Genomic DNA, 115,343 nt, shown 5'->3' on the forward strand with positions numbered 1-115,343 from the left:
GTTGCGGATGCAGTTCGCGGGCCTGTGTGGGCTGAACAACGGCCAGCCCTCGCCTGCTGAGGAATGCGCCGCGTCGTTGCGCACGTTCGAGCAGCCCGCGGCGTTGATGATCGCCATCGCTGACCGGCTCGACGGGTCCCGGCTTCGCGACGCGGATCTGTTGGCCCGCACGGCCGACCAGTTCGACGCGATGGGCGCCGTCTTCCTGGCCGCGCAGGCCAGGCTGGAGCAGTACGAACTCGACCAGTCCGCCCCTGACCTGCCCAAGGTCCTTCAGGTCTTCGAACGGGCAGGCGCCGCTCATTGGGCGAACCGGGCTCGCCAGCTCGCTCGAACGTTGGGTGTCCGGGTACGGCCAACACGCCGGGACGGTCCACTGACCGCACGCGAGTCCGATGTGGTCAGGCTACTCGGCGAAGGACTGTCCAATGCGGACATTGCAGCTCGGTTGTTCCTCAGTGGACGGACAGTGGAGACTCACTTGCGCAACAGCTACGCCAAACTCGGACTGTCCACACGGGTCGCGCTTGCCCGCTGGGCCGGAGAGAACCTGAGATGAGACTCGTCGGCAGGGACACCGAAGTCAGCACGCTGACCAAGACGTTGGACCAGGCAGACCAGATCGTTCTGCTGCGAGGTGAGGCAGGCATCGGCAAGTCCCGGCTCGCCGAGGACACGCTCGACACCGCCGCCGCACGCGGGCTGACCATCTTTCGTGGCCAGGCGCATCCGCTGCACGCCGGGCTCGCCTACGCGCCGATCGTGGAAGCTGTCCGGCCGCATGCGTCCACTCAGAACACAGCCCTTGGCACGCTGCTCGGCCACCAAGGGGCGGCGGGCGATCCGGATCTCAACCGCACCAGGATGTTCGAGGCTGTGGCACGGCTCGTGCAGGAGAAGTCCCCCGCCGTGTTCTTCGTCGACGATCTGCATTGGGCCGACCGCGGCACGATCGAACTCGTCCACTACCTCGCCAAGAACACCTGTGGAACCCTCATTCTGGCCGCATACCGGCCCGGTGAAGCCAATCCTGCACTCGACGAGCTGGCCGCGACCGTCCGGCGGACCGGCACCGAACTGGAACTGGCCCCGCTGACCGACGACCATGTCGCAACGCTCGCGCACGACTTGCTAGACGCGCCACCGGAACCAGCCTTCCTCAGCGACGTCGTCCAGCGGGCCAAAGGCATTCCGCTGTTCGTCACCGCGTTGGTCCAAGGTGGATTGCAAGCGGTGCCGACGATCGTGCGGGACGTCGTGCTGAGCCGCCTCAGGCAACTGGACGAACCAGGCCGCAAGCTGATGGAGATCGTCGCGGTGGCGGGTGAATCCGCGACCGATGCCGTACTTCGGGCCGTTGCGGCCGCACCCGACGTGCTGCGGAACCTGATCCTCGAAGGCCTGGTCGTCGAGCGTCCCGTCGGGCGCGCGATAGCTTACCGTGTCGCGCATCCGCTGTACGCGGAGGTCGCGTACGCCGAAATGACCATCAGCGAACGGCGAACGCTGCACTCGGCCGTGCTCACAGCGATCGAGCAACACGATGCCAGTGATGTGCTGGCACTTGCGCCGCATTACCGGGAAGCCGGGAGCATCGCCGACCCAGCGCGTGCCGTGGCGGTGATGGCTGAAGCCGGTGAACGCGCGATGACTGTGCGGGCAAGCGAAGAAGCTGTGCGCTACTTCGAGGCGGCGTTGGACTTGGCCGAGCCCGAGCAAGCCCTTGATTTGCTGGACGGGATCGGCCGTGCACAGCGGGCGCTCGGCGCGATGGACCAGGCGAAAGCCGCGTGGTCACGCGGAATCAAGCTGGCCGAACAGCATCGTCTAGCGAAACCGTTGGCGCTCTTCAGGTTCCGGGTGGCTATGCTCGACACAGAGTGGCAGGACACGCCACCGGCAGAGGATGGGCTCCTCGCGGTGCGCGAGGTCAGTGTGGACTCGGCCGAACTCGCGATCCAGACGTTCGTGTACACGATGTGGCACGGCAGCATGAATGACGCCAAAGACCTGACAACCGCGCTGGCGCAGCAGCTCAACACGACGGATCCGTCGGCGTCCCGAGCGGTCGCGCACCACGGCCGGGCCATCGCCCTGATCTTCGACCAGCAGTTCGGGCCTGCTCACGAGCAAGCGGAAGCCGCGGTCGACGCGGCGCGGCAATGCGACAATACGTCACCGTTCTACCTTCAGTTCTTCCTGATCGCCGTCTGCGGTTTCCGTGCGCTCAGCGGTGACATCGCTGGTGCGGTCCGTGGCGCGCAGGAGGCTGTCCAAGCGGGCGCGGTCGTGGAATTGCCTTCGCTCACCTGGGTCAACTACCACACGTTGGCGTGCTGCCATTACCTCGCTGGTGATTTCAACGAGGCAATGGCCCAGAACGACACCTCTGTCGCCGCGGCCAGAATGTCGGGTTTGCCGCGTGCCATCGCGGGAACCGTCGCGATGCGTGCGTTCCTTCTAGCCGAACGTGGGCAACTCAGTGACGCTGCGACGGCGTTAGCCGAGGCGCGTCAAGCGTATCCGGACCCGGATCACAGCCTGGTGGACGTCATCGGGCTTGCTGCCACAGCGATCGCGCTCTATGTCGACGAACCGCAACCCATGGTCCCGTACGTCGCTTCGACGACCTACAGCGACCCGTTCTCGGTGCTGCTGCGTGGCTTGTACGCCAGTCTGGCCGCATTGAACGTCGGTGATCCGAGTTTGGCTGTCATGCATTCCGAGGCGATCGGCGCGTTCAAACAGCCAGCGCCGCTGATGACCGCGTTCGATGACCGGCTCACCGGGCTGCGCTTGGGTGACGCCAAGTTGCTGGCAGATGCCGCCGAACGCTTTGCCGCTGTCGGCGCCAAGGTGCTGGCCGCGCAGACCCGGCTTGAGTATTCCGAGCTGACCAACTCCGCCGATGGTTTGCCGGAGATCGTCGAGGTACTCAGCAAGGCAGGCGCGGCGCACTGGGCGAACCGCGCACGTCAGCACGCACGCGCGCTGGGGATGCGGCTGAGCCCCACACGTCAGAACGGCCCGTTGACCGCACGTGAGACTGACGTTCTGCGGTTGCTCAGTGACGGATTGTCCAATGCGGACATCGCGGCTCGCCTTTTCCTCAGTGGACGAACAGTGGAGACGCACCTGCGTAACAGTTACGCCAAACTGGGGCTGTCCACACGGGTCGCGCTCGCCCGCTGGGCCAGTGAGAACCTGTAGCACCGAAAGGAAACCGCAAGCCTCCCGTGTAACACTCCCGCCGCCAGCGACAACGAGGCGATCGGGAGCCGATGACTGGGAAGTACATGAGCGGCAGCGAATATTCGGCAACTCTGTCGGCTGCGCTCACATCGTATTGGCGGACACTGGAAGTGCGTTGGACAAAGGACGCGGGTAAGACGCTGTACGGCGGCACAGCCGACATTTCGGGCGCCCCCGAGCCCATCCGGTGGCAGGTGCCGCCGGAGTCCTGGCGTCACCTGCAGACGTGCCCGGTCGTGCACTGGGCGATGACCGACGGCACACCTGCCACCAGGCCAGGATCATGCGACGGGTGGAGCGTCCCGGACACGAAGTTCGTCGAATGCCGCGCGTTGGACGTGTTTCGCCAGGTCGGCGACTGGGCGTGGGCGAAACGGGAGCACCTTTCCCGCTCGATCCCTGACCTCGCCGGTGGGCCTGAACTGTCATCCCTCGAACAGGCGCACACCAGCCTGTCGTCTGTGCACTCTGCCATTCAGTCCGACGGAACCGTCGGCGGGCACGCACTGGGCGGCCTGGTCGACTGGCTGTCCACTGGGGACTCGAACAGCAACCAGACAAGAGGGTGGATGACCGGCTGGACGGGCCTTGCGGCGAACAGCCTGAAAGGCGGCCTTTTCACCACGGTCAAGCCGACGCTGAACAACCACGCGACCCTGACGGCATGGCTGGGCAATTGCTATTCGGTTCGTAGCACGATCGTTCACACCACACGCAACAACACGCTCAACCTGATCGGGCAACTGACCCAGGACCTCAACGAGGTCGTCGCCGCGCAGAAAATGGATCTGACCAAGCAGAAGCTGGTTGTCAGCGCGGCCAGTCAGGCGTGGACGATCGCCAAGATAGGTGTCGAGGCGCTGAGCAAATTCTCCAATGTCGGCACCGTGATCAGCTTGATCGGGTTCGTATTGGGCAACGTCGACACCGCACAGAAGACCGAGTTCAAGTACGCGCAGCTCAGCGAGTTTTTCTCGCACGCGGATACTGCCGTGCGCACACTGCACAGCGAAATGGACAGTGCCGAAGCCGACTACGCCAAAGCCGTCACCGCCGTTGAACAGGCGATCGCTGGAGCCGACCCAACGACACTGGAGCTTTACGACATCACGCAGCATTCGGCGGATGGCGACGACAGCGATCCGTCTGCCTCAGGCAGGTACGCCGTCGACGTCAACACAGTGCTTGAGATAGCTCAGCACTGCTATGACGTTGCCGAGATCTACTCACAGTTGCTCAACAAGCTCGCGACGACCGCGTACTCCGACGGCCAGCTCGCGGGCCGGGGCGTCGCGCCTATCGCCGCGGACCAAGGCGTGATCCGGCTGCGTGAGGAGATCGAGTCGTTCTTCACCACCACGACAACGCGGTACCTGACAGCCGGTGATCGGATCAAAGCCGCGGCCAAGCTGTACGCGGAAAACGACGCGGTTCAGCGGGAACGGTACGAGAAGACGATATCCGAATGGCGGACGGCTGGGGTTGGCGAGTTCGGGCAGCGCAACCGGATCGACACGGACCCGAGCAAGGACGGTGTCCAGAACTGATTTCCCAGGTCAGCCCTCGTGAGCGGTTAGTACGGCAGCCGGACTTCGTGATCTTGGCTGGTGAGGGTCCCTGAATACGGACGCGGCCACCAGTTGATCATGAGCAGTTGTGTGGACAACTCAAGATCGTGTGGTGGCCGCGGGCGCCATCGTAAACCCCGTTGAGGGTGTGGATCCCGTTGGCTGGCGGGAGAAGTTCGACGGGCTGATGGCTCGGGTGGCGAAGCGGTTTAAGCGGGTGGAACCGCGCCGGCGAGCACGAGCGTTCGTGGAGGGGCTGCTGGCCGACCTGCCGCGCAAGAACTGCTGGACGATCGCCGAGCACGCCGGGGACGCGACGCCGGACGGGATGCAGCACCTGCTGTCGCGGGCGGTGTGGGATGCCGATGAGGTGCGCGACGACGTGCGGGATGCCGCGGTGGAATATCTCGGTGACACCGACGCGATGCTGGTCGTGGACGAGACCGGCGACGTCAAGAAAGGGACGTGCACGGTCGCGACCCAGCGCCAATACACCGGTACCGCCGGGCGGATCGAGAACGCCCAGGTCGGGGTGTTTCTGACCTATACCACCAAGGTCGGGCACACACTGATCGACCGTGAGCTGTACCTGCCGCGCTCCTGGACCGGTGATCCTGATCGGTGCGCGGCGGCCGGGGTCCCTGAGGACACCGGGTTCGCGACCAAGCCCGCGCTGGCCTCGCGCATGATTCTGCGTGCCCTCGACGGTGGTGTGCCCGCCGGGTGGGTCGCCGCGGACGAGGTCTACGGCAGCAATCCGACGCTGCGTGGCGATCTGGAGAAACGGCGGGTCGGGTACGTGCTCGCGGTGGCCTGCGACCACCGGGTCAGCACCGCCACGGGCACCTATCGGGCCGATGAACTGCTCGCGCGGCTACCGAAACGTGCCTGGCAGCGACTGTCCGCGGGCAAAGGCGTGAAAGGACACCGGTTCTACGACTGGGCCTGGATCAGTCTCACCAGCGGTGATGACGAGCCCGCCGGGCATCGGTGGCTGCTGGTCCGGCGCAACCGCCGCACCGGCGAACGTGCCTTCTACCGCTGCTACGCGCCCGAAAGGGTGCCGCTGGCCACGCTGGTGCGGGTGGCCGGGCGCCGATGGACCGTCGAGGAGTCCTTCCAAACCGGCAAAGGCCAAACCGGTCTGGACGAACACCAAGTCCGCACGTGGACATCTTGGTATCGCTGGACAACCCTGGTGCTGCTCGCCCACGTCTTCCTCGCGATCGTGACGGTCACCGCCCGCGCCAGACCCGCTGCGGACGGGCTGATTCCGTTGACACTCAACGAAATCCGCCATCTCTACAACGCACTGGTGCTCACTCCGGCCACAGACATCCGGCACGTCCTGCACTGCTCACACTGGCGCAGGCGACACCAATACCGAGCCCAGCAAGCCCACTACCAGCACCAATCGCTCCAGGAACCATGAAGATCACGATCTACGACTGGAGTACTAGGGAGCACTTTTCGGGTGAATACTACGTCAGAGTGGACGCGTGGGTTGGCAGTGGAGACATCCGATGTGGCGAAGAAGTCAAGCGGCCGCTGTGAGGGGTTCGAAGAATGCCGCGGTCTCGTCGTAGGGTTGCCGGGTCTGCAGGCAGTGGTAGAGCTGGCCGAGCATGCGGTTGAACAGGTGCCGCAAGGCAGCAGCATGGCGGTCGCCGGCGGCGCGGCGTCGGTCGTAATGGGCGCGGGCGCCGGGTGAGCCGGTGAGCGCGGCGAAGGCCCACACGAATCCCGCGGCGGCGAGTCTGTCGTTTTTGACCTTGCGGTACGTGATCACGATGCTGCGTCCGGATGCCCGTGTGACCGGTGCCGAGCCGGCGAACGCTTGGAGCGCGCGAGCATCGGTGAATCGGTCGCGGTCGTCGCCGATCTCTGCCAATACTCGGGCACCGGTTGTGTCGGCCAGGCCCGGGAACGAGGTGATGATCGCGTAATCCGGATGTTGGGCGAACGCGTCGGCGGTGGCGGCTGCGAGTTCGTTGACGCTGTCGCACTCGGTGTCCAATGTGGCCAGCAGCCGCAGAGCCTGAGAGCCCATTGCCTGTTCCACCAAGGCTTCCTGCCGTAGCTGCGGAACGCGCAACGCGTCGCGTAGCTCGACAGCAAGTGCGTCGATACCGCGCTGACGCCCCGCGCGACGCAGCGCGGCGGCGATCCGCGCTGTCGACAAGCGTGCGGCCTTCGCGGGTGTGGGTGCGATCGCCAGCACTGCCCGGGCAACGCGGCTGGTCAAACCGCCGTCTCGGTGAGCGAAAATGGCGAGGAAGCCGGGGAAGTACTCGCGCAGCAGGGATCGGAGCTCGTTGGATGCCTTAGTGCGACGCCAGATTGCGTCCTGGTGGGCACGGGCGAGTACGGCGATCGAGCGGGCCAGTTCGCTGTCTGCGGGGAGCTGGCGGTGCGCGTGCATGTCGGTGCGCAGGATGTTCGCCAACGTCATCGCGTCCACGTGGTCAGACTTCGACCGCGCGACCGTGCGTCGCTCGCGATACCGGGCTACCGCCATCGGGTTGATCGGATACACCGGCCGTCCGGAGGCGCGCAGCACGGCCACCAGCAGGCCGCGTGGGGTCTCGATCGCCACCGGGATCGGGTCGGCTGGGTCGTCACCAGCTTCGGCCAGAAGCCCGACGAGCTCGGCAAAACCCTCCGCCGGCTCGGTGATCCGCCGCTTGGCCACCAGCTTGCCCTGCTCGTCGACAAGCGCAATGTCGTGATGCGATTCGGCCCAGTCCACCCCGCAGTACACCGTCGACACCGGCATCGCCTCCCGTTTTTGTGTTGGTATCGGTGCAGGTCAGCACCCCTAGTGGAACCACGCAGCTCCCTAATGGAAGGACTCTGAGTCCGACATCCGATTAGCCGTTCGCGACTCCAGCGACCCGCACGGCTCCCGGTCTCACTGGAGAGCTCCACGGCTCGGGCACTACGAGAGATAGCACCGTGCGAGCGGGCTGCAACCACGATCAACAACATCGCCGATCACCAGCGCACTGGCGGTCACGACACGCCGGACATCAACCCAGCAACCGGTGTGGCGCCCGCGCCGATCTTCCCGAAGGCATCACACAGGCCGGTACGCCCAAGGCGTCGAGCGCCACACCGAGCTGGCGAACGGCCCACAACCCCGGTTGAGCGCCGGCCTCCACTGAGGACTTGCGACCTGGTGGGAGAAAGGCATTCCCGACCGGGCCACGGGCCGTTCGTCCCCCATTAGGTGGGCGGGATCGGTGTGGTTTCGCATGTCGGGGCGGCGGCGCTGCGGCTGCTGGCTACCAAGGTTGGTTTGACCTCTGGGTTGTCGACTGCGTTGCGGCGCAAGGGATTCATGCCGACACATGATCGCGGCCAGGTGGTCACCGACCTCGCGGTGATGATCGCCGATGGTGGCGAGGCGATCAGCGACATCGCCATCGTGGGCGATCAGAGCGAACTGCTGGGCCCGGTGGCCTCGATGCCTACCGCATGGCGGATCCTGGACGAGGTCACGCCGGCCAGGTTAAAGAAGATCGCCTCGGCTCGGGCGAAGACCTGCCGCTACGTGTGGACGCTGATCAAGGCCCGGCACGGCCGGATCCCGCCGGCCAGGATCGCCGGTGGGGATCTCGGCGCGACGGTCGTGATCCGCCTGGATGCCACCCTGCAGACTGTCCACAGCGAGAAACAACACGCGGCACCAACCTACAAACACACCTTCGGATTTCACCCACTGACCGCATGGTGTGACAACACCCGCGAATCGCTGGCCTTCCAGCTACGGCCCGGCAACGCCGGCGCCAACACGGTCGCCGATCACCTCACCGTGCTGGGCGAGGCGATCACCCAGATCCCCGCCGAACGCCGCCGCGACCTGCTGATCACCTGCGACGGTGCCGGCGCCACCCTGGAATTGGTGCGCCACATCACCACCCTCAACGACCGACGCGGGTTTCAGGTGCACTACTCGATCGGGTTCGACCTGGACGCCCGTGTCCGCACCGCGATCGGCCGGATACCCGAACAGGGATGGCAGGCCGTGCTCGACCCCGACGGGCAGGCCCGCGACCTGGACAAGGCCGGCGTCGCTGAGTTGACCGGCCTGCTGCGCCACAGCGCTGGCGGCGACACACTCGCCACCTGGCCCACCGACATGCGGGTGATCGTGCGCCGCGAGAAACCCCACCCCGGGGCACAACTGTCGCTGTTCGAGGAACACCACGGCTGGCGCTACCAACTGCTGGCCACCAACACGCCCACCGGGCAGATCGCGTTCCTCGAAGCCCGCCACCGCACCCAAGCCCGTGTCGAAGACCGGATCCGCTGCGGCAAGGACACCGGGCTGGGCCGCCTGCCCTCCCGCGACTTCGCCATCAACCAAGCCTGGTGCGCCACCGCGACCATCGCCTGCGACCTGCTCGCGTGGCTGCAACTGCTCACCCTGCACGGCGAACTCGCCCACATAGAACCGAAAACACTGCGCTACCGACTCCTGCACACCGCCACCCGACTGGTCCACGGCGGACGACAACGCACCCTCAAGATCCCCGCCACCTGGCCCTGGGCCACCCACCTCGCCGCCGCCATCACCACAATCCTCGCCCTACCACCACCCTGACCAGCCACAACCCGACCCAACGACCCGAAAGGACCCAACCCGGCCCCTGGAACCGGCGTCCACCCGGCACGACAGCCGGCGAAACACCCTGCCACCAACCACAAAACAAGATCAACAAGAGGTTGACGACACGGCCCCAGAACAGACGATCACACCCGTGAATACGTAGCAGTACACCCGCCGGGTCCCAGGGCTGACGGCGTCCGAGACCACCGGCACGTACTGGGCAAACGTCGGAACCGGTGGGAGATCTGGAGACTCGAGCAGTTCCCGCGGTGAAACGCCGAGACTCTCCAAGACACGGTGCGCGGTTTCAAGGTCGGTGCGGCTCGCGCCCACAGGCGGCTGGGTCTGCCGCTGCCATGCCGGTCTCTGCCTGCCTGCGTTGGTGATCACGCGCGAAGCTTCGACCATACGGGCCTGTGCCGCCACTTCACCGACATACTCCGCTGAAATCACCTAGCGCTAGGCCGATTTCGTCATCTGTGGACGCGTGTCGTGCTGGCATGTGTCCACGGTCGCGCGCACGAGGCGTCACTGGTTATGACGGTTTGAAGTGACCGCAGATGTTCGTTGTGGGTTCTATAGGTGATCGCAACACCCGATGGGAAAGGTGTTGCAATGAAACAGTTTCGTCGAACAACGGGTAAGCGTGGGCCCGCACCCCAGGCGGCCAAGCGTGAGCAATATCTTCGGCTGATGGCGCAAGGGATGAGCAACTCGGCGGCGTGCCGAGAGGTCGGGATCGCTCGCAGGACCGGCGACTGGTGGCGCTACGGGCGCACCGTGACGGACGGGACGGGGCGTAAGCACACATACCCGCCGATCACGGTCGAGCCGCCGCCGGAGATCTCCTCGCGGTTCTTGTCCGAAGACGAGCGGATCGCGATCGCCGACCTGCGGCGGGCCGGGAACTCCATCCGCGCCATCGCCCGGGAACTGGGCCGCGACCCGGCCACCATCAGCCGCGAGGTACGCCGCAACGCCGACCCCCATACCGGCGCCTACCACCCCCACCGCGCCCAGAAACGCGCGGTCGCCCGCCGGGCGCGCTCCAAGGAGGGCAAATTACGGCGAAACCCGCAGCTGCGCGAGTTCGTCCAGCAGCACCTGGACCAACGCTGGAGCCCTGAGCAGATCAGCCGCGCCGCCCAGGTGAACTTCCCCGACCAGCCTGACATGCAGGTGGCGTGCGAGACCATCTATCAGGCGCTCTACCGGCCAGAACGGGGCGGACTGGACCGCGAGCCGGGCAAGGCACTGCGGACTAGACGCGCTTGGCGCCGCCGGCGCCGCCCCGGCAGGCGCACCACCCGGTTCGTCACGCCCGGACTGATGATCAGCCAGCGCCCCGCCGAGGTCGCGGACCGTTCCGTGCCAGGACATTGGGAAGGCGACCTCATCGTCGGCAAAAACGGTGGCTCGGCCATCGGAACGTTGGTGGAACGCGCGACCCGCTTCACCGCGCTGGTCCACCTGCCCGGCCGCCACGACGCCGACAGCATGCTTGACGGGCTTGTCCGGGCGGCGGGCACCCTTCCCACAGGTGTGGTTCGGTCGCTGACGTGGGATCAAGGCGGCGAGATGGCGCTGCATGGCCAGTTCACCGCCGCCACCGGAATCCCCGTCTACTTCTGCGAACCGGCCAGTCCTTGGCAGCGAGGGTCGAACGAGAACACAAACGGACTGCTGCGCCAGTACTTTCCCAAGAGCACCGACCTGTCGATCCACACCGCCGACGACCTCGCCGCCGTCGCCGCCGAACTCAACAACCGTCCCCGCAAGGCACTCGACTGGGCCACTCCAGCCCAACGTTTCGCTAACCCTGAGTATTCATGGCGATCTTGATTCGGGCGCCGTGTCGGAACAGGGAAAAGTGCTCCTGAGCTGGGAAGATGAGGTTGCTAATGCCTGTTCTTACCCATGAAGCTCTGGAGCACTTTCGACGTGGATGTTACTGGGTGGTCGCGGGATCTGGCGGTAGAAGTCGGTGGGCGTGGCGTGGTCAGTCATGCCGGGACCGCGGCGGTGCGGTTGCTGGCCGACCGCACCGGGTTGACGGAAGGCTTGTCGCGGGCGATGGCGCGGCGTGGGTTCATGCCGGTGCATGACCGTGGCCGGGTGTTCGCCGACACCGCGGTGTTGATCGCTGACGGCGGGCGGGTCCTGTCGGATCTGGCTGTCCTGCGCGATCAGGCCGAACTGTTCGGGCCGGTCGCCTCAGATCCGACGTTGTGGCGCACGTTGGACGCGGTCGGTCAGGTGCAGCGCAACAAGATCGCCCGTGTGCGTGCCCGGATCCGCGAGCATGTGTGGTCGTTGATCGAGCGACGGCACGGCCGGATTCCGCCGTCGCGGGTGGCCGACCGTGATCTGGGCACGACCGTGGTGGTCCGGTTGGATGGTTCGCTGGTGATCGCGCACTCGGACAAACAACTCGCCGCGGGAACCTACAAGGGCAGCTTCGGTCATCATCCGCTGCTGGCCATGTGTGACAACACCGGCGAATCGCTGGCCCTGTTGCTGCGCACAGGAAGCGCCGGATCCAACACGACAGCTGATCACCTCGAGGTCCTCGACGCCGCGATCGCCCAGATCCCGGCGAAACATCGAAGGAACCTTCTAGTCACCGTGGACGGCGCGGGCGCCTCCCACGGTCTCATCAAGTACATCACCGCGCTGAACGCCAAGCCAGGCAGGCAGGCGCACTACAGCGTCGGCTGGGAACTCGGTGCGCGGGAACGAGCCGCGATCGGCCGTGTCCCCGCGAAGGCATGGCAGGCAGTGCTCGATCACCACGGCGATCCTCGGCCGCTGGACAAAGCCGGCGTGGTGGAACTGACCGCGCTACTACGTCACCACCCCGACGGGGACCAACTGGAGAACTGGCCGGCCGATCTGCGGATCATCTGTCGTCGTGAGAAACCCCACCCCGGCGCACAGTTGTCCCTGTTCGAAGAAGCCGACGGCTGGCGCTACCAACTGGTGGCCACCAACACCCCGGGCAGCGGTTCGGGCGCCACCGTCCAGTTCCTGGAAGCCCGTCACCGCCCGCACGCCCGAGTCGAGGACCACGTCCGCTGCGGCAAGCAAACCGGCCTCGGTCACCTGCCCTCCACCAAGATCGAGATCAACCGGGCCTGGTGTCTGGCCGCCACCATCGCCATCGACCTGCTCGCCTGGCTGCGCCTGCTCTGCCTTGAGGGCACCCTCGCCAAAGCCGAACCCAAAACCCTGCGCTACCGGCTACTGCACACCGCCGCCCGCATCGTCCGCGGCCAACGCAAACGCAAGATCAAAATCCCGGAAACCTGGCCCTGGGCCGACCCTCTCGCCGCCTGCCTCCGGGCAGCGCTGGCCCTGCCACCACCAACTCGATGACCCCTGTCCCTGCCCCTCGACCTGAAAGGCCCGCCCCCCAACCCGGCGCCCAGCCAACACCGGCGGCCGGGCTCGAACCCTGACCATCACCACACAGCAACCAACTCAAGATCAACATCCGAACCGGCACAGGCGGACACGTCACCCACGTGAATGATCAAGGCTAAGCTCGTCGCAACAGTCAGATGATCACGTGTTGCGATCATCATCAGAATCCGCCGTTCGACGAAACTGTTTCATTGCAACACCTTTCCCATCGGGTGTTGCGATCACCTATAGAACCCACAACCAACAACTGCGGTCACATCACGGGCTCTGGCTCAGGTTTTGTGAGCCGGTGACGGATTGTCATGACAACAGAACGCGTTTGCGGAGTAGCCGAAATCCTGCGCGGCCGAACATCTGGCGTTTCAACATCTTGATCCGGTTGACGTGGCCTTCGACAGCGCCGGAGTTCCAGCGCAGGGTGAGCCCGGCGGTGACCGCAGGCAGGTCGCGCTGGAGGCCGGCGGCGAAGTTGTGCAGCCTGGGGAGGTCGTTGGCCTGAACATCAGCGAGCCACTGCGGAAGGCGCTCACCGCGCAGGTGGACAAGCATGTCCGCGAAGGAGCGGACATGGCCGCTGAGGGCGTCGAGTTCCGGGCAGTGGTCGAGCACGGCCTTCAGGGTGAGGCAGTGTGGTTCGTCGAGGTCGTCTGGAGGAGTGGCAATCCATCCGGCGACCGCGCGTGCCGAAGGCGGTCGAGTGCCGACCGGTTGTGGTGTGGTGCGCATGGGCCGGATGTAGGCGCTGACCGCGCCGTAGCCACCGGTGTAGCCCTGGGCGGTGATCTCCTTCCACAATGCCCAGACATTGGTGAAGCCGCTTGTCCAGCGTTGGTGCAGATAGGGTTTGTAATCGTCCAGTTTGGTGGGTCGGTTTTGCCACTGGCCGGTGAACAGTGCCTCCGGGGTGGAGGCGCGGGCGTAGCGGGCGACGGTTTTGCCGCCCATACGCAACTGCCGGGCGATGGCTCGCTGGCTGTGCCCGGCCGCGAGCAACTCGTGCACCGCGGCGTGAGTGGCGCGGGCACGATCGGCGAACCGGTGGCCGGTGGGCCACTGCGTGCCGGGCTGCTCGTCCTCGGTCGAGGGCGTGTCCGCTGCGGTCGAGGTCTCGGCCATGGCGGTGCGGATGCAGGCAGCGTGCCCGGAGACGCAGCGTTCGATTGTCTGTACCAGGTTGTGCCAGAGATGCCACCGATCCGCGACCTGGATCGCTTGTGGCGCACCGGTTGTGGCGCCGTCGATGTAGGACGGGCCGCGATCCCGGCAGACGATCTCAATCGTCTGGTGTCGCGACAGCCAGGCCGCCACGGTCTCGGCTTCCCGGTCGGGTAGCAAGTCCAGTGGCCTGTGGGTCTGCATATCGATGACCACGGTTCCGTAGACGTGGCCCTTGCGCAGGGCGTAGTCGTCGACGCCGACCGCTACCGGGGCCGGCGGTGACGGATCCGGCAGGGCACAGACCAGCCGTAACAACGTGCTGCGGCTGGCCTGAACGCCGAGAACCTTGCACATCTTGGCGCCCGCGCGTCCGGCCAACGCGAGGCCGATCTTCTCCAACGTTGAGCGCAGTCGCTCCGACCACCGGCCATGCCGCCGTGTCACACCTGGAATCTGTTCCACGAACGTCCTCTTAGGACACTCTGTGTTCGCGCATACGAAACGCCTTGCCCGCACAACAAGCACCGTGCGTCGGCCAGTTGACGGAAGGTCAGTCAACGACCGTGAGTACCGCCCGTGCACCCTCGCCGACCATGCTCCACACGCTGGGCAATCCGCTCCGGCCGTGTCGGAGCGAATGGTCACGCGTAACTCCCCAAACTCGATCTGTAGATCAGTCACGACCACATTGGCCAAGCCCAGCAACAACGTCCCCACGCACGAGTCCAGCTCAGAACACACAAACCTGAACGATGTCGATCATGCTGCAAAGTCAACGTGATCTTGACCCCGCACACGATGTGTTACTGGACCACAAAACCTGAGCCAGAGCCTCTGAAGTGACCGCAGATGTTCGTGAGTTGTGACCACACTTGCCGATCAAGTGCGTGATCAATGTTGGTGAGAAGTGACCGCACTTTGCGGATTGGCGGTCGGCTTGTCGTTTGCTCTCTGGTGATCGCGGTGGTTCGTATTTGCTGGGCCTTACAGATCCACTCGGCCGTAGCGGGAGATGGTTTTGGTCAGGACCATGTCGTCGGCGGCCTCGACCTGCTCGTTGACCCGGGTTGGCTCAAATTAATGTGCACCTGATTGAGGTGATGGATCTCGTCGAGGGCGTGGTCGAGGTCAGCTGGTAACGGATCGGCGGCGGTGATGGTCTGCTGACCGGTGGGCCAGCATCACCAGGATGGTCCACCGATACCAGAAGGTCCAGGTCCGGAGCTAGTGTTCGTCCAACTTGGTGAGGAGGATTAATGGGTGTCCTTGAGCGTCGGGCCTTTCGTTAGTGGCTGGAAGGAGACCGTGCGGCGATGGCGGCGGCGACATGGTTCGCACGCCGGACGAATAGCGGAACAGTGGTGACGAAGAAATACGCTCCGCTGGTCAATTCACCAAGAACTGACACCGTGTGTCGCACCTGGCCGTCCCCGCCGATGGCGTAGCCGGTAGCTGTGTCGATGTCCACCCCGCCCCGAGGGTGTGGGCGCAGGATCCCTACCCGCACTGCGCAATCAATCAGGCCGTGTGCCTTGCGGGGAAAGCCACGCCGAGCCGGGGTTACCGTGTTGACCAGGAACTCCACCGGGACTTCCCCGTAGGCTGTTTGAACGGTGAAGCCGTGGTCACGGACGGCCACCCCAGCGGTGCCTGCCCATACGTTGAGCTGGCCCCGGTCGATCAACTCTGCGAGCAATTCAGCGTTGTTCCGAGGCATGGGTGATGACCAACTCATCAGGTGCGGGTAAGCGTTGGCTATGAGCCAGTCCTTGCTGTCCTCGGCCAAGGCGCACCAAAAGTCCTGGGCCGCATCGAGGAGTGCTCGCTGAAGCAGCGCTGCGGTCACGTCACCCGTGCCGAGTTCGGCGAGTTGCCGACGCAAGCGCTGCGGTGCGGCCTCGGGACGGAGGAAATCCTCGGCGAACCGGTCGAAATCGCCGCCGGCCGCTCGGACTTCTTCGGCCGCCAAGGCGACCAGTTCCGTCAACGACAGAAGCTTGCTCTTGATCGCCGTGGCACGGGTCAGCGTCCTCGGCTGGACGGGTGTCGACCTGCGACGCACAGCCGGCAGCAGGCCGTTACGGGAGAACAGGTCGATCCGGCCTCGATGCCCGCGTGCATGCAGACCAGCGACAACGTCCACAGCGGCCAAGCCGGAACCGATCACCCCGACGTCCGAACAGTTTGGGATACCAGCGACGAGTTCAGCCACCGGGTATGGGTCTATGAAGTACCCCTGCGCGCCTTGTAAGCCGTAGCTGTCCTGGTAGAGGGCGTCGCTGACGCACAACACCAGGTGATCGACGATGATCCGGCGGCCGGTGTCGGTGCGCACCTCGACGCCATCACCCGTCATGTTGAGCTCGGCTGCCAACTCGTCCACCCGCAGCACGCGCCAGCCGGCGTGCTCCAACGCGGCGAGCGCCTCCGCCACGCTCTGTTCGAGGTATCGACCGAACTCAGCCCTGGGTACGAACTTCTGGGTGCCGTCCAGATCGGGATCGACGTCAAGTCCGCGTGATCTCGCCCAGCGCAGCCCGTGCTCGGGGTCATCGGGCTGGATTGACATCACCCCGAAGGGGAGATTCGTGAGGATATAATCTCCGTCCAGTTGGTATGCGCGGCCCCGCCATCTGTTCTCGGAACGGTCGATCAACACCAATTCGCCGGGACTGTTGAAATTCATGGCGTGGGCAGCTAATCCGGCCACTGCGCACGCCCCCGCTGTCCCACATCCTACGAGACCGACACGAAACCCCGTCTTCCTTGTGTTGGCGATATCGCTCAAGGTTTTCGGATCTGCCACTGGGCGATCATAGCAACGAACACTGGAGCCGGAAGTGAGACCGTTGAACAACTGGCGGTCACATGCGAACTCTTCCCTAAAGTACCGAAAACTGGTGCCGTAAGACTCTAGAATTTCCGATCGTCGTGTTCGCCGTCGGCTCCATATACTTCACGTGTTGACATAAAAATGCCACAACGGACACGGGAGACCGGGAGTAATGTAGCTTTACGAACAGAGTATGGTCCGAGTGTCGGTGGAGAGTCGGTCTGGTCGACAAAGAGAGTTGGAGAACTTTGGGTTGCTCGCCGTCCGCGGCGACCAGATCGAGCAGATAGCGACCCACATATAAGGACACGGTCCACTCGTTCGCGCGGTTTTGCGCACAGATACCAGCTTTTCCTGCTCATTGGAAGAAGACATGAAGTCGCTCCGCGCCGACGCAGGCGTACTTCGAGTCGGACAGGAGTCGATGCTGATGCAGGTATCAAAGGAACAGGTCATGCCGCTTGCCGGCATGCGCGCGATAGTGCGTGGCGATTCCGAGACCGCTCGGACGTGCGCGCGCCAGCTGCGGTTTCTTGGCGCGGAGACCTCGGGCGAGTCTCAAGCGCCATCGCAACTGGCGGCGGAAATTGTGGTATCCGACCCGCTTGACAGTAATCCGCTTCGATGTCAAGTGTCCTGGGCCGCACATCCCGACGACCATCGGATTGTCGACGAATTCACGGCGCAGGCAGTGTGCGGCGTCATGCACGTGAACGGCCGCAAGACCGGCAGGCCGACACCACTGGGGGTCGAATACTGCGGCATCGTCGCTGGTATCGCCGCAACGCAAGCTATTCTCGCTGGCCTGTTCGCACGCCGCCGCGGCATCCCGATACACGAGGCCAGCACCTCGGTGGCCCATGCCACGCTGATGACGCTGTCCCAGTACCTGGGAGCGGCCACCGCTGACGACGCAAAGGTGATGGACATCCAACCGGGTGGCCCACCATTCCGTTCCGCGGACGGCGTGCTGTTCCATCCTGAGTTCACCAGCGGCGGCGCGTGGGCGGATTTCTGGCTCAGCCTCGGGGCTTCGGGGCGAGCGGCCTCCGCGGGCTGGCGAGCGTGGTCGCTGCTGCCCGTCACCGCAACAGCGGCTCTGCCGGATGAGCTCGTGGCCTGCATGGCCCGTCACACACTGAGCGAGCTTCGCCAGGTGGCCACTTCCGTTGGTGCGAGCATCTGCCCGGTGCGGACGCTCGCTGATCGCGCGGCGGACATCGGACTGGCTTCGGGCAAGCCCATACCGGCGCCGTGGATGATCACCGCCGTCGGTGCGCTGCCGCGACCGGCGCCACCGCGTAATGCGGTCGGCGACTCATTGCCGCTGGCCGGCCTTCAAGTCGTGGATATCACCCGCAGGATCCAAGGGCCGCTGTCCGGTCGTCAGCTCAGCTTGCTGGGAGCCGCTGTCTGCCATGTCGAGCCGGTAGGCGGCGATCCTTTCCGTGACGTACCTCCGGCGGTCGGCGACTGCGGCGTCATCGTCCATAGTTTTGTCGATGGCAAAGAGGTCGTCGAATTCGATCTCAGGGACCCGGCGCATCGACCCGGCCTGCGCGAGCTGACCGATGCGGCTGACGTGTTCCTGCACAACTGGGCACCCGGCAAGGCGGAAGGCCTCCAGCTCACCGCCGCCGACCTGCGTAGCACCAATCCAGACCTGCTCTACGCCGTCGCATCCGGTTGGGGCGGTCAGCTCGGGGCGCGGCCGCCAGCTGGTATCGAATGGGTGGTCCAGGCCCACACCGGGGTCGGCCAAGCGCTGCTGCCACCTGACTCGCCACCCGGTTACTCGCTCATGACCCCGGTCGACGCCATCGGGGCCATGATCAACGCGCAAGCCATCCTCGCCGCCCTGCTGGTCCGCCAGGCAGATGGGCGGATCTGCGATGTGGAGAGCTCACTGCTGACCGCATCGACTGTGCTCACTACCACCGAGCTGGAACGCGCCGCCGCCGGGCTGCCACAACTGCCCGGCCCATGCGTCGATATCGAGGATCTGCCGGTCACCACAGACCTTGCGACCTTGGGTGACGACCCTTACCTGGCCGGCTGTACGTCTTGGAACGGCTGCTTGACCGTGTCCGCCCCTTGGTCCTTCTCCACAGGCTGACGCGGGCTCTAGTTGGCCCGGGACCTGTCTCGCCAGCACGGCTGAGTGTAAAGCCGGACCCAACCTGCCTATTACCGGCCTCAAGCCGGCAGCTTTCGCCTTGACCGCCGTCATAACCTGAACCACCTGCGTAAAGCGGGCGTGTCCTGCTCGTGCGTGTCCGGCACGAGCAGGACACTTCGCGGTTAGGGGCGGGTTTGAGCTCACCCGGGAAGAGGTACTGGTCAGTACGACCCGATATTAGCGCGCAAATCTGCTCATCAACAACGACACCCCGGGTCAGCGGCCCGCGCTCAATTGGACCCTGCAATCGTGAGCCAAGTCAGGCCAGAGTCCGCGGCGTTCGGCGAAGGTGGCCAGGGCGTGGTCGATGAGGTCGAAGGTGTCATCGCCGCTTCGTAGGCTTGGGTTGTTGTTGCTGGTCATTGGCGTCTGCTCGGGCTCGGCTGTGGGCCAGTCGGTAGGAGTCGGTGCCGTTTCGATGATGTTGCCGCCGAAGGTGAGGCGGTCGACGATGGCGGCGCAGAGGCGCGGGTCGGTGAAGGTTTTGGTCCAGCCGCCGAACGATTCGTTGGACGCGATCGCGACGGAGGCCTTTTCCTCTCGTTCGGTCAGAGGATTATTCAGAACCAGTTGTCGAACTGTATGGAATCGACCCGAGATAGTATGATTTCGATACGATCAATGCTCGGCGTGTCATCTGGGCAACGGTCTCTTCTAGTGATATTGATGGGTTACCACACCAAACATCGTTATCACCCAGGAAGAGACCGTTGCGCTATCATCGTACTACAGGCCTGATGCTGTCGCAGATGCAGGAGCTTGTTCGGCGCGTTCAGAATGCGTTGACTTCCCCGTGGAGCAAGAAGACCGGCCGACCGAAATCATGCGGGTTGTACCGTGCCGTTGAAGTTGCGTGTATGTATCTACGGCAGAACTGCACTCAAGAGTTTCTCGGTGATCTGCGGGACATCTCGCAGGCAACGGTATCGCGAATCACCTCCGTTCTCGTGCCGATCGTCAAGGCCGTGTTGGAGGAGTTCGTACCGGACGTGGAGAACGCGATCAGGATGGTCAAGGGCCGAGCTGTGCTGGTCGACGGCGCCATCACGCCGTGCTGGTCCTATGCTGAGCATCCGGAGCTGTGGAGTCGCAAGAAGGGCACGACCGGGTTCAACGCACAGCTGGTAAGCCTGCTCGATGGCTTTGTCGTCTACGTTTCTGATCCGCTGCCGGGTAAGACCCATGACGCTGCGGCGTTCACTGAAACATCGGTTGCGGAGATCGTCCAGAATTCATGTGGCGCGATCGCCGACAAGGGCTACCAAGGACATGTCGAGGCCACACCGAGAAAAACACCACCACGCGGCGAGCTCAGCAAACGCGACAAAGAGTGCAACGCCGAGATCTCAGCGCTGCGCGCACCCATCGAACGGGTGGTTGCACACGTCAAGAACTGGAAAATACTCCATACCGACTACCGTCGACCATACAACACGTACCGCGACGCATACGATGCGGCACGCGGCCTGTTCTTCTTCTCAATCACATGGGGATTTGAATAGTCCTCTCAATACTTGGAACAGCAGTTCGGCGCCGCGGCGGTCGAGTTCCATGTAGCCGAGTTCATCGACCTATGCCGAACTCGGCATAGGTCGATCTATCCCGACCCCGCGACTATGCCGAGCCAGCGATGGCGTGACAGCGGAACCCGTTGCGGTGGAGGTGATCTGGAGAGTCGGATGAGTGTGGCGGTCGGCATAGTCACAGGCTTTCGAGGAAGGCCAACAGCTTGTCGCCGGGCTGGTAGCGGCCCGGCGCCATGGACGGTGGTGTCGTGGCATCCAAGGCGCGTTGTTTGATGGTCATGTCGGCATGCAGGTAGATGCTGGTGGAACGCGGGTCCGCGTGACCTAGCCAAAGCGCGATCACGGCCGTGTCGACCCCGGCCTGCAGCAGCGACATCGCGCAACTGTGCCGCAGCACGTGGGGGTGAAGCTGCTCCGGCCGGATGGTGGGGCATGTCCGTGCGGCGGTGGCAGCGTGCAGGCGGACAAGGCGTTCCACGGCATCAACGCTGAGCCGCCGCTTGGCGCGGGTCGGGAACAACGGCTGGTCGTTGCGACCGTTGCGTTCGGCAATCCAGCCGTGCAGGACGGCCTGGGTGGCTGTGGTCAGGGGAACGGCCCGGTGCTTTCGGCCTTTGCCGAGGCATCGGACGCTGGCTCCGTCGCCGAATGTCACGTCACCGCAGTCGAGTCCGATCAGTTCGGACACTCGCAGTCCGGTTTGGACGGCCACCAACAGCAAGGCGCGGTCTCGACGGCCTTCCCAGCGACCGGTGTCCGGGGCGTCGATGAGGACGTCGATCTCGGACGCGGTGAGGAACGCGATGAGCTGCTTGTCGAACCGTTTGGCCGGAACCGCCAAGACTCTCTGGATCAGTTCGGCATGCTCGGGGTGGCGCAGTGCGGCGAACGCGAACAGCGATCGGATGGCGGTCAGCCGCAGGTTGCGGGTGCGCGGGCTGTTGTGCCGGTGGTTCTCGAGATGGTCGAGAAACGCCGTGACCAGTTCCGCGTCGAGGTCGGCCCAGTCCAGGGTGGTCGGTGGCTTGCCCGTCTGCTGCTGCGCGAATCCGAGCAGCAGCTTGAGCGAATCGCGATAGGAGGCAATCGTGCGAGGGCTGACCTGCCGCTGAGTGACCAGCCGCTGAGTGAAGAACGCTTGCAGCGTGGGCGCGATCGGACTCATCGAGTGGTCACCTCCCGTCCGGACTCGAGCCGGCGTGCCGCCAGGGCGAGCAGTTCCGGCGCGGCCGATAAGTACCAGTAGGTCCATCGCGGGTCGCGATGGCCGAGATAGGTCGACAACACAGGCAACCGGGCATCGACGTCTTCTCCGGCCCGATACCAGCCAAGGAGGGTTCGGACCGCGAATGTGTGGCGTAGATCGTGAATGCGTGGTCGGCAGGTCGCACTGGTTCCGATTTCTGCGCTGTCGCAAAGGTTTCGGAACACCGCGTGGATCGTGGGATAGACCATCCTGTTGCCGCGGATCGAGACGAAGAAGCTCACGGTCGTGGGCTCGCGGTGCACCGCGTCGCGCAAACGGGCGTAGCGGTGCAAGGCGGCCAGCACTGACGGCTGCACTGGAACCAGCCGGGATTTACCGAACTTCGACTCGCGGATCGTCAACACCGCGTCCGTCTCGTCGAGATCGCTGCGGTCGAGCCGGATTGCTTCGCCGACCCGCATGCCGGTGGTCGCGAGCAGTCCGATCAGCGTGTGGTGGGTCGCCGACGCGAACCGGGTCCGCAGGCTCTGCGCACCAGTCAGCAGCGCGTCGACGTCCGCCGGGCTGAAGATGAACGGCTCGTGGCGGTGTCGCCGGGAGGCGACCAGCCCGAACGGTGGGATCTCGGTGCGCGGGTCCAGCCCTGCCATGTGCCGGGCGAATCCACGGGCGATCGTCATCCGCCGTGCCGCCATCGTGGTCGACGGGTCCACCTCGGGCGCGTTCGCCCACTCCAGCGCGGCGGCAATGGTGACTGTCGGGAGACAGGCGTCGTCGAGGAAGGCGACGAAGCGCGGCAACAGCCGGTGGTATTCGGCCAGGTCGTGGCCCAGGCGATTGCGCAGCCGCAGGTAGTCCGCCGCGGCGTCGGACAGGGCGCTCATCGCTGCTCTCCCGGCCAGGGCAGAGCGATCGACCGCAATGTTGCGAGGTCGACCTTGGCATAGAGTGCGGTGGTGGCTAGGTCGCGGTGGCGCAGCACCTGGCCGATATCGACGAGCTTCACGCCCCGACGCAGCATCTCGGTGGCCAGTGTGTGTCGCAGCCGATGCGCGCCAGCTCGGGGCAGCTTGGCTCGGTCACATGCGCGACGTGTCACGTCGCTGACCAGGTCCGGCCTGATTCCCCTCCTCGGTGCCTTGCAGGAGAGGAACACCGGGCGCAGCGAGGTCGCTGGCCGGACATCGGCGAGGTAGTCGGCCAGCGCTTGACCGACGTCGGCCGGCAGCGGCATCCCGTCTTCGCGGGATGCCTTGCCGCGCAGGATGATCCGGCCATCGCGCCAGTCGATATCGCCCAGCTCCAGCCGCGCCACCTCGATCGAGCGCAGCCCCAACCGCGCCACCAGGATCAGGATCGCGTAGTCGCGCGCTTGCACCGGATCGCTTCGGTCGCAGCTGTCCAGCAGCCGCTGCACCTGACCGGCGGGTAGTGCCTTGGGAATGCTCGTGTCGCGCCATCCAGCCACGGGAGGAACCGCTGTGGTCAGCAGATGCGGCGTCAAGCCGCGCACATACAAGAACTTCAGCAGCGACCGCAGTTCGGCCACCCGGCCCTTGGCCGAGCCGACGCTGACGCGTTCGCTCTCGTGCAGCAAGAATGACACCACCTGCGCCCCGCTCAACGCCTCGAACTCGAGGCGGCCGTCGGTCAGGTTCTGCTGGAGGAACCGGCGGGCGAGATTCTCGTATCGGATGATCGTCATCTCGGCCAGGCCCCGCTCCGCGGCGAGCCACCGACGGTAGTCGACCAGCAGCCGCTCCAGCGCCGATTCCGGCGCGGGCGGGTCGCCGATCACTCCTTCGCCGTGCAGGAACCGCAGCAATGGTGCGAAGCACTTGACGCTCGGCACCTTGCGCCGCCCCGCGGCAAGGCAATCGCTGCGGAGGTCGGCGATCACCGCCGGAGACAGTTGGCTGGGCTGCACGTCGTGTTCCTGCATCCACCGGCCCAACGCACCCATGTCCGTCAGCATGTTGCCGACCGCCAGGGCCGAATATCCCTGCTCCGACAAACTCGTTCGGAAACCCGAGACAAACGGTCCCATCCGACCAGGCTTCCTCCTCGTCCCCGACATGGCCTCGCCTCCGTCCCGGAGCACCCTGCTCCGACACCAGAAGCGTCCCTCTCCGACGGAACTATGCCGACCAACCGGCAAGGCCAAGTTCAGTCACGCAGGGGATTTCGCTGTCACACCACAAGATCCTCGGCATAGTCGCGGGGTCGGGATAGGTCGATGATGATCAGATCGGTGCGGATGAGTCTCGCGAGGGCTCGGGTGATCGAGTCGTCGGCGCGGTGACGGCGGACCAGAACGCCGAGGTCCTCGATGGTGAACCAGGCCACCGTCATCCCGGCTTCGACCGCGGCTTGGCCCAGCGCTTCGCAGAAATGCGATTTGCCGGTCCCGGATGGGCCACAGACGCAGAGATTCTCCTTGCGCTGCACCAATTCCAAGGTTTTCAACGCGTCCTGGGTCGGGCGCGGGATGGTGGAGGCCTGCTCGTCCCAGTCGCCGAAGGTCTTGCCCGCCGGGAACGCGGCGCGTTTGCGGCGAGTGCGCAGGTTGGCCGTGTCCCGCCCGGCGGCCTCTTCTGCCAGCAGGACCCGCACGACCTCCGCGGGGTCCCAGCGTTGGGCCTTGGCGGTCGGGATCAGATCGGTCAACGATCGCCGGATGTAAGGCAGTTTCAGGCGTTTGGTCAGCTCGATCGCCTCGGCCAGCGGGTCACCGGCCGAGCCTGCGACGGTGCGCGGCGAACTTGCCATCACAGCTCCTCTCCCTCATCGCCAACGGCGGCGGTCAGGCCGAAGTTGGACCAGGCCGAGGTTCCCGGTTGCAGGCTGTGTGCCTCTCCGGCCCTGGTCGGTGCGGCCTGGTCACGACCGGATTGGTGGGTCAGGATGCGGATCAGGTCGTTCTCGGCGAACCGGCCGGCGATCGCCGCTGTGCCCAGTGCTTGGTCGACTTCGGTGGCCGGGTGCAGCTTGGCCAGCGCGACCGCCTCGGCCATCTTCGGCCGGATCCGCCGTGCCCCAGCCGCCGCGGCCTCGACCAGCCAGGCCGCGGCTCCTGGCCCAAGCGCGAGAAACGCCGCCTCCTCGGCTGAGGTCGCACTCGGTGTGCGGTCGCCGTCCTTGTTTTCCCGCGGCGGATAGTGCTCCTCGCGGATTACCGGGGTTCCGGGGGTGGAGCGCGGGTGGCGGGCGACTTCGGCCGGGCCGTGCTCGCCGACCGCGGTCACGACCAGTTCATCACCGTGGAAACGAGCCCAGACGCGAGTATCGACCAGTCGGTGCGGGACCGAGTAACGCACTCCCTCCACCGAGATCGTGCAGTCCCAGTTCACCCGCCGGGTAGTGCCGAAGGCGACCGTGAAAGCCTGACCGGGCAACGGATGCAGCCTCGTGCGCTCCTCGGCCAGCGCCTCGGTCGGGCGGCGGCGAGTCTCGCGGTGCGGCCGGTCGTTGACCTGCTCACAGAACCCTCGGCAGGCCGCCTCCAAGTCGCCGAACGTCCGGTACTCCTCGAGCAGGTTCGCGTCCGTGGGCACCAAGTTGTTGACCGGCGTTGAAGATGAGCATGATGGCGGCGTTGAGCGTGAGGATGTGTGGGGATGAGTAAACCCCGCCGGGCGGGTGCCGGGCGGGGTTGTGGTGGTCAGGGTGTCGGGGTGGTGTTCATTCTGCCGTGACTTCGGCGATGGCGGCGCGGACGGAGGATTCGTCGACGATGGTTTTGTCGGTGGCGAATGCGGCGATGAGGGCTTGGACGGCGAGGTTGTTGACCGCGCGGGGGTAGCCGCGGCTGGTTTGGTGGATCAGCGCGACGGCGTCGTCGGAGAACAGGGTGTCGGTGCGTCCGGTCAGGGCGAGGTGGTGGCGGAGGTAGCCGGCGGTCTCTTCGGGTGTCATGGCGGGCATGGCGTAGCGCAGGCCGATGCGTTGGTCCAGGGCGGCGAGTACTCCGAGTTTCATGCGGCGTCGCAGGGTGGGTTGGCCGACCAGCAGGCAGGCGAAGGGGCTGGTGGAGTCCATGTCGTGGTTGGTCAGCATCCGGATGGATTCCAGTTGCGGGTGGTCGAGCAGGTGGGCTTCGTCGATCACCAGCACGGGTATCCGGCCGCGCTCGGCCTGCTCGGTGGCTAATGCCTCGGCTGTTTGCGGGACGAGGGTGGCGTGGTGGACCAGTGGCTGTCCACCGAGGGCGAGGACGATTTGGTGGTGGATGCCGCGGACACCGATGGTGGGGTTGGGCAGGTAGATGATGGTGTGCCTGCTGGTGTCCAGTGTGGATAGTGCGGCGCGGACGGCGACGGTTTTGCCGGCGCCGACTTCGCCGGTGATCACGCCGATGCGGCGTTCGGTGACGCACCAGCCGATGCGGGCGACGGCTTCGTTGTGGGCGGCGTGGCGGTGCAGCATGCCGGGGGCGAGGTCACGGCCGAAGGGCATGCGGGTGAAGCCGTAGAAGCCTTGCAGTTTGTCGATCACGAGCTCACCTCGTTGTCGATGGGGCGGCCGGTGAGCAGGTCGAGTTGTCCGGGAATCTCGGTGTGGCTCTGGAGATCGGTAGTTCTGGCCAGGGCGGCGTAGTTGACCCCGCGCGCCAGCCGTTGTCGGCGTACGGACTCATGTGACCAGCCACGTACGGGTTAATGTGTCCACTTTGTAGCGTGTCGGGGTGTCGGTACGCGCTGGTGATCGTCAAGCTGTCGTGCGACCTGGCGGGTGTGTATAGGGACGGCACTGGTGATCTTGGACGAGGAGCGGTGGGCGGAGCTGCGTCGCTTCCGTGGCTTGTATGAGTCCGGCGCGATGAGCATCTCTGCGATCGCGCGGGAGACCGGGCTGCACCGGCAGACTGTCCGCAAATACCTGGCCAGCGACGCGCGGCCAGGACCGCCGCGAGGCAGCAGCCGCAAGGGGACCCGCACGCCGGTGATCGCCGCGATGGCGCCGGTGATCGATGCGTGGCTGCGCTCAGAGCTGCTGCTGAAAGGCACGGTTATTCACGAGCGGCTGGTCGAGCAGTACGGGTTCACCGGCAACTATCAGCGCGTCAAGCTGTATTTGCAGGAGGCCCGTCCCAGGATCGCGGCCGAGCTGGGTATCGCCCCGGACGAGCTGGGGCTCCTGCACCGCCGGTTCGAGGTGATCCCAGGCGCGCAGGCCCAAGTGGACTGGGGGGACGAGGGTCAGATCCTCGCGCATGTCGGCATTCCGAAGGTCTACTCGTTCCACATGACCTTGTCCTATTCACGCGACCCGTTCTGCTGCTTTACCACCAGTCAGGACCTGGAGACCTTCTTCGCCTGCCATCGCCGGGCGTTCGAGCACTTCGGCGGGGTGCCTCGGGCGATCGTCTACGACCGCACCAAGACCGTGGTGCGTCGGCATGTCGCCCCAGGCAAGGCCGTTCCGTTGCATCCGGAAGCCGTGGCGTTCGCCGGGCACTACGACTTCGACATCGACGTGCTGGCCGCATACCGCCCGACCGGCAAGGGCCGGGTCGAGCGCCAAGTCGCGATCGTGCGCGATCACGTCCTGGCCGGTCGTGGGTTCGCCAGCCTGGAGGAGATGGACTCGGCGTTCACCGCCTGGGTCCCGTTGCGGCGCAAGCGCGTCCACAGCACGCACGGCGAGGTCATCGGCCACCGCGCCGCCCGTGACCACTCGGCCCTGCACCCAATCCCAGTCAGTCCGTATCTGGTCACGCAGCGGCATCTGCGGCACGTCGGCAAGGACTGCCTGGTCGCGTTCGACGCCAGCCTTTACTCAGTTCCTGCCCGCAAGGTCCGTCACCGCCAGCTGGTCGAGATCCGCGCCACCGCCGACACCATCAGCCTGCATGCCACATCCATCGACGCGGCCACGACCGGCAACCTAGCCGACGGCACCCTGCTGGCCGTCCATCCCCGGGCCACGACCAGAGGCCAGCGGGTCGTCGACGAAACCCATTGGGACGGTCTGCCCGACGGCCACACCCGCGCGGTTACCACCAGCATCGAGGACGACGACCACGACGGGAAGGTCATCCCGCTGCGGCCCAATACCGCGCCTGAACAGTCGTGGCCCCGGTCACTGGAGGCGCTGCTCACCCGCACCGCCGCCGCACAGATCAAGGTCGAACACCGCCCGCTGTCGGTCTATGAACAACTCACCGGCACCGGACCCAGCAGGACCACAGCACTACCGCAGACGAAGGATCACCGTTGAACGAGCTGGTCACCACCCGCATCCGCTCCACCGCCACCCGGCTCGGCCTGAACCACCTGCCCAGCCAGCTCGACACCTTCGCCCGCCGCGCCGAGGACAACCAGATGGGATACCTCGAGTTCCTCGACCTGGTCCTGGAAGAGGAAGCCGCCGTCCGCGACGAACGCCGCTTCCGCAGCGCCCTGCGCCTGTCGAAACTGCCGCACCACAAGACCCTGGACGACTACGACTTCTCCTTCCAGCCCGAGCTGGATCCGCGGAAGATCAAAGACTTGGCCACGCTCTCGTTCATTGAGGACAAAGGCAACGCCGCTCTGCTCGGGCCGCCCGGAGTCGGGAAAACACACATCGCCGTCGCTCTCGCGGTCGCTGCCTGCCGCGCCGGCTACACCGTCTACTTCACCACCCTGGACGACATGGTCCGCCGCCTGAAAGCCGCCGACGCGATCGGACGGCTCACCAGCACTCTGCGCACCTACCTACGGCCCAACGTCCTCGTGATCGACGAGGTGGGCTATCAGCCCCTCGAACGCGCCGAAGCCAACCTGGTCTTCCAGGTTATTTCGAAGCGCTACGAGAAAGGCTCCGTCATTCTGACCTCGAATAAGAACTTCGGGGAATGGGCCCAAGTCTTCAGCGACGAGGTCCTCGCCACCGCGATCCTCGACCGGCTCCTGCACCACTGCGACGTCATCCCCATCAACGGCCCCAGCTACCGGCTGAAGAACCGACTCGCCGCCATCACGGACACCGCCACCGTCGCTTGACACCTGGACACATCAGTTCGTACTCACCTGGACACATCACCGGATACGCCGACAGCCGGGCTTGATGTGTGGTGTCAATCAGCGTGGCGTAGTCGATCCCGGTCGGTGTCGCTGCTGGCGGGGTGGTGTTTCGGGTCGGGCCTTGGGGTGGGCGTGCCGGCCGATGCGGTGCGGAATCGCCAGCCCGGTCGGGACACCTGCCAGCCGGACCTCGATGCGGGTCAGGTCGAACGGGTCGAACACCAGCTCCACTTTCCGTCCGACCAGGCCGGTGTCGACTTGATAAGTGTTTCCGTGCAAGGAAACCGTGGCGGTTTTGGTGACCGTGCGATGTTCTTCCCAGAGGAACGCCTCGGTCAGCGCGGCTGGGGTGGGCAGGCTGACCGGGCCGCCCGCGCTCCAGCGGTCCAGCGGCGCGGCCCCGGTCTCGGAGTGGATGTGGCGGTGATAGACCGTTTCGGTCCAGGCGGTGAACAACCGGTTCAATTCGGCCAGATCAGCCACAAGGTGGCGGCCGGTGACCTCGGGGTCTCCGGTGATCTCGACCAGGAATTGGTCTCGGACTGTCCGAAACAGACGCTCGATCTTGCCTCTGCCCTGCGGGCGGCCAGGGGTGGAGTGGGTCAGTTTGATCCCCAGCTTCGCGCAGGCCCGCAGCAACCAGGCATCCACGAACGCCGAGCCGTTGTCGACATAGATCGCCTCCGGCACTCCCCGCGAAGCCAGCGCGGGGCGCAGCGCGGCGGCCAACCGCACGGTGTCCTCGGCATAGCCGAACCGATACCCGACCAGAGCGCGGGAGTGGTCGTCCACAAAGGCGAACAGGTAGGTCTTGCGGCCCGCGATCGCCGGGCCGTGCAAGGCATCTTATGCGGACTATCCCGTTATGCTGTCTGGTGTTGGTATCAGGGTGTGACGCGGCCGATCGAAGATTGCGGTTCAACATAATCACAGGTTGTCAAGGAACGCCATGATCGTGTCAGTTGGCTGGTAGCGGCCTGGAGTTGCTTCGATCGGGGCGGTGCGAGCAAGGGCGCGTTCTTTCAGTGCGAGGTCGGCGTGAACGTAAATCTGTGTAGTGGCAACGCTTTCGTGGCCGAGCCAGAGAGCGATGACGGTGGTGTCAACGCCGGCGTTCAACAGTCGCATGGCGGTGGAGTGCCGTAGCACGTGCGGCGAGATCTTCTTGCCGGTCAGTGTGGGACATGCTTGTGTGGCTGCGCGGGCGTGTTTTGTGACGCGTCGTTCCAGGGCATCGCGGCTGAGCTGACGGCCGCGGCTGGTAGGAAACACTGGATCGGTGGGCTGGCTGCGCGCTCGGCCAGCCAGGTGCGAAGCATGGTGACGGTGCCGCTGGTCAAGGGGGTGATGCGCTGTTTGCGGCCCTTGCCGTGGCAGCTGATATGAGCTCCGGTGCCCAGGTGAACGTCACTGATAGTCAATGTGGTCAGCTCGGAGGCGCGTAGCCCTGTTTGGATCGCCACCGCGAGCATGGTCCGGTCGCGGCGGCCGGTCCAGGTGTTCCGGTCTGGGGCTTGCAGCAGCGCGTCGATCTCGGGTTCGGTGAGGTAGGTGACGATAGCGCGGTCGAACCGTTTGGGTGGGATCGCGAGCACGCGTTGGATCGAGTCGGCGTGGTCGGGATGGCGCAGCGCGGCGTAGCGGAACAGTGAGTGGATGGCAGCCAGGCGAGCGTTGCGGGTGCGGACGCTGTTGCCGCGCTCGGTCTCTAGATGGTTGAGGAAATCGCCGATCAGCGGAGCGGTCAGCTCCTCGATCCGCAACCGGGATGGTGTGCTGCCGGTGCGATGGCAAGTGAAGGCCAGCAACAGTTTGAACGCGTCGCGGTAGGCGGCAATGGTGTGCGGGCTGGCTTGACGTTGCCGGATCAGCCGGTCGGTGAAGAACGCTTGCAGCGTGGGGGCCAGTGCGCTCACGTGTCACCCGCTGTCAGGTAGGTGTCCAGGCGTTGGCTGGCCAGTTGCAGCAGTTCCGGTGCTGCCGAGAGGTACCAATAGGTGCTCTTGGGATCGACATGGCCGAGGTAGGTCGACAGCGTGGGCAGCATGGTAGGTATGTCCGCGCCGCGGCGGTAGCAGTCCAGCAGAGTCGCGACGGCGAAACTGTGGCGAAGGTCGTGAATGCGGGGTCGGCAGTTGGCCGATCGCGGCGTCAGTCCTGCCAGGTCCCGGATCGTGCGCCACTTCTTCTGTGCCGCACTGTGATCCAGGCGGGTGCCGGCCGCGGAGATGAACAGGACATCGCGGTCAGCGAGTTTCCTCGTGCGCAGGAGCCGCTGGCGTTGGACCAGATAGTGACGCAACCCGTCGGCTGTGGTGGCATGCACCGGGAGCAGGCGGCTCTTGCCAAACTTGCCCGCCCGGACGATCACCGTCTCGCTGTGGTCGTCGAAGTCTGTGACGTCCAAGGCGATCGCCTCGCTGAATCGCATACCGGTGACCGCGAGCAGACCGATCATCGCAGGGTAGGTGGCCGCCGCGATCGGGGTGGGCAGCATGCGGGCCGCCGCGATCAGGGCGTCGATCTCCCTGCTGGAGTACAAGTATGGCGTAGCCCGGTGTTTGCCATGAGCAAGCAACCCGGGTGGTGGGATCTGAGTGCGGTCGTCGAGGTTGCGCAGGTAAACGGCGAACCGTCGTACTGCGATCAGACGCAGTGCGTGCCACCAACCACTTCCGCCCGGCAGCGTGGCCCACGCCACCGCGTGCTCCACAGTGACCACGTCCGCGTCGTGCTGTTCTAGGTAGGTGACGAACTGTGCCAGCAGTTTCTCCGCGCGGTCCAATGTGGACCCCAGAGCCCGGCGCAAGCGCAGGTAGTCGGCCAGGGCTTGCCGCAACATGCTCACGCCAGTGGTCGCGCCCGCGCTCATGCCACGACCTGCGATCCTGGCCAGGTGCGGGCGATTCTGCGCAGCGAGCCGATGTCGACCTTCGCGTAGATCGTTGTGGTGAGGGCAGTGCGATGCCGTAGGACCTGGCCGATCTCTTCCAGCGAGGCGCCAGCACCGAGCATGGCGGTGGCTGCGCTGTGCCGCAACCGATGCGCATGCAGCACGCCCAGGCCCGCCCGGCGGGCTGCCCTGGCCACCACGTTGGTGACCGTGGTGCTGCTCATGTGACCATACGGCGCACGAGCACAGACGAACACGTGCCGGGTATCGGTCTTGGGGCGCCAGCCAACTAGGTATGACACGATCGCCTGCCCGACATCGCTGGGCAGCGGCAGACGCTCACAGCGTGGGCCTTTGCCCGTGATGGTCAGCTCGCCGCGGCGCCAATCGATATCCTCCAACCGCAGCGCGGCGATTTCTCCGATGCGCAACCCCAGCCGCGACAACATGGTCAGGATCGCAAAATCTCGCTGACCTATCTCGGTTTCCAAGTCACACGACGCCAACAGGGCCCTCACCTGCCCGCTAGGCAAAGCTTTCGGCAGCCCGGCCAACTTCCACCGAGCCATGGTCGGCACCGCGCTAGCCAGCCCAACCGGAATAGCCCCGGCAACCTGCAGGTACCGCAACAACGATCGCAGCGCGGGCACCAGATGCGCCAACGACCGAGGAGCCTGGCGCGCCTGCTCAACCACAAACTCGGTGATCTCACCGGCGGTCAACTGCTCCAGCCCGCCTTGGCCATCACGCATCCGGCACTCCACAAAGGGCCGGACCGCACACACGTTCCGCTCGATAGACCGAGCAGCAAGACCTCGCTCCGCTGCCTCGTACTCCGCATACCGCCTCAGCAGCGCGTCAGCAGCCGTCACCACGTGGCCGGCCGGAGCGGCCAGCGGCACCCCGATCGACCGCAAATACTCCAACAATGCCGCCCACGACCCAGCCTTCCAATCCTTGAACCGCCCGTCCACGCACTGCGCCGCGATGAACGCCTCCACCGTTGCCGGACCAAACTCGGTGATCTCAAGCCCTGTTGTCTGCATCCACTGACTCAGGTGGATCACGCGTCGCTGGTGTGTCCGCACCGCCGTCGGCACGTACCCCTTATGCCCCAACCATTTGGTGAAACCTTCCTCAAACGGCATCAACGGGCCGGATATCTCCAGCCGTGCACGAGACCACGTCACGATCTTTCCTCCCGTCTGAACCTGGCACTGACCCAGGCGGGAAAACCCACGGCGCATGACGCAGACTTATGCGGACCTCACTCGAATGGCCGCACTTCCGAACAGGCACAACGCAACCAAGATCGGCATAAACAGACCATCGGCATAAGACGACTTATGTCGATATCGACATAAGTCGTCTCCGGTCCATAACTCGTTGGGGCGGGCGGCTTCGAACCGGCCGAACACCGACGGGCCAGCATCGGCGGCGGGGCCGGTCAGGCCGAGGCGGGTGAAATGGCGCTGCAAGGTGCGCTCGTCCGGCGACCAGCCCAGCTGCGCGCGCAGGATCCGGCGGATCCCGGCCGCGGTCCGCTCCGGATTCTCCCGCCGCAACGCCACCGCCAGCTCCATCACCTCGACCGGGGTGCGCTGATGAGTCTGGCGGGGACTGGGCACCAGCGCGTCGAACCCGCCAGCCCGCCAGTCCCGGATCCAGCGATCCAGGGTCTGACGCGATACCCGTGTCTTTCGGCCGAATGGATCGGTGTGCTCGGCTGCCGCGATCGCCCGCACCAGCCGGCCCGTTCTTTCGTCGAGTGCGCCTCATCCGCGGCCTCGCGGATGAGTTGATAGCGAAACAGTCCGATCGCCCGCGCTCGATCGGTGCGCACCTGTTGTTCATCGTCGGCTGGCGTCACGCCGGTGCCCCTCCATTGCTCGTTCCACAAAGGACGAGCCGAAAAGGACCACGAATGATCACCCCCGCGGCAGAGGCAACTCGTGTTGATCCACAATCACGGCCAGCCCGGAGCCAGCAGCCGCCCGCCCGAGATCGCCACCGCCAGTTCCCATACCGACACCATGGGCAGCACGAACCGCCGGGCCGCAGCCCGCGCTGCCGCCTCGATCGCGCACAGCGCGTCCGCACACGAGCTTGCCGCCGGCTCGGGCATCACCGGGTCCGGATCCAACGCCCGCAACCACACCGTGAACACACCCCGCACCGGCTCGGCCCGCCCGGCAAACCGGCGGATCCAGCCCCGCACCGTGTCCACCGGCCTGCTCAACGCCGCAGCGATCGACCGATACCCGCCACCGGCAGCCTTCGCCGCCAACGCCGACCCGATCACCACCGCCGCGTCCGCCCGCCGCACCAGCAGCACTACCGGCAACAACACATGCGTCACCCCACAACCGGCGCATCGCGACCGGCGTGGCCGCACCCGCACCGGGCCGTGCGGACCGCGGACCGTCCGTTCCCGACCATGACCCCAACCGGTCAGCATCCCGCCGCAGCCTGGACAGGCCAGCCGTCCACTCACAAGCCGACGCTCGACGGCGTCCGCGTCCACCTCTACCGTGACCACAGCGCCTCCGAGCGCCACCGCACGGCCCTCCCGCGGGACTCCGGCAAGAGACACGGGAGGGCCGTCGCCTACACCGACGTGCTCACCGTGCCGCCGAACACGATCAACAGCAACCAACCCGCGCCGCACACCAACCCATGCTCACGCTCAACGCCGGAGCCCTACCCACAGGTGCTCATCTTCAACGCCGCCGAACACACCAAGTCGGCCTTGGCGATCCGCACGGTCGCTTCCGAGCCGCCCTTGGTTTGCGGGTCGGCCGGGACACAGGTCCGGATGGTCATCCCGTAGTGCCGGCCAACCTCGACGATCTCCGGGTTGCGCACCGCGATCCGAGCCACATGGTCGATCGACACGGTCTTCTCGTTGTCAGTCAACGCATACGTCGGCACTCCACCCAACCTGCGCAGTGTCGTGTCCAAACACGACACGATCGTGGGCATTGTCTTGTCCCATACCGGGATCACCACCCGGAACCGTGACCACGCCAGCCACGCACACCACAGACTCGTGCGTCGACCCCTGATCCGTGGGCCCTCACCCCAGTCCCACTGCAGCCACAATCCCGGCTCGGTGATCCACGGCCGGAACACCCGCCGCTGCCCGGCTTGGAACCGCTGCTTCACCTCCGCGACCGCCCGACGGGTCGTGCGTTCCCCACCGGTGAAACCCATCGCGGTAATCCGACGATGCACCACATCCGCGCGGACCCGACCACCCGAGCGGACCACCAACTCCTCGATCTTCTCCAGATACTCGTCGATCGGACGAGCACGATGCTCCCGGGCCACCGGGCTCTGCCCGGCCTCCCGCAACTGCACATACCGAGCCACCGTGTGGTGGTCACACCCCGCAAGCTCGGCCGCAGCACGGTAACTGCCCGTGAGGTCGTATGCCTCAAGGATCTCCATGATCTCCCTGCTCGTCTTCACCGGCCGACCCTCGCCGACCGGTATCCCGGACTGATCACCGGGGAGATATCTGGCCACCAGCGGGGAGATCGCTGGCCACCTATGGGGCGGTAACTGGCCGCCTATGGGGATTTTTCACTGGCCACGGACAGGCCCTGCCTGTCTCGCGCTTGCCGAGGCCCGAACGTGTACCCCAGGAACGTGAACGAGATGTTCGGATGATCACCGCGCCGGTTGCTGTCCCTGCAGTACACGATCTTGGTTTTGTCCGGGTGTAACCTCACCCCGACTTGTTCCATACGCCGACCGATCGCAGCCCGCAGCATGTACGCCTGGCGTTCAGATCCACAGTGCACTACCGCGTCATCCACGTATCGCTCGAACGTGACGCCCGGAAACTCCCGGGCCATCCACGCATCGAACGCGTAGTGGAGGAACAGATTTGCCAGGACTGGCGAGACTACGCCCCCAACGCACTGGGCAACTTCGAGTTCGAGGTCACGCTGAGTTATCGGCGGCTGGAACGGCCGCGGCGTGTCGCGAGTGGAGAGTGACATGTCGAGTAGTACTCTTATGACATGGCTGATGGTCGTGCTCGGGTGGACGCGGGGGAGTACGCCCGTCGAGTCAATGCAGCGGTGGAACTGCTCGAGTCGGGCATGCCGGTGGCCGACGCCGCGCGTGTGCTGGCGGAGCGGTTCGGTTGCTCGGTGCGCCAGGCCCGCCGGTATGCCGAGCGTGCCGCTTCCGTTGGGCGGTCGACGATTCCGGAGGCGACGACGGTGTTCACCGTCAAGCTGCCCGCGGCGCTGGTGGCTCGGGTGCGTCAGCGGGCCAGTGAGTCGGGCAGCACGATCTCCGCCCTGGTCACCCAGGCCCTGACCGAGTTTTTGGCGCGGGGCCACGGAAAGCGCCCTCGCCGGTGAACGCCCGGGTGGTCGAGACCGAGTTCGTGTTCGACCGCCACGCGGCCACGGATGTGTCAGTGGCCTACGCCATCCTGGTGCCACCACGACGGGCCCGCATGGAACGGACCGGCCAGAAAGGACCGCAGCATGACCAGCGCGGCGATCTACGCCCGGGTCTCCTCGGCCCGGCAGAAGAAAGACGAGACGATCGCGTCGCAGACCGCGGCGCTGCGCGAACACGCCGCAGGGCTGGGGCTTGAGGTCCCCGCCGAGTGGGTGCTCGAAGACGAAGGACACTCCGGGGCCACCCTGATCCGCCCGGCCCTGGAACGCCTGCGCGACATGGTCGCCAGCGTCGGGATCGACGTGGTGCTGTGCTACTCGCCGGACCGGCTGGCCCGTAAATTCGCCTACCAGGCCCTGCTGATCGAGGAGTTCGCCCGCGCCGGCACCAGGGTGGAATTCATCAACGGCCCGCGTGGCGACTCGCCAGAGGACCAACTGCTGGTGCAGTTTCAAGGCATGTTCGCCGAATACGAGAAGGCGCAGATCCTCGAGCGCTACCGCCGCGGCAAGGCCCACCGCGCCAAGAGCGGGTCGGTCAACGTGCTGTCCGGCGCCCCGTTCGGCTACCGGTATGTCCGCAAAACCGAGCACACCGGCGCCGCCTACGAGATCATCGAGCACGAGGCCGTGCTGGTCGCCGAGTTGTTTCGCCGCTACGCCGACGAGGGTGCCTCGATCGCCGAGTTGACCCGCTGGCTGTCCGAACAACACGTCCCGACCCGTACCGGCAAGCAGCGGTGGGACCGCTCGGTGATCTGGGGCATGCTGCGCAACCCCGCCTACACCGGCCGCGCGGTGTTCGGCAAAACCAGGGTCGTGCACGAATCCCCCGGCCTCAACCGGGTGGCCCGGCTGCAAGGACGCTCCACACCCCGGGCATCCAAGGCTGTCGACCGTCCCCGCGAGGAGTGGACCGAGATCCCGGTACCGGCCATCATCACCCACGACACCTTCGGTCGAGTCGCCCAACGCCTGGCCGACAACAAGCGATTCGCCGCCCGCAACACTACGATTCCCTCGCTGCTGCAAGGCATGGCCGCCTGCGCCGGCTGCGGATACGGCTACTACCGCACCTCGACCCGCACCACCAACAAGAAGATCTACTACTACCGGTGCCTGGGCTCGGACGACTACCGCTATCAAGGCGGACGCGTCTGCGCCAACAAACCGGTCCGCGCCGACTACCTCGACACCGTGGTCTGGAAGCACATCACCGGGATGCTGGCCGACCCGCAGTTGATCCGCACCGAAATCGACAAGCGGCTCGACTCCGCCCGCACCGCCGATCCCGTTGCGCAGCAACGCAAACGCCTGGACACCGCGCTGGCCAAGGCCAGCAACGGGATCGCCCGCATGATCGAGGCTTTCGGCGAACAACTCATCACCATCGACGAACTACGCGCCCGGGAAACCAACCTGCGCAACCAGATCGACGCACTCGATGCTCAGCTCGCCGACCGCCAGGCCTACCTCACCCTCGCCGCCGACCTCGAAGGCTTCCTCACCCAACTCCACCGCAACGCCGAAGTATCCACCACCGACGAACGCAGACGCGTGCTGCGGCTGCTCGTCAAGGACGTCCTCATCGGACCCGAGAAGATCACCATCCGGCACCGCATACCCATCCGGGAACGCACCCCCAGCGAGCAACACCCCGACAACACCGACACGGAGGGTGACCATCAGCCCCATTGCCCAGTGCGTTGGAGGCGTAACCGCGGAGCCCTGGGGAGTCCCCCGATCCCGCTTTTCCAGGGCCCCGCCTGGATGCTGCAACGGTGCACGTAGCCACCGTTTGACATACAACACGACCCACGGCTGGCCAGTGTTCGCCTCCACCGCTTTGACCATGAGATCCCACGGCACGCTGTCGAAAAACTTCTGGATATCCAGATCGACCACCCAGTTGTATTTCCAGCACCGCTTCCGACACTTAGCCACCGCATCGATCGCCGACCGCCCAATACGATAGCCGTCCGAGTCGTTATGGAAGATTGCTTCCGCGCGCTCCTCCAACCTTCGGGCCACCACAGTTTGAGCGATTCTGTCAGCAATCGTGGGAACGCCAAGAATTCTGACCCCACGGCCTCCATCTTTCGGTATCGGCACCGCCCGCACCGGAGGTGGAAAATAGCTTCCCGATGACATCCGGTTCCAGATCCGGTAGAGATTGTTCTTCAGATCCTCATCGAACTTATCGAGTGAGCAGCCATCCACGCCCGGTGCTCCACCGTTGGCCTTGACCTTCTGGTACGCCTCCCACACTTCCCGCTTCGAGATACGAAACGGCTTGACTTCTTCAGTCGACTTCGACGCGCTCACTCGATCCCTCCCGAAATGTCTTCGGTTGCTCGAACGAACTAATCTGGACAGTCCGGCACCTTCGCTCCACTCCCATTACAGGAGCTTCTCCACTACTATGAGCCGGTCCGAATGCGTGCCCCGCGACGGTACTCAGCGCCTCATGGTTTCCGCCACTTGTGCGCGCTTCCTGTCGCTGCCCGTACCCCGCGAACAGCGGTATCGGGGTACGCCTTCCCACGTTCCATGCGAGAGCAGCAGAACGGGCTCGCGTCACCTTCATGCCGGGTACCGCCTGGCCAGTAGCCGGGTGTCCGCCAGGCTCATCCCAGGGTCACGACCACACCCCGGTTCTGATACCACTTGAAAGTTTCGACACTTCATCAGTGATTCGCTTGCGCTCGCCTTCCCGTCCCCTACCTGACGCATCTCGTACGCCTTTTCCTCATCGCTCACCACGACGGTCTCCAACCAACGCAGCATGAGGCGGTTTGGTATCTCCCCCCGAAGGGCGACACCGAAGGGCCAATCCTTCATCTCTCACATAGCACCACATCAAACAGAGATACCTACATTCCCCACTCTTTGTGTTCGTGGCGCACGGCCGCGGCTTTTCCCAAAAAATCCTTCTCCAACCGCAGCTCGCGAACTTCCTTCTCCAACTCCCGCAACCGCGCCCGCTCCGGCACCGTCAACGGCGGCTCCTCGCCGGCATGAGCTTTCCGGTACTCATTAACCCAATTCCGGAGACTCTGCTCATTCACCCCAAGCTCCCGCGCGACCGACGCGACGGGACAACACGACTCCACCACCATTTTCGCCGCTTCCTCCTTGAACTCCGGAGTAAACGACCGACGCTTCTTCGACACGGACATCCTCTCTTTCAGACGAAAACCCTAGTGGGTTCGCTGTCCGGAAGATCAACAGCCTCTCACAGACCCTCTCGGAACAGTCCCTCCTCGCTTGACAGAGGAGAGTTTACAGTCCCAGTCTGTTTGGTTTTGGTGGAGTGGTGGTGATGCTGTGCGGGTATGCTTGCGCCGTTTATTGGTCGCCTTGTCGTAGCAGTTGGCCAATGGTGTCGGCGAGCTCAAAAAGATTGGGAACGTCGTCGATTGCGGCGGCTGCGCCGCTTTTCTGAAGCAGTTCGAGTGCCTGGAGGAGGTACTCGTCGGTCGGGTGGGTGGTTGTTGCGTCGGTGTGTGTGTCTGGGTCTTGCTCTGTGGTGCTGTTGTCGCTCATCAAGCTGTTATCGGGCAGGTCACCGTAGTCGTGGTCGGCCGTGTCTAGATTCGTGACGAGCTGTTCGAATTCATGAAGCCAGTTCTCGTGCTCAATGACGGTGGTGGGTGGCTCGGTGGTGGGTGGCTCGGTGGTGGGTGGCTCGGTGGTGGGTGGCTCGGTGGTGGGTGGTTGTTGGAGGCTGGTGGCGGCAATTTTGAACAGGGTGGTGTACCAGTCATCTGTTGGCGGAGTAGTAGGCGTTGGTGTGGTGGCGTGGTCTATTGATTCTGGTGCCCGGTCGTGCTCGGGAAGCCAGAGCGTGGGGTCACCCTGGGCGAGGACGTGAGATTCCCATCCTGGGGCGTCGGGGTTGGGAACGAGGTCGAGCATGTCGAAGGTGGGGAATGTGTCGGGTGTGAGGGATGACATGAGGTTGGGGGATGACATGAGGGACAGGGTTGGGTCGGTGGTGGGTGGTGTGTGTGGTTGTGCTGGATCGAGGGGGGGCGCTGTCTGAGGTTGATGGGTTTGCGGGCGTGGCGATGTGGGGCCGGTATCGCTGGGCGGGTTGTCCTGTTCGTCGTCGCTGAACAAGCCGTCGTCGCTGAACAAGCCGTCGTCGCTGAACAAGCCGTCGTCGCTGAACAAGCTGCTGTCGTTGGCTGGGCCGCTGTCGTCGGTAGGGGTGTGGGTTCTGGGGGCGAGCAGGGCGCTGAATGAGTCGTGGTCTGGGGCGGCGGCGATGATTGGGCCGTGATCGTGGTGGTTGTCCGGTGTGGTGGGCTGCGGGTGGGGGGGGCTAGTGAGGGAGGATGGGCGTGTTGTGGTGCGAGGAGCGGGGGTGCGGGCAGGGAGGGTGTGAGCAGCGGGATTGCGGGTGGTGATGTCGATACGCAGTTGTCGTTGCATTGGCAGGTGTGCCATCGGCCGGTCGTTGTTCGGGAGATGGCGGACGCTGGTTGTGATGTTGTGGGGCCAGCTGCTCTGGCCCCGGCGTGCCTGGGGGAACGCCCAGTCGTGTAGTGCGTTGAGTATGGCCTGGGCGCGAGGCTTGCCGTGGGTACCGTAGCCGGTTATTCGGACGTGCCCCGGTGTGGTGGGGAGTGAGGTGAGCTGGGTAAGGCGGGTGAGCACGGTGACGAAGTGGTCACGGTCTAGGGCGTTTTCCTGGGAGCCGGGGTCCAGGGGGAACACAATGAGCCAGCCGTGGGCCTGATCATCGTGGTGAGGGGTGGGAATCACCATGGTGGTTTCGGCCATGGACAACCGGGTGAATCGGTAGTTGCCTACGATCTCGGTGATGTCTACCTGATTAGGGTGTTGCCCGGCCTGCAGCGGCAGTACCTGGCTGCCCACGAGTGCTGCGGCGATCCATCCTGATGCGTGGTCGCGATGATGGTCCTGGTCATCAGCGGTGAGGGTGTCGGTGGATGCCGGACGCAGCCGTGCTGTGAGTTGCCGCACCAGCTCGTCCCGCACGAGCCGTGCGCGTTGGTCGGCTCTCTGGAACGCGGTACCGTACGCGGTGACCATCAACCGGCGATCGGCCACGACCACCTCGTCGTTGCCAAGGCTGGTCGACAGCGGCCGTGGTGCGATTGTTGGCAGCCTGTCGGCTAGAGCGTTGACCCGATTGGCGAGAATGGGGTAGTGCTCGGTCAGGTCAGTATCGGACAGGATGATCTGGGACTGTGTCACCTGCCGGTCGTGTGGCCGGATACTGTCACGGGAACCGACATCGTCCAGGCCTGGTGCCACATGTTGCTGACTAGTTCTGGCCCGTTTGGTATCCCGTGCGTCCAGCACCGCTGGTTGCGGGCGTTTGGAGCGTGTGCTAACGGGAACCGGCGCGGTCGCCATCCAATGATCCACCCCGTTGCTGCGCACGTCCAACCGGACCAGCCGCACCACCCGCGTATCAGGCCTGTCGTTCCCCACCTCCTGCGGGGGCAGCCCGTTGGGATGATAGATGTGAATATTCACCCCGTACACTTTCGCGGCTACGATCGGGGTGATGTCACCCGCCGCGTTAGCGTACACACCGGACGTGGCGACCCAGCCGATCAGCTGGTCCCGGTCCTGGCTGGTCAACTCCTCTGTGATACTCCGACCTTGGTCAACACGCATCATTGTGCGGGCGGTCAACTCGAACTCTGCAGTCCACAGCTGGCGGTCTGCCAGCTGACGAGTCAGGTCCTGCCGCAACTCTGCCGCCAAATCCTTTCGCATCTGCACCGCCGACAACGGTCGCCCATCCGCGTCACGCAACCCCGCTGTCCGCACCAGCGCGTGCATAAAACAATCCCCATCCCGGTCAACATCCACCGGGACCAACCCATCCGCCACCAACCGATCCGCCTGCCCCCGCGTCAACCCCGCATCGGTCAACCCCAACAACCAGCCATAACCGTTGCCCCCCAGTGCCTTCCGTTCCTCCCTCCCCACGGATATCGACGGCTCTTTTTCGAGGTCGTGCAGGCGCTGGCCGATGTTGACCCTTACGTTGTCGATCTCGCGCCACGCCCTTTTGTGGATGAGGGGACGCCGGCTTTTGCCATCCCATGCGGGCACCTCGCGCGCCTTGTTGTCGACCAACACATCCCGCAGGGCCTGCGCCCACTGCGCATCAGTCGGGTTATTTTTAGCGGGCTCGGCCGCGTCAGGGAGCGGGCGCCCGCCCATATCCAACAACCATTGATAACCGTTGCCCCCCAGTGCGTCCCATTCCTCCCGACCCACCCGCGCCGTCGGCTTGTCTTTGAGGTTGTGCAGGCGCTGGCCGATGTTGACCGTTACGTTGTCGATCTCGCGCCACACCCTTTTGTGGATGAGGGGACGCCGGCTTTTGCCATCCCATGCGGGCACCTCGTGCGCCTTGTTTTTGACCAACACATCCCGCAGGGCCTGCGCCCGCTGCGCATCAGTCGGGTTTTTTTTAGCGGACTTGGCCGCGTCAGGGAGCGGGCGCCCGACCATATCCAACAACCATTGATAACCGTTGCCCCCCAGTGCGTCCCATTCCTCCCGACCCACCCGCGCCGTCGGCTTGTCTTTGAGGTTGTGCAGGCGGTGGCCGATGTTGACCGTTACGTTGTCGATCTCGCGCCACACCCTTATGTGGATGAGGGGACGCCGGCTTGTGTCATCATCCCATGCGGGCACCTCGTGCGCCTTGTTGTCGATCAACACCTCCCGCAGGGCCTGCGCCAACTGCGCATCAGTCGGGTTTTTTTTAGCGGACTCGGCCGCGTCAGGGAGCGGGCGCCCGACCATATCCAACAACCATTGATAACCGTTGCCCCCCAGTGCGTCCCATTCCTCCCGACCCACCCGCGCCGTCGGCTTTTTTTTGAGGTCGTGCAGGTGCTGGCCGATGTTGACCGTTACGTTGTCGATCTCGCGCCACGCCGTTGAGTTGATGAGGGGACGCAGGCTTGTGTCATCATCCCATGCGGGCACCTCGTGCGCCTTGTTGTCGATCAACACCTCCCGCAGGGCCTGCGCCAACTGCGCATCAGTCGGTTTTTTTTTAGCGGGCTCGGCCGCGTCAGGGAGCGGGCGCCCGCCCATATCCAACAACCATTGATAACCGTTGCCCCCCAGTGCGTCCCATTCCTCCCGACCCACCCGCGCCGTCGGATTTTTTTTGAGGTTGTGCAGGCGCCGGCCGATGTTGACCGATATCTTCACTTCCTCGTTATCGATATCGTTGATGGTGTGGCGCAATGTTTGTGGAGGGAGGCGACGTTCACCGGACGTGTCCGGCTCGGGCAGCTTGTGCAGTACCTGCAGCAGGGCCTGCGCCCACTGCGCATCAGTCGGGTTATTCCTCTGGGTCTTGGTTTTGGAGTTGTTGCGGGCCGCTGCAGTAGGTGCGACCGTCTGCTGGTCGGTCCTGCGGGACCGTTTGACGGCTGATCCGTTTTGGCTTGTTTTCGGTGGGAGCTTGCGCTTAGCCCGCCGAGTACCCGAGGTAGGGCCCGATGGTGTGGTGTTGTGCGCCTGTTTATCGGTCGTGCGGGGGGCTGGGTGGGGCATGCCGGTCGCGCTACCCGCCCCTGTGGACGCGTCGGTGGTCGTGGTGGGGACTGCGTGGCTTGTCTCGAGATTGTCCGTATCGGCCTGGTCAGTGTTGGGGTGGTCGGCCGGATCGCGGGTGCTGTGCCAGGCCACTGAAGTGCGTGTGCCTTGCACGGTGGGTGTTTCCTTTGTGGTGGGCGCGGTATGCGTGGTGGCCAGGGTGGGCGCGGGTGTGTGTACCGGCACCGGTGTAGGTGCTGAGGCAGGGCTGTGCGTGGCGGCTATGTTGATGTCGGCGACGGTTTGGTGGGTTGGTGAGTAGGTATGCCAGTTTCCCGCGGTGGTGTTCTTTCCGGGGTGGCCGGTGTCGATCTGCCACCACGCGATTCCCGACGCTGGGGTTGTGGGGTCTGGGGTGATGCTGACGCCGAAGTGCAGGCGACCGGTCGGGGCGTGGACCACCGCATCCGGATAGTGGCTGGCTATCGCGGTCCAGAAGTCGTGGCCTAGCCGGCCAGCGGCGGCGCAGGCCCAGAGCACGATCGGCCGGTGCGCGCGCAAGGCGTCACGGAAGTCTTCGCTGGTCAGCATGATGCGGGCCAGCGTGCGTCCGTCAACCCAGGCCAGCTCGCCAGCCGGGTAGTTGTGTGGGGTGAGGAGTTGTGCGTGGGTGGGAGTGGCGTGTATGTCCACCAGATACGGTCGGTCCCGGTGATCCCAGGGCAGTGCGATTGTGTTGGCGGCGCGCGACCACTTCCCCGGCTGTCGCTGCCACCAGTCCGCCACACGGCCAACCTCGTCGCGCACGAACGTAGCTCCCACCGGCAGCCCGCTCTGGTCCGCGATCGCCGCCCGCCAGACCGGGCCAGCACCCCGATACCCCACGTAGCGGTCCTGTCCCAGCGAGTCGTGCGTCACAGCGACATCCATCGTCGCAGCGACATCCATCGTCGCAGCGTCCAGCTGCGTCGTGGGCTCGCCGTTGGACTTGGCATCGGTGTTGATGTTCCGACTGGGAGAACCGAGGCCGGTCTTCGCCGAGGTGCCGGACTTCGCCGACGGCTCAACCTTGACGGACTCTGTGTTGGTGTTCGCATTCGTTGTGGTCGTGATGACGTCGACCTTTTGCGGACCTTCGGCCTTGGGAGCGGCGATCTCCGTCTTGGGTGCGGTGTCGCTGTCGGGTGTGGTGCTCGCTGTGGTAATTTCGCTCGCCTGGCTGTCCAGCGTGGCGGGCTCGGCTTTTGGCGCGATGTTCGTGTTCGTTGTCGTCGCGGTCTGCTGTGACTGTTCGGTTTTGGCGCTGTTGACGTCTGTATTCCTGTCAGCTGCCACAACCTCTACCTTGGGCGCGGTCACACCGAACTGGTCGCCCCGATACTCGCCGAGCGAGGTCTGGTCCTCGTTGGGATCGAAGTCGATCAGAGTTTCGGTGTCGAGGTCATCGTAGTGGTCACTGACGAGCGTGACGACATCACTGTCGACATCGGACCGTGAGCCTTCAGTTGCCACGGACGTTTGATCAAACGGCCCTTCAAGGCCTGGTAGACCTTCCTGTTGCGGCCCGGTCGATCCCCGAACGGCGGGGTTTTGCGAAGACGTCGGACCCGAACCGGTTTCGTTGGTGGCTGAGGACTGAACTCCGTTGACCGCCGGGCCGGTTCCTCCGATCACACCGGGGCCACCGGTGACTCCGTTCGACAACTCCGTGGAAACCCTGCCTGTATCACCGCTTACAGCGTTCGGTCCGCTCGACGGCACTGCCGGACCTGTCGAGCCACCTGGCCCGGAGGTCACTGTGCCCAATCCTGTCCCACGATCGACATTGATCGTGTTCGGGACACCAGAGGCAACTGAACCATCGCCGGACCGGTCATTCACGGCTGCGTCTAGTCCGTTGCTTACAACACTCGGTTGGCCGCTAGGTACTGACGATCCACTCCCCGACACGTCTGGCCCCTTGTCGGCGACGCTCGGGCTATTCGACAACTCGTTGTCCCCGGCACCAGAGCCACCGAGGACATTCGAGCCACTGCCGGACCCGCCGTTTACTGCGGCCGGTCTGCCATCCACGCCAGAGCCGCCATTCGTGCCAGGAGCACCCGTGTCGCTGGACAGATACGTCGGGCCGTTGGCCGGGCCGCCCATCACACCGCCAGGGCCGTTCGACGACGGCATACCCAGGCTGTTGTTCCAGCCCTCGACCGACAGCCCGACTGGACCACCAGCGGCAGTCGGCGGCACGAGCGGACCTGAGCCCGGCGCAGGCGGTGGAATGAGCGGCCTACCGCCAGAGCCCACCAGACCGGTGACCCCACCAAAAGGCTGACTAGTCGGCGCGTTGCCCAGAGGCGGCTCGAGCGGGCCTGTACCGGGCGGGAGCGGCGGCGTGACCGGCCTGCCATCCGGCCCCACCAGGCCATGTCCACCACCGGACAGCGGCGGCTGATGCGTCGGCACGTTGCCGGGCGACGGCGCCAACGAACCAGTACCCGGTGCCGGTAGCGGCGTGACCAGTTGGCCATCCGGCCCCACCGGACCGTCGCCACCACCACCAGACGCACCACCGCCCAGCGGCTGATTGTTGCCGCCACCACTCGTATTCGACGGACCACCAGCCGGACCCACCAGCCCCGCAGGGCCCGAGCCGCCCATGCCAACCAGACTGTCCGGATTGGCCAATGTGGGCGGCGGCACCACCTCCCCGCCGTGCAACCCCGCCTGCTTCTGCCGCTCGTGGATGGCCTCGCGGGCCTTCGTCTCCACCTCATGCATCACCGGGTCAGTGAACGTACTGTTCACAACACCAAAACCAATATCCAACGGCGAACCCCCAACAGCCATCCCCGCACCACCAGCCGCGATCTCACCCGCCCACCCGGACTGCATCCCGTTGACCCGGTTCTTGTTGTGACTCCCTTTCAGACCCGCTTTACGGCCAGCACTACCCGCCGCAGAACCAGCCCCACCACCGACAGCGCCGATACCCGCCCCGGTCCCCCAGTTCTTGAGATCCACCCGGCCCGGATCGGCCAAGTTGTCGGCAATACCACCCTGCGCGAACTCCTCGCCCGCTTCCTCCGCCGCCTCATCGACGAACCGGCGACCGGTATACCACCAATTGTCCGGCGGAATCTGCTTGATCAGTTTCGGCACGGCGAACCCAGACGTCGGAATATCACCCAGCCCCTTGGACGCCGTCTTGACGAAGTCGTCGAAACCTTTTGTCATCGCTGTGACAGCGACGTTGTCGGTTCCCTTCTTGACGCCTTCCCACGCGATCCTCGCCGCAATAATCGCCGCCGTCTTGTAGCTGATGCCCATCCGCACCAGCCGCACCATCAACTGCCCGAGCGCGAACACAAACGGCCACGTCGCCCACAGAAAGATGGACGCCGCGATATACGCCAGCTCCGACACCGTCCAGACCACCTGGACATAAATCCCGTACCGGCCAGAGTCGATATTGGTGGCCTGCTCGTCGAGCTTCCACGCCTGCAAATTCGCGATATCCGCGAGCGCCTGCCCCCGGCCATCATTGAGCTCCGCCATATGCACACGGAACTTCTCCGCCACCTCGGGACTGACACTGTCCCCGACCCCGTCCACCAGACGCTGCAGGCCCTCGCCCGCGCTCAGAACCCGCTGCGCGTAAGCCCGATACGCCACAGCCTGCTCACGCATCAGCTCGATCTGCCCAGGCGGCAGCGGCCCACCCGCGATCAGGATCGGTAGGCCCTGCCAGCCATCCGGAATCAGATGGCTCTGGTCACCTGACGGTTCAGACATAACAACTGGTCTCCATCACCGCGCAGGTGGCGCTTCCAGCCGCCGGAACGCAGGAAACCCGCACGGCACACCACCTTCGCGTGCTCAGGGGATCATTTCTCGCGAGGCTCTACCTGCGCACTCGCTCGCTTCGTTTCCGTATTGCTCAAGAACGGCTCCATAGCCGAGGCTTTTGTCACCGGAACCGCCTCGGCGCCCGCATCCGACAACAGCGCGCGGTGCGCCGCGGGCTCGGCCGGAATCGGCTCGTACGAACCACTCCAGCGCGTCATAGGCGGATTGCCGCCACCGCCACCGCCACCGCCACCGCCACCGCCACCGCCACCGCCACCGCCACCGCCGGAAGTATCGCCGAACGGTGACATGAGCGCGCCCGCCAAACGGACGTTGTTGTCCTCGTTGTTCTCAAGGATGTCGACCATCGCCTTGACCTTGCCCGCGATGGCCCGATAGTCCCTGGCCCAACCGCCATGCAAGTCTTCCATCTCACCGCCGGAACTGGCGAAATCCGCGGCGAACTTCTTGCCGTTGTCGTCGTCGCCATAAATGTACTGCCCGCCGGTGACACCGCCCGGACCGTTCCTCAGCTGATCGATGCAGGTCCTGATGTAGTTCGCGGTCCTCTCGAAATCTGAAACCCGCGAGTAAAGGCCGGGAATGCCGACCCAGGTCAGTTCGCCGCTCATGGCATCCGCCTTCCGAACCAGCCGTTCGGATCGGATTCCCCCCGGCAGCAGCGCGTCCACATCAGCCGTACCGTCCATCATGCTCGTCAGATCAAAACCCGGCGGCGTCACCGGCTTCATCAACTCGGCCATCCTGTCCCGCGACTCCGCCTGCGCCTTGGTCATGGTGTCCATCACCGTCACGGGCGAGCTCCGACGGGGTCAACCGGCGATACGCCGTCAACGGGAACCGCACCGCACCAGACCGTGTTGACCAACAGTCACCGACACCACCTTGCGCGACGCAGTAACGGTCACCTCGATCTCAGCCATCCTGCGGTGCACATCGATCACCTCCCAACGACTCCACTGAAATTCGTCGAAGGCCTGCTAACGCTACTGTTCAAGGGAGGACGACATAAACACCACCTCAATCGGCTACACCAACCAGTAAACGACCACAACGGTCGACAAACAAGGAAGATGCCCTCGAACTCCTCGCCCGAATGCCCGTTTGACTCTGCTTCCGTCACACGGGAAGGACAATCCGGACAGCTCACCCGTGAACCGTTCCCGGTTTGGTGGACACAAGGGTAGGTGCCTCAGCACGGGCGCCCTTAACCTCGGCTATTCACGGGTGTGATCGTCTGTTCTGGCGCCGTGTCGTCAACCTCTTGTTGATCTTGTTTTGTGGTTGGTGGCAGGGTGTTTCGCCGGCTGTCGTGCCGGGTGGACGCCGGTTCCAGGGGCCGGGTTGGGTCCTTTCGGGTCGTTGGGTCGGGTTGTGGCTGGTCAGGGTGGTGGTAGGGCGAGGATTGTGGTGATGGCGGCGGCGAGGTGGGTGGCCCAGGGCCAGGTGGCGGGGATCTTGAGGGTGCGTTGTCGTCCGCCGTGGACCAGTCGGGTGGCGGTGTGCAGGAGTCGGTAGCGCAGTGTTTTCGGTTCTATGTGGGCGAGTTCGCCGTGCAGGGTGAGCAGTTGCAGCCACGCGAGCAGGTCGCAGGCGATGGTCGCGGTGGCGCACCAGGCTTGGTTGATGGCGAAGTCGCGGGAGGGCAGGCGGCCCAGCCCGGTGTCCTTGCCGCAGCGGATCCGGTCTTCGACACGGGCTTGGGTGCGGTGGCGGGCTTCGAGGAACGCGATCTGCCCGGTGGGCGTGTTGGTGGCCAGCAGTTGGTAGCGCCAGCCGTGGTGTTCCTCGAACAGCGACAGTTGTGCCCCGGGGTGGGGTTTCTCGCGGCGCACGATCACCCGCATGTCGGTGGGCCAGGTGGCGAGTGTGTCGCCGCCAGCGCTGTGGCGCAGCAGGCCGGTCAACTCAGCGACGCCGGCCTTGTCCAGGTCGCGGGCCTGCCCGTCGGGGTCGAGCACGGCCTGCCATCCCTGTTCGGGTATCCGGCCGATCGCGGTGCGGACACGGGCGTCCAGGTCGAACCCGATCGAGTAGTGCACCTGAAACCCGCGTCGGTCGTTGAGGGTGGTGATGTGGCGCACCAATTCCAGGGTGGCGCCGGCACCGTCGCAGGTGATCAGCAGGTCGCGGCGGCGTTCGGCGGGGATCTGGGTGATCGCCTCGCCCAGCACGGTGAGGTGATCGGCGACCGTGTTGGCGCCGGCGTTGCCGGGCCGTAGCTGGAAGGCCAGCGATTCGCGGGTGTTGTCACACCATGCGGTCAGTGGGTGAAATCCGAAGGTGTGTTTGTAGGTTGGTGCCGCGTGTTGTTTCTCGCTGTGGACAGTCTGCAGGGTGGCATCCAGGCGGATCACGACCGTCGCGCCGAGATCCCCACCGGCGATCCTGGCCGGCGGGATCCGGCCGTGCCGGGCCTTGATCAGCGTCCACACGTAGCGGCAGGTCTTCGCCCGAGCCGAGGCGATCTTCTTTAACCTGGCCGGCGTGACCTCGTCCAGGATCCGCCATGCGGTAGGCATCGAGGCCACCGGGCCCAGCAGTTCGCTCTGATCGCCCACGATGGCGATGTCGCTGATCGCCTCGCCACCATCGGCGATCATCACCGCGAGGTCGGTGACCACCTGGCCGCGATCATGTGTCGGCATGAATCCCTTGCGCCGCAACGCAGTCGACAACCCAGAGGTCAAACCAACCTTGGTAGCCAGCAGCCGCAGCGCCGCCGCCCCGACATGCGAAACCACACCGATCCCGCCCACCTCCACTGCCAACCCACGCGTCCACTCTGGCGTAGTATTCACCCGAAAAGTGCTCCCTGGACTGGTAGAACAAACGGCCTCTACAATCCTTATTCTCCCCGCTCAGGAGCACTTTTCCCATATCGACAGACAAGGAGCGTTATTCATGAGGGTTACCAGCCGAGTCGATAGTACGGCAACCGCACTGTGTGATCTTGGTGTGGGGTCGTGATCATGGACGCGGCCACCGCGTGATCAACTTCAAGGTGTGTTAGGACTCGAAGCAGACGCGGTGGCCGCGTCGAAGACTGTAGTTGATGATCGCCTCACGCGGTGGCGAGCGGGGTTCGATGAGATGTTCGCGCTGGTGGCCGGGCGTTTCGCGCAGGCGGACTCACGTCGCCGGGCACGGATGTACCTGCTGGGACTGCTCTCGGCAGCCGAGCGTAAGAACTCCTGGACCATCGCGGAGCAGGCTGGTGACCTGACTCCGGATGGCATGCAGCGGTTGTTGAACTTCTACCGCTGGGACGCCGAGGCGGTGCGGGATGATCTACGTTCCTATGTGCTGGACACTCTCGCCGACCCCAGCGGGGTCGTGGTGGGCGATGAGACAGGTTTTCTCAAGAAGGGCACCAAATCCGCCGGCGTGCAGCGTCAGTATTCCGGCACTGCCGGGCGTATCGAGAACTGCCAGCTCGGCGTGTTCCTGACCTACGTGTCGTCGCGGGGGCGGGCGTTGATCGACCGAGAGCTCTACCTGCCGAAATCCTGGACCGGTGACCGGGAGCGGTGTGCCGAGGCGGGCATCGCGGACACGGTCGGGTTCGCGACCAAACCGAAGCTGGCGCGGCGGATGCTCGAACGACTCATCGCCAAGCACGGCAAGCAGACGGTGGGCTGGTTCACCGCCGACGAAGCCTACGGCGACAACCCCGGACTGCGGGACTGGCTGGAGGACGAGGACATCAACTACGTCATGGCGGTCTCCTGCGACGACCGGTTCACCACTCCAACCGGGCCTCAGCGAGCCGACGAACTCGCCGCGACCGCGCCGAAACGAGGCTGGCAACGACTCTCAGCCGGTAAGGGCAGCAAGGGACATCGCCTCTACGATTGGCTGCTCATCGACCCCGGCGCTGACGAGCACCTCCTGCTGGTGCGTCGCTCGATCTCCAAGCCCAGCGAGCTGGCCTACTACATCTGCCACAGCACCCAACCAGTACCCGTCGCCGAGTTGGTCCGGGTAGCCGGATCCCGTTGGGCGGTCGAGGAAACGTTCCAGTTCGCCAAGAACGAGACCGGACTGGATCACTATCAGGTGCGCAAGTACGACGTCTGGTACCGGCACATCACCCTGGCGATGCTGGCCGCCGCGTTCCTCGCCGTCACCGCATATCGAGAACGCGGCCGCAATGACCAAAAAGGGGCGATCTCGCCACCTTAAGCCAACTGATTCCGTTGTCCTGTAACGAAATTCGACGACTCTGGGCCACCCTCACCCACCCGGTCCACCCCGAAACCCACACCAACCACTGGTCAGACTGGCGACGACGCCACCAAACCCGAGCCCGCCGCAGCCACTACCAGCGACAACACCTCAAATATCACAAGGTGCGGCTGCCGTAGTAAACGGAAAAAGACAGCAACAAAACGACACCATCAATTCAATACGTCGGCCATCACCGTCGCGTCCCGGCATTGCTCATCGACGCCGGAGTCGGTGTAGGCGCGGCAGTCGTTGCGGTTGCCCGGCGTGGGCTCGCCGACCGCGACGACCAGGCAGGTGGTGGCGTCGATGACAACCTGCATGTTCACCGAGTACCGATAGTTCTTGCTGGAGGCGGACATGCTCCGGTCGTGGGTGGGCACCAGCGTGCCGTCCACGATCAGCACGGTGTCCGGGCTGTGCTTACGGGTCACCGGCGAGAGCGCCAGCAGCGGCGCCAGATGATCCACCATTGACCATGTCGCCGGATCTCTTGACACACACGACAAGGAAGCGCTGTCAGACAGCCTCCACACCTTCCAAGAACTTCGCGATCAGGCACTCAACGAAGCCAAGTCGATCAAGTTGGTGAAGCATGTACTCGCAGAGACAGGAGCACACCAGGCGCTGCCGACACCAACCGGCGAAGCTGACCACAAGGTGTACGCACCCGGCGATAGTCCCATGGTTAGGTCATTGCAGCGCTCTCCGGTGGCAGCGGGTGCGAGCAAAGAGTCCTAAAGACCTTTCGGTATTTGAGTGAGTTATGTCATAGGGAAAGGCCGGTGTGGTCGAGGAAGTTGAAGCACAGTTGGTAGCTGCTGCCGACGCGTTCCAGGCCGGTCTGCGCGGCGGTGTGGGCTTCGTCGAGGGTGTCGGGGCACAAGTTGGCCAGTTCGCGTGCTTTGACGTTGCCCCATACCGTTTCCATCGGGTTGAGGTCGGGGGCGTAGCCGGGCAACGGTTCCACGTGCAGCCAGTGTCGTTGGGTGGTCAGCCATGCCTTCATGTCGTTCGATCGGTGGGCGGGCAGGCCGTCCCAGATCAGGGTGACTTTCTGGCCGTCGAGGTGCTCGTGCAGAGCGGTGAGGAACTCGATCAGCGAGGCGGTGTTGTAGGCGCCTTCTTTGATGCCGAACACGAACACCGCCTCGCTGCGGTCGGGTCGGTAGGCCAGCGCGCCGGACATCGACAGGCGTTTCCAGGAGAACCGGTGGGTCAGCACCGGGGTCTGGCCGCGTGGCGCCCAGGTGGCCCGGACTACGGGCAGCAGGGAGAATCCGGACTCGTCCTGGAAGCAGATCCAGGCCCCTCGGCGCCGGGCGCTTTTTTTATGCGTGGCCACTCCTTTTTCACCCACCTGTCGATGGCCTCCTGGTCGCGTTCGGTGGCGCGGCGGGCGGGACGCTGCCTGCTCCAGCCCAGCCGCTCGCGCAGGATCGTCCAGGTCTGGGTTTGCGAGTACCGCACCCCGGTGACCTTCTCGATCACCTTGGCCACCCGCGCCAGCGTCCACATGTCGGTCGGGAATCCGTTCGCCTTCGGCCCCTGCGCCAGCGCGCCTGCCACCGCGGCTACCTGCTCATCGGTCAGCTTACGCAGCCGCCCGGCACGGCCAGCCCCGGCCAATGCCTGCCGTCCGCCGGTCGACCACGCCCGGTGCCACCGTGAAGCGGTCTGCGCCGAGACTCCCAACTCCACCACCACATCGACCTGCCGCTTGCCGCGATCGAACATCTCCGCAGCCCGCATCCGGCGTTCCCGCAACGCCTCAAAATCACGGCGGGCAGCTACTTTCTTGCCGCTCCGGGCTTTCCGACGCTGGCCGGCCGATCGTGACGGTTCTGGCATACCACGATTGTCCTACCAGGCAAGGCGAATCACCCGCAACGACTCACCCTATTACCGAAAGATCTTTAAGTGCTCAGAAGTTTCTTGCTCTTCCAATCACCAGCATTCGCAGCGGCAGCCTCGACTCTGCTACGGGAGCTGATCGCCGACGGGCACCCGGCACGAAGCACATCGACTGGATCCCGGGGCAAGTGTCCGGCTGACCGACTGTGCGAACTCACCAAGCACTTGATGCTGACGCTGCTAACGTCGCACACGTTTCAGCAGCCACATACGGCGAGCCAGGGCTGATACCAGGCCTGACTCGTGGTCTCCGCCAGTCGACCATGAGGGATGCGCAGGATGTCGAATAGCGCTGTCACGCCACGAATCGGAGCCCGTGTGTTGCTACTCGACGCGGACGACCGAATGCTGCTCATCCACGCCTTGGATCCGACCAACCCCAGCCACCACTGGTGGGAACTGCCAGGCGGCGGCGTCGATGACGGTGAAAGCCTTCGCGAGGCGGCGTGCCGAGAGGTCGCTGAGGAAACCGGGATCGTGTTGCGGGATGTGGGACGTGAGTTGTGGGTGCGGGAATCTCGTTTCCGGTACAAGGAACGGGATCACCATCGTATCGACCATGTCTTTCTCGGCCGGGTGTCCAGTGCCGCGCCACAGGTGGCACTGAAACCGACCGAGAGCGTTATTCATGAGGGTTACCAGCCGAGTCGATAGAACTCGAGCGATGTGATGATCCGGATGATGTTGGGGAGCTCGGAAAGGCGTCCTCGATAGCCGGTCGCAATCATCTTCCAGTTCTTGATATGCGCGATACATCGCTCGACGGCGGATCGAAGTGAGGAGATGAATTTATTGTTCACCTTGTCGCCAGCCGAGAGCTCGCCGCCCTTTGGCTTTTTGCGAGGCGTAATCGTGTGAGTGCCCTGATAGGCAGGGTCACCGATGACTGAGGTCTCGGCCAGAAGATCTTCCCAGTCACACTCGGCGAACGCTTTCCGGTCATGCATCGAGCCAGGCAGAGGGGCGGATATTCCCAGCAGGCCTCCCTCCGTATCGGCGGCGACCTGGATGTTCAGCCCCGCGCGGCGCCGCTTGCCGGAGAAGTTGTCTTCGTGACCAGCACGGTTGCCGGTCGGGACATCGGTTCCGTCGACCAGGACGAGCCGGCCGCGGATGGCCTCCTTGAGGTTTGGAATGTGCAGGCACAGGGCCTGCCCAATCAATGGGAGAATGCCTCGATAGATCCGCGATACGGTCGACTGACTGACGCCGAACAGATCGCCCACGGCCGCCTGGTTCAGATTCTGTCGGACGTACACCAAAGTGATCACGACAGCGCGATACAGTCCCACGGTCGGAGGCCACGCTTGGTTCTCATGGCATTGGATGATCTGCCAGATGCGCGCGACAAGCTCCTGGATCTGGTCAGCAGCAAGCCCTGTAGTAGACTGATAACGCAACGACCCCGCCTGTAAGTTGTCTTCTGCGAGAGGAAAACGATCTTACTTGCCTGGGGTCGTTGTCCTATTTTGAGGTGATCAAGTCGCCAGAATAACGCTCCGAGAATGAGAAGGTCGGGCTGATTGAACGGCGCTGGTGGTCCGCTGAGAAGCTTCGGCTGTGCCGGGACAAGCTCCTGCCGGTCAATCTGCCCGACCTGTTCGACGACCTACTCGCGGACCGCTTCAGCGACACGCCATTGACCCTGACCAGTTGATGGACGAGCAGTTCGCGCCAACGACATCACCCGCAGGCCGGGGCAGCTCAACGTTCGCCCCCGGGCTGGCAGATCACCGCCGCGAGACTCTTCTGGTTGGCCCGCAGTTCCTTGTCACGGACCGCCGGAAGCTGGCTTGAGTAAGCGGAGAAACCGATCAGGGTGTACGCAGCCGAACGTCGTTGACGAACACGTACGGAGCTTTCGCACCGGGCTGGAGCAGGGGGCACGTGGTCGCCCCCCTTTCGTGCGTGAACCAACCCACGATGTCGTCGAACGTGCGGATCGCGCGTTCCTGATCGGGCGCGCACGTGGCGTCGTGGGTGTCTTCCATTCGTCGGAGGTGCGGTACCTCTACAAAAGGAGACCAGTTCACCTGCCCACTCTTCGGCGAACAGCGGGCCGTGACGTACTCCCTGGTCCCCCCGATACCGTGTAGCCGACGGCCATGCTCAAGGGCTCGGCACCGGCACAGATGGCGTCAGTGAGAGACCAGCTCTACGCCTTCTGACCTGGTTGTAGGCGCATGTGTCGCGACCAGAACCGAACGAGTGAATAGGAGCGGGTATGACCGACGATGTGGCCAGCCAAGTGATCAAGGCTGAGCAGGATCGGATCCAATGCCTCCTCGACGTGGATCGCGGCACCTACGACCGCTTGCACGCCGCGGAGTACCGGTTGTGCAACCCGACCGGCACCGTGTGGACGAAGGCCGAATACCTGGATCTCCTCACCACCGGGCGGGTCGCCTACCGGGAACTGGGGCTGACCGGCGACGTGGACGCCATCGTCGGCACCGACGTCGTCGTCCTCCGCTACCGGTGCGTTATCGAACTCACCGTCGACGGCGCGGACATCCCGCGGCACGAGGCCTGGCACACCGACGTCTACACCAATGCCAGCGGCACGTGGCGTTGTGTCTGGTCGCAAGCCACCGGCATCATGGACCTTCCGTTGACCGCACCCTGACCCAGCACGAGGAAGGCGCGGACCCGCCGGACTTGACGTTGTGACAAATGGCAGGAACCAGAAGCGTCCAGTGGTTAAGTGGCCTTGTGGGGGTAGTTTCGGGCAACCGGAGAAGACGGCCAGGCGGTGTCGCAGTTTACTCAGCGCATGCGTGGCGGCTATCCGCAGTGACGGCGGCACAGGATTTCGAGCTGCCCATCAATGGCCGGTTGCTTCTGGACGCACTGCATCTGGCCACCGAGCAGCGACAGCGACTGTTGTCGCTGGTGATCACCGCCGGACAGCGCGGCGACTCGCCTCAGTTTCAGGTGGTCCTGGGCCGCATCCGGGTCGCTCGGGCAGTGGGCAGGCCACGCACCCGGCCGGACCGGGTGCTGGCCGACAAGGCGTACGGCTCCCGGGTCAACCGTGAGTATCTACGTCGTCGGGGTATTCGGTGCACGATTCCGGACAAGACAGATCAGGCACGGCACCGCAAGACCAAAGGACGGCCGGTGGCCGACCACCAGCCTTCGACCCGCAGCTCTACAAGCAGCGCCACGCCGTGGAGTGCGGGATCAACCGACTCAAACGCAACCGTGCAGTCGCGACAAGGTATGACGAGCTCGCCGTCCGCTACGGCCGCCCAAGTTTTCTATGTCCTCGATCGGCCAGCATCGTGCCAACCACGGCACACGCCGAACAAGCAGCTCGGTGGACGATCAATCGCTTGCCACAACCACTGGGGGCTACCGCAGGTTACGTGATCAACTTCGTGCCGCATGATCACGAGTTCCGAGATCCCGGAAAGATGATGCAGTGTCTCGCGACTTTACGGCGAACGCAGCCGGGTCGCCTACGCGCCGTCGATCAACTGCCGCAGCTGCGGCCATCCTCCAGGCACCGCGTTAATGGCATGCACAAGGGCGCCGGCTGTCCGCTGGATGACGTCGTCGTCGAGCCTGGCGCGGACTGCTGCGATGGCTTCGGCTTGACGGAGAGGTTCGTCCGACGAGACCGCCGCTCCCCGCGTGGCGTATGCGAGCGCGACCATGTGCTGTCCGATCAGTTGCCTCGCACGGGTGAGCAAGGCGTCCGGATGTTCGACGAGCGAACCGCGATCCACACCGGCGATCTCAGACGCGACCTCGACAGCGCGGTTCTGGTCGCGTGCCTTGAGTTCCGCTCGGCTCGACCACGAATGTCCACAGTGGCCGTGCGATGGCCACAGCGAGCGCAAGGTGCCGCGGGTATGCCATCGACTCCAGTACGAGCGCTTCTTCGATGGTCAACTCCTCATCGAACTCGATCCCGCCGAACCGCGCGACAGCGCTGTCCAAATCCGTGCTTACCGCGGTGACGCATAGCGCCTCGGCCGGCACGGCCACGTGCCGGGACCGTTGACCTCCAACCAACGCTGCCACTCGTATCCCTTGAGCATGGCGCTGGGCAGCCCACGGCTGCGCTTGACCTCAATGGCGGATTCCAGTAGTGCCAAGGCATCGGGGGTGCGCACGTCCATCCCCGCCAGTTCGACGACGAGGCAGCTCGCCGGTAGGTCGCGAAGCCACCAGCGTCGTCGGCGATGAACCCGTCCCGGTCCTCGCTTGCTTACTCGCGAAACGGTGCGATGCACTCCGAATACACCCGGGTCGAGTCCACACCCGACCCGTGCACGTCATATTCGAACCGGCCAAGCAACTCTAAGCCTGAATCCACTGATGAGTGGGTGTTCGGGGCGGCGTGTTACAAGTGAAAGTGCCTTCTGACCTGTGATAATACGAGTTACTGAGGCTCGATTATCACCCGGGGATGGAAGGCACTTTCAGTGAAATTATCGCACAGGTGGTCGCGGGCGGCGGTGCGGTTCGATGAGGAGAATCTCGTGTCCTGCGCCGGGATCGTGCCGGTGATGGCGCTGGCCGAGCGGGCGGGCATGTCGGAACTGGTAGCGCAGAAGGTAGAGATCACGAACGCTCCGATCCCGTCGACTGGGGCCAGCCCGGCAGGCAAGGTCGCCTCGATCGTCGCGGGGATGCTCGCGGGCGCGGACTGTATCGATGACCTGGACGTGATCCGCCACGGCGGGATGAAACGTCTGTTCACCGGGGTGTACGCGCCCTCGACGCTGGGATCGTTTCTGCGCTCGTTCACCCACGGCCATGCGCTGCAACTGGCCGCGGTGCTGCGCGCGATGCTGGTGTCGCTGGCGGCGAAGACCCCGGTGCTGGCCGGGGCGGATCAGATGACCTTTGTGGACATCGACTCGCTGCTGCGCCGCGTGTACGGCACCCAGAAACGAGGTGCGCGGTTCGGGCCGGCCAAAGTCGGTGGCTACCAATTGTTGCTGCGAGGGCTCTCGCCGCTGGTGGTCACGATCTCCACCCGGCTGGCCGCACCCCTCGTCGCCGCGATCCGTCTGCGGGCAGGCAACGCCGGTTCCGCGCGGGGCGCGGCGAGGTTACTGACCCAAGCCCTGAACACTGCGAAAGCCGCCGGGGCACGCGCGGGACGGATCCTGGTCCGCGGCGATTCCGCCTACTACGCCGGCACAGTGGTCAGTGCCGCACGCCGCGCCGGGGCGATGTTCTCGATCACCGTGGCGACCAACCCGTCAATCCAGGCCGCCATCACGGCGATCGCCGAGGACGCGTGGGTCGCGGTGCGCTACCCGGGTTCGGTGGAAGATCCCGATACCGGCGAGCTGATCTCTGACGCCGAGGTCGCCGAGACCGGCTATACCGCCTTCGCCGGAACCCGCCACGTCATCACCGCCCGGCTGGTGGTACGCCGGGTGAAGGACAAGAACTCCGAGAACGCCCTGTTCCCGATCTGGCGTTACCACGCGTTCTTCACCAACACCGAACTATCCACAGTAGACGCTGATCTCGCCCACCGGCAGCACGCGATCGTCGAAACGACCTTCGCCGACCTCATCGACGGCCCGCTGGCGCATCTGCCATCGGGGCAGTTCGACGCCAACGCCGCGTGGGTCGTCTGCACCGCCCTCGCCCACAACCTGCTGCGCGCCGCAGGCAGCCTCACCAGCACCTTCCACGCCAAAGCCCGCGGCGCGACACTGCGCAAACACCTCGTCTGCGTCCCAGCCCGCCTTGCCCGCCCTCAAGGCCGCCCGGTCCTGCACCTACCCGAGCACTGGCCCTGGGCCGAGGCTTTCACCACCCTGCACACCGCCGCCAGCCCACCCGCCGCCTGACCTTTTCTTCACCACCCGCCCGCCAGGGCCCGACCGGAGACCTCCCGTGGACACGCTGGACAAGCCAGCCGTTTCACCATGCCCACCACCAAAACCCAAGATCCACACATGACCAGAACACCCCGGAAGATCAACACAAGGTCTATCGGTGGATTCAGGCTAAGCGCCCGGCCATGTCTGCCGGGAACCATGTGACCGGCGCTTGCGACCGAACCAGCTCATGACCGGACCGCTTTCGCCACGCCCCATACCAGCAGCGTGACCGGCCAGAACACCGAACACACCGTGGCCTTGACGAACCAGATCGGCCCTACGCCGCCTTCGCCGAATATCGCGATCCGCCGATGATGACGAATTCCCCGTCGGCGACGCATGACAACTGTCATCACGAAGATCCCCACGACGTAGCCGAGTCCGAGTACCGTTGTCGGATCCATGAAGCCCTCTTTCGGCGGTTTGTTGAATAAGGACCGCAGGGTGCTCAGCACATCGCAAGGCGACTGAAGCCCGTTACAACGGAACATGCTGTAACGAACTGAACGATTCATCAGATGAGAACCGGAGATACGAGTGCGAGAGAACAGAGGTCAGCCGGTGACCGAGGAAGAAACTCAGCAGATCGTCCAAGTGCACGATGAACAGGACAAACAGTTGCTGGTCGACCTGGCCGGCGAATGTGGCGCTCGCGTCAAGGATGTGCATGTACGCACGTTGGACCTAGTAACGTTTGTTGAAATCATCGGCGGTGTGACTGTTCTGAGACTGATCATTGAGCGATGGCAGGACCGACGGCAAGGCGGACAGGTCATCGACCTGCGAGCAGACGCGAAGAAAATTGTTTACCGCGACCGCGGTCTGTTGTTCGGATATGTACTGATGATGCTTGCTGACGGTCGCGTCGAGGTTCAGGTAAATGATCGAGATCGGCTCAGTGAGATCGTGGACCGGTTGGTGGCGGCATTCTCGAAGAGCGACGCAGGCACTACTGTCGACAAAGCGGTCCCGATCGTGCAGGCCCTTGTAGGTCGAGACGCGCAGGTGCGAATCGAGCCCAGTGATCCCACTGCTGAAAACGCCAACTCGTAATGAAATACCCCCACATCGACCCCGTGGGCGACGCCCACGCGGGTTTCGGCTGGCAACTGGCAGGCTCCGACCTTCCCGCGGCGGCGAACGTGCTTGCCCACGAGCGAAACGACGTGCTCGCCATCGTGCGGTTCGTCGAAGTGCTGAGGCGTCAGGGAAAGAGCACCGAAGGCCGTGCTCTGCTCCGCGCGCTTCAGCCCGTCGGTGGTGATGTGCCGCTAGTCGCTTTGGCAATCGGCAACAGTTACTGGACACAAGGCAATGCGGCCGACGCCGTTGAGTCCTATGAGGCCGCTCTGGTCGGGTACACCTCGTTGGCGGACGCGGATGGGGTGTTCGCCGCGAAGATCGGGCTGGCTCGATGCGCGCGGATGAACTACGACAAGTCCCGCCGACAAGTCCTCGAGGACGCCATCGAGGCCGGCTCCCGTAGTAAGGACGCCTACCTTCTGGCAGACCTCGACCGGGAACACGCGGGCTGGGATCTGCTACGGGGTTCGCACGAGACTGCACTCGAACTCGCTAACCGGGCCGCCGCAGTCCACCGCGAGGTCGGCGACCGCTATCTCCTAGGCCTCGCTGAGATCCTGTGTGCCCGGGCGTTGAACGCGACCGGCGACCGGTCCGCCGCCATTGAACTGACGCGCAACCAGATCGACCGCGCGATCGACATCGGGTCCGACGAGCTCAAAATGGTCGGTGTCGTCTACCTCGCCCAGTTCATTCAGCGTGGCGTCGTGGTCGGCACACCCGAGTGGGCCAACGCCAAGGACATCATCAACGAGGCGCTGGAAGCTGCGGACGATCCGTTCACTCAAGCCGAGCTGATCCTGCCGTTAGCCCAGGTCTTTCATGTGGTGTGACGCAGATCGTGTCCTTGAATGCGCGAAAGTGCCTGTCCTGTAAGGGAAACTACGGATTGTCTAGGTCTGTAGTGGTCCTCACGGGAAGGCACTTTGCGGGTGAAGCGTAGCAAGTGGTCGAAGCGGGTCAAGGTCAGCGCGGACGGTGTTGGGGTCGTGTCGCATGCCGGGGTGGGAATGTTACGGGAGTTGGCTCAGGACAGCGGCTTGGTCGAGGGTGTGACCGCCGCCTTGGCCGATACTTATGCCGGTCCGTGGCAGCACGCACCGGGCCAGGTGTTCGCCGATATGGCGGTGGCCATCGCTGATGGCGCCGACTGTGTCTCGCATATCGAGGTCTTCGGTGACCAGCACCAGGTGTGCGGGCCGGTGGCCAGCATGCCGACGACCTGGCGGATGCTCGACCGGGTCGACGCTGAACATCTGCCAGGGGTGCTCGCGGCGCGGGCGGCGGCGCGAGAGCGGGCGTGGGCCGCGGGTGCCGGCCCGGACTTGAGCGATCTGTTGGACATCGATTTCGATGCCACGGTCACGATTTCCCATTCGGAGGACAAGGAGAACGCGGCGAAGACGTGGAAACGGACGTTTGGTTTTCATCCGTTGCTGGCGTTTCTGGACCGCCCGGAGGTCTCGGGTGGCGAAGCGCTGGCCGGTCTGCTGCGTCCGGGGAACGCGGGCTCCAACACGGCCGCGGATCACGTTGCGGTGCTGGAGCAGGCGTTGGCCGCGTTACCTGCCCGTGCTCGGCCGCGTGCAGGTGATCCGGACTCGGTGCGGGTGGTGGCCCGCTCGGACTCCGCCGGTGCAACGCATGCGTTCGCGAAGGCGTGTCGGACGAAGGGAGTGTGGTTTTCCTTCGGGTTCCCGGTGGATGCCCGCATCCAGGCCGTGGTTGATCAGATTCCCGACCGGGCTTGGGAAGCGGCCATCCAGCGCGATGGCGGGATCCGTGACGGTGCCTGGGTCGCGGATGTCACCGGGATGCTGGATCTGTCGGCCTGGCCGGAGGGTGCGACGGTCATCGTGCGTGCTGAACGCCCTCATCCTGGTGCCCAGTTGCGATTCACCGATGTGGATGGGCATCGGATCACCGCGTTGATCACCGACATCCCCGACCGAATGATTCCCGGCCAGACCGCAGGGCTGGAACTGCACCACCGCCAGCACGCCCGGGTCGAAGACCGGATCCGGGAAGCCAAGGCCAGCGGCCTGCGGAATCTGCCCTGTCGCGGGTTCGCGGAGAACACCGCCTGGCTGCACACACTGCTATCGGCTACCGATCTGGTGTGCTGGGCGAAAGTACTGGGTTTCACCAGCACGCCCACGCTGGCTCACGCCGAAATCGCCACGTTCCGAAATCTGGTGCTACACGTAGGCGCCCGCATGACACGCGGTGCACGGCAAGTCCGTGTCCGCATCGACGAAACCTGTAAGTACGCCAAGGCTGTCGCCACGGGCTGGTTGACGATCCGCGCCGCGTTCACCTGACCCCAAGCCTTCTGTCCCTACCACCCGAAAGACCCCGGAGCAGCCGACATGAGCAGGTCGGCGAGCCAACCACGCCCGTTTGTCGAACCGCCCAACACAAGATCAACAAAACCACCGGCAAGATCAACAGGATATCGCGCGAAAGACCGAGGTTAGCGCACCTGCATACCGTGGCGGGGGAATTCGCTGAGGCTGAAAGATGTCTGGACGAGTACGGTCGGCTCTACCGGGCGTTGGGCGGCAACAAGATCGGTGAAGCCAACCTGCTCAAGGCCCGCGCGAGACTGGAGTTGGCCCGCCACGGCGGACTGTCGATTCGAAGCCTCCGGCACCTGCCACGGACAACTGGTGCCCTTAGACGCATCAGGAAGTCGTTCAAACAGGCGGAACGCGCCTACCGTGACGCGGGCATGGCCACCGGCAGGAGCAGCGTCAGGTGGCACATCGACCTGATTGACATCCTCGGTGCGGGGCACTCAAAAGGTGCCCGTCGACTGGGCGGTGAGGCCCGCGACTCGTTGGACCGCGCACGAGACCACCTTCTCTACGCCGAGCTCCAGAACACAGCGGGAAATGCCGCCGCCGCGTTGGAGGCGTACCAAGCAGCCGAGGCTGAAGCCGTGCATGCCAGCGCCACCACGTTCGCTGTCGCCGCGGCGGCCGGCAGCGCTGAGATGGCCTACGCACTCGGCGATACTGACGCGACAGCCCGCCATCTTCGATCAGCGGTACAGTACGCCGAGTCGATTCGCGCGGCAGTGGCCTCGGGCACCGCGCGTCGGCATATCGCCAACACAGTGCGGGCGCACTACGAGCATGCGATGTATCTGGCGGCCAGAATCGATGACGGCGAACTTGCTCTGGAAATCGCCGAACGGCTGCGCACCGAACGACTTGCCGGCCTGTTGCGCCGGGGAACCCGTGCGTTGCCGCCAGATCTGGCTGGCCTGCTCAGCGAGATCGGGCGAATCAACGATGCGCTGACCGTGCGGGACCCAAGCCTGCGAGGAGTCCGCTCCGCTCAACCAATCGAGGACCTCGCCGACCGCCACAGCGCCGAACTCGTTGCGAGGCGTGACGAGTTGCGGCGCATGCTGGCCGACCGGACGAACGACTTGTTCGCTGACACGTTCGGGGCAGAACCAGTGCGGGTCGAACGGCTGGCTGCCATTGAGGAACACGTCCTGCTCATCGTCCCAGTCACCACGAACGACGGTGAGTACCTCGTGTCCGTATGGCGATCACCGTCAGGCGAGTGCACCGCGCAGATCGTCGCAGTGTCAGAACAGATCTCAATGCTCAGAACGATTCTCACGCAACAGGATCTACTGGATCGCCTCAACCTCAGAGCACAAAGTCTCCAACCGCTGGGTGCTGTGATCCCGGATTCCGCTCATCAGGAGCTCCTCGATACGCGCGCACTGCTCAAGCTCGTCATCGTGCCCACAGGATGGCTCTGGGCGGTGCCGTTCGCCGCGGTGCCCCTCGGCGATGACAGCTTCTTGGTTGACCACGCCGACATCGTGCTGTCTCCGTCTTTGAGGTTCCTCATGGCACTCGCAGATCGTGAACGGTCCGCTGACGTTCCCAAAGCGGCGGTGTCGTGGCTAGACCCCGAGGCAAACTTCACGGCACCTGAACTCGATGCACTGGCCTTCCACCCCGCCGGGCACCTCGCGCTGACCGACCTGGGTGCGGTCAAGGACGCATTCGTCCGTGGCGGTGCCCAGTGGCAGACGGCTGTGCTCGCGGCGCATGGCGACCGGGAACCTGGGCTGGCGCACGCCATCCTCGCTGGCTCAGCCACCATCCTCACCGCCGCAGATTTCCTCGACAGCACAGCACAAGCGCCGAAGACCATCTCGCTCGCTTCGTGCCACAGCGGTTTTCCCGGTGGCGAGGACCACCATGAACCACTGGGACTGGCGCTCACCGCGCTGGCCGCCGGAGCTACCAATGTCGTTTCGGCACATTTCGAGATCGACAGTGAGGACGGTCCGATGCGTCAGTGCTTGACCAGGCTGTACACCGGCATGCCTGACCACGAATCGATATCCGCACTACTGGGGCAAATCCTTCGCGATCCGGTGATGCGCGGCCCGAACCAGTCGACTTGGCTCTACAGGTGGGCCGCGCTCACCGTCATCGGTACCCACTAACGACTCGATCCTGTACCGCTCGACCGTCAACGCGGCGCGTCTGAAGGCTGGCAACGGAGAATCGTCCACGAAAGGCGAGGCTTATGCGCTGGAGGTGAGAGTCCACGGATCGCAGCGGCCATCTTGAAGACAGAGTCGAGCTCACGAACATCAGATATTCGGGCTGTGGGTCCACCAAACAGGGAAAGCCCAAGAGGTACATGCCCGAGCCGTGTCGGCAGAAAGCAAGTCCACCCAGAGCGGAAGCGTTCAAGGCACATCAAGTCTTGAGCTGAGAGATAGCCGTGACAACACGACCGGCGTCAGGCGGCACTCCGATGCGTTCGTAGATCGTCGAGGCCTGTTCGAAGCAGCGCTTGCCCTCAACGGTCTCACGGCGGTCGACGTGACCGTAGCCGAGACCTTCACAAGCTCTGCTTGTTCAATTTGGTCGGACATACCGCTGGCGAGTTGCGCCACAGATCCACTCCATCTCATTCTCGCGGCCCGTGAACTCCCTGAGGTCATGCGGCAGGCTCCTTGCCAGCCGCGTCGGCGGCAACGTACCAGCATGGTAGTCGCGTCGCTCAAGTCCAAGTCGCTATCGCCGAACACATTGCGGACAGACAGCCGCTCGACAACCGCTGCGCCTGCGTCAGGGTGCACGGCCGAGGCCGAGCGAGATCTGGACGACGATCAGGGTCAGCCAGGCAAGGACCAGCAGAACAACCCAGATCACCGTCCGCCCGGAGCCGAGCCACTTGTTGCGCCTGAGAATCCGGTAGACCACGAGGCACGCCAGCACGATAACGCCAAGCGCGATCGGATAGCCGTATTTCCACCCCAGCTCGGGCATGACGGTGAAGTTCATGCCGTACACGCCGACTGCCATGGTCGGTATCGCGATGACGGCGGCCCACGCGGTGATCTTGCGCATATCGTTGTTCTGCTGCAACGTGATCTTCGCGAGCGTCGCGTTCACCAGGCTGTTCAGCAGCTCGTCTGCCCGCGTCACCCGGTCGATCACGACGGCCAGGTGATCGTCGACGTCCCGGAAGTATGAGCGTACTTCCCTTGGCACCAAGCCAAGATCTCCATCAGCCAGCCGGCGCAACGGCGACGACAGCGGTGCGGTGGACCGCCGCAGTTCGAGCACTTCCCGTTTCAGCAAGTACATCTGCTCTGCGCCAGCCGGGTTACGCGGCCCGAACACCACCGACTCGGCTTCTTCGATGTCGTGCTCGAACAACTCGCTGACGTCCAGATAGTCGTCCACGACCCGGTCTGCGACCGCGTGCAGCACCACTGAGGGCCCGAACCGCAGCCGCTGCGGCATCGCCTCCAGCTCCCGGCGCAGTCCACGCAGCCCTGAGTGATCGCCATGGCGTACCGTCACAATGAAATCCGGGCCGAGGAACGCCATGATCTCCCCGGTCTCGACGATCTCGTTCGCCCGGTCCGGCGACTCATGCGCGACGTAGTGCACGGTCTTGAGCACCATGAACAGCGAGTCGTCGTAACGGTCGAGCTTGGGACGTTGATGTGCGCGTGCCGCAGCCTCGACCGCAGGCTCGGGCAACCCGTAGGTCTCGGCGATGTCTTGGAGCTGCTCCGCTTGCGGTTTGTACAGTCCTATCCAGACAAACCCTTCGCCGCGCTTGCGTACCTCGGCGATTGCGTCGCCGTGCGACCAGCGGCCCGGCAGCCGCGCGCCGTTCACGTACACAGCGCAGTCGACCACATAGGCGGAGACCGGGACCGGCTTCCTCTGTGGTGCAGCTGATTCGCCGCTTGGCACCTCAGCCTCCTACGTGGATCCCTGGCCTGCGCGTGGGATCGGGTTCGCAGGCCCGCAGGATCTCCCGCACGACAGGCGGTGTGTCACCACGGCCGAGGATCAAGTACCGGAACAGATGGCCGAGCGGGCTTCCCTCCGACCATTCGAAGTGGCAATGCGGCCGCACGCCGGTGCAGTCGCGCAGGGCCAGCAGGATGGCCGCGATCGCGTTGGGCACGGCCGGGCTGTCGGCGCGCAGGATCCGGTGCCCGTCGACCTCAAGGCCACGGACCTTGAGCACACCGGAGAACTGGGACGGGTCGGTGACGTCGATTTCGAGGAACGTCACGTCGGCATCACCGGGCACCGGGTTCATCTCGCGCTGTTCCAGTTCCTTGGCCAGGTATTCGTCGGCCTCGCCGGTCTGGCGCTTGTTGGTGATGATCGTGATCCGCCCATCGCGGGCGATGGTGTCCGTGATGAACCGCCGGGCAGCCTCGTCGAACTCGATCCGGTCGGCGCGCAGCTCGGTGGTCCGGCTCACCCGTGATATCAACGAGATCACCACGACTCCGGCGATGAACGCCATGGAAATGGCGATACCGTCGGGCTTCTCGATGATGTTCTCGACCAAGGCGTACAGCAACACCAGCGTCAGCACGGTAAAACCGATCGACGCGGGCTTCTGGCGATGGCGGATCGCCGAGATCGTCACGGCGATCGAGCCGGAGACCATCATGGCGAGGATTCCCGTGGCGTACGCACCTGCCTGGGCGTTGACGTCCGCGCCGAAGATGATCGTGATGAGGATGCTGATCGCGGTGTAGACCAGCACGACCGGGCGGACCGCGCGGCCCCATTCCGGCGCCATTCCGTAGGACGGCAGGTAACGCGGCACGATGTTGATCAACCCGGCCATCGCCGACGCGCCTGCGAACCAGAGGATCAGCACGCTGCTGAGGTCGTACACGGTTCCGAATACCTCGCCGAGGTGTTCGTGCGCCAGATACGCCAGCGCCCGGCCGTTGGCCTCTCCCCCCGGCTGGAACTTCTCGGCCGGGATCAGGACCGTGGTAACGAAACTGGTCGAGATCAAGTACACGGACATGATCAACGCTGCCGCGGTCAGCAGCTTGCGGGTATTGCGGATCCGGGACTCGAGCTGCTCCTGGGCATTACGGCCCTTCGCCGCGATCAACGGCATCATGCTCACGCCGGTCTCGAACCCGGACAGCCCGAGCACCAGCAGCGGGAAGGCCAGGATCGCCGGTCCGGCGATGTCGCCGAACCCGCTGCCGCCCGCGGTGAGCCGGTCGGTCCAGCCCGTCATCAGCTCAGGGTTCGCGGCCAGCTCAGCCACGCCCGCACCAACGATCACCGCGTTGAGCAGCAGGAAGATCGCCACCAGCGGGATCGCGACGCCGACCGCCTCGCTGAAGCCGAGCAGGAACACGCCGCCGAGGACCAGCAGCAGGATCACCGTGATCAGCACTTCGTGGCCGTGCAGGAAGCCCGGCGCGACGGGGTTTTCCAGCAGGTGCACGGTCGCGTCCGCGGAAGACAGCGTGATCCTGACGATCCAGGATGTGGCCACGAAGCCCAGCAGCACGAGCACGAAGATCTTGCCCCGCCAGAACGGCAGCAGGTGCTCGAGCATCGCGACCGAGCCCTGTCCGTGCGGGCTTTCCCTGGCCACTCGCCGGTACATCGGCAGCATGCCCAGCAGCGTGAGCGCCACTATCAGCAAGGTCGCCAACGGTGACAACGCCCCGGCCGCCAAAGCAGCGATGGCCGGCAGGTAGGACAAGGTCGAGAAGTAGTCCACGCCGGTCAGGCACATGACCTTCCACCAGGCTTGTGGCTTGGCGTGCCCTTCACCGCTCTCCGGCCCCACCGGCTGCACCCTGTGCTGCAACAGCCACCGGGCGACTCCCCTGGCCGGTGGCTTGACGGCGGCGGGATTCTTGACGCTCGCTGGGATGGCCAGCTCGGGCGCGCTACTCATGTGTTCCGACTCCGGGTGATCAGCGAAACGCGACGCGCTCGGCTTCGGCACACCAGCGTGCCGCCCCCACGATCCGTCGCTCCGCCGCAGGTTACCCACGGACCGACTGGCTTCTCCTTGACGGGAGCATCAGGATTTCGTAAAGAACTATCCGAACGAATCGCCCCTTCTCGGCAACGGAATGTCCGGTATGCACGGTTCACCATCAACGCGCAGGAGCCACGACAATCCCAGCGCTGACAGGCCAGTCAACAGCAACACGAGTCCGTCGTGCCCAAAAGCCGAGGTCCCGAGCGTGCCCAGACCCACAACCAGCGTGGCCACCGCTGCCCGGAGGATCGTCAGCATCGCGGCCGCGTCCACCACTGCCACCAACGCCAACAGTGACCACACCGGGTTCGACACCAAGCCCGCGAGCAGCGCCAACGTCACGCCGAGCGGGAAACCCAGCCAGCCAGGGATCAGCGCCTTCCGCCTCATCGGGCACTGCCCGCGATCCGGAATCTCAGCCGACACACCACCGCGTCGCTACGCCGCCGCATCGCGTGCGCCAGCACAGACCCGCGTTGGTTCTGCAAGACCCGCTGCCACACCCGCTCGGGCTCGACCTCGGCGATCAACACGAACACCTGTTTCTCCGAGACGCCACGCAGGTACTCCACGAGCGGCTCGCCCAATCGGCGGCGCTCGTCGTGCAGCAGCACCAAATCCACCCCCGGATCCCAGCGATCCCACTCCGCCACAAGATCACGCGTCGCCTGCTCTTCCTCGGGGTGCGTGACATAGACGGCGACCACACGATCGCCAAGCGACAGCGCGGCGGCGATCGCGTCGCGGGTCAAGCGGGACACGGTGGACACCGGCACGACGACCAATGACCGATCTGGACGCGGCGGGGCCGGGGTGCGATCGAGTTCAAGCCGTTCACCGATCCTGCGGTAGAACCGGTGAATCCACTCCATCACCACCACGATCACGGGCAGCGCCAGCACAATCAGCCAGCCGCCTTCATCGAACTTGCTCACTGTCACCACAACGGCAGCGATCGCCGTCAGCGCCGCACCCACGCCGTTGAGCGTCGCCCTGCCGCGCCAACCAGCCGTGCGCGTCGCACGCCAGTGCCGAATCATCCCGAACTGCGACAAGGTGAACCCGACGAACACACCGATCGCGAACAACGGCACCAGAACGTTCATCTCGCCACCCGCGGCCACGAGCAGAACGGCGGACGTGACCGTCAGGAAACCGATGCCATACCGGTGAACCTGCCGCTCGGCACGCAACGCGAACAAGTGCGGCAGATTGTTGTCCTTGGCCAGCAACTGAGCCAACACAGGCAAACCGCCGAACGACGTGTTCGCAGCCAGCGCCAACAGGACGACAGTGGCGAACTGGACAATGTAGAAACCAATACCGTCCCCAATGGACGCCTCGGTCACCTGGGACAGCACAGTCACGCCGTCCACCGGATGGATGGTGAACTTCTCCACCAACACCGCGATTCCCACCAGCATCACGGCGAGCAACGCACCGAGGGCAACCTCGGCGTTCTGAGCACGCCTGGCCCGAGGCTTGCGGAACGACGGCACAGCGTTCGCGATCGCCTCGACACCGGTCAACGCCGCGCAGCCGTTGGCGAAAGCCTTCAGCAACAACAACACACCGACAGTCTCAAGCTGTTGCACCCCAGAAGTAGCTTCGGTGACCGCGGCTTCGTCCCGGATCAGCCCGACGATGACCACGATGATGATCGCGCCGACGTAAATGGCCGTTGGGAGGATGAACGCCCTGGCACTATTGGCGATGCCACGGAGATTGACCGCGGTAATGACGGCGAGAACACCAAGGCACAGCCAAACCGTGTACGGCAACAACTCCGGGAACGCGGAAGTCAAAGCCGCCACCCCGGCAGCCACTGACACCGCCACGTTCAGCACGTAGTCGATCACCAACGACGCGGCCGCGACCAGGGATGCCCTGCGCCCCAGATACTTCTTCGAAACCCCGTACGCGCCACCGCCTTCCGGGAAAGCGGCGATCACCTGCCGATACGACAACGTCAAAACACCCAGCAATACCGCGATGGCCACAGTCACCGGCACGGTGAACCCGAGCCCAGCACCACCCGCCACAGCCAGAACGATGACGATCGCTTCCGGGCCATAAGCCACCGAAGCCATCGCGTCCAGGGATAACGCGGCCAGGCCACCAACCACCGTCAGCCGGTGGCGTTCGGTCCCCTCAGCAGTCCGGCGCGGGGAAAGAACACTTGTCACGGACGTGAGTCCAATTCATACAACTCATCTCTAGCAAGGCCCTGCACCCGGTCCTAACGCTGAAGGGCCCCGAGCTTGACGGAATCCTGATGCTTGCGTGGTTGCGGAACCACAACCAGGGCAGGCCGCTGGATCCACCTGATCGCAGCACCAACCGCGGTCGCCACCAGTGCAGTGCCCGCCAGGACCGCCGCCGCGTGCAGGCTGGCACCGGTCGCCGCGAACTCGCCGGTATGTCCAAGGACAAAGCTCGCGTACAGCAACCAGGTCTGCAGACTGGCAAGGAGCGCGCCGGCCACTGTGGTCACGGCCGACACAACCGTGACCATCAGCACCGGCGCGCTCAACGGATCGACCAGATCCCCGGTCGACGACGCGATGGTCGCGACAATCCCACACGCGAACCCTAGACCAGCACCGTAAAGCGCCGCGACTCTCGGCCACCGCGCGGCAGTCGTCCTCATGTCTCCAGTCAACCCGCGGACAACCCCGTCGGAGCTCAAGCTTGACGAGGCTTTAACGCCGAACGGCACCGGTTTGACGACATATCGACGCCGAAAATCCCTACGCTGGACCGATGCGCAACAGTTTCAACGAGCGACTCGACCATCTCGTCGGCCAGCTGGTGAACATGAGCCAGCTCGCCGCCATCGCGATGCGTGACGCGACGGACGCGTTGCTGACCTGTGATCTCGCCCTCGCCGAGCGGGTTATCACGGACGATCGCATGGTCGACCTTGCCCGGTCCACGTGCGAATCCGACGCGCATCTGTTGCTGGCACTGCAAGCTCCGGTCGCGGGTGACCTCCGGCTGGTGATCACCGCACTGCACTCCGCGGAAAGCCTGGAACGCATGGGAGATCTGGCCCAACACGTCGCCGAAACGGTACGCAGGCGGTATCCCAGGCAGGTCCTGCCGACGGTGTTGCGGCCCCGGTTCGAGGCCATGGGCGCGCTCGCGGTCACCCTTGCCGAGACCGCGGCGGACGCCATCCGGACACGAGAGCCGGAACTGACCGGCTACGCGGCCGAAGCCGACGGTGAATTGAACGACCTGCATCGTTCGTTGTTCGCGGTCCTGGACTACCAGGACTGGGCGCACGGTGTGGGATCGGCCGTGGATGCCGTCCAATTGAGCCAGTACTACGAACGATTCGGCGATCACGCGGTCTCGATCGTCCGTCGATCTGGCTTCATCACGACCGGGACCATGAGCCGCGAGGCGAGCTGACGAATCACGGAACGAAGCGGTGGCCCATTCCGGGTTCGGTGATCAGATGCCGAGGCTGGGACGGGTTCCGCTCCAGTTTCTGACGCAATTGCGATACATAGACCCGCAAATAGTGCGCCTGCCCGACGTATTCCGGTCCCCACACCCGTTCCAGCAACTGCCGGTGGGTGACGAGCCTGCCCTGGTTGCGAAGCAACTCCTCGAGCACGGCCCATTCCGTGGGCGTGAGATGGACACTGGCACCGTCGCGCCAGACCTTCTTGGCCGACAGGTCGACGGTGAAGGACCCGGTGTCGATCACCGGGTCCTCGACCACGGCCGTCACTGTCGAGCGGCGGACCACGGCCCGAACCCTGGCCAGCAGTTCGTCCATTCCGAACGGTTTGGTGACGTAGTCGTCCGCGCCCAAGTCCAAGACGTTGACCATGCTGTGCGGATCCAGACTCGCGGACAGCACAATGATCGGCACCCAAGTCCACGTCCGCAGGCCTTCGATCACCGCACATCCATCGATGCCCGGCAGGCCCAGATCGAGCAGAACCGCGTCCGGTGTCAGCTTGGCGGCCGCGTGCAGCGCGGTTTCGCCGTCGTGGGCCACGATCACGCGGTATCCGCGTGCGGACAGGTTGATCTGCAACGCCCGGGCGATCTGCGGATCGTCCTCGGCAACCAGGATCGTGGCCACGCCGCGTCACTCCCTGTCAGCCGGAAGTGAGATGACGATGGTCAAGCCACCTCCGGGAGTGTCCTCCGCGCGGATCGAACCGCCCATCGCCTCAACGAATCCTTTCGCCACCGAGAGGCCGAGGCCGACGCCGGGTGTGGCGTCCCGGTCGCCGAGGCGTTGGAACGGCGTGAACACGCTGCCAGTCATCCCCTTGGGCAGACCGGGACCGTGATCGACGATCCACAGCTCGACCTGGTCGGCGTGGGCACTGGCCCGCACAGCGACCACCGGTTCGTCCACGCCGACCGTGCCGTCACCATCGACGTCGACGTGTCGGCGCGGATGGAGTTGCCCGTGCCGCAAGGCGTTGTCGATCACATTGGCAACAACTCGTTCCAGCAGACCGGAATCCGCCCGTACGTCCGGCAGGCGTTCGTCCACGTCCACCGATATCCCGTCGCGCGCACTGAGGCTGAACAAGGCCATGGCGACGATCTCGTCATAACCGACCGGCCGTATATTGGGTTCGACCGCGCCAGTGGCCAGCCGCGACGAGTCCAGCAGATTGTCGATCAGCCCGGTGAGCCGGTCGGCGGATTCTTCCACGGTCTCCAGCAGCTCCCCGGTGTCCTCATCGGACAGCCGCAGATCCGGCGCACGCAGGCTGCCGATGGCGGCCTTGATCGACGTCAACGGCGTCCGCAAATCATGGCCAACCGCCGACAGCAAGGCGGTTCGCAGCTCGGTCGTCTCCGCCCGGCGCTGCGCTTGCGAGGCTTGGTCGGCCATCCGTTGATGCCGCAGCGCGATCAGCGCTTGCCCCGCGGCGGCTTCGAGGACACGGCGGTCATGCGCGGGCAACGCCCTGCCGCGTAGCGCGAGGTGTACGTCGGCTGTCACCACGACGTCCACATCGGCCTCATCGGGATCGTCGCACGGGCTGTCACCGGTGCAGGCCACTCTTTCCCATTCGCCGTCCCGTTTTTCCAGCAGCGCGACGGACACAAGACCGAAGTTCTCCTGGACCTTCTCCAGCAATCGGTCCAATGGTCGGTCGTGGGTCAGAACCGTGCGCGCGTAGGAGGCCAGCAAAGCGGCCTCGGTACTCGCCCGGGTGGCCTGCTCGCCACGCCTGGCCGCCCGGTCGACCACAATGGACACCACAACAGCGGTGAACACCATAGCCACCACCGTGACCAAATTCTCCGGCTCGGCGATCGTGAGCGAATACACCGGTGGCACGAAGAAGTAGTTCAGCAGCAACGCGCTGAGGATCGAGGCGAACAACGCGGGCCCGAGCCCACCGACCAGCGACACGATGATGATCGCCAGGAAGTAGTCGATCACGTCCGTGGACAGGATCAAATCCTGCCGCAGCAGATCCCCGATCAGCGTCGCCAAGCCAGGCAGCAGCACCGCCAGCAACCAGCCCACTATTTGCCTCTGAGGAGTCAGCGCACTGCGAACAAGCCGCGCCCGCAGCCGTCCACCCGACTCGTCATGGGTCACCATGTGTACGTCGATGGACCCCGACAGCTGGACCGTGGCGGCACCGATCCCCTCGTCGAACACGCGGGCCCACCGCGATCTGCGGGACGTACCGAGCACGAGCTGGGTGGCGTTCACCCCGCGCGCGAAGTCCAGCAACGCGTTCGGCACGTCATCCCCGACAACCGTGTGAAACGTCGCGCCGAGGTCTTCACCGAGCTGACGCAGCTTGGCTTTGTCCTTCTGTGAAGCACCCGCGAGCCCGTCACCACGCAATACCTGTACGACCAGAAGCTCCGCACCTGCCCGGTTGGCGATCCGGCTGCCACGGCGTATGAGGGTCTCGCTTTCCTTGCCCCCGGTGATGGCCACGACCACGCGTTCCCTGGTTTCCCAGGTGTCTGTGATGTCCTTCTCCGTGCGGTAGCGCTGCAACGCGACGTCGACCTGGTCAGCGACCCACAGCAACGCCAGCTCACGCAACGCGGTGAGGTTGCCGGGCCGGAAGTAGTTTCCCAGCGCGGCATCGATGCGATGTGCCGGGTATACGTTCCCGTGCGCGAGCCTTCGCCGCAACGCCTCCGGCGTGATATCGATCAACTCGATCTGCTCGGCCTTGCGCACGACCTCGTCAGGGACCGTCTCGTGCTGCTGCACACCGGTGATCCGCTGGACGACGTCGTTGAGACTCGCCAGATGTTGAACGTTCACTGTGGACAGCACGTCCACGCCAGCTTCGAGCAGTTCTTCGATGTCCTGCCAGCGTTTGGTGTTGCGCGAGCCAGGCACGTTGGTGTGCGCCAGCTCGTCGACGACCGCGACTTCGGGCTTGCGACGCAGGATCGCGTCGATGTCCATCTCCTCGAATTCGCGGCCCTGGTAGGTCATCCGCCTGCGCGGGACGACCTCCATCCCGTCGACCAGCTCCGCGGTCTTGGCCCGGCCGTGCGTCTCGACCAGGCCGACGACCACGTCCGTGCCGCGTTCGATGCGACGGCGGGCTTCCCCGAGCATGGCGAAGGTCTTCCCCACGCCCGGGGCCGCCCCAAGGTAGATCCGCAGTTCGCCACGGCGACGCTGGTAATCCACTCGCGTGATGCTCTCGGCAACCCGCGGTCTGTCCTGCTCCGATTGTGTCGACACGGTTCTCAGCGCTTCGCGCCCTGCACAGCCAGGTTGAGCTTGAGCACGTTCACGCTCGGCTCAGCGATGCCCTGCGTGGTGTTGCCGTCGATCAACGCACGGATCTGATCGAGCGGCACGCCCGTCACCCTGGCCACCCGTGGCGCCTGCAGCTGCGCGTACGCCGGGCTGATCTGCGGGTCCAAACCAGACCCCGAGGCGGTCACCGCGTCGGCCGGAACCATCGACGGCTCAACACCTTCACGCTTAGCGATGGCGTCCTGCCGCTGTTTGACGATCGCGATGTAGTCCTCGTTGGCCGCGCCCTTGTTCGAGCCGAGCGAACTGCTCGGATCAGCCGGGCCCAGTGGATCCTTGGCCAGCGCGGATGGCCGTGTGTGGAAATAGGGGTCGTTGTTCGGGTCCTGTGCGACGGGGTCGATGCCGATCAGGTCCGAGCCGACGGCTTGGCCGTTGACCTGCACGATCGAGCCCTCGGCATTGGCTTCCAGGCCGGGGATACGGGACACGACCCACACTCCGAGTGGGTAAAGGATGCCGAGCAGCACGGTCATGACCAGAAGGATCCGCGTCCCGGCCCATACTTGTTTGATCATTGCTCACATTCCCGGGATGAGTCGGACCAGCAGGTCGATCAGCCAGATGCCGATGAACGGCGTGACGATCCCGCCGAGGCCGTAGACCAGCAGGTTTCGCCGGAGCAGCGACCGCGCGCTGGACGGCCGGTACCGCACGCCGCGCAGGGCGAGCGGGATCAAGGCCACGATGATCAGCGCGTTGAAGATCACCGCGGACAGGATCGCCGAGTTCGGTGAGTGCAGCCGCATGATGTTCAGCTCGCCGAGTTGTGGGTAGATCCCGGCGAACATGGCAGGCAGGATCGCGAAGTATTTCGCCAGGTCGTTGGCGATGGAGAACGTGGTCAGCGCGCCCCGGGTGATCAGCAGCTGCTTGCCGATCTCGACGATCTCGATCAGCTTGGTGGGGTTGGAGTCCAGGTCGACCATGTTGCCGGCCTCTTTGGCGGCCATGGTGCCGGTGTTCATCGCCACGCCGACGTCGGCCTGTGCCAGGGCCGGGGCGTCGTTGGTGCCGTCGCCGGTCATCGCGACCAGCCGGCCGCCCTCCTGTTCCTTGCGGATCAGGGCCATCTTGTCTTCCGGCTTGGCCTCGGCGAGGTAGTCGTCCACCCCGGCCTCGTCGGCGATCGCCTTGGCGGTCAACGGGTTGTCGCCGGTGATCATGACCGTCTTGATGCCCATGGTGCGCAGCTCGTCGAACCGTTCCCGCATTCCGGGTTTGACCACGTCCGACAGCCGGATCACGCCACGGACCGTGTTGCCATCGGCTACCACCAGCGGCGTACCGCCCTCGGCGCTGATCTTGTCCACAATGGTGTGGACCTCGTCCGGGACCACGCCACCTTGCTCGCTGACCCAGGCCTGCACCGCACTGGCCGCGCCCTTGCGCACGATCCGGCCGTGCAGGTCGATCCCGGACATCCGGGTCTGCGCGGTGAACGGAACGAACTCCCCCGCCTTCTCCGCGCCAGTGGACTCCACCGCCAGCCCGTACTCCCGAGCGCAGAGATCCACGATGCTGCGGCCTTCCGGCGTCCCGTCCGCGAGGCTGGACAGCCGGGCCACGACGGCCACATCTTCCACTGTGGAGGTTCCGACCGGGATCAGCTCGGTCGCCTGGCGGTTTCCGTACGTGATCGTGCCGGTCTTGTCCAGCAACAGCGTGCTGACGTCACCCGCGGCCTCAACCGCCCGACCCGAGGTCGCCAGCACGTTGCGCTGCACCAACCGGTCCATGCCCGCGATGCCGATCGCCGAGAGCAGCGCGCCGATCGTGGTCGGGATCAGGCACACCAGCAAGGCAGTGAGGACGATGACCGATTGCAGGCTGCCCGCGAACCCGGCCATCGGCTGCAGGGCCACGACCGCGAGCAGGAAGATGATCGTGAGCGTCGACAGCAGGATGGTCAGCGCGATCTCGTTCGGCGTCTTCTGCCGTTCGGCGCCTTCGACGAGGGCGATCATTCGGTCCACAAAGGACTCGCCTGGCTTTGTGGAGATCTTCACGACGATCCGGTCGGACAGTACAGTGGTGCCACCCGTGACGGCGGAACGGTCACCACCCGATTCCCGGATGACCGGCGCGGACTCACCCGTGATCGCGGATTCGTCCACGGTCGCGATGCCCTCGATGACGTCGCCGTCACCCGGGATGACCTCTCCGGCCTCGACGACAACCAGGTCGCCGATCGTCAACTCGACGCCAGGCACACGCTCTTCAGTGCCGTCCTTCAGCAACCTGCGCGCGACAGTTTCCTTTTTCGTCCGTCGCAGGGTTTCGGCCTGCGCCTTGCCCCGGCCTTCAGCAACGGCCTCGGCCAGGTTCGCGAACAGCACCGTGAACCACAGCCAGATCGCGGTCCCGATCGTGAACACGTTCGGATCACCGATCGCGAACACCGTGGACAGCAAGGAACCCACCCACACCACGAACATGACCGGATTACGGGCCTGGTGCCGCGGGTCGAGCTTGCGCAACGCGTCCGGGAAGGACGTGACCAGCTGGCGTGGGTTGAAAATGCCCGCGCCGATCCGGCCCGCGTTCTCCACGTGATGCCGGGTCTCCTCCTTCGGGGTGCGCGTCATGGTCGTGCTCATATCAATGCCTCTGCGATCGGGCCCAACGCAAGGGCCGGAATGAACGTCAACGCCGCGACCAGGATCACCGTGCCGCCCAGCATGGTCGCGAACAGCGGGCTGGTGGTGGGCAACGTGCCCGCGGTCTCCGGCACCTTGCGTTGCGCCGCAAGCGAACCAGCCAAGCACAGGACCGCGATGATCGGCACGAACCGGCCGATCAGCATGCAGACACCCAATGTCGACTGGAACCAGTCGTTGGTCACCGTGATACCCGCGAACGCACTGCCGTTGTTGTTACTCGCCGACGTGTACGCGTACAGCACCTCAGAGAAACCATGCGCCCCAGAGTTGTTCAACGCACCCGGCGTGCTCGGCATCAGCAGCGCCGCGCCCGTCCCGAGCAACAGCACGGTCGGCATCGCCAGCATCGCCACAGCAGCGCACGTGACCTCACGCTTGCCCAGCTTCTTTCCCAAGTACTCCGGCGTCCGGCCGACCATCAGGCCTGCCAGGAACATCGCGATGATCGCCAGCACGAGAATGCTGTACAGACCCGTGCCCACACCGCCAGGCGACAGTTCACCGAACATCATGTTGAGCAACGTCCCGCCGCCACCGAGGCCGCTGAAGCTGTCGTGCATCGCATTGACCGCGCCCGTCGATGTCGACGTGGTGGCGTTGGCGAACAGTGCCGACGCGGCGATACCGAATCGGGTTTCCTTGCCTTCCATGGCGCCACCGGCCAGCAGGGCAAGCGGACCGCCCGCGTTCGCCTCGGCTGCCCAGATCACCGCGAGCATCCCGGCCCAGATCACGCCCATCACCGACAGCAGTACGGTGCCCTGCTTCTTGTTGCCGACCAGGACACCGAAGGTCCGCGTGAGACAGACCGGAATCACCAGCAGCAGGAAGATCTCGATCAGGTTCGTCCACGAGTTCGGGTTCTCGAACGGGTGCGCGGAGTTGGTGTTGAAGATGCCGCCGCCGTTGGTACCGAGTTCCTTGATCACTTCTTGCGAGGCCGCCGGTGCCAGCGCGATCGTGCTCGACGAACCGTCCAGATTGGTCACAGCGACCCCGGACTTCAGACTCTGCACGACACCGAGGGCAATGAGCACGATCGCGAAGACGAACGAGATCGGCAGCAAGATCCGGATCGTGCCACGGGTCATGTCTACCCAGAAGTTGCCAAGCCGATCGGTCTTCGCGCGCACGAACCCCCGGATCAGCGCGATCGCCACGGCGAGGCCGACCGCGGCCGACAGGAAGTTCTGCACGGTCAGGCCCACCATCTGCACCGTGTGTCCCATCACCGACTCGGGGATGTAGGACTGCCAGTTCGTGTTGGTCACGAAACTGACCGCGGTGTTGAATGCCATCCCGGCCTCGATCGTCCGGCCGAAGTTCAGCGGCAACAGGTGCTGCAGGCGTTGCAACAGGAACAGCAGCACGATCGACACGAACGAGAACGCCAGCACGCCTGAGGCGTACGTCTTCCAGTGCTGCTCCGAACGCGGCTCCACCCGCACGATCCGGTAGATCGCGCGTTCCACCCGCAAATCCTTCTCGCTGGTGAAGACCCTGGCCATGTAGTCGCCCAATGGCTTGTACACCAAAGCAAGGGCGATAATCAGAAGGCCGACCTGGCTCATTCCGGCCCACAACGATGACATCAGAACTTCTCCGGTCGGATCAGCGCGACGAACAGGTACACGAGTAAGGCAAGGGCCAGCACACCACCGATGATGTTGGCCAGATCAGAGGTCCCGCTCACCGCTTCTCCAAACCCCGCAACGCCAGCGCCAGCACGGCGAAGATGCCGATCAGCAGCACCGCATAGGCCAAGTCGGCCATGTGCGTTCCCTTTCCACGCAGTTGCCATTCACCCGGATGGTGACCCGGCGTTGTAGAGCGTGCATTCCGGACAAGCCCAGTGGGTGTCACCTGATGGGGTTTTGACGCCGCCTTGACCTGCGTTTACGCGATCTTGATGCGCTCGAATCCCGTCAACGCGGCGTTAACAACCGACTGCGCTACGTCAAGGTCCCGTGCGGCCCGCTGCGCGGGCGGTCTAGGCCACGGATGCTGAGACTCCCTCTCCCGCAGGAAAAGGACGTCCATGACCGACCTCACGTACACGGTGATGCTCATCGGGGTGTTCGTCGTGCTCGCGTTGGGCATCAGGTGGCTCAACCGGGGAACTGGAACGGGCGGCGACCGGTGATGAATGCTTCACCAACCGCCGCCCGGGACCGGGGGTTCAGCCCAGATTGGTCAGTCGTTCACTCAACCGCCACAGCCGGGCCACCGCCCGGTCGTCCGTGATCATCGGCGCGGGCAGCATGCCCTCATAGAAAGCGCCATTGAGGACGCCGAAGCCCGGCGCACACAGTCGGACCACCGCCTCCACCGCGTCGTGGCTCGGCCCCGCATCCGATCCATACAGCCGCAGCACCTCCCGGTCGGTCGTGCCGGGATCCACACTCACAGCGGTGAATCCTCTGTCCGCGAGCGCCTTCGTGAACATCGTGAGGGCGAGCATCGCCTGCGCGTACGCGGCCAGCGGCGTGTACCGGCGAGTGCGGTTGATATCCGTCCATTGCAGGCTTCCCCCTCGGTGCAGCGATGACGAGACGTTGACCACGCGCGGATACCCCGCTTTGGCCATGGCGCCTTCGAGTAGCCGCGTCAGCAGGTACTCGGCGAGATAGTCGAGCTGGAACGTGCGCTCGTTGCCGTCTTCGGTGAGCAGCCTGCGCTCGGCGGCGGCGACTCCGGACGTGTTGACGAGCAGGTCCAGCGTCGGGTGTCGTTCGGTCACCTGTCGTGCCATCCGTGCTACCGAGCCGAGGCTCGCGAAGTCGGCGGCGACCATGTCAAGGCGACCGGGTTCGGCGCCCGCCACGGTCAAGCGTTCCACTGTGTACTCGCCGGCTTCCGGGGTCCGCGCGTGCACGATGACCGTCCAGCCGTCCATGGCCAGCCGCCGGGCGGTCTGGTGACCGATCCCGTCCTCGGCGTCGGTGACCAAGGCCGTACGAGATGTGTTGTCGAGCATGATCCATCCATCAAGGTGAACCGGACGCGGGCGCGCGCCATCGCATCCGGAATTCGAAGGGTGTGAGGTCAGCGGGACGTCAGCTGATCAGGTGGCTGGTCATCGTGCCGCAGGCCCGTGGGCTCAGTCGCGGCACGGCACAGAATCCCCATGTTCAACATCAAACCGAGCCGGGTCAGCCGCTGGCAAGCATCCTTACGCGACCTTTCCGCGAGCGTCCTAACAAGACAGATGGCGGTCTTGACGGGATATTGACGTAAGGTATGCCCCGGCGCGCCGGGAAGTCTGGTCGGCACAAGGGCAGCAACACCTGCAGAAGGGCACCCGTCGTGCGCAGCATCGAGACCGTCCTGGCCCTCGTGGCACTCGCGACCGTCGTCGCCACCTTCGCCCGAAGACTCAGCGTCCCAGCGCCGTCGCTGCTGGTCGTCGCCGGAGTGATCGCAGGACTGTTACCCGGCGTGCCCACCATCGAGGTCTCCCCCGAACTGGTCAGCCTGGTCGTCCTACCGCCCTTGCTGTTCGCCGCGGGCGAGGAACTACCGCTGCGCGACCTGCGCGCCGTATGGAAGCCCGTCACCGCGCTGGCCATCGGACTCGTGCTGGTGTCCGCTGTCGCCGTCGGCGCGGTCGCGATCGCCCTGACACCGATGCCCATCGGGATGGCGTTCGTCCTCGGCGCCGTGCTCGCCAGCACCGACCCCGTCGCCGTCACCGCCCTGGCGCGGCGACTGTCGTTGCCGCCACGCGTACAAGCCCTGGTGCAGGCGGAAAGTCTGTTCAACGATGCCACGAGCCTGCTGCTGTTCCGGGTCGCACTGTCATTGGTCCTTGCGGGCGGCGCGGCTTCATGGGGCCACACCCTCACCGAGTTCGCGGTGCTCGCGGGCGGCGGCGTACTCGTTGGCGCGTTGACCGCGCTGGGCGCGTACTTGATCCGGCGGCGGACCGAGGATCCCGTTCTGGAAACGGTCGTCTCGCTCATCACGCCGTACGGCGGATACGTTCTTGCCGAGTCTGTTCATGCTTCCGGTGTCACGGCGGTTGTGGTCGCCAGCGTCATCCTGGGCACCCAAGCCACCCGGATGACCACCGCGCCCATCCGTATCCAGCTCACTGCGGTATTCGACACCGTCGTGTTCATCCTGGAAAGCGTCGTCTTCGGCCTGATCGGCCTGCAACTGCCCGCACTGGTCCGGCAACTCACCGGCAGCCACGCCCAATGGCCACTCTACGCCCTCGCGATCGCGGCGACCCTCATTGTCGTCCGTCTACTGTGGGTGTTCCCGTTGTCCGCGATCGCTCAACGCCACAGCGGTGCCACACGACCGTCCTGGCGCGTACCCGCAGTCGTGTCATGGGCAGGCGCACGAGGCGTCGTGCCCCTGGCCGCCGCGTTGTCGATCCCGCACGTGCTGTCCGACGGTTCACCGCTCCCCCATCGGGACCTGGTTCTGCTGCTGACCACCGCGGTCATCGTGATCACCCTTGTGGTGCAAGGCTTCACGCTCGCTCCGCTCGTGAAGAAAGCCGGAATCGCGTTGCGCGCAGGCGACATCCGCCAGGAACAGACGGCGGCAAGGTTGCAGCTCGCCCAACGCGGGCTGGCGCACGTCGAACAACTCGCCGAGACCGAATCGGCGCCCGACTTCGCCGTCGACCACCTGCGCCGCAGCTGGCAGGCCCGGATCGAACGCATCCAAGCGGACTCCGACGACCTCGCCGACGAATCGGCAGGCAACGCCTACCTCCAGCTCAGGCACGAAATCCTGACCGTCGAGAGCGCCGAACTCAACCGGCTCTACGAATCCGGCGACATCTCCGACACCACTCGCCGCCGCATCCAACGCACCCTGGACCTCGAACAAGCCGGTCTCACCGACGACGACTGAGCCCGTTCTCGAAACCGTCGAGCAGAGCCGTCAATCCGATGTCGAAGGTCTGGTCAGGTGCCGCGTTGTACTCAGCAGCGGCAACCTTGTCCAGACGAGCGCGCAGCCTTGGGAACTTCATCGCGATATCGGTGGCCTTCGCCATCGCCTCGCGCAGCGTGTCCTCGATATCGCCGCCGAAACGTCTGGCCAAGGAGACCGACGCGGCTGGTCCTACCGCGTTTCCCAGAACGAACATGAACACCGAGGCCGCCGCCTGGTCGGCCTCGTCATCGCTGAACCCCGCCATCTCGTACACAGCAAGGGTGTGATCGTCGAAGCGCGCCTTGCCCGGCCCGTAGATCATGTGGCTGGCCATGGCCTGCACCAGCCACGGGTGCCTGACCATCATCGCGTGCAGACCAGTCGCCATCGCGGTGGCCGCCGTACGCCAGTCGAGATCGTCGAGGTCGGGCAGTTCGATCTCGTCCCAGACCACGTCTCCCGCCAGCTGGACGAGGTTGTCCTTGCTCGTGACGTGCCAGTACACCGCCGTGGCCGCCGAGCCTAGCCTGGCGCCGAGGCTGCGCATGTTCAGCCCATCCAGCCCTTCGGCGTCCAGCAGTTCGACAGCGGCCCGGACGATCTCGTCTTTGGTCAGGCGTGGCATGACCCCAGTCTACTTGCACTAAGTTCAAGGAGTTCTTGCACTTAGTTCAACTACATGGTTACGCTCGACTTGCACTTAGTTCAAGAACCCCACCAGGAGCCACTCCCATGACCAGCCTCGCCGGCGTCCTACAACTCCTGCTGGCCGCGACCTTCGTGATCGTCCCGGTCATCGCCTACCGCCACGGCACGCAAGCCCAGCAAGCCGCCGAAGCAGACGTCGCACGCCAGGGTTTTCCCATCGAAGTCCTGACCCGGCACCGCATCCGGTTCGCCGAGTCCGCCATGGAAACCCTGTTCCCCTTTGGGATAGCCCTGTTTCTCGCGGTCCTCGCGTTACTCAACCTGACAGGAACCGAGACAGGCCGAGTCCTGTCCTTGGTCGCCCAACCGATCATGTTCATCGGCGGCGGCTTCATCACGGCAGGCCAGATGTTCCCCGTCCGCTTCATCGGCGCCGCGCTCAAGAAATCCAGTGATGCCACAGCAAGAACGCTCGATGTGCAGTCCTTCGTCGACGCCGCGACAGCAGCGTTCCCGTCGTGGCTTCGTCCGATCATCGTGACCCGGTTCGCCCTGGTCACCGTCGGCTCGCTACTCGTCATCGCCCTGCTCGCGCTGCGCTGACACGCTCAGGAATCCTCATGTCAGCGCGGTGACCGCTGCGTGTCATGACTGGCCACGATCGTTGCCGCCATGACCACTTCATCGATGACAGCCTCACGCAACGCCCATAACAACAACGTCCGGATAACAAGGCTCATGGGAGTCACGGCAGCCGCTGCACTACTGGCCGGGGCCGCGTTACCCGCAGTGGCCACTGCCGGGCAGGATCGTCCGGACCTACAGGCGACCGTCCAGGCCATCGTCGACTCCGGATTCGCCGGGGCACAGTTGCGGGTGCACGACCACAAAGGCGACTGGGTCGGCAGCGCCGGGGTGCGCAAGCTGGGCGAGGCCGCGAAGCCCCCGACGAACCGGCGGTTCCGGATCGGCAGCAACACCAAGACGTTCGTCGCGACCGTCGTTCTGCAACTCGTCGCAGAGCGCCGCGTAGGCTTGGACACACCAGCAGCCGACTACCTGCCCGAATTCGACTTGGACCGGCGGATCACGGTACGAATGCTGTTGCAGCACACCACCGGACTGTTCGACTACACCGGAGCGATGCTCCCGGACGGCACGATCGTGCCGGGAATCCCGTTGGTGGGCCAGAAGTTCGTGGACAACCGCTTCCACACCTACCGGCCCGCGGACCTGGCGCGATTCAGCTTGTCCAAGCCAGCGCTGTTCGCACCGGGAACAGACTGGAGCTATGCCAACATCAACTACCTGCTGGCCGGACTGCTGATCGAGAACGTCACCGGCCGCCCCTACGGCGACGAGCTGCAGCGACGGATCCTGCGGCCACTCGGGCTACGGGACACCGTGGTGCCAGGCACCTCGCCAGACATCCCCGGCCCGCACGCCCACGGCTACTACCGCTACCAGGAAGCCGGGCAATGGAAAACGGTCGACATCACTCGCCAGAACCCATCGTGGGCGGGCAGCGCCGGTGAGATGATCTCGACCACCAAGGACCTCCACACGTTCTTCACCGCGCTCAACAGCGGCAAACTCCTACCGGCCGCATTGCTGGCCGAGATGCGTAAGCCGCACTCCAAGGGCGGTTATGGCCTCGGGGTGTGGGTGCAGGACGCAGGGCCGGACTGCGGCACCGTCTACAAAGGCCTAGGCGGCTTCCACGGCTACGGCACGATCACGGGTAGCACACCCGACGGCACCAGGACCTACCAGCTGTCCCTGAACTACGGGGACTCCGCAGCCGATCAAGCGCAGGCGTACAACAACGCCGACCAGATGCTCGTCAACAAGGTGATCTGCGGCAGGTAGATATTGTCGACAGCCGGGTGGTCGGACACTCCTAGGTCGGCCAGTGCCCGCCGGATCTTGTTGCGCACGTACTGGCCTTGGCGTCGTGCCTTGTGTGCGGCGCGTTCTGGCGGATAGCCCAAGGCCTCCAATGTGTACGCGGCCGGTGCGTCGGGCACAAAGAAATGCACAGCGTCGAATTCGCTCAACCCCCACTTGGCGAGTTCGGTCACGCGTTCGGTGGTGAAGTAGCTGTTGAACGGGCTAACACCGAAACACGCGTGCGCTCGACGGGTCAGGATCTGCTTGCAGCGCACCGATAGCGGCCGCGTGGGGAAAGTAGACAAAGAGGATCACCCTTGGCGACTCTGGGACAACAGTCAGTACCGCCAAGGGTGGACCTTCCAGTGCGGTGGAAGGTCAAGTCCTCATTCGTCGGTTTCCAAGATCCAGCAGACCGCCGTGGTGTCGTGCTCGTCCGGTTTCCGGTCGAGCAACGACACCACGCGCGTTTCCAACGCGACCAGCTCTGCGATCTGAGCCCGGATGCGGTCGAGTCGCTCGCCGAGCAGGTCCCGCACATGGCCACACGGCGCCTCGCCGCGATCGTGTACAGCGAGGATCTGCCGTACTTCGCGCAACGGAAGTCCAGCCTCCTGGGCACAGCGGACGAACCTCAATCGGTCGACGGATTCCGGACCGTAGTCTCGGTATCCGCCGGCCGTGCGCTCAGGCTCGGGCAGCACACCTACCTGTTCGTAGAAGCGGATCGTCTTGGTCGTAGCACCGCTCAACGCGGCCAGTTCCCCGATCTTCACCAGATGCTCCGTCAGTCGTCACAGCGAACTGCGCGATACCCGAGCTCTTCGATCACGGCGATCACATCCTGCGAACCGGAAAGGTCCGCGTCCAGCTCGACCGTGCACCGACCCTGCTTCACTGTGGTCTGCGTGGTACCTACGCCAGGCAAATCCTCCAGCGCGTCGTCGATCAGCAACGCACAACTGCCGCAATGCATCCCGTCCACCCGGAACACAAGTATTGTCGTGGCCACAATGGACTCCTCAGTCAGATGACGGTGATGACGCCGGTGTACATGCCCATCCCGCAGGCATAGTCCAGGCGGCCAGGCTGAAGCACACCCAGGTCGATCCGAGTCTCGCCACGCACCGGCAGGATCTTCTGCTCGTCGCGGATGATGAACGACCGGACGCACCCTTGGGCGTTGTCCGACTTCACCACGAGCGTGGTCGGCACACCAGCCCGGACCTGAACGTTGTCCGGGCTGTAAGCGCCGGTAGTGGCCGTGATCACCACGGTTTGCTGACCATCCATAGTGGACGAAGCGGTGGTGACGGCCGGTTCGTCCGCGAAACCGACAGCGTGCGCGATCCGACTGGCGGCCAGCGGCGAACCAGACAATTCGAGGCCGCCATTAAGCGTGTACAACCCCATTGCGAGCACCACGAGCCCGGTCGCCACCGCAAGCCGCCCACGCCATGCGGTGGCAGCCTTATGCGCGGCATACCCGAGCACGGCGAACAACGGCCCCGTGCCCAGCACGAACACCGCCATCGTGGCAGCACCAGCCAACGCTGATCCAGACGACAAGGCCAGCGCCTCCACCGACAGCGTCACGCCACAAGGGATCAGCACAGTCACAAAGCCGAGCAGCGCTGGGGCAAGCGCCGCGCGCGAACGGGCGCGGCCGCGTACCACCTTCATCCACGACTGCGGCGCCTCGATCACGATCTTGCGGAAGCCCGGCACGCCTAACTGCGCCAGGCCGAACACGACGATCAACAGACCAGCGCCGATCTGCAGCCACGTGCGCGCGCCAACCGAGAGTTCCGCCGCGCTACCGACAGCACCGAGCAACGCGCCAAGCACGGTGTGGGACACGAGCTTGCCAGCCAGAAACCCGCCGACCGGGGTGAGGTCGTCGGCCAGCCGGGCACGGACCGATCCTTGGGGCTGGGCGGCGCGTTGCCGCGTGATCAATCCAGTGAGCAGGCCACCTTGGACGGCGGCACAAGACACGCCACCGGCGAACAGACCGGTGACGAGAACAGCGACAAGATCCACGAAAAGCCTCCTGCGAAACAAGGAAAAGAGCCACAACGGCACGACCGATCCTCAGATCGGCCATGGAAAGGGCAGACTTCTCCTATGTGCGCAGCAAGCAGAGTTGCGCGAGGCTCGGCCCCCGCGGCAGCGTCATCCCGGCGCGCGCTGCCCGAACAGCCCGAATCAGCCGGTCAAGATTGACGAGCCCCACAAGCCGTAGACCGACCATCGCGGTGACGATCACCACGATGAACGCAAGGCACGTCATGAGCATCCCGCCAAGGCCGTCCGAGTCGGCCGGGCCTGGGTCGTGGTCATTGGCGGGCGTCGCGGAATGCTCGTGCACCATCCCCGCACCACCGTCGGAATGCATGCCTGTCATGTCGTCGCTGCACTGCAGACCATGCATCAAAACCACACCGACGAGCACGGCAATGACCGCCACGAGCCGCGCGAGGCTGCCTCGCGCGGCTCGTTCACGGCGGATCATGCCGGTCAGACTACGACCTCACCCCGTCAGCTCCGCGTTCGGCCATGCTCAGACCCGGCGGACGAAGACCGGGTTGGAGTAGAACCACAGGTCCGTCCAGGGGTTCTCCTTGTCGTCCGGCAACGGCTCGAGCTCATCGGTGTTCGTACCACGAACACGCGCATACAGATCCTGCTCGACATTGCGCAGGGTGTGCCGAATGGCGTACTCCGAGCCCTGCCTGCGCCAATCCCTTGGCCCGAAACGGGCAACGACCTTCGTGGTCGGGTTGGTGTCGGAATCCAGGTTGGCATTCACGCCGGTCACGTCGCCCACGATCAGGTCCACCCGCCGGACCTCAGGCCGGTCACCGTTGCCGTTCGTGCCCTGCGACGGCCGGAACCGGATCTCGATCTCGACGTCGGCGCCATCACGCTTGCGCAAAAACAGCGTCTCCCCCACAGCCGCGGAACGGTCCCGGCTCTTGGCACTCAGATCGAGGCTGGTGATCAGATCACCAGTGGTGACGAAGATCCGGCCGTTACGCAACGCATCCATGATGTCGCCATAGTCCTGCCGCGCCAACACATAGGTCTTGCTGTACTCACCCGGCCAGAAGTCCGAACCACCACGCGTCCAGTGCACATGCGAGTCCGAGGTCGCCGTGATCCACCAACGACGCCCTTCACCCAGCAGCGAGTCCCACAAACCGCCCACCCGCGCGGTCATCTGGTCGAAACCGCCGTGCGTCGGATAGCTGCCATAGCCGCCGCGCGAGCCGCCGTTGAGCGGCCCCGCCTGATGGCCAGGCGCGCCTTCAAACCCGACATACACGTCAGGCGCGACGTTATTGCCGTTACGGAATTCCCGTGGCGTGTCCTGGCCATAGACACCGAGGCCGGTCGCCGAACGGGCCGCGTGGTGCGCGATGACCAAAGGCTTCTGCCGCATGTCCTTGGCGGCCTTGAGGAACTCGATCATCTTCGCCTCGGTGTCCCGGCCGGGATCGGCCGGGAAGGCGTCGTGCTTGGCGAACCGGCTTTCCAGCTCGAACAACATCTTCGCCTCGTCATCGTGCCGCGGAATCATCAGCGTGTGGTGATCCAGCTTGGGCGCGTCGAACTCCATGCCCCAGAACTGCAACACCTCGGGCACCAACTGCCGTGACCGCACCAAGTCCGGGTACGCAAGCACCAGGTTGACCTTCGAGTGGGTCGGTCCACCGTGGTCGGTGCACATCGCCCACGTCAGGCCGAAGTGCTTGGCCATGATCGCGTTCGTGACGATCGGATACACCGCGTCCGCGCCCTTGTGGAACCGTGGCGGATTCACCGATGTGTCGAACTCTCCGCTGTACTCCGAATGCACATGGTGATCACCAGCCCGCCACGCGCGGTGCCGCGAGTCGCCGCGTCTCTGCGCTTCGTCATCTTCCGCCCAGGCAGTGCCACCTCCCGCCGCGACGAAAGTGGCGCCCACTCCGGCGTACTTCACGAGTTGACGTCGTGAGACCCGGGGACCGTTCATGCCAGAACCTCTTCTCGCTACCGCCGTGCCGACACACGGCCGGGCGAGTATCCGTGGAGATCCTGAATTCGCGATGAACGCTAGGATTCGGCTCAGGGGTGGTCGCCTGTGGACATCACGCATGTATCGCGGGCATCAACCGCAGCTGATTCTATGGAAGATAGAAATCAGGGTTCCCCGGCGCGCCGCCGGGTCCTACGCTGCGCGGGTGAGCGCGATTCCCACTGTGTCAGGCCGAAAACGGACAAAGCTGACGCCGCTTCTGCTCGTCGGTTCTCTCGGCGCCTGCCTGGTCGGTGTCGGTTTGCTGACCTTGTCCAGCAAGGAATATGAAGTCGCCGGTCTGCGTTGCACGGACGCGTGGGCGGCGTATGGGTTGCCCGCCACACGCATCATCGCCGACATCGCCGCGGTGGTGTGTGTCGGCGCGCTGCTGTTCGCTGCTTTCCTGGTGCCCGCGGAGCAATCCGGCCGATTGTCGCCACCTGCCCGCCGGGCGATCCGGACAGCCAGCCGGGCGGCAGCGCTCTGGGCCGCCTCAGGTTGGCAAACCGGGAAAACGCATGTGTGGGCGTCCGGCGTACACAGTGTCGCCGACACGTAACGATGAAGCATTGACCAGGCCGACCACGTCTCCCGGATACGCGGTGTCCACAGTAGATCTGGGTTGACCGAGGACGTGCTGAGCGTGTTTCGTGGACAACTGCTTGCCAGTGGACGCGTTGATCACGATCATTCCCCGGGTGAACAAACCTGAGCAGACCCTGGCGAACGCCACCTGGTCACGATGAGCGGGATCCATCCCGGTCTGCACTTTGAAGACGAACCCGGAGAACGGTGCGTCGAGTGGGCGATCGGCACCATGGACGTCCTGCTTCGGCTCGGGCCGGGCAGCCTTGTCCACCAGGAAGTCCAGTAAATGCTGGACGCCGACGTTCAATGCCGCGGCACCAAAGAGGACGGGCGTCGCCCTTCCAGCGAGATACCTGGCGATGTCGAACTCGCCACCCGCGGCGGCGACACGATCCGCCTCGTCCCGCGCCCGCGCTTCCTCGTGATCGGTTGGGGTGTACGTATGGTCGGCCAGATCGAGCAAGCCACATAATCGGCCGCCTCACCGACGGGCCACGTCAACGGCATTGGCTGTAATCCGAGCCGATCGGCGATCTCGTCGCACAACGCCAGCGCGTCGAGCCCAGGTCGGTCCCATTTGTTGATGAACGTGACCAGGGGGATGTGTCGTCGCCGGCACACTTCGAACAGCATCATGGTCTGCCGTTCGAGTCCCTTGGCCGCGTCCAGCAGCATCACCGCGGAGTCGACCGCGGTGAGCACACGGTAGGTGTCCTCGGAGAAGTCCGCGTGGCCGGGCGTGTCCAGCAAGTTGATCACGGCATCGCGGTACTCGAACTGCAGTGCGGCGGAGGTGATGGAGATCCCCCTGGCCCGTTCGATGGCCATCCAGTCCGACAGGACCCCTCGTCGATGGGATTTGCCGTGCACCACGCCTGCCTGGGAGATCACCCGGCACACAGCGCCAGCGCGTCGGTCAGGGTCGACTTGCCCGCCTCCGGATGGCTGATCACCGCGAACGTACGTCGCCGGGCGGCCTCATCGATCTCGTGCATGGGTCTGGCGCTCCCTCCGCAAGCCGTGGACCATACGGCAATCACCGGGCTCTATCATCATTAGTAGTTCAGGGACACTCGGGGTCGATGAGAGGCGCGATGCACGGGCTTGGCGAGCTGGAAGCGGCGGTGATGGACGTCGTGTGGTCGGTCGACGGCCCGGTGAAAGTGCGTGACGTGCTCGACGAGCTCGACACGGGCAAAGAGCTGGCGTACACCACGGTGATGACCGTGATGGAGAACCTCCGTCGCAAGGACTGGCTGGACCGCGAACGGGACGGTAGGGCGTTCGCCTACGTGCCGCGTCTCACTCGCGCCGAGGCCTCCGCGCGGGCGCTACGGGACGTGCTCGACGCCTCGGGTGACCCTGAGGCCGCGCTGATCCATTTCGCGCATTCGGTGTCGGAGCAGGAATCGGAGCTGCTGCGCAAGGCGCTGCCCCGGAAGAGCCGGAAGCGATGATCTCGGCGTTCGCGCTGCTGGCCGGAGCCATGGCCGTCGGCCTGCTCCTGCCGGGAGTCCTGCGCCGGTTGCACCGCACCATGGTCGACCCCAGGGTTCTGTTGTCGGCTTGGTTGCTCTCGATAGTCGGCGTGCTGAGCGGTGTCGCGATCGCCGTGATCCTTCTGCTGATTCCCGACCATCGCCCCGCGAGCAACCTGCTCACGCTCATCCACCAGTGCTGGATCACGGTCTCGCACGGTGCGACTCCTCGTGTCGAGGAGTTCGTTGGCGTGCTCGGAGGCCTGGCTTTCCTCGGCGTCGCCCTGCGGTTCGCCGTGATCGCGGCCCAGACTGTGCGCCGCCGCAGCCGCGCGAGTCAGAAACACCTGACCACGCTGCGGATCGCCGCACGCGTGGACGGCGGGACGTTGTGGCTGGACCACGATCGTCCACTGGCGTTCAGCCTCGGCGGGCCCGTTCCGGCGATCGTGGCCACCGAAGGGCTCAACCGTTACTTGTCGTCCGCTGAGGTCGCGGCCGTACTGGAACACGAGCGCGCACACCTCCGCGGTCGTCACCACCTCCTAATCACCTGGGTCGACGCGCTCGCGGTCGCGATTCCGTTCGTCCGACTGTTCCGCCAGGCGCCCGCCGCGGTCCGCGAACTGGTGGAGCTCGCCGCGGACGTGGCTGCGGTGCGCGCTTGTGGTGCCGACACCGTCCATTCGGCACTGATCGGCGTGTGCCGGGACGGCTCCCCGACAGACGCGCTCGCGATGGCCCGCGACGGTGTGGAACTCAGGCTCGCACGACTGTGTGGCGGTATCGCTCCGGCAGGGCGGATCCGCACGAACCTCGCCTGTGGACTCACGGCGGCGGCCGCCGTGGCGCTGCCGATCTGGACCGGTATCTGGGTGCTGCTCAGCATCGCCCTGGTGAGCTGCCCGATCTTCCGCTGACCCGTTCCCCCGTGACACCTGCTCCGTCCCATACACCCGCTATCTACTATCTTGGATAGAAGATAGCGGAGTTCCCGGCAGACGGAGTTCGATCATGACGTTCACCGCACGGCCCGTTCCGTTGGACACGCGACCGCCGCGCACACCTTCGAAGGGATCCCTGCTACTCAGGCTGTTCCGAACGACCGATCACAAGCAGATCGGGATCATGTACATGGTCACCGCGTTCGCCTTCTTCATGGCAGGCGGCGCGATGGCGATGCTGATCCGCACCGAACTGGCCGCCCCAGGACAGCAGTTCCTGTCCAACGAGCAGTACAACCAGCTGTTCACCATGCACGGCACGATCATGCTGCTGCTGTACGCGACGCCGATCGTGTTCGGCTTCGCCAACTTCATCCTGCCGCTGCAGATCGGCGCGCCGGACGTCGCGTTTCCGCGCCTCAACGCGCTTTCCTACTGGCTTTACCTGTTCGGCGGCCTGATCACCGTGTCCGGGTTCCTGACTCCTGGTGGCGCCGCGGACTTCGGCTGGTTCGCCTACACCCCACTGTCCAATGTGCTGCACTCACCCGGAGTCGGCGCAGACCTGTGGATCACCGGTCTGCTTGTGTCCGGGCTCGGAACGATCCTCGGCGCGGTCAACATGATCACCACTGTGGTGTGCTTGCATGGCCCGGGTATGACCATGTTCCGAATGCCGGTCTTCACCTGGAACATCCTGATCACGTCGTTCCTCGTGCTGATCGCGTTCCCGATCCTGACCGCCGCTCTGCTGGGGTTGCTGGCCGAGCGGCATCTTGGCGCGCACGTCTTCGACCCGGCCTATGGCGGCGTGATCCTCTGGCAGCACCTGTTCTGGTTCTTCGGCCATCCCGAGGTCTATATCGTCGCGCTGCCGTTCTTCGGGATCATCTCCGAGATCATCCCGGTGTTCAGCCGCAAACCCTTGTTCGGCTACAAGGCTTTGGCCTACGCGACACTGGCGATCGCGGCCCTGTCGGTAGCGGTGTGGGCGCACCACATGTACGCCACGGGCGCGGTCATGCTGCCGTTCTTCTCGTTCATGACGTTCCTGATCGCGGTGCCCACCGGCGTGAAGTTCTTCAACTGGATCCTGACCATGTGGAAGGGACAGCTCACGTTCGAGTCACCCATGTTGTTCTCGATCGGGTTTCTGGTCACGTTCCTGTTCGGTGGCTTGACCGGCGTTCTGCTCGCGGCACCGGCCATCGACTTCAACCTGTCGGACACGTACTTCGTGGTGGCTCACTTCCACTACGTGCTCTACGGCACGATCGTGTTCGCCACGTTCGCCGGAATCTACTTCTGGTTCCCGAAGATCACCGGCAGGTACATGGACGAGTCGTTGGGCAAGCTGCACTTCTGGACCACGTTCTTCGGCTTCCACGCCACATTCCTTGTCCAGCACTGGCTCGGCTCCCAGGGCATGCCGCGCCGGTACGCGGACTATCTACCCAGCGACGGCTTCACGACACTGAATACGATCTCGACCGTGGGCGCGTACCTTCTCGGCGCGTCAACGCTGCCGTTCATCTGGAACGTGTTCAAGAGCTACCGCTACGGCCAGATCGCCGACGCGGACGACCCGTGGGGCTACGGAAACTCCTTGGAGTGGGCCACTTCGTCCCCGCCACCACGGCACAACTTCACCGAGCTGCCCAGGATCCGCTCCGAGCGCCCGGCGTTCGAGCTGCACTACCCGCACATGGTCGAACGAGCCCGCGCCGAGTCACATCAGATAACGAAACAATAACGACCGAGGCGCGGTTGCCGCCAACTTCTATGCAGCTTCGCAGTTAGAAGCTGAGATGGGATGATCCACACACCACGGCGATGTCGTCCGGGCACCGCTCACGCGTCTGCTCGAAATACCGCGGCAGGATCCGGACGCCCGGGTGCGGGCGACCGCTGTACTGGGCACAACGCCAGACATCACATGCGGCGCAAGCGATTCTGCCTCTGTCATGAAGTTCTCCTCTTCGCCTGGTTGAGCATTCATCGGTTGACACGACCACCAGAACGAACGTCGATCGCGGCGTGCTTGCGAGGGCCGCAACCTGGCTGCAAGCGGCTGCTGCCGTTCTCTGGAAAGCCGATTGCCTACCTCCGCGAATACGCGGAATCTCTTGGGCGCGAGCCCTGCTTGCGGCGGAGGACCAGATCCGGGCGATCCTGCGCTGGCTGATGGCCGACAATTCGGCGTTCCCCCAGCCGGAATGGTGGATGTCCGCCACCACGGCGATGAGCATGTGCGGTCATCCCACCGACCGTGCCATCCCTCTGCCGGTCGCCGCGGATGCCTTGATACGCCTTGATATGGCAGCGATGATCGCGTTTGTCGATCTCCGGAAGTGTCTCTCACATACCGAGGAAGAACGCGCCGCCGAACAGGACCAGCCGCAGGTAGATGTCGACCACATCCGAGCTGGCGGAGATCCACTCGAAACCCAGTTCGAGGACATGTGCGGTGAGGTAGGAATATCCCAAGAGGAGCAGGACCTGCAATGCTCCGCAGTGGACATACTGCCGAGTGCTGACCGGTGTCGCCACCTCGGTTGTCGCCGGCGCTGCCAGGCTTCTGATTGTCGGGTGCTGGTAGATGTCCTTTATCGACACTGACGGCAGGTCCGGTTGTTTTCCGCCCCTGGCACAGAATTGGGCCATCACCATCGAGTCGGCACCGAGGTCGTCGAAGAAGTGGCTGTCCACTGAGCACGCGCTTGGCACGCAGGACCTCGGCCAGTACCTCAGCGAGCATCCGCTCGATGCCGGCTGTCGGGCAGACGTGCGTGCCGCCGTGGTTGACGATTCAGCCAGATCGACTGTCGGGACTTCGACAGTTTTCCCACCACGTGAGCTCCTTGAACAAAAGTTGGCGATTGCGATGTGTTGGCAGCGACCTCGTCCAGGGCCTCGTGGGCCTGTTCTCCTAAGAAGGTCGCCATGTCGGCAAGCAACTCCAGCCGACGCTCATCGTCATCGCGCTTGTCTGGCAGCAAATCCAACGCGAGAGACAACCATTGCGCGGCGTGCGCTGATACACCCGCCGCCGAGCGAACTCACGCCGGGACAAGCACACGCGGGCCAGTGCAGTTGTGGACACTGTGGTACGCATCGCGCGTCCTTCCGCATACATAATCAAATTCGCCCGGCGGTGGGTCTTTATGGCCATCTCGCCTGCACGGGGGTAAGACCACACACTCCGATACGCTCGCTTTGACGTGCACCGAGTTTTCGCTGACGTGGTGACGATGGGGAGGGGTTTCCTGTATCCCTGGCTGATGGCACTGCGGGATACAGACCTTGAGCAGGGAGAACAACCCCAAGGAGGCGCAGAGCTCGCAACCTGAAGAATGTTCCAGGTCGGTTCGCTCACTTCCCTGGTGAGCACTCAGGGCCAAGCAGGCGCAGTACGGCTATGGATTCGTGAGCGGGCGAATTTGTCAGATGGTGGTTGGGCCGGTGGGATAGTGGCGCCATGGTTTGAGTTGGCACCGAGCAGCAGGCCTTCGTTGCTGGCGAGCATGCGGCACGCACTGAACGCTTCGGTGTCACCGCACCAGTAGGCTTCGTCGATGACCGCAGGGTCGAAGTTGCCCGGGGTGAACCCGGAGCCGAGACCGACCAGGAGGTGCTGGCCCAACGGGCCGCCGATCGCGGTCGATCCTCGGCCGTCCACCGCCACCATCCGGCAGTCAGGCCGGGTCTGTTTGATCCGACGACCTATCCCGGTGATCTGCCCGCAACTGCTGGTGGTGCACACGATGGCGGCGACGTCCCCGTCGAGGTCGCCGAGGATTTCCGAGGCGGTGGTCGCGCGGGCCTGACCAGGCCGAACCCACCGCTCCAGCCGACGTCCGCCATCTCCTCTTCCCTCCCTGAGGGTAAATTCATGCACACATTGCAATATGTTTCTATCAGCTGGCCGGAGTGAAGGGAACCATGATGGGACAGGGCCACGGGCACGGCATCTCGCCCGCGCAGGCGACGAGCGCCTCAAGCAAGCACATCAAGCGGCTGTGGATCGCCGCCGCGCTCGGCCTGGTGACCTTCGTGACGCAGGTCGTGGTCGGCCTGTCCACGTCATCCTTGGCTCTGCTGTCGGACTCGGCGCACGTGTTCACCGACGTGTTCGGGATTCTCATGGCGGTGACCGCGATCCTGGTCGCGCGGCGGGCGAGCCGCCGATCGGACCGGACGTTCGGCATGTACCGCGGCGAGGTGTTCGCCGCGCTGTTCAACGCGATCCTGCTCTTCGCGGTCGCGGGATGGGTACTCTACGAGGCCATCGACCGAATCTCGGCCCCGCCAGAGGTGCCGGGCCTGCCCGTCACGATCGTCGCTCTCGTCGGGCTGGCGATGAACGTGATCGCGTTCCTGCTGCTGCGCAACGGCGCCGCTGAGAGCATCAACGTCCGTGGCGCCTACCTCGAAGTCATGGCCGACATGCTCGGCTCTGTCGGCGTGCTGGCCAGCGGCCTGATCACGATGTTGTTCGGCTGGCGCTACGCCGACCCGGTGATCGGTGTGGCGATCGGACTGTTCGTGCTGCCCAGGGCGTACAGCCTCGGCCGGGGCGCACTGCGCATCCTGTTCCAGCACGCACCGGAGCGACTCGACCTGCCGCAGGTGATCGCCGAACTCAAGGCCATCCCCGGCGTTCAGGACGCCCATGATCTGCACGTGTGGACTCTGACGTCCGGTATGGAGGTCGCCACCGCGCACCTGGTGATCACGGCCAAGGCCGAGCCGGACACGGTGCTGGCCGAGGCACGGAACCTGCTCGCCGTCAAGCATCACCTGGATCACGCGACGCTGCAGGTCGAATCGGCGGCCGCGGCCGGGCGGTGTCACGAACTCTCGTGGTGATCCGCATCGACAGTGGACGCCAGAGCAAGATCAACTATGTCCGGTAGTAGACTCGGCCGCCGCTGCTGTGTCGAAGCGGACCGGGGAGGGCACGTGGCTGCTGCGACGGACGATGCGGGCAGTTCGGCGGCCGATGTCCAGCACGAGGATCCCGTCGAGGACCAAAGCGTCGAAACCGTTGCGGGAGAACCATGGTGGCGCCGCCCGCCGGTGATCACGGCCGCCGCACTGGGTGTCCTGGGATTGCTCTACGGGCTCGATCTCCTTGTCACGGCGGGCGACGTGCCTCGTGGGACATCTGTGGCCGGGATGTCCATCGGCGGCCTGAGCCAGGCAGATGCCGAGCAGAAGCTCCGGGACACGCTGGCACCGCGACTGACCACACAACTAGACGTCGCCGCGGCCGACCAAAAGGGCTCGTTGACCGCCGCGAGCGCGGGAATCGATGTGGATTGGACCGCGACCGTCGTACAGGCAGGTTCGCAACCGCTCAGTCCTTGGACCCGCCTTGTCTCGCTGTTCAGCGACACCGACCGTGACGCGGTGGTCCGCCTCGATGTCAATGCTTTCGACAAGTCGCTCGCTGGGCTGCGTGCCAAGGTCGATCGCGAGGTCGTGGAAGGCGATATCCGGTACGACGCAACGACACCCGTCGGGATCGAGCCGAAAGCCGGGCAGAAAATCGACGCCGCGGGCGCGGCGAATGCTCTGCTGGCCGCGTCGTTACGCGGCGGGCCCGCCCGGCTGCCAGTGGTCACGGTGACACCACAAGCCACCCCGGATGGCGTTCGTGCCGCGCTCGACGGCTTCGCCCGACAGGCAGTCTCCGGCCCCGCGACCGTCAACGGTGACGGCAGGTCCGTGACCATCGACCCACGATCCATCGCCACCGCGCTGACCTTCCAGCCAGATGGCACAGGTGGCCTGCGGCCAAGCCTGACCAAGGCCAAACTCCAATCTCTGGCCGATCAACTCGCCTCGACCGAGAAACCCGGCCAGGACGCACGCGTGACATTCGACGCCGACAAGCCCACTGTCGTACCCGGGACCGAGGGACGTGTGATCGACTGGGACAAGACACTGTCCACACTGGTCCAAGCACTCGGCCGGGCGGACAACCGGACCGTCGACGCCGGATACACCACGGCATCGGCCAAAGTCACCGCGCAGGACATCAACGGGCTCGGTATCAAGGAAATCATCGGCGAGTTCACCACCAAGGGTTTCGCCCAGGACTCCGGCGTCAACATCCGCGTGGTCGCCGCCAAGGTCAACGGCGCCGTGGTCAAACCGGGCGAGACCTTCAGCCTCAACGGCTACACCGGCCCACGCGGCACCGCGCAGGGCTACGTCCAAGCCGGCGTGATCGAGGACGGCGTTCCGGCCAGAGAAGTCGGCGGCGGCATCTCCCAGTTCGCCACCACACTGTTCAACGCCGGATACTTCGGCGGAATGACCGACGCGGGCCACAAGGAGCACAGCTTCTACATCAGCCGCTACCCGGGAGCACGCGAGGCGACCGTGTTCCAGAACCCCGACGGCAGCAGCGTCATCGACCTCAAGTTCACCAACGAAAGCCCCACGGGCGTGGCGATCCAGACCATCTGGACCCCCACATCGATCACGGTGCGACTGTGGGGCACGAAACACGTCAACGTCGAATCCATCCCCGGAAACCGGCACGACTACGTCAGCCCGCCCACAGTCACCAAACCGCCTGGCGGACCCTGCAAGGCGTCACGCGGACAGCAGGGCTTCACCACCTCCGACACCCGGGTCATCCGAGACCTCAGCGGCAAGGAACTCAGCCGCACCACGCACACCGTCCGCTACAACCCGCAGCCGACTGTCGTGTGCTCACCTTAGTACTAAGAACGATAGTAGACAATTCGGTGTTCGTTCCCTAGGATGACACCGTTCCCGGAACCGCTGCCCGTCCATATCGGACGGCGCCGGGAACACCGCCGTGGACGGAAACACTCGGGGCCGGCGGTCCGACACCTGAAAGAGGACAAGCGACTTGGCGTCGCATCGACTCAACCGCACCCTGAAACGATCGCTGACCACGGCCGCGTTGCCGACCGCTCCGGTCAGCGCTCAGCCTGCCGAATCCGATGCCATGAAGGAGTACAACGACCTCTCCGCGCAAGCGGCCACCGTTGACGAGGATTTGCTGAAAGCGCAGGCGGACCTCAAGACCAAACAGGCCGAACTGGCCAAGGTCACCGCTGATCTGACCGCCGCGGCCAAGGCCGAGGACGACGCGAAAGCGTCGATGACCCAGTTCGAGGGCCAGGTGGGCGAGTTCACCTCGGCGTCCTACCGGGGTGCACGCCTCAGTGGAGTCTCCGCGCTGCTGGTCAGCAGCTCCCGTGACGACTTCCTCGAACGCATGTCCGCGCTCGGCGTCATCGCCACTGACAACGCGAACGCGATGCGTGGCCTGCGATCAGCCGTCGACCAGGCCGACAACGCCCGAACCGCGATCGCTGAGGCACAACGGCGAGCGCAGGAGGCAACCGATGCCGCGGCCAAGCTGACCTCGGACATCAAGCAGCGCAAGACAGAACTCAACGCCCGGATCAAGGAAGTCAAGCAGGCGCTGAACCGTCTCAGCCCGTCGGAGAAGAGGGCGCTGGGCGGAGTCAAGGACACCGGGAGCTATCTCGGCCCGCCCGGCGCGGCCAACACCGCATTGCAGGCCGCATTGGCCAAGCGCGGCTCCGAGTACGAATGGGCCGCTGTCGGACCGAGGGAGTTCGACTGCTCGGGCCTGACGATGTGGGCGTACAACGCCGCCGGGACCAAACTGCCGCACTCCAGCCGGATGCAGTACAAACTCGGCCGAGCCGTGTCGAGCAACGAACTGCAGTCCGGTGACTTGCTGTTCTTCGATGACGGCACCGGAAACCCGGACAAGATCCACCACGTCGGCATGTACGTGGCCCCAGGCAAGATGATCGACGCGCCCACCGAAGGGCAACTGGTCGACGTCCGCTCGATGCGTGGCGACGGCCACTTCATCGGCGCCCGACGCTACGCCGGATAATAGTCGTCCTGGTCGGCACGGCGTGCCGACCATGACGATAGATCAGCAGTTGTCGCAGCAGCCGGGGCCATCGGCCTTCGCCGGTGTCAGTGACAACGAGATCGTCTGCGGCACCGCAGGAGCGGCCACGACCGCGCCACCTGGCAACGGCGTGCCTTTCGCGGCACGGATCGCGTTGAGAATGACCAGAACCTCGGCCAGTTCGTGGACGAACACCACGGTGGCCAAACCGAGAACACCGAAGGCCGCCAACGGGATCAGCACGGTGATGATCGCCAGCGACAGGCCGACGTTCTGCACCATCACCCGACGAGCGTGCTTGGCATGCGCGAGCACTTGCGGCAGGTGTCGTAGATCCTCGCCCATCAGCGCCACATCGGCGGTCTCGATCGCGACGTCGGTTCCCATGGCTCCCATGGCGATCCCGACGTCCGCGGTCGCCAGCGCGGGAGCGTCGTTGACGCCGTCGCCGACCATCGCGACCTTGCGGCCGTTGCGCATGGTGTCGACCAACGAGGCTTTGTCCTCGGGCAACAACTCAGCGTGCACCACCGAGATACCGGCCTTTGTGGCCAGTGCCGTGGCAGTCCGGTTGTTGTCCCCGGTCAGCATCGCCGGTTCAATTCCCAGATCCCGCAACGACTTCACAACCTGAGGCGCTTCGTCACGCAAGTCGTCACGAACCGCGATCGCACCCAGCAGAGTGTCGTTCTCGACCAGAACCACAGTCGCACCGGCGGTCTGCAGGCGCGTGACATCGTCGGCGAGCGCACCCGGGTCGATCCAGCCTGGCTTGCCCAGCCGCAGCCCCGCCGCGGACGTCAACCCATGCCCGGGAATCGCGGTGACGTCCTCGGCTGCCTGATACCCAGGAACCGCATCAAGGATCGCCTTGGCCAGCGGATGCTCACTGCGAGCCTCCAGCGCTGCTGCCGCGGAGAGCACCTCGTCCCGTGAAACTCCTTGCACGGGAACGACTTCCATGACCCGCGGGTGGTTGCGAGTCAGTGTTCCGGTCTTATCGAGGGCGACCGCGCCGATCCGGCCGAGCTCCTCCAGCGCGGCGCCACCTTTGACCAACGCGCCTTGCCTGCTCGCCGCGCCGACCGCGGCCACCACCGTCAGAGGAATCGAAATCGCGAGCGCACAGGGAGAGGCCGCCACCAGAACGACCAACGCGCGTTCCAGCCACACCATCGGATCGCCGAACACGGCTCCGAGACCCGCGATCAACACTGCCAGCACCATGATCGCCGGAACCAGCGGCCGGGCGATCCGATCCGCCAGGCGCTGGCCGACGCCCTTGCGGTCCTGGGCCTCCTCGACCAAGTGCACCACCCGGGCCAACGAAGAATCCGAGGCCAACGCAACAACCTGGACCTCGATCGCACCGCCGCCGTTGATCGCACCCGCGTGCACGGTCGCACCCGGTCCGGCCTCGACCGGAACCGACTCCCCCGTGATCGCCGACAGGTCAAGGCTGGTGTGCCCGGAGGAGATCACGCCATCAGTCGCCGCACGCTCCCCCGGCCGCAGCACCATCCGGTCACCAAGCACCAGATCGTCCGGTTTGACCTGCACCTCGACGCCGTCACGCAACACCGACGCGGTCGGCGGCACCAATCCAAGCAACGCCCGCAACCCACGCCGTGTCCGAGCGATCGCGTAATGCTCAAGGCCTTCAGCGATCGAGAACAACACACCCAGCATCGCCGCTTCGAAGTACTGTCCTAACGCGACAGCCCCGATCGCGGCGATCGTCATCAACGTACCGACCCCGACCCGGCCCTTCAGCACACTACGCACCGCGCCGGGCACGAACGTCGCCGCACCAGCCACCGCCGACGCCAACTCCAAGCCGGTCCCGACCGGCCCACCGACGATCCAACCGACGGCCAGCAACACCGCGGCGAGGGCGGCGAGCTGTAACTCACGCACCTGCCATAACCGCTGTGCCTCGTCGCCGTGCTGGTGCTCGGATTCCTCCTGCGAACCGCAGCACGCGTCAGACATGACGCCCTCCCTCTGTGACCGTGTCGCCCAGAATCGCCGACACCAGCGCTTTGCCTTGCACGGACAGCGCGTACATCACGAGCTTGCCGTCCCGCCGGGACGTCACCAGCCCGGCGTACTTCAGCTGCCGCAAGTGATGTGACACGAGGTTCTGCGCCTGCCCGACAACCCAGGCCATATCGCACACGCACAACTCGTCACCCGACAACAACGCCGTCGCGATGGTCAGCCTCGTCGGGTCACCCAGTGCCTTCGCCCTGAGCGCCGCCGGTTCCACCTCCCGCAACGGCGGCAAACCGGCCCTGATCTCCTCCGCATGCGGCAGATCCAGGCACAACAGGTCACACGAGTCGGCACGCTCCTCAGTCACGTAGACAATCTAACATCCGTTGATACGTGAGGGGAAGGCTACGCCGACGGGAACGCCCACTCGTTGGGTTTGCACACCTTGCCGTCACGCGGGACCGCGATGTCGTTCTGGATGCCGGAGACCAGCTTGGCGAGCTCATCGTTGGACGTGGTGAGGGTCTGCTGCATCATCAACGGCGCCATCCCGCCATCGGCAGCGCACGGCTTGTGACCGTTGTTGAAGTAGTGACCGACCTCATGGTTGATCACGTAGCGGCGGTACTGACCGATATCACCGTGGAACGCGTGCGCACCACGCTCCCACCGGGCAGCACTCAGCACGACGTGCCCAGGTTTCGCCCGCAGGAAGCATGACGTGTCGTAAGGAATCGCGAAACCGCACAGCCGCCGGGCGGTGGCCTGCGACGCAAGAGTCACCCGCAGGTCCGGCGTCCCGGTCTCGACCCGGCGCAGCGCGACCGCACCGGACCCGATCCAGCTCTTGGGGTGCGACAAGGTGGCCTGGACGACGCCCGCGAACGCTCGTTCCCCATCGGTGAACTCGATGGCGTCCTCGACCTCGACCGTGTAGCTGTGCACTTTGCCCGTGCCGACCTGATCGGAAGTTCCGGGCACGACCCGGAACGTCTTGGCGCCGTTGAGCGGGAACGGACCACCTGTCGGCAGTTGAGCGGATGGGACGTCGAGTTGCCGCGGCGTGGGCGCACCGTCAGCCTCGACGGTCGGACCGCCGGGATTGGACAACGCGGCCGATGGCTCGCTCTCTCCCGGCGACACCGGCAGGTCAACGGGCCGCGAGGCCTCCACCGACGGTTCTACCGAGTCGACAACCGTGACAGCTGTAACTGCCATCAGCAACGGTACGGCGACGACCAATGACCTGTAGGTCCGTAAGGCAGAGCGCCTGCCGCGAGCTCGCCGAGGCGGCTCCGGGTCATAGGCGGCGACCAGTGGTTCGCCCATGCGCGACCAGGCGGCACCTTACTGCTACTGGATCACGTCCGGCCGACCGTCGCGCCACTGCGCTGACTGTTCCATTGTCTGCAGTGGACACTCAACCGGTTTGCCTCGGGGAACGGCGAGCAGTTGCTACGCCGTCCCCTAGAGGTTGTCACGGAGCAAGGGTTGGTGCTGGAACAGCAGAATCGAATCAAAGGCGGCGCGGTCGAACGTCTACGTGCCCGCAAACCCCGGTGACCAAGTGAGATCAGCCGCTGAGGTGCTTCGCGGCGACGGGTTCGCGGCTGGTGACCAAAGCGGCAGCCAACGTCGTCACGGGTACACACGCGACGAGACCGATGCTGCCAACCAAGGTGCGGACGATTTCCTGCGCGATCGACTGCGATCCAAGGATCGTTCCGAGTCCTGCGCCAGACAGATACGAGTACAGCAACACAGGCAGCGCAGCCCCGCGTAGGCCATCGCGAGCGTGTTCACCGCGGACGACACGTGGTCACGGCCGATGCGCAGCCCGGCAGTGTAAAGCTCCGGCACCCAGTGCATCAGATGATCGAAAACCGGCCGCCCATCACGTGGCATGACTCCCCCTCCGCGCAATCACATGCACATATCACCATATGTTAGAGGATATACATCACGGCCAGGGCGACCGCCAGCATTCCCAGCACCAGACGCAAGGCCCTTTCCGGCATCCGTGGCTGCAGTCGCGCGCCGAAGTAACCTCCGACGAGGCCGCCGATGCCACACGACAGACCCACCATCCAGTTCGGAGCAATCTCGCCCGTCGCGGTCAGCGACATGACGCTGTAGGCGAGAACTCCCGCGAAGGACGTGACGAAGGTGGTTGCCAAGGCGGCGGGAGCGACCTTGGCCACCGGCATCCCCCGGCCGACCAGAATCGGACCGAGCAACGAGCCGCCGCCGATCCCGTAGATGCCGCCGACGGTTCCCACCACGAACGCCAGCGCCCTGATCGAACGAACAGAGAGCCCTCGCGCAGGCTGGATCTTGGCCACCCAGAAAGTGCGAACACACAGCCACAAGCCCAGAGGCAAGAGCACCGCGGCGACGATCACCCGGAACACCTCAGGTCCTGGTATCGCGAACACCCTGATGACGGCGCCGAGTACAACACCGGGCAAGGTCCCCCAAATCAACACACGGGTCAAGGAACCGTGCAGCTGCCCCGCACGCCAATACCGATACAGCGCTCCCGGCCCAGCGACCACGTTGTACAGCAGGTTGGTGGGCGTCACCGCGGGATTCGGCACGCCAAGAACACTGAGCTGCACGGGCAGCAGGAACACCGCGCCCGATACGCCGACTGGCGACGTCACCATCGCGATCACCAGGCCGGCGCCGCATCCCATGAGCACCGTCGACCAGGTCACCATGGCCCGGAACTCTGCCAGCGAAACGATCACGCGTCGCGCCGTCCAGCATCCTGAGACTTGCATCTGGTACCTGGGTACGGGTTTACCGTCGGGATTATGGACACACCAGCACAGGCATGCACGTTGCCGGCCGCCGAACGCCCCCTGCGTGAAGCCGAGTTCGACGAGCTGTTCACCACGTCGGTACGTGCCGCGCATCGCCGGGCGCCGACCGAGCTCAGACTGGATCTGGACGCGACCGAACAGGTCGCGATGCGGACAGCAGCTCTCGTGCTGCGCGAAACAGAATGCTGTTCCTTCTTCACGTTCAGCCTCACGACCACAAATGGCCAGCTCCAACTGGAAATAGCGGTTCCCGAAACCTACGTCGAGGTCCTTGACGCACTGCAGACTCGCACGGAAGCCACAACGTGACTGGCCTGCGCAGCGGACAGCTCGCTGAGGCAGCGGGTGTGAGCCCGCAGACACTGCGCTACTACGAGCGCCGCGGCCTGCTGGCCGAACCAGAACGCACACTGGGCGGGCACCGGCTCTACCCGCCGGAGGCGGTAACGGTGCTCCGTGTCATCAAAGCCGCGCAGCGCCTCGGCTTCACACTCGACGAAGTCGCAGACCTCTTGGACGCAGGACGGCACCGGCATGGGCGACGGACCGATACCGGGCTGCAAGCACGGGCGACCACGAAACTCGCCGACGTGGAAGCCAAGATCACCGACCTCATCATCATCCGCGACACGCTGCGCACGGCGCTCGCAGCCGGTTGCGATGACCTGATCGCATGCTCACGCACTACTTCCTGCCCAATTCCGTTCTCCGACATCGCCGACGAAAGGACCGCCAGTGAGTCGTGCTGCTAGCAAGCTGGGGTGGCTGGCAGGCGCGGCCTGCGCCGCGTGCTGCGTCCTGCCGGTCTTTCTCGTTGCCGTAGGAGTTCTCGGCGGGGCAGCAGCCGCGAGTCTGGGCCGACTTGTGTTCGGCCTCGCGATCGCACTGGCGGCTGCCTCGGCGCTGGCCTGGTGGTGGGCCAGACGCCGACGCACGTGCTCGGGCGATGGATGTGCTTGTGCCTCCCACCGTCCGAGCAACCCGGCCGGGCTATCGTCACGATCATGACCCTGGCTCGTTCCCTCGTTCTGTTCGCCCTCGCCGCACTCGCCGAAATCGGTGGTGCCTGGCTGGTGTGGCAAGGGGTTCGCGAACATCGCGGTCTACTGTGGATCGCCGCAGGGGTCATCGCACTCGGTGTGTACGGATTCGTCGCCACGCTACAGCCGGACGCGCATTTCGGCCGGATCCTGGCCGCTTACGGTGGCGTGTTCGTGGCCGGTTCGCTGGCGTGGGGCATGATCGTGGACAAGTTCCAGCCCGACCGCTGGGACTACATCGGCGCCGCGATCTGCCTGATCGGGGTCGCGGTGATCATGTATGCCCCGCGTGGCTAGGTTCCGGCGCCTAGACGTTGAGCGCCTGCGCCAAGTCTGCGATCAGGTCCTCGGCGTCTTCCAGCCCGACGGACACGCGGACCATGCTGTCGGCGATGCCGCGGCAAGCGCGATCGGCAGGGTCCAAGCCGTGATGGGTGGTGGTGATGGGTTGCGTGACAAGGCTTTCAGCACCGCAGTGAGTTCTGGTTGACCGGGGTGGCGAAGGTGTTGTCCACCACGACCAATGCACCGGTTTTTGTGAGCCATGGCGGTGATCGCGGTGATGTCGAAGACGTCCAGATTGGGATTGGTCGGGGTTTCGAAGAACACGATCCTGGTGCGATCGCTGGGGACGTCAGGCAACCGGTCGACCGCACCGGCGGTCAGGAAGGTCGTCTCGATGCCGAGCCGGGGCAGGTTCTCCCCGAGTAGTTCGAAAGTGCCACCGTGGACATCGCCAAGACACACGATGTGCTCGCCGGTCTTGATGTGGGACAAGAAGATCGCGGCCTCAGCGGCCATACCGGAGCCGAACGCCAGCGCGGCCTCGGCGTCCTCGAGGTCGGCGAGTTTGCGTTCCAGGGAACGGATGGTCGGATTGAGGCCGTAGCGGGTGTAGAGGTTGCCTTCGCGGCGACCTTCCACGACGTCGAGCAGGTCGGCGGTGGAGTCGAAGGCGAACGTGGAGTGCCCGTAGAGCGGTGGTTGGATGGCTCCTTGCGGGTCGCGGACGTCTCCGGCGTGCACGCACCGGGTGGACAAGCCTGGTCGCTGTCGCGGCTCAGTCATCAATACCTGCTTCCTGTGTGAGGGAGGTCGTGATCAGGTGTGTGGCACGGTCGACGTCCTCCGCAGTACTCCAACGCCCGAGCGAGAGTCGAACCGCGGACAGGCTCCGTGGGACTGACAAGCCCATTGCCGTCAACACTGGTGAGGGCTCGTAGTTGCCGGTGTGACAAGCGGAACCGGTCGATGCCGCGATGCCTGGTGTCGCAGCGAGCAGATCGTGGCCGGTCACGCCGCGGATGCTGATGTTGAGCGTGTTCGGCAGCCGGGCTTCCACGGGTCCATTGAGCAACACCCGGTTGGGTAGCCGTGCGGCGAGTTGGTCGTGCAGACGGTCACGTAGGCGTTGGAGACGGTAATGGTCTTCTGCGGCGGCAAGTTCGGCCGCGGCGCCCAGCGCGACGGTGAGGGCGACGTTTTCAGTTCCTGCTCGTAGTCCATGTTCCTGCCCACCGCCGTACACCAACGGTTCGAGCCTCACACCGGGTCGCATGTAGAGCGCGCCGATGCCTTTGGGGGCGTACATTTTGTGCCCGACCAGAGTGAGCAGGTCCACGCCGAGCGCGGTCACATCGAGCGGGATCTTCCCGGCCGCTTGTGCGGCGTCGCAATGGAACACCGCGCCGTGCTGGTGGGTGATGCGGGCAAGTTCGGGGATCGGTTGCAGAGCACCGGTTTCGTTGTTGGCGGCCATGATCGATACCAACACAGTGCGTTCGGTGAACGCGGCGGCCAGCGCCGCCGGATCGACAACCCCGTCGTCGCTGACAGGCAGGTAAGTCATTTCTGTGCCGTGCCAGCGTTGCAGGGCTCGGCACGTCTCCAGCACCGCGGGATGCTCGGTCTGCTGCGTGATCACGTGCGGTCGATCGGTTGCGGCGGCCAAGACCGTGCCGCGGATGGCGAGGTTGTCGGCTTCCGAGCCAGAGCCGGTGAACACAACCTGTCCATCAGACGCCTGTATCAGCGCGACGATCTGTTCGCGAGCGCGCTGTAAAGCGGCTCGCGGGCCGGCGCCGTAGTGGTGATCGCTGGACGGATTGCCGAACTCGCCCGTGAGATACGGCAGCATCGCTTCAGTGACAGCGGGATCGACCGGAGTCGTGGCGTTGTCGTCGAGGTAGATCGGTCCACTGGGGACGGTCACGATGCGCCCTTCGGATGGGTTTCGTACATGCGGACAGCCACGACAAGACCGGAGGCCGCGGTGATGGCGGCGACACCCCACACTGCGGCGCGCAAGCCCCACAGATCAGCGACGACGCCGGAAACAATGGCGCCGACAGCGAAACCGCCATCACGCCATAGCCGGTATACCCCGACCGCGCGGGCGCGCCAGGACGGGTGGGCGACGTCGCCGATCACGGCGAGCAGCGTCGGATAGACCATGGCAGTGCCCGCGCCGAGCAGCACAGTCGCGATCGCCCAAAGACCGAACGTGTCGGCAAGAGCGATCAACGCGAGAGCGGCGCCCTGAGTGAGCATGCCCGTGGTGATCAGGTGTTTGCGCCCCCACCGGTCGGATAGCGGTCCAGTCACGAGTTGCCCGAGCCCCCACACTGCCGGGTACAGCGCGGTGAGGATGCCCATGTCCGTAATGGACAGTCCGGCTGTGACGAACAGGATGGGGAACAGACCCATCGCCAGGCCATCGTTGAGGTTGTTGACCATTCCGGCCTGGCTGGCCGCGGACAACGCGGGTTCGCGCAAGCTGGTGTAACCAACGATCTCGCGATTGGTCATGTCAGCGCCAGTGGCATGGCCGCGGGCTTCGAGTCGTGCATGCTCGCGCGTCTCACGCACGAAGAACACGGTCAGCCCGAGACCGAGCGCGACATAGGCGGCGCCAAGGAGGAACGGCGCTGGCCGCAGGCCGTAGCGGGCGGCGAGATAGCCCGTGGCCGCGGCAGTGATCGCGACGGCGGCGTACCCGGCGGCTTCGTTGAGGCCCATCGCGAGGCCGCGGCGGTCCGGTCCGGCGAGGTCGATCTTCATGATGACAGTCGTGGACCAGGTCAGTCCCTGGTTGATGCCGAGCAGCACGTTGGCGGCGACGATCCAGCCCCAGTTCGGCGCCCAGATCAGCATCAATGGCACCGGGATCGCGACCAGCCAGCCCACCAGCAGCACGGGTTTGCGGCCGTAGCGGTCCGACCAAGTACCGGCGAAGTAGTTGGTCGCAGCCTTGGTGATGCCGAACGCGAGCACGTAGGTCAACAGCCCGGTATAGGCGGTCAGCTGGAACGTCTGCTCCGCCAGCAGCGGCAGGACGTTGCGTTCCTGCCCAAGCACTCCGCCGACGAGCGCGTTGACCGCGACCAGAAGACTGAACTGGGCAAGATTCGCCCGCAGCCCCAATGTGGTCATACGCCGGTTTCCAGGGAACGACCGGTCACGCGCGCCCAGTCGTCAGGACCGCCTTCAAGCACCGCGAGGTCGCGATGTCCGGCCTGTTCGAGCAGGCTGGCCGCGCCCATGGCGCGCTCGCCGTGCCCGCACATCACCACCGTGGGCTCGCGCGTCAACTCCTCGGCACGGTCGGCGACCTCGCCGAGTTCGATGTGGACGGCACCGGGAAGGTGGCCACCGGCGAATTCCGCTGTCTGCCGGATATCCAGCACCTGCTCGCCGTTCATCTCCTCCGCGTGCACAAGACGCGTGCTGGCCATGGGGTGTCCGGCGGCAATCCACGCATCCAGCCCACCAGCCACCTCCCCCGCGAGGTTGGAGTAGCCGATCTTGGCCGCCTGCCACGCCACCTCGGCCGGATCTTGACCAGCCCCACGCAGAACGATCAACGGGCGGTCGTGCGGAGCGAGCCACCCCAGCCAGGAGGCGAACACGGGCCGCAGCGGGATGGAGATCGCGCCGGGCACGTGCGCGGCGGCGAACTCCGGCACCGGGCGGACGTCGACCATGCGCGCGCCCTCAGCCAGCAGCGCGCGCGCCGCAGCGACGTCCAACGCACGCAACGCAGGGTCTTCGAACACGTCCGGGCCTTGACGATTCACTCCACCCAGCCGCAGGAAGTACGGCGGGAAACTGCCAAGCGAACCCAGCAGCGCGTCGACGAAAGCATCCTCACTGTCCGCGCGCAGCAAGGGGTTGGTGGCCTTCTCCCGCCCGATGGTGCTGGTGCGATCGGCACCGGGAGGAGCCGAGCAGAACGACCCGGCGCCGTGCGTCGGCCACACCTCGACCTCGTCCGCCAGCATGGAAAGTCGTTGCAAGGAAGCGTATTGCTGACGTGCGAGCTCCTCGGTCCGGTCCAGGGAAACAAGATCGGTGCGGGCGGCGCCACCCACGATCAGCGACCCACCAGTGAAGACTCCGACCGGTGTCTGGCCGTCCAGCAAGAGGAACGACACGTGTTCATGGGTGTGCCCCGGCGTGGCCAGAACCCGCAGCCGCAGCCCGCCAAGGTCGACCTCGTCCTCGTCCCGTAGCCCGGTATGCGCGAACTCACGGTGCCCAGCCGCCGACGCCAGGATCTGGGTGCCTTCGGTCGAAGCGAGCTGACGCGCGCCGGAGAGGAAATCGGCGTGCAGGTGCGTGTCGGCCGCGAACGCCAGTTTCAGTCCTCGCCGCCGCGCGACCTCCCGCGTGGCACGCAAGTCAACGCTAACGTCGACCACCAGCGCCCGCCCATCACCCAGGTCCACCAGGTACGCGGAATTGCCCAGCCCCTCGTCGACGAGCGGAACAAGATCAACGGCAGCCATCGGTCAGCCTCCTCGCATCCCGTCCTACACTATTCCACAGATGATTGGAGAAGTAATGGGTAGCCGAGACGCGAAGACAGCATTGTTCGACCAGTTCGCACGCGTGGGCAAGGCCCTGGCCAGCGGAAAGCGGCTGGAACTGCTGGATCTCCTCGCACAGGGCGAACGCACGGTCGACGCGCTGGCGAAAGCCGCCGATCTCGGATTGACCACGGCCTCATCGCACCTGCAGACACTCAAGCAGGCCAACCTGGTCGCTACGCGCCGGGAAGGCACCAAGATCTTCTACCGCCTCGCCGGTGCGGATGTCGCTGCCCTGTACGCGCTCGTCCGTACGGTCGCCCACGATCACCTGCCGGACGTCGAAGCGGCCCGCACCGCCTACCTCGGCCAGGACACCGAGCAGGTGACCCGAACCGAACTGCTGCGCCGCGCCGAATCGGGCGAGGTGGTCGTGCTCGACGTCCGCCCGCACGAGGAATACCAGGCCGGGCACATCCCCGGCGCGATCTCCATCCCGGTCGAGGAACTGGCCGACCGGCTCGCCGAGATCCCAGCCGATCAGGAGATCGTCGCGTACTGCCGCGGCGCGTACTGCGTGTTCGCCTACAACGCGGTCCGCCTGCTCACCGCCGCAGGCCGACCGGCCGTACGGTTGGCCGACGGCATGCTCGAATGGCGCCTCGCCGACCTGCCAGTAGCCACCTGACCGAATTTTCTCAGCGCAGGTGTCAGATCCGGCGTACCGGTGTTCGTCTTCTGGGTAAGGAGGTGTTCGAGCATGAAGTACGTGCTGATGTTCTGCGAGACCCGAACAGTGGGAGAAAGCCTGGGAAGCGATGGATCAGGCCGAGCGCGAGGCCGGATTCGCCAAGGTACAGGACTGGCTGACCCAATACGCCGACAAGATCACGCACAACCGCAAGCTCGCCAGTGCACAGACCGCGACCACTGTGCGACTCAGTGATGGTGGCGACCCGATCGTCATCGGGGGTGTTCCCGAGCGTCCGGACGCGTGGTTGTTCACCGTGGCCAGGCGCCGTGGCCTGGACGTGCTGCGCCGTGAGGCCCGCTATCGCGACAAGCTCGCCCAGTTGCAGTGGCCGGTGGCGCCCGAGCCGGACGACCGCAGCCGAACGCATCGGCCGCGCCATCGCAGGCATCATCGAAGCCGCACGCATCGACTAGTCCGCAGGTACTGCTCGGTACATCGGCGCCACAGATCCTTGACTCGGGCAAACTTACTCAATTATCATTGAGTCAATGAACATTGAGTGGTCTCCGGGGCTAGTAGAGCGAGCGCGGCTGCACGCAGCGCTCGGCGAACCGGCTCGGCTGGCGATTGTGGACCTGCTCGCGCTGGGCGACGCATCGCCAAGCGAGCTGGGACAAGCACTGGGGCTGCCGAGCAATCTGCTGGCCCATCACGTGAAAACACTGGAACAGGCCGGCGCCGTGGAACGATCCCGGTCCGAGGGCGATCACCGTCGGACGTATCTACGGCTTCGTGTTCTTCATGACCTGGCACCCACCGGCGCTCGAGAAGCGTCACGAGTGGTGTTCGTCTGCACGCACAACTCCGCGCGTTCGCAACTCGCCGCAGCGTTGTGGACACGACGTAGTCACGTCCCCGCGGCTTCCGCCGGGACCGCCCCCACCAGCCGAATACACCCGCTGACGGTGGCGACGGCACGCGACCACGGGTTGTCGCTGGCCAGGGCTCGCACCGCGCACGTCAACGACGTGCTCCGCCCGGACGACCTGGTGGTAGCGGTCTGCGACAACGCACACGAAGAACTCACCGACGGGCAACGGCTGCATTGGTCGGTCCCTGATCCTGCCAAGCCTGGCACCGGCGAGGCCTTCGAACGCGCCTTCCACGACCTTGCCGAGCGCGTCGAGCGGCTCGCACCCGCAGTACACCCCTTGGGAGACGACGATGACTGAGACCCATGACCTGAGCATCGATCAACGCCTCGCCCTGCGCACCGCCGCCAGCCGACTGCGCGAACAGTTCAACGGCGTGTTCGGTGCGGAGACCATCGAACTGTTCCTGCACTCCAGCTACGACCAGTTCGCCTCGCGCAGCACCATCCCCAACTTCCTGCCCCTGCTGGCCGAACGGTTCGCCCGGCAACGCCTGCAAGCACTGGCCAAAGTGGAAGGACACATCCAGGACGGCAAACCGATCGTGCTGTTCCTGTGCGTGCACAACGCCGGACGCAGCCAGATGGCCCTCGGCCTCTTCCAACACCTGGCCGGCGACGGCGCAGTCGCCTGGTCGGGCGGTTCCGAACCTGGCTACGAGATCAACCCATCGGCGATCGCGGCGATGACCGAACGCGGGATCGACATCTCCAAGGAATTTCCCAAGCCCTGGACACAGGAGATCGTGCAAGCCGCGGACGTCGTGATCACGATGGGCTGCGGCGACGCCTGCCCGGTCTTCCCCGGCAAGCGCTACCTCGACTGGCAACTCGACGACCCAGCGGGCAAGAGCGTCGAGGACGTTCGCCCGGTGCGCGACGAGATCGAACGCCGTGTCCGCACCCTGCTCGAGGAGCTGAATGTCCCCGCGCTCCACTGAGCCGCTGGCCCGCCCGGTCCTTGCCGAGTTGCTGGGCAGCACGCTGCTCACCGCGGTCGTGATCGGGTCAGGTATCGCCGCGCAACGCCTGTCCCCCAACGATGTCGGCCTGCAACTGCTGGAAAACGCCGCCGCCACCGCAGCCGGGCTGTACGCGTTGATCCTGATCTTCGGCCCGGTCAGCGGTGCACACTTCAACCCCGTCGTGACCTTGGTCGACGCCGTGCTCGGCGGCTCATCCTGGCGCCGCTTCGCGGCCTACGTCCCAGCGCAGATCGTCGGGTGCATCGCGGGTGCGGTGCTGGCCAACGTACTGTTCTCCACCGACCCCGTCAGCATCAGTACCACCGAACGCGCCACGTTCGCGCACGGTGTTTCCGAGGTCGTCGCCACCGTTGGCCTGTTGCTGGTGATCTTCTCGCTGGTCCGCACGGGCCGCGCCGATCGAGCGCCGGCCGCGGTCGGCGCGTACATCGGCGCGGCGTACTTCTTCACCAGTTCGACCAGCTTCGCCAACCCCGCGATCAGCATCGGCCGGATCTTCAGCGACACCTTCGCCGGCATCGCCCCGTCCTCGGTGCCTGTCTTCATGCTCGCCCAATTCGTCGGAACGGGCGTCGCGATCGGACTGGTACGAGTGCTGTATCCCAATAGCAGAGCCGATACAGCGAGTTCTAGCCCGCAGCGCCAACCGACAAAGTGATCGGTTGCGCGCCAACCGGGCCACAGCAACCGCCGCGAGCGTTCCCGGCAGGCTGGTCGAACACGCCAGCCCCGCCACACACACCGGTCTCTGGTAGCACCAACTCCACGCGCTCCGCCGAAGCCTGATCACCCGCGATCGCCGCGACAACGCTGCGTACCTGCTCGTAGCCAGTCATCGCAAGGAAGGTCGGCGCCCGGCCATAGCTCTTCATCCCAACCAGGAACACATTCGGCTCCGGATGGCTGAGCTCCTTGACACCGTGCGGGTACACCGTGCCGCACGAATGCACGTTCGGGTCGATCAACGGCGCCAGCGCGACAGGCGCCTGCAACGTCGCGTCCAACTCCAGCCGCAACTCTGAAAGCCACGACAAGTCCGGTCGGAATCCAGTCAGGACAACGACTTCGTCCACTGGATCAAGCCGATGCCCGTCCTGCGAGGTCAACACCAGGCCAGCCGCTGACTGCTCCACCTTGTCCGTCCGGAAGCCCGTCACCGTCTCGACATAGCCAGCGCGAGCCTGCGCTTGGGCCAGCTGCCCCAAGGCACCACGCGCCGGAAGCTGATCCGCATCCCCGCCGCCGAACACGTTCCCCACCG

The 115,343-nt window shown here is 64.9% G+C and carries 99 protein-coding genes and 10 pseudogenes (2 of these 109 only partly in view); 43 read left to right on the forward strand and 66 right to left on the reverse strand.

What is annotated here, in order from left to right; all coding sequences use genetic code 11:
- The 4 genes from LWC34_RS16940 to LWC34_RS16960 form a co-directional block, all read left to right on the forward strand.
- On the forward strand, positions 1 to 559 hold the final stretch of the coding sequence (locus LWC34_RS16940; RefSeq protein WP_233726460.1) for an ATP-binding protein. The gene continues 2,138 nt to the left of window position 1, outside the view; the window shows 559 of its 2,697 coding nt (coding positions 2,139-2,697); its start codon lies beyond the left edge, outside the window; the stop codon is at positions 557 to 559.
- The gene (locus LWC34_RS56955; protein WP_284051453.1) at positions 556 to 3,210 is read left to right on the forward strand and encodes an ATP-binding protein; all 2,655 of its coding nucleotides are present in this window, start codon (positions 556 to 558) and stop codon (positions 3,208 to 3,210) included. Before LWC34_RS16940 ends, LWC34_RS56955 begins: the two co-directional genes overlap by 4 nt.
- Positions 3,211 to 3,281: 71 nt before the next feature.
- Positions 3,282 to 4,799: a hypothetical protein gene (locus LWC34_RS16955; RefSeq protein ID WP_233726022.1), complete on the forward strand. Its 1,518-nt coding sequence runs from the start codon at positions 3,282 to 3,284 to the stop codon at positions 4,797 to 4,799.
- A 208-nt stretch (positions 4,800 to 5,007) separates the two neighbouring features.
- Positions 5,008 to 6,252: an IS701 family transposase gene (locus LWC34_RS16960; RefSeq protein ID WP_233726375.1), complete on the forward strand. Its 1,245-nt coding sequence runs from the start codon at positions 5,008 to 5,010 to the stop codon at positions 6,250 to 6,252.
- Positions 6,253 to 6,357: 105 nt separating this feature from the next.
- Here LWC34_RS16960 and LWC34_RS16965 read toward each other — a convergent pair whose 3' ends face one another.
- Positions 6,358 to 7,590: an IS110 family RNA-guided transposase gene (locus tag LWC34_RS16965; RefSeq protein ID WP_372496507.1), complete on the reverse strand. Its 1,233-nt coding sequence runs from the start codon at positions 7,588 to 7,590 to the stop codon at positions 6,358 to 6,360.
- A 474-nt stretch (positions 7,591 to 8,064) separates the two neighbouring features.
- Here LWC34_RS16965 and LWC34_RS16970 point away from each other — a divergent pair, with 474 nt between their 5' ends.
- The 3 genes from LWC34_RS16970 to LWC34_RS16980 all read left to right on the forward strand — a co-directional run bounded on the left by LWC34_RS16970 (position 8,065) and on the right by LWC34_RS16980 (position 12,807).
- Positions 8,065 to 9,426, forward strand: coding sequence for an IS1380 family transposase (locus tag LWC34_RS16970; protein ID WP_233724825.1), 1,362 nt, complete (start codon positions 8,065 to 8,067; stop codon positions 9,424 to 9,426).
- A 711-nt stretch (positions 9,427 to 10,137) separates the two neighbouring features.
- Positions 10,138 to 11,274 carry an IS30 family transposase gene (locus LWC34_RS16975; protein ID WP_372496545.1) on the forward strand — a complete coding sequence of 379 codons (1,137 nt, stop codon included), beginning with the start codon at positions 10,138 to 10,140 and terminating at the stop codon, positions 11,272 to 11,274.
- 75 nt (positions 11,275 to 11,349) lie between these two features.
- Positions 11,350 to 12,807 carry an IS1380 family transposase gene (locus tag LWC34_RS16980; RefSeq protein WP_233722402.1) on the forward strand — a complete coding sequence of 486 codons (1,458 nt, stop codon included), beginning with the start codon at positions 11,350 to 11,352 and terminating at the stop codon, positions 12,805 to 12,807.
- 348 nt (positions 12,808 to 13,155) lie between these two features.
- On the opposite strand, the gene LWC34_RS16985 is transcribed toward LWC34_RS16980, so the two are convergent.
- Together LWC34_RS16985 and LWC34_RS16990 are read right to left on the reverse strand one after the other, a co-directional pair.
- Positions 13,156 to 14,754 carry an ISL3 family transposase gene (locus LWC34_RS16985; RefSeq protein WP_308200058.1) on the reverse strand — a complete coding sequence of 533 codons (1,599 nt, stop codon included), beginning with the start codon at positions 14,752 to 14,754 and terminating at the stop codon, positions 13,156 to 13,158.
- Positions 14,755 to 15,298: 544 nt separating this feature from the next.
- Complete coding sequence (locus tag LWC34_RS16990; protein ID WP_308200059.1) at positions 15,299 to 16,819, reverse strand: FAD/NAD(P)-binding protein; 1,521 nt, start codon at positions 16,817 to 16,819, stop codon at positions 15,299 to 15,301.
- Between the two features lie 400 nt (positions 16,820 to 17,219).
- On the opposite strand from LWC34_RS16990, the gene LWC34_RS16995 reads away from it, so the two are divergent.
- On the forward strand, positions 17,220 to 18,962 hold the full coding sequence (locus tag LWC34_RS16995) for a CoA transferase (RefSeq protein WP_233726027.1): 1,743 nt from the start codon (positions 17,220 to 17,222) through the stop codon (positions 18,960 to 18,962).
- Positions 18,963 to 19,347: 385 nt separating this feature from the next.
- Here LWC34_RS16995 and LWC34_RS17000 read toward each other — a convergent pair.
- Positions 19,348 to 19,577: pseudogene (locus tag LWC34_RS17000) on the reverse strand (ATP-binding protein); the annotation flags it as partial.
- Between the two features lie 185 nt (positions 19,578 to 19,762).
- On the opposite strand from LWC34_RS17000, the gene LWC34_RS17005 reads away from it, so the two are divergent.
- Positions 19,763 to 20,527, forward strand: a complete 765-nt coding sequence (locus LWC34_RS17005; RefSeq protein WP_233726028.1) for a transposase family protein — start codon at positions 19,763 to 19,765, stop codon at positions 20,525 to 20,527.
- 199 nt (positions 20,528 to 20,726) lie between these two features.
- Here LWC34_RS17005 and LWC34_RS17010 read toward each other — a convergent pair whose 3' ends face one another.
- The 6 genes and pseudogenes from LWC34_RS17010 to LWC34_RS17035 all read right to left on the reverse strand — a co-directional run bounded on the left by LWC34_RS17010 (position 20,727) and on the right by LWC34_RS17035 (position 26,252).
- The gene (locus tag LWC34_RS17010) at positions 20,727 to 21,716 is read right to left on the reverse strand and encodes a tyrosine-type recombinase/integrase (RefSeq protein ID WP_233723072.1); all 990 of its coding nucleotides are present in this window, start codon (positions 21,714 to 21,716) and stop codon (positions 20,727 to 20,729) included.
- Positions 21,713 to 22,642, reverse strand: coding sequence for a tyrosine-type recombinase/integrase (locus LWC34_RS17015; RefSeq protein ID WP_233723073.1), 930 nt, complete (start codon positions 22,640 to 22,642; stop codon positions 21,713 to 21,715). The genes LWC34_RS17010 and LWC34_RS17015 overlap by 4 nt, the downstream gene beginning before the upstream one ends.
- Positions 22,639 to 23,805, reverse strand: a complete 1,167-nt coding sequence (locus tag LWC34_RS17020) for a site-specific integrase (RefSeq protein WP_233723074.1) — start codon at positions 23,803 to 23,805, stop codon at positions 22,639 to 22,641. The genes LWC34_RS17015 and LWC34_RS17020 overlap by 4 nt, the downstream gene beginning before the upstream one ends.
- Positions 23,806 to 23,948: 143 nt before the next feature.
- Positions 23,949 to 24,527, reverse strand: coding sequence for an ATP-binding protein (locus LWC34_RS17025; protein WP_284051454.1), 579 nt, complete (start codon positions 24,525 to 24,527; stop codon positions 23,949 to 23,951).
- Positions 24,527 to 25,318 (reverse strand): annotated as a pseudogene (locus tag LWC34_RS17030) (Mu transposase domain-containing protein); the annotation flags it as partial. The gene LWC34_RS17025 and the pseudogene LWC34_RS17030, both read right to left, overlap by 1 nt.
- Positions 25,319 to 25,439: 121 nt before the next feature.
- On the reverse strand, positions 25,440 to 26,252 hold the full coding sequence (locus LWC34_RS17035) for an ExeA family protein (RefSeq protein ID WP_233726029.1): 813 nt from the start codon (positions 26,250 to 26,252) through the stop codon (positions 25,440 to 25,442).
- Between the two features lie 258 nt (positions 26,253 to 26,510).
- Between LWC34_RS17035 and istA the strand changes: the two genes are divergently transcribed.
- Together istA and istB are read left to right on the forward strand one after the other, a co-directional pair.
- Positions 26,511 to 27,977 (forward strand): IS21 family transposase, encoded by a 1,467-nt coding sequence (gene istA, locus LWC34_RS17040; RefSeq protein ID WP_233723026.1) that lies wholly within the window; start codon positions 26,511 to 26,513, stop codon positions 27,975 to 27,977.
- On the forward strand, positions 27,974 to 28,744 hold the full coding sequence (istB, locus tag LWC34_RS17045) for an IS21-like element helper ATPase IstB (protein WP_233723025.1): 771 nt from the start codon (positions 27,974 to 27,976) through the stop codon (positions 28,742 to 28,744). The genes istA and istB overlap by 4 nt, the downstream gene beginning before the upstream one ends.
- A 78-nt stretch (positions 28,745 to 28,822) precedes the next feature.
- On the opposite strand, the gene LWC34_RS17050 is transcribed toward istB, so the two are convergent.
- From LWC34_RS17050 to LWC34_RS17090, 9 genes and pseudogenes are all read right to left on the reverse strand, one after another.
- Complete coding sequence (locus LWC34_RS17050) at positions 28,823 to 29,605, reverse strand: DDE-type integrase/transposase/recombinase (protein ID WP_233726030.1); 783 nt, start codon at positions 29,603 to 29,605, stop codon at positions 28,823 to 28,825.
- Between the two features lie 87 nt (positions 29,606 to 29,692).
- Positions 29,693 to 30,037, reverse strand: a complete 345-nt coding sequence (locus LWC34_RS17055) for a tyrosine-type recombinase/integrase (protein WP_233726031.1) — start codon at positions 30,035 to 30,037, stop codon at positions 29,693 to 29,695.
- Positions 29,938 to 30,681 carry a tyrosine-type recombinase/integrase gene (locus LWC34_RS17060; RefSeq protein WP_233726032.1) on the reverse strand — a complete coding sequence of 248 codons (744 nt, stop codon included), beginning with the start codon at positions 30,679 to 30,681 and terminating at the stop codon, positions 29,938 to 29,940. Before LWC34_RS17060 ends, LWC34_RS17055 begins: the two co-directional genes overlap by 100 nt.
- Positions 30,678 to 31,637, reverse strand: coding sequence for a tyrosine-type recombinase/integrase (locus LWC34_RS17065; protein ID WP_233726033.1), 960 nt, complete (start codon positions 31,635 to 31,637; stop codon positions 30,678 to 30,680). Before LWC34_RS17065 ends, LWC34_RS17060 begins: the two co-directional genes overlap by 4 nt.
- Positions 31,634 to 32,848 (reverse strand): site-specific integrase, encoded by a 1,215-nt coding sequence (locus tag LWC34_RS58080; protein ID WP_233726034.1) that lies wholly within the window; start codon positions 32,846 to 32,848, stop codon positions 31,634 to 31,636. The genes LWC34_RS17065 and LWC34_RS58080 overlap by 4 nt, the downstream gene beginning before the upstream one ends.
- Positions 32,849 to 32,914: 66 nt before the next feature.
- Complete coding sequence (locus LWC34_RS17075) at positions 32,915 to 33,403, reverse strand: helix-turn-helix domain-containing protein (RefSeq protein ID WP_233726035.1); 489 nt, start codon at positions 33,401 to 33,403, stop codon at positions 32,915 to 32,917.
- Positions 33,404 to 33,624: 221 nt separating this feature from the next.
- On the reverse strand, positions 33,625 to 34,197 hold the full coding sequence (locus LWC34_RS17080) for a hypothetical protein (RefSeq protein WP_233726036.1): 573 nt from the start codon (positions 34,195 to 34,197) through the stop codon (positions 33,625 to 33,627).
- Positions 34,198 to 34,394: 197 nt separating this feature from the next.
- Positions 34,395 to 35,129, reverse strand: a pseudogene (locus LWC34_RS17085) (transposase); the annotation flags it as partial.
- Between the two features lie 101 nt (positions 35,130 to 35,230).
- Positions 35,231 to 35,665 carry a reverse transcriptase domain-containing protein gene (locus LWC34_RS17090; protein WP_233726037.1) on the reverse strand — a complete coding sequence of 145 codons (435 nt, stop codon included), beginning with the start codon at positions 35,663 to 35,665 and terminating at the stop codon, positions 35,231 to 35,233.
- 21 nt (positions 35,666 to 35,686) lie between these two features.
- Between LWC34_RS17090 and LWC34_RS17095 the strand changes: the two genes are divergently transcribed.
- Positions 35,687 to 36,034 carry a ribbon-helix-helix protein, CopG family gene (locus LWC34_RS17095; RefSeq protein ID WP_233726038.1) on the forward strand — a complete coding sequence of 116 codons (348 nt, stop codon included), beginning with the start codon at positions 35,687 to 35,689 and terminating at the stop codon, positions 36,032 to 36,034.
- Between the two features lie 129 nt (positions 36,035 to 36,163).
- Positions 36,164 to 37,282, forward strand: a pseudogene (locus tag LWC34_RS17100) (recombinase family protein); the annotation flags it as partial.
- Between the two features lie 195 nt (positions 37,283 to 37,477).
- Here the strand turns inward: LWC34_RS17100 and LWC34_RS58085 are convergent.
- The 3 genes from LWC34_RS58085 to LWC34_RS17115 all read right to left on the reverse strand — a co-directional run bounded on the left by LWC34_RS58085 (position 37,478) and on the right by LWC34_RS17115 (position 45,139).
- On the reverse strand, positions 37,478 to 38,230 hold the full coding sequence (locus LWC34_RS58085; protein ID WP_233728894.1) for a reverse transcriptase domain-containing protein: 753 nt from the start codon (positions 38,228 to 38,230) through the stop codon (positions 37,478 to 37,480).
- Between the two features lie 722 nt (positions 38,231 to 38,952).
- Positions 38,953 to 39,252: a transposase gene (locus tag LWC34_RS17110; RefSeq protein WP_233724830.1), complete on the reverse strand. Its 300-nt coding sequence runs from the start codon at positions 39,250 to 39,252 to the stop codon at positions 38,953 to 38,955.
- A gap of 175 nt (positions 39,253 to 39,427) precedes the next feature.
- Positions 39,428 to 45,139, reverse strand: a complete 5,712-nt coding sequence (locus LWC34_RS17115; protein WP_250109445.1) for a hypothetical protein — start codon at positions 45,137 to 45,139, stop codon at positions 39,428 to 39,430.
- A 592-nt stretch (positions 45,140 to 45,731) separates the two neighbouring features.
- Here LWC34_RS17115 and LWC34_RS17120 point away from each other — a divergent pair.
- Together LWC34_RS17120 and LWC34_RS17125 are read left to right on the forward strand one after the other, a co-directional pair.
- Positions 45,732 to 45,956 (forward strand): hypothetical protein, encoded by a 225-nt coding sequence (locus LWC34_RS17120; RefSeq protein WP_233724828.1) that lies wholly within the window; start codon positions 45,732 to 45,734, stop codon positions 45,954 to 45,956.
- 380 nt (positions 45,957 to 46,336) lie between these two features.
- On the forward strand, positions 46,337 to 47,362 hold the full coding sequence (locus tag LWC34_RS17125) for a hypothetical protein (protein ID WP_233724827.1): 1,026 nt from the start codon (positions 46,337 to 46,339) through the stop codon (positions 47,360 to 47,362).
- 146 nt (positions 47,363 to 47,508) lie between these two features.
- Here LWC34_RS17125 and LWC34_RS17130 read toward each other — a convergent pair whose 3' ends face one another.
- Both LWC34_RS17130 and LWC34_RS17135 read right to left on the reverse strand, forming a co-directional pair.
- Positions 47,509 to 48,285 (reverse strand): hypothetical protein, encoded by a 777-nt coding sequence (locus LWC34_RS17130; protein ID WP_233724826.1) that lies wholly within the window; start codon positions 48,283 to 48,285, stop codon positions 47,509 to 47,511.
- Positions 48,286 to 48,873: 588 nt separating this feature from the next.
- Complete coding sequence (locus LWC34_RS17135) at positions 48,874 to 50,256, reverse strand: IS1380 family transposase (protein ID WP_233726461.1); 1,383 nt, start codon at positions 50,254 to 50,256, stop codon at positions 48,874 to 48,876.
- A gap of 328 nt (positions 50,257 to 50,584) precedes the next feature.
- On the opposite strand from LWC34_RS17135, the gene LWC34_RS17140 reads away from it, so the two are divergent.
- The gene (locus tag LWC34_RS17140) at positions 50,585 to 51,676 is read left to right on the forward strand and encodes an IS701 family transposase (RefSeq protein WP_443667746.1); all 1,092 of its coding nucleotides are present in this window, start codon (positions 50,585 to 50,587) and stop codon (positions 51,674 to 51,676) included.
- A gap of 227 nt (positions 51,677 to 51,903) precedes the next feature.
- On the opposite strand, the pseudogene LWC34_RS17145 reads toward LWC34_RS17140, so the two are convergent.
- The 3 genes and pseudogenes from LWC34_RS17145 to LWC34_RS17155 all read right to left on the reverse strand — a co-directional run.
- A pseudogene (locus tag LWC34_RS17145) lies at positions 51,904 to 52,251 on the reverse strand (transposase); the annotation flags it as partial.
- Between the two features lie 236 nt (positions 52,252 to 52,487).
- Positions 52,488 to 53,165: an IS630 family transposase gene (locus LWC34_RS17150; RefSeq protein WP_308200091.1), complete on the reverse strand. Its 678-nt coding sequence runs from the start codon at positions 53,163 to 53,165 to the stop codon at positions 52,488 to 52,490.
- Positions 53,078 to 53,569: pseudogene (locus LWC34_RS17155) on the reverse strand (winged helix-turn-helix domain-containing protein); the annotation flags it as partial. The gene LWC34_RS17150 and the pseudogene LWC34_RS17155, both read right to left, overlap by 88 nt.
- Before the next feature lie 342 nt (positions 53,570 to 53,911).
- On the opposite strand from LWC34_RS17155, the gene LWC34_RS17160 reads away from it, so the two are divergent.
- Complete coding sequence (locus tag LWC34_RS17160) at positions 53,912 to 54,286, forward strand: NUDIX domain-containing protein (protein ID WP_233726042.1); 375 nt, start codon at positions 53,912 to 53,914, stop codon at positions 54,284 to 54,286.
- Here LWC34_RS17160 and LWC34_RS17165 read toward each other — a convergent pair.
- Together LWC34_RS17165 and LWC34_RS17170 are read right to left on the reverse strand one after the other, a co-directional pair.
- Positions 54,268 to 55,032, reverse strand: a complete 765-nt coding sequence (locus LWC34_RS17165; protein ID WP_233724674.1) for a transposase family protein — start codon at positions 55,030 to 55,032, stop codon at positions 54,268 to 54,270. The genes LWC34_RS17160 and LWC34_RS17165 overlap by 19 nt on opposite strands.
- Positions 55,033 to 55,446: 414 nt before the next feature.
- Positions 55,447 to 55,623, reverse strand: coding sequence for a hypothetical protein (locus LWC34_RS17170; protein ID WP_233726043.1), 177 nt, complete (start codon positions 55,621 to 55,623; stop codon positions 55,447 to 55,449).
- 233 nt (positions 55,624 to 55,856) lie between these two features.
- Here LWC34_RS17170 and LWC34_RS17175 point away from each other — a divergent pair, with 233 nt between their 5' ends.
- Positions 55,857 to 56,258: a nuclear transport factor 2 family protein gene (locus LWC34_RS17175; protein WP_233726044.1), complete on the forward strand. Its 402-nt coding sequence runs from the start codon at positions 55,857 to 55,859 to the stop codon at positions 56,256 to 56,258.
- Positions 56,259 to 56,425: 167 nt separating this feature from the next.
- Positions 56,426 to 57,004, forward strand: a complete 579-nt coding sequence (locus LWC34_RS17180; RefSeq protein ID WP_233726045.1) for a transposase — start codon at positions 56,426 to 56,428, stop codon at positions 57,002 to 57,004.
- An 89-nt stretch (positions 57,005 to 57,093) separates the two neighbouring features.
- Here LWC34_RS17180 and LWC34_RS17185 read toward each other — a convergent pair whose 3' ends face one another.
- Together LWC34_RS17185 and LWC34_RS17190 are read right to left on the reverse strand one after the other, a co-directional pair.
- Positions 57,094 to 57,363 (reverse strand): hypothetical protein, encoded by a 270-nt coding sequence (locus LWC34_RS17185; RefSeq protein ID WP_233726046.1) that lies wholly within the window; start codon positions 57,361 to 57,363, stop codon positions 57,094 to 57,096.
- A 10-nt stretch (positions 57,364 to 57,373) separates the two neighbouring features.
- Positions 57,374 to 57,661, reverse strand: coding sequence for a hypothetical protein (locus LWC34_RS17190; RefSeq protein WP_250109446.1), 288 nt, complete (start codon positions 57,659 to 57,661; stop codon positions 57,374 to 57,376).
- A 404-nt stretch (positions 57,662 to 58,065) separates the two neighbouring features.
- Here LWC34_RS17190 and LWC34_RS17195 point away from each other — a divergent pair, with 404 nt between their 5' ends.
- The gene (locus LWC34_RS17195) at positions 58,066 to 59,454 is read left to right on the forward strand and encodes an IS1380 family transposase (RefSeq protein ID WP_233722400.1); all 1,389 of its coding nucleotides are present in this window, start codon (positions 58,066 to 58,068) and stop codon (positions 59,452 to 59,454) included.
- 218 nt (positions 59,455 to 59,672) lie between these two features.
- On the opposite strand, the gene LWC34_RS17200 is transcribed toward LWC34_RS17195, so the two are convergent.
- The gene (locus tag LWC34_RS17200) at positions 59,673 to 59,891 is read right to left on the reverse strand and encodes a hypothetical protein (protein ID WP_233726048.1); all 219 of its coding nucleotides are present in this window, start codon (positions 59,889 to 59,891) and stop codon (positions 59,673 to 59,675) included.
- Positions 59,892 to 60,048: 157 nt separating this feature from the next.
- Here LWC34_RS17200 and LWC34_RS17205 point away from each other — a divergent pair, with 157 nt between their 5' ends.
- The 4 genes from LWC34_RS17205 (at position 60,049) to LWC34_RS58090 (ending at position 65,050) form a co-directional block, all read left to right on the forward strand.
- Entirely contained in the window at positions 60,049 to 60,540 is a 492-nt protein-coding gene (locus tag LWC34_RS17205) for a hypothetical protein (protein WP_233726049.1), read from the forward strand.
- Positions 60,541 to 60,563: 23 nt separating this feature from the next.
- Complete coding sequence (locus tag LWC34_RS17210) at positions 60,564 to 61,403, forward strand: hypothetical protein (RefSeq protein ID WP_233726050.1); 840 nt, start codon at positions 60,564 to 60,566, stop codon at positions 61,401 to 61,403.
- A gap of 99 nt (positions 61,404 to 61,502) precedes the next feature.
- Positions 61,503 to 62,891 carry an IS1380 family transposase gene (locus tag LWC34_RS17215; protein WP_233726051.1) on the forward strand — a complete coding sequence of 463 codons (1,389 nt, stop codon included), beginning with the start codon at positions 61,503 to 61,505 and terminating at the stop codon, positions 62,889 to 62,891.
- 170 nt (positions 62,892 to 63,061) lie between these two features.
- Positions 63,062 to 65,050 (forward strand): CHAT domain-containing protein, encoded by a 1,989-nt coding sequence (locus LWC34_RS58090; protein ID WP_233726052.1) that lies wholly within the window; start codon positions 63,062 to 63,064, stop codon positions 65,048 to 65,050.
- 634 nt (positions 65,051 to 65,684) lie between these two features.
- Here the strand turns inward: LWC34_RS58090 and LWC34_RS17225 are convergent.
- From LWC34_RS17225 to LWC34_RS17245, 5 genes are all read right to left on the reverse strand, one after another.
- Positions 65,685 to 66,827 (reverse strand): magnesium and cobalt transport protein CorA, encoded by a 1,143-nt coding sequence (locus tag LWC34_RS17225; protein ID WP_233726053.1) that lies wholly within the window; start codon positions 66,825 to 66,827, stop codon positions 65,685 to 65,687.
- Between the two features lies 1 nt (position 66,828).
- Positions 66,829 to 68,811 carry an APC family permease gene (locus tag LWC34_RS17230; RefSeq protein ID WP_233726054.1) on the reverse strand — a complete coding sequence of 661 codons (1,983 nt, stop codon included), beginning with the start codon at positions 68,809 to 68,811 and terminating at the stop codon, positions 66,829 to 66,831.
- Positions 68,812 to 68,958: 147 nt separating this feature from the next.
- A complete protein-coding gene (locus LWC34_RS17235; protein WP_233726055.1) occupies positions 68,959 to 69,291 on the reverse strand; it encodes a hypothetical protein in 333 nt (110 codons plus the stop codon).
- Positions 69,288 to 71,087, reverse strand: coding sequence for an APC family permease (locus tag LWC34_RS17240; RefSeq protein ID WP_233726056.1), 1,800 nt, complete (start codon positions 71,085 to 71,087; stop codon positions 69,288 to 69,290). Before LWC34_RS17240 ends, LWC34_RS17235 begins: the two co-directional genes overlap by 4 nt.
- 53 nt (positions 71,088 to 71,140) lie before the next feature.
- The gene (locus LWC34_RS17245) at positions 71,141 to 71,551 is read right to left on the reverse strand and encodes a hypothetical protein (protein ID WP_233726057.1); all 411 of its coding nucleotides are present in this window, start codon (positions 71,549 to 71,551) and stop codon (positions 71,141 to 71,143) included.
- A gap of 113 nt (positions 71,552 to 71,664) precedes the next feature.
- Between LWC34_RS17245 and phoU the strand changes: the two genes are divergently transcribed.
- On the forward strand, positions 71,665 to 72,318 hold the full coding sequence (gene phoU, locus LWC34_RS17250) for a phosphate signaling complex protein PhoU (protein WP_233726058.1): 654 nt from the start codon (positions 71,665 to 71,667) through the stop codon (positions 72,316 to 72,318).
- A gap of 4 nt (positions 72,319 to 72,322) precedes the next feature.
- On the opposite strand, the gene LWC34_RS17255 is transcribed toward phoU, so the two are convergent.
- The 8 genes from LWC34_RS17255 to LWC34_RS17290 all read right to left on the reverse strand — a co-directional run bounded on the left by LWC34_RS17255 (position 72,323) and on the right by LWC34_RS17290 (position 81,334).
- On the reverse strand, positions 72,323 to 73,003 hold the full coding sequence (locus LWC34_RS17255) for a response regulator (protein ID WP_233726059.1): 681 nt from the start codon (positions 73,001 to 73,003) through the stop codon (positions 72,323 to 72,325).
- Positions 73,004 to 73,009: 6 nt separating this feature from the next.
- Positions 73,010 to 75,562, reverse strand: coding sequence for a DUF4118 domain-containing protein (locus LWC34_RS17260; RefSeq protein ID WP_233726060.1), 2,553 nt, complete (start codon positions 75,560 to 75,562; stop codon positions 73,010 to 73,012).
- 59 nt (positions 75,563 to 75,621) lie between these two features.
- Positions 75,622 to 76,212, reverse strand: coding sequence for a potassium-transporting ATPase subunit C (locus LWC34_RS17265; protein ID WP_233726061.1), 591 nt, complete (start codon positions 76,210 to 76,212; stop codon positions 75,622 to 75,624).
- 3 nt (positions 76,213 to 76,215) lie between these two features.
- A complete protein-coding gene (gene kdpB, locus LWC34_RS17270; protein WP_233726062.1) occupies positions 76,216 to 78,294 on the reverse strand; it encodes a potassium-transporting ATPase subunit KdpB in 2,079 nt (692 codons plus the stop codon).
- Complete coding sequence (gene kdpA / locus LWC34_RS17275; protein WP_233726063.1) at positions 78,291 to 79,949, reverse strand: potassium-transporting ATPase subunit KdpA; 1,659 nt, start codon at positions 79,947 to 79,949, stop codon at positions 78,291 to 78,293. The genes kdpB and kdpA overlap by 4 nt, the downstream gene beginning before the upstream one ends.
- Positions 79,949 to 80,050 carry a K(+)-transporting ATPase subunit F gene (gene kdpF / locus LWC34_RS17280; protein WP_233726064.1) on the reverse strand — a complete coding sequence of 34 codons (102 nt, stop codon included), beginning with the start codon at positions 80,048 to 80,050 and terminating at the stop codon, positions 79,949 to 79,951. The genes kdpA and kdpF overlap by 1 nt, the downstream gene beginning before the upstream one ends.
- Positions 80,047 to 80,220, reverse strand: coding sequence for a hypothetical protein (locus tag LWC34_RS17285; RefSeq protein ID WP_233726065.1), 174 nt, complete (start codon positions 80,218 to 80,220; stop codon positions 80,047 to 80,049). The genes kdpF and LWC34_RS17285 overlap by 4 nt, the downstream gene beginning before the upstream one ends.
- A gap of 316 nt (positions 80,221 to 80,536) precedes the next feature.
- Positions 80,537 to 81,334, reverse strand: a complete 798-nt coding sequence (locus tag LWC34_RS17290; protein WP_233726066.1) for an SDR family NAD(P)-dependent oxidoreductase — start codon at positions 81,332 to 81,334, stop codon at positions 80,537 to 80,539.
- Positions 81,335 to 81,663: 329 nt separating this feature from the next.
- Here LWC34_RS17290 and LWC34_RS17295 point away from each other — a divergent pair, with 329 nt between their 5' ends.
- A complete protein-coding gene (locus LWC34_RS17295; RefSeq protein ID WP_233726067.1) occupies positions 81,664 to 83,226 on the forward strand; it encodes a Na+/H+ antiporter in 1,563 nt (520 codons plus the stop codon).
- Here the strand turns inward: LWC34_RS17295 and LWC34_RS17300 are convergent.
- On the reverse strand, positions 83,210 to 83,875 hold the full coding sequence (locus tag LWC34_RS17300; protein WP_233726068.1) for a TetR/AcrR family transcriptional regulator: 666 nt from the start codon (positions 83,873 to 83,875) through the stop codon (positions 83,210 to 83,212). The two genes, LWC34_RS17295 and LWC34_RS17300, sit on opposite strands and share 17 nt — an antisense overlap.
- A 107-nt stretch (positions 83,876 to 83,982) precedes the next feature.
- On the opposite strand from LWC34_RS17300, the gene LWC34_RS17305 reads away from it, so the two are divergent.
- Together LWC34_RS17305 and LWC34_RS17310 are read left to right on the forward strand one after the other, a co-directional pair.
- Positions 83,983 to 84,501, forward strand: a complete 519-nt coding sequence (locus LWC34_RS17305) for a hypothetical protein (protein ID WP_233726069.1) — start codon at positions 83,983 to 83,985, stop codon at positions 84,499 to 84,501.
- Positions 84,502 to 84,636: 135 nt separating this feature from the next.
- Positions 84,637 to 85,767 (forward strand): serine hydrolase domain-containing protein, encoded by a 1,131-nt coding sequence (locus tag LWC34_RS17310; protein WP_233726070.1) that lies wholly within the window; start codon positions 84,637 to 84,639, stop codon positions 85,765 to 85,767.
- On the opposite strand, the gene LWC34_RS17315 is transcribed toward LWC34_RS17310, so the two are convergent.
- The 6 genes from LWC34_RS17315 to LWC34_RS17340 form a co-directional block, all read right to left on the reverse strand.
- Positions 85,704 to 86,093, reverse strand: a complete 390-nt coding sequence (locus LWC34_RS17315; RefSeq protein ID WP_233726071.1) for a tRNA-dependent cyclodipeptide synthase — start codon at positions 86,091 to 86,093, stop codon at positions 85,704 to 85,706. The two genes, LWC34_RS17310 and LWC34_RS17315, sit on opposite strands and share 64 nt — an antisense overlap.
- 81 nt (positions 86,094 to 86,174) lie before the next feature.
- Positions 86,175 to 86,564 carry a heavy metal-responsive transcriptional regulator gene (locus LWC34_RS17320; RefSeq protein ID WP_233726072.1) on the reverse strand — a complete coding sequence of 130 codons (390 nt, stop codon included), beginning with the start codon at positions 86,562 to 86,564 and terminating at the stop codon, positions 86,175 to 86,177.
- An 11-nt stretch (positions 86,565 to 86,575) separates the two neighbouring features.
- Positions 86,576 to 86,800, reverse strand: coding sequence for a heavy-metal-associated domain-containing protein (locus LWC34_RS17325; RefSeq protein ID WP_233726073.1), 225 nt, complete (start codon positions 86,798 to 86,800; stop codon positions 86,576 to 86,578).
- 14 nt (positions 86,801 to 86,814) lie between these two features.
- On the reverse strand, positions 86,815 to 87,831 hold the full coding sequence (locus LWC34_RS17330; protein WP_233726074.1) for an urease accessory protein UreH domain-containing protein: 1,017 nt from the start codon (positions 87,829 to 87,831) through the stop codon (positions 86,815 to 86,817).
- 82 nt (positions 87,832 to 87,913) lie between these two features.
- Entirely contained in the window at positions 87,914 to 88,303 is a 390-nt protein-coding gene (locus tag LWC34_RS17335) for a DUF6153 family protein (RefSeq protein ID WP_233726075.1), read from the reverse strand.
- 48 nt (positions 88,304 to 88,351) lie between these two features.
- Positions 88,352 to 89,809 (reverse strand): CehA/McbA family metallohydrolase domain-containing protein, encoded by a 1,458-nt coding sequence (locus LWC34_RS17340; RefSeq protein WP_233726076.1) that lies wholly within the window; start codon positions 89,807 to 89,809, stop codon positions 88,352 to 88,354.
- A 208-nt stretch (positions 89,810 to 90,017) separates the two neighbouring features.
- Here LWC34_RS17340 and LWC34_RS17345 point away from each other — a divergent pair, with 208 nt between their 5' ends.
- Entirely contained in the window at positions 90,018 to 90,413 is a 396-nt protein-coding gene (locus tag LWC34_RS17345) for a hypothetical protein (RefSeq protein ID WP_233726077.1), read from the forward strand.
- Here LWC34_RS17345 and LWC34_RS17350 read toward each other — a convergent pair.
- Positions 90,351 to 91,437: pseudogene (locus tag LWC34_RS17350) on the reverse strand (GTP-binding protein); the annotation flags it as partial. The gene LWC34_RS17345 and the pseudogene LWC34_RS17350 overlap by 63 nt on opposite strands.
- Positions 91,438 to 91,536: 99 nt before the next feature.
- Between LWC34_RS17350 and LWC34_RS17355 the strand changes: the two are divergent.
- The 3 genes and pseudogenes from LWC34_RS17355 to ctaD all read left to right on the forward strand — a co-directional run.
- A complete protein-coding gene (locus LWC34_RS17355; protein ID WP_233726462.1) occupies positions 91,537 to 91,899 on the forward strand; it encodes a BlaI/MecI/CopY family transcriptional regulator in 363 nt (120 codons plus the stop codon).
- Positions 91,896 to 92,840, forward strand: coding sequence for a M56 family metallopeptidase (locus LWC34_RS17360; RefSeq protein ID WP_233726078.1), 945 nt, complete (start codon positions 91,896 to 91,898; stop codon positions 92,838 to 92,840). The genes LWC34_RS17355 and LWC34_RS17360 overlap by 4 nt, the downstream gene beginning before the upstream one ends.
- 94 nt (positions 92,841 to 92,934) lie before the next feature.
- Positions 92,935 to 94,599: pseudogene (gene ctaD, locus LWC34_RS17365) on the forward strand (aa3-type cytochrome oxidase subunit I); the annotation flags it as partial.
- A gap of 623 nt (positions 94,600 to 95,222) precedes the next feature.
- Here the strand turns inward: ctaD and LWC34_RS17370 are convergent.
- On the reverse strand, positions 95,223 to 95,591 hold the full coding sequence (locus tag LWC34_RS17370) for a phosphopantetheine-binding protein (protein ID WP_233726079.1): 369 nt from the start codon (positions 95,589 to 95,591) through the stop codon (positions 95,223 to 95,225).
- Positions 95,592 to 96,255: 664 nt separating this feature from the next.
- Positions 96,256 to 96,762 (reverse strand): pyridoxal-phosphate dependent enzyme, encoded by a 507-nt coding sequence (locus tag LWC34_RS17375; RefSeq protein ID WP_233726080.1) that lies wholly within the window; start codon positions 96,760 to 96,762, stop codon positions 96,256 to 96,258.
- A gap of 47 nt (positions 96,763 to 96,809) precedes the next feature.
- On the opposite strand from LWC34_RS17375, the gene LWC34_RS17380 reads away from it, so the two are divergent.
- From LWC34_RS17380 to LWC34_RS17390, 3 genes are all read left to right on the forward strand, one after another.
- Complete coding sequence (locus tag LWC34_RS17380; RefSeq protein WP_233726081.1) at positions 96,810 to 97,733, forward strand: cation diffusion facilitator family transporter; 924 nt, start codon at positions 96,810 to 96,812, stop codon at positions 97,731 to 97,733.
- Between the two features lie 93 nt (positions 97,734 to 97,826).
- Positions 97,827 to 99,599 carry a VanW family protein gene (locus LWC34_RS17385; protein WP_233726082.1) on the forward strand — a complete coding sequence of 591 codons (1,773 nt, stop codon included), beginning with the start codon at positions 97,827 to 97,829 and terminating at the stop codon, positions 99,597 to 99,599.
- A gap of 154 nt (positions 99,600 to 99,753) precedes the next feature.
- Complete coding sequence (locus LWC34_RS17390; protein WP_233726083.1) at positions 99,754 to 100,782, forward strand: NlpC/P60 family protein; 1,029 nt, start codon at positions 99,754 to 99,756, stop codon at positions 100,780 to 100,782.
- 42 nt (positions 100,783 to 100,824) lie between these two features.
- Here LWC34_RS17390 and LWC34_RS17395 read toward each other — a convergent pair whose 3' ends face one another.
- The 5 genes and pseudogenes from LWC34_RS17395 to LWC34_RS17415 all read right to left on the reverse strand — a co-directional run bounded on the left by LWC34_RS17395 (position 100,825) and on the right by LWC34_RS17415 (position 105,548).
- Positions 100,825 to 102,795: a heavy metal translocating P-type ATPase gene (locus LWC34_RS17395; protein WP_233726084.1), complete on the reverse strand. Its 1,971-nt coding sequence runs from the start codon at positions 102,793 to 102,795 to the stop codon at positions 100,825 to 100,827.
- The gene (locus LWC34_RS17400) at positions 102,788 to 103,165 is read right to left on the reverse strand and encodes an ArsR/SmtB family transcription factor (protein WP_233726085.1); all 378 of its coding nucleotides are present in this window, start codon (positions 103,163 to 103,165) and stop codon (positions 102,788 to 102,790) included. The genes LWC34_RS17395 and LWC34_RS17400 overlap by 8 nt, the downstream gene beginning before the upstream one ends.
- A 38-nt stretch (positions 103,166 to 103,203) precedes the next feature.
- On the reverse strand, positions 103,204 to 104,127 hold the full coding sequence (locus tag LWC34_RS17405; protein ID WP_233726086.1) for a DUF3152 domain-containing protein: 924 nt from the start codon (positions 104,125 to 104,127) through the stop codon (positions 103,204 to 103,206).
- Between the two features lie 244 nt (positions 104,128 to 104,371).
- Positions 104,372 to 104,652: pseudogene (locus tag LWC34_RS17410) on the reverse strand (YibE/F family protein); the annotation flags it as partial.
- A 92-nt stretch (positions 104,653 to 104,744) separates the two neighbouring features.
- Positions 104,745 to 105,548: a sulfite exporter TauE/SafE family protein gene (locus tag LWC34_RS17415; RefSeq protein ID WP_233726087.1), complete on the reverse strand. Its 804-nt coding sequence runs from the start codon at positions 105,546 to 105,548 to the stop codon at positions 104,745 to 104,747.
- Positions 105,549 to 105,614: 66 nt separating this feature from the next.
- Here LWC34_RS17415 and LWC34_RS17420 point away from each other — a divergent pair, with 66 nt between their 5' ends.
- The 3 genes from LWC34_RS17420 (at position 105,615) to LWC34_RS17430 (ending at position 106,960) form a co-directional block, all read left to right on the forward strand.
- Positions 105,615 to 105,932: a hypothetical protein gene (locus tag LWC34_RS17420; RefSeq protein ID WP_233726088.1), complete on the forward strand. Its 318-nt coding sequence runs from the start codon at positions 105,615 to 105,617 to the stop codon at positions 105,930 to 105,932.
- Entirely contained in the window at positions 105,929 to 106,375 is a 447-nt protein-coding gene (locus LWC34_RS17425; RefSeq protein ID WP_233726089.1) for a MerR family transcriptional regulator, read from the forward strand. The genes LWC34_RS17420 and LWC34_RS17425 overlap by 4 nt, the downstream gene beginning before the upstream one ends.
- A 252-nt stretch (positions 106,376 to 106,627) precedes the next feature.
- Positions 106,628 to 106,960, forward strand: coding sequence for a YnfA family protein (locus LWC34_RS17430; RefSeq protein WP_235728835.1), 333 nt, complete (start codon positions 106,628 to 106,630; stop codon positions 106,958 to 106,960).
- A 10-nt stretch (positions 106,961 to 106,970) separates the two neighbouring features.
- Here the strand turns inward: LWC34_RS17430 and LWC34_RS58095 are convergent, their stop codons facing one another.
- From LWC34_RS58095 to LWC34_RS17455, 5 genes and pseudogenes are all read right to left on the reverse strand, one after another.
- Positions 106,971 to 107,192, reverse strand: coding sequence for a PLP-dependent transferase (locus LWC34_RS58095; RefSeq protein ID WP_233726090.1), 222 nt, complete (start codon positions 107,190 to 107,192; stop codon positions 106,971 to 106,973).
- 56 nt (positions 107,193 to 107,248) lie between these two features.
- Positions 107,249 to 107,731 (reverse strand): annotated as a pseudogene (locus LWC34_RS17440) (PLP-dependent transferase); the annotation flags it as partial.
- Positions 107,724 to 108,875, reverse strand: a complete 1,152-nt coding sequence (locus LWC34_RS17445; protein ID WP_233726091.1) for a cysteine desulfurase family protein — start codon at positions 108,873 to 108,875, stop codon at positions 107,724 to 107,726. The gene LWC34_RS17445 and the pseudogene LWC34_RS17440, both read right to left, overlap by 8 nt.
- Positions 108,872 to 110,095, reverse strand: coding sequence for an MFS transporter (locus tag LWC34_RS17450; RefSeq protein WP_233726092.1), 1,224 nt, complete (start codon positions 110,093 to 110,095; stop codon positions 108,872 to 108,874). Before LWC34_RS17450 ends, LWC34_RS17445 begins: the two co-directional genes overlap by 4 nt.
- A complete protein-coding gene (locus LWC34_RS17455; protein WP_233726093.1) occupies positions 110,092 to 111,450 on the reverse strand; it encodes an MBL fold metallo-hydrolase in 1,359 nt (452 codons plus the stop codon). The genes LWC34_RS17450 and LWC34_RS17455 overlap by 4 nt, the downstream gene beginning before the upstream one ends.
- Positions 111,451 to 111,505: 55 nt before the next feature.
- Between LWC34_RS17455 and LWC34_RS17460 the strand changes: the two genes are divergently transcribed.
- From LWC34_RS17460 to LWC34_RS17480, 5 genes are all read left to right on the forward strand, one after another.
- Positions 111,506 to 112,159, forward strand: coding sequence for an ArsR/SmtB family transcription factor (locus tag LWC34_RS17460; protein WP_233726464.1), 654 nt, complete (start codon positions 111,506 to 111,508; stop codon positions 112,157 to 112,159).
- A gap of 130 nt (positions 112,160 to 112,289) precedes the next feature.
- On the forward strand, positions 112,290 to 112,709 hold the full coding sequence (locus tag LWC34_RS17465) for an RNA polymerase sigma factor (protein WP_233726094.1): 420 nt from the start codon (positions 112,290 to 112,292) through the stop codon (positions 112,707 to 112,709).
- A 4-nt stretch (positions 112,710 to 112,713) separates the two neighbouring features.
- Positions 112,714 to 113,397: an arsenate reductase/protein-tyrosine-phosphatase family protein gene (locus tag LWC34_RS17470; RefSeq protein ID WP_233726095.1), complete on the forward strand. Its 684-nt coding sequence runs from the start codon at positions 112,714 to 112,716 to the stop codon at positions 113,395 to 113,397.
- Positions 113,390 to 114,037, forward strand: a complete 648-nt coding sequence (locus LWC34_RS17475) for an arsenate reductase ArsC (protein WP_233726096.1) — start codon at positions 113,390 to 113,392, stop codon at positions 114,035 to 114,037. The genes LWC34_RS17470 and LWC34_RS17475 overlap by 8 nt, the downstream gene beginning before the upstream one ends.
- The gene (locus tag LWC34_RS17480; RefSeq protein ID WP_233726097.1) at positions 114,018 to 114,740 is read left to right on the forward strand and encodes an MIP/aquaporin family protein; all 723 of its coding nucleotides are present in this window, start codon (positions 114,018 to 114,020) and stop codon (positions 114,738 to 114,740) included. Before LWC34_RS17475 ends, LWC34_RS17480 begins: the two co-directional genes overlap by 20 nt.
- Here the strand turns inward: LWC34_RS17480 and LWC34_RS17485 are convergent.
- Positions 114,712 to 115,343: the 3' portion of an FAD-dependent oxidoreductase gene (locus LWC34_RS17485; RefSeq protein WP_233726098.1), read on the reverse strand. The gene runs 685 nt beyond the window's last position; only the last 632 of its 1,317 coding nucleotides appear in the window; its start codon lies beyond the right edge, outside the window; it ends in the stop codon at positions 114,712 to 114,714. The genes LWC34_RS17480 and LWC34_RS17485 overlap by 29 nt on opposite strands.

Origin of the sequence: Kibdelosporangium philippinense, assembly GCF_021390435.2 — a bacterium.
Taxonomy (GTDB): Bacteria; Actinomycetota; Actinomycetes; order Mycobacteriales; family Pseudonocardiaceae; genus Kibdelosporangium; species Kibdelosporangium philippinense.

Coding starts and splice junctions, on each gene's coding strand:
- LWC34_RS17290 (WP_233726066.1), bottom strand. CDS start 81,334: ATGCTCGACAACACATCTCGTACGGCCTTGGTCACCGACGCCGAGGAC.
- LWC34_RS16960 (WP_233726375.1), top strand. CDS start 5,008: ATGGCTCGGGTGGCGAAGCGGTTTAAGCGGGTGGAACCGCGCCGGCGA.
- LWC34_RS17090 (WP_233726037.1), bottom strand. CDS start 35,665: ATGTCACTCTCCACTCGCGACACGCCGCGGCCGTTCCAGCCGCCGATA.
- LWC34_RS17405 (WP_233726086.1), bottom strand. CDS start 104,127: ATGGGCGAACCACTGGTCGCCGCCTATGACCCGGAGCCGCCTCGGCGA.
- LWC34_RS16975 (WP_372496545.1), top strand. CDS start 10,138: ATGAGCAACTCGGCGGCGTGCCGAGAGGTCGGGATCGCTCGCAGGACC.
- LWC34_RS17020 (WP_233723074.1), bottom strand. CDS start 23,805: ATGGGACCGTTTGTCTCGGGTTTCCGAACGAGTTTGTCGGAGCAGGGA.
- LWC34_RS17475 (WP_233726096.1), top strand. CDS start 113,390: ATGACTGAGACCCATGACCTGAGCATCGATCAACGCCTCGCCCTGCGC.
- LWC34_RS17175 (WP_233726044.1), top strand. CDS start 55,857: ATGACCGACGATGTGGCCAGCCAAGTGATCAAGGCTGAGCAGGATCGG.
- LWC34_RS17160 (WP_233726042.1), top strand. CDS start 53,912: ATGTCGAATAGCGCTGTCACGCCACGAATCGGAGCCCGTGTGTTGCTA.
- LWC34_RS17340 (WP_233726076.1), bottom strand. CDS start 89,809: ATGAACGGTCCCCGGGTCTCACGACGTCAACTCGTGAAGTACGCCGGA.
- LWC34_RS17010 (WP_233723072.1), bottom strand. CDS start 21,716: ATGAGTCCGATCGCGCCCACGCTGCAAGCGTTCTTCACTCAGCGGCTG.
- LWC34_RS17420 (WP_233726088.1), top strand. CDS start 105,615: ATGGACACACCAGCACAGGCATGCACGTTGCCGGCCGCCGAACGCCCC.
- LWC34_RS17005 (WP_233726028.1), top strand. CDS start 19,763: ATGCTGTCGCAGATGCAGGAGCTTGTTCGGCGCGTTCAGAATGCGTTG.
- LWC34_RS58085 (WP_233728894.1), bottom strand. CDS start 38,230: ATGTCATCGGGAAGCTATTTTCCACCTCCGGTGCGGGCGGTGCCGATA.
- LWC34_RS16955 (WP_233726022.1), top strand. CDS start 3,282: ATGACTGGGAAGTACATGAGCGGCAGCGAATATTCGGCAACTCTGTCG.
- LWC34_RS17460 (WP_233726464.1), top strand. CDS start 111,506: ATGGGTAGCCGAGACGCGAAGACAGCATTGTTCGACCAGTTCGCACGC.
- LWC34_RS17380 (WP_233726081.1), top strand. CDS start 96,810: ATGGGACAGGGCCACGGGCACGGCATCTCGCCCGCGCAGGCGACGAGC.
- LWC34_RS17305 (WP_233726069.1), top strand. CDS start 83,983: ATGACCAGCCTCGCCGGCGTCCTACAACTCCTGCTGGCCGCGACCTTC.
- LWC34_RS17095 (WP_233726038.1), top strand. CDS start 35,687: ATGGCTGATGGTCGTGCTCGGGTGGACGCGGGGGAGTACGCCCGTCGA.
- LWC34_RS16980 (WP_233722402.1), top strand. CDS start 11,350: ATGAAGCTCTGGAGCACTTTCGACGTGGATGTTACTGGGTGGTCGCGG.
- LWC34_RS17200 (WP_233726048.1), bottom strand. CDS start 59,891: ATGGATCCGACAACGGTACTCGGACTCGGCTACGTCGTGGGGATCTTC.
- LWC34_RS17170 (WP_233726043.1), bottom strand. CDS start 55,623: ATGGAAGACACCCACGACGCCACGTGCGCGCCCGATCAGGAACGCGCG.
- LWC34_RS17025 (WP_284051454.1), bottom strand. CDS start 24,527: ATGGCAAGTTCGCCGCGCACCGTCGCAGGCTCGGCCGGTGACCCGCTG.
- kdpB (WP_233726062.1), bottom strand. CDS start 78,294: ATGAGCACGACCATGACGCGCACCCCGAAGGAGGAGACCCGGCATCAC.
- LWC34_RS17230 (WP_233726054.1), bottom strand. CDS start 68,811: ATGAGTAGCGCGCCCGAGCTGGCCATCCCAGCGAGCGTCAAGAATCCC.
- phoU (WP_233726058.1), top strand. CDS start 71,665: ATGCGCAACAGTTTCAACGAGCGACTCGACCATCTCGTCGGCCAGCTG.
- LWC34_RS17430 (WP_235728835.1), top strand. CDS start 106,628: ATGACCCTGGCTCGTTCCCTCGTTCTGTTCGCCCTCGCCGCACTCGCC.
- LWC34_RS17465 (WP_233726094.1), top strand. CDS start 112,290: ATGGATCAGGCCGAGCGCGAGGCCGGATTCGCCAAGGTACAGGACTGG.
- LWC34_RS17310 (WP_233726070.1), top strand. CDS start 84,637: ATGGGAGTCACGGCAGCCGCTGCACTACTGGCCGGGGCCGCGTTACCC.
- LWC34_RS16995 (WP_233726027.1), top strand. CDS start 17,220: ATGAAGTCGCTCCGCGCCGACGCAGGCGTACTTCGAGTCGGACAGGAG.
- LWC34_RS17450 (WP_233726092.1), bottom strand. CDS start 110,095: ATGACCACATTGGGGCTGCGGGCGAATCTTGCCCAGTTCAGTCTTCTG.
- LWC34_RS56955 (WP_284051453.1), top strand. CDS start 556: ATGAGACTCGTCGGCAGGGACACCGAAGTCAGCACGCTGACCAAGACG.
- LWC34_RS17265 (WP_233726061.1), bottom strand. CDS start 76,212: ATGATCAAACAAGTATGGGCCGGGACGCGGATCCTTCTGGTCATGACC.
- LWC34_RS17395 (WP_233726084.1), bottom strand. CDS start 102,795: ATGTCTGACGCGTGCTGCGGTTCGCAGGAGGAATCCGAGCACCAGCAC.
- LWC34_RS17015 (WP_233723073.1), bottom strand. CDS start 22,642: ATGAGCGCCCTGTCCGACGCCGCGGCGGACTACCTGCGGCTGCGCAAT.
- LWC34_RS17245 (WP_233726057.1), bottom strand. CDS start 71,551: ATGAGGACGACTGCCGCGCGGTGGCCGAGAGTCGCGGCGCTTTACGGT.
- LWC34_RS17065 (WP_233726033.1), bottom strand. CDS start 31,637: ATGAGCGCGGGCGCGACCACTGGCGTGAGCATGTTGCGGCAAGCCCTG.
- LWC34_RS17235 (WP_233726055.1), bottom strand. CDS start 69,291: ATGAGGCGGAAGGCGCTGATCCCTGGCTGGCTGGGTTTCCCGCTCGGC.
- LWC34_RS17455 (WP_233726093.1), bottom strand. CDS start 111,450: ATGGCTGCCGTTGATCTTGTTCCGCTCGTCGACGAGGGGCTGGGCAAT.
- LWC34_RS17360 (WP_233726078.1), top strand. CDS start 91,896: ATGATCTCGGCGTTCGCGCTGCTGGCCGGAGCCATGGCCGTCGGCCTG.
- kdpA (WP_233726063.1), bottom strand. CDS start 79,949: ATGTCATCGTTGTGGGCCGGAATGAGCCAGGTCGGCCTTCTGATTATC.
- LWC34_RS17140 (WP_443667746.1), top strand. CDS start 50,585: ATGTTCGCGCTGGTGGCCGGGCGTTTCGCGCAGGCGGACTCACGTCGC.
- LWC34_RS17335 (WP_233726075.1), bottom strand. CDS start 88,303: ATGATCCGCCGTGAACGAGCCGCGCGAGGCAGCCTCGCGCGGCTCGTG.
- LWC34_RS17480 (WP_233726097.1), top strand. CDS start 114,018: ATGTCCCCGCGCTCCACTGAGCCGCTGGCCCGCCCGGTCCTTGCCGAG.
- LWC34_RS17470 (WP_233726095.1), top strand. CDS start 112,714: ATGAACATTGAGTGGTCTCCGGGGCTAGTAGAGCGAGCGCGGCTGCAC.
- LWC34_RS17300 (WP_233726068.1), bottom strand. CDS start 83,875: ATGCCACGCCTGACCAAAGACGAGATCGTCCGGGCCGCTGTCGAACTG.
- LWC34_RS17355 (WP_233726462.1), top strand. CDS start 91,537: ATGCACGGGCTTGGCGAGCTGGAAGCGGCGGTGATGGACGTCGTGTGG.